This window comes from Synechococcus sp. UW179A (assembly GCF_900473965.1).
GTDB lineage: Bacteria > Cyanobacteriota > Cyanobacteriia > PCC-6307 > Cyanobiaceae > Synechococcus_C.
In genome coordinates, this window is sequence record NZ_UCNJ01000032.1 from 162920 (window position 1) to 272152 (window position 109233).

Consider the following 109233-nt stretch of genomic DNA (forward strand, 5'->3'; position numbering starts at 1 on the left):
CGTAGTCATGGGTAGCTCCGATAGGGACGTTTTCGGTCTATTGCCACGGAATGTCGCTCGCGAGATGGGAGAACCGCACTACCAGGTACGGTTTCAGGACCTTCCTTATTAGGCGTTATGCAGCAAAGTGAATTTGTCCAAACTTGGAGGCCGCAACTGTGATTGGACAAACCAGGCTGTATTGCACCAAAGGCAAAGGATTCCGTCTCGTTGAAGTGCCCACAAAACACGCTTCAGATGAGGCTAAAAGGCTCAAGGAGCAAGGCTGGGCAATTGATGCTGCCATCCCTGTTTAAGAGCCAGGCTGGCTGCTCAAATTGGTCGTGATCGGACAAACCTTCAAGCAGGTTGATGCTCGTTGCCATCGCTGCCACTGAAGTCTTTACGCAGCATGAGTTCAGGCTTCAAATAAATTGAATAATCGAAGAAACCAATGAGGTGGCGCAAAAACTCAAGAGTTACCGATTCTCCATTAAATCTTGATTAAGACAGGTGCAGAGACATGGCAACTAAATGCGAATTATAATTGAATCAACTTCCTACCAAGACGAAAGAGAACACCCCTTCTACAGGTTAATCGGCTAGTCCCAATAATCCCAAACCAAATTGTTCAGAAGATTTATCCCACAATAAAAATCCGAATATTCCCACCTAGAAACTGTATTTCACACGCCTTGAGTAGGGGGATTTCATAGATCCTTTCGGCGAGAGGCAAATACGACACATCAGGGTTTGCGCAACCGTGGTATTAATCCAGCATCGCTTAAGAACACTCATTCAAAACGTTAATTCCAGAGACATTCATCCTGTCTCCCAATCATCAACAACTGACAGTCGCGTGAAGGCACGACTTGGAATGGTTGTGTTTTGGGTTTTAGCCCTGCAAAGAAATCAGCACGAGCGATCACCATTACTCACCTATGGGGTGTGCGAACGGACTAGAAACGCTTTATCGCTTCGGTAGATAGCAGTGGCGTCCTAAGAGAGAGAGGTCACAATGCATTGCATAGCTCTCGATGTGACATTGAAATCGCCTTCAACCACCAAGAAAAGCCGCTGCGCTGAAGAGGCATGGGTCGTCGCAAAAACCCCATAAACCCGCTTCGCAACATTTGACTGTTTACAGACCGTTACATACAGGCTATATTGACACGTAAATTCATATTAAATGCAATGGCTGCTCAAAAAGGCTCAATCCAGGCAACTTCAGCCATGAATTACGAAGAACTTCTCGAGGAAATGGAAAAGCTCGATATCGCCGATCTGCTCTTGATTCATCGCAGAGTCGCTATACGTTAAAGCACGATGATTCAGTAGAAAAGCGCAAAAAACTCATAAAAACTCTTAGAATTTTCATCCCATAGCAATCATGAATAATTAAAACAAGTTACTGCTAATTATCTGGACTAAATTGGGTGAATACTAGTTCCATCTTTTCTAAAAAGTCAATACCACCAACCCAAACCCTCGTTAAAATTTAAAACTAATTTTTTGGAATCGTATATGAATGTATCACGTATAAAATGCACTTTGCAACCAAAAACTCATGAACGTTTTGCCACTCAACTGCGGCTCAGTGCCATAAGCCGATCAAAAGCTTGATTGCTCACACAAAGACTGCCTGTAAAGGCTGCCTTACTGAGACCAGTCAGAAGAGGCACCGCAGGTCAAATCAGCAAAAAGTTTCCTCGAACTCAACTGAGCGCGAAAGGGTGAGCATTGAGCTTCACCACAGCAGCTGAATCGATTGCTGAACTACCGGTCAACGGCGGACAGTGGTCTTTTGAGCATGCTTGACAGGGCGCTGACGACTTTTCAGCGCCTTGAGCATCCCCTTTTCAAGCGAAGTCAGCTTGGGTGAAGTCTCATGCAGCGCAGCCCTGGCCCGCTCTTTGGCGGCATCCATGAACCGCTCTGTCTTGTCCTTCGCTTCAAATGCCATGATCTTCGATCGGTCCTCCATCAAAAATTACACATACAAATCGAAGCTGTCCTCAAATCCATCGATTTATCTCGAACTGGAGCTGGACGGTGTGCTGAGCAATTTGCCAAACGAAATGGCCTTGCTTCATCAGGCATACGCGCCAGCACTGAAAGAGCAAAGAGTTCGTCGAGACCTTGATCAGGCCAAGTGAACATGAACTTGCTGAGCAACAGAACCCTTGACCCAGCAAGTCTGCGGAAGCCATCAGAGAAGCAGACGAGATCAGAGCACATGGGGAACCGAGCAAGGCCGGTTCTCAACAAAGCTCTTGACAGGCAGTTGGCAAGATCCATACTCAGAACGGTGATGAGCATAAAGTTGCTTATCACCAGTCATTGCTGAAATAAATATCTACAATAAAGAATACTAACAAGCATCTGAAAAACTGAGCGAGCGATTGTCAGGAAGACAAGCCCAAAGAAGAATTCTCCGTACGTTGCCCAGAACGAAGTAACTTCACCCAAGCCTGACCAAGGATGGTGGCCTTTCTTGTATCAACGCGACCAAGATCAGGGTCCTCAGGGAATTCAAGCCTGTCAACCGCAAGCAAATCATTTCTTTCCTCGTTGGTGAGCATACGGATTGACTTAGAAGAACTCCATTATAGACAAGAGAATCGGAGCAAATGTGATGGCAATAGATAACTCGCCCGAGACCATCAGTGCAATCAAGGGATAGGTCCATGATGAAGAACCAGCTATCATTGAGGAATGAAGTAATAGACTGAAGTATTCAGCCAAAGCAACCGCGCATCACAAGAACGTGAATTGAATATTCAAAAGTGAACGTGACACGATTGTCATTACTGGGCGGCGGAGATGGTTAGAGACTATCCAAGCTTTCAAAACAAAACCAAACGAAGGAAAGCGTGGCAACAAAGTCCAAAAAAACAATCATCGAATAAGTCCTAATGCTTATGGACCACGCCGACTCAAGACCTTAGAAAGCACGTAACGCCTTTGGCGAAATGAGAGTGTGAGGTTCTTATCAGCAGAGCTGGAGAACCATGCCAACAAGCAATGACCGTCCACCATTTATCGGGGTGAAAGCCGGAGACTTCGTTCTTGTGCAGTCAACTCTGAATCCTGAGCCCACGGATACAAATTGGTGGATTGGCTTGATTATTGGCTATCCGGATCAATTCAGAGAAATACATGGTGTTACGATGCTAAACATTGTTGATACCGATAGTGGGGAAATACGACAAGTCAATGCCGAACAAACAACACGCCTAAGCCTTGCAGGGATGGAACACAATAAGGTTGTTCCACTCATACGAGGCTGAATAACAATGGTTGCTTTTCCAGCAATGGAAACTTAATGAAAATATGATAGATGCGTAGCCAGGTTGAAAATGACACCAAAAATCGCATAGGTCAACTGATCTTAGTTCTGAACATAGTATTTCTCATTGCACTGTTAGCCCTGATGATCTCATGGGCCATCAAGAGTGGAAAAAGCAAACAACATTGACGCAGGAATTCGAAAGATGCACGGAACAAGAGCCGTTCAAAAGATCATCACAAACAAATAATCCGCAAACAATACTGGAAGCCAAAGACCTTCAGAAATATTTTGATGAATTCAATCAAATCTTCGATGCAACAGGATTACCACCAATCTGGAATGGACAAAAGCTTCTTCCTTGGAAGCAATACCACCAGGAATCGATCCAGGTTGTCCAGGGGTGTCATGAAAAACTTGGGGTCACGCGACCACAACATGAACTACATGGTTCATACTCCAAGCCGGTATGGGATCCAAATTCAAAAATTTGGCAACCTGAACAATCTCCAACCTAAGCTCAAATCGTGGAGAAATCAAAGTGAACGTGGGATATTTACAGCAGGTCATCTTTAGTGAGCAAACCACTAACACCACCTCATCAAAACCTGTGATTTTATGGTTAAACAGTCAGCAGCTCATTGCAATGTTCGAATGATGCAAACGATGGTGTGCGCTGAAGCAACGGCAAGCAATACAACAAAGGCATGATCATGGAAGTGAAGCTCGGTGAGGGTCCGTTGACAATCAACATTCAGCCTCTGGCAGGCCTCACCGAAACCCAACGCCTTGGGCTGCGTGACGTACTAGTGGATGTGAGCAATGCTAGGGCCTGGTCATGGGAGCTGCCGGTCCTTCTTCGAAATCGGTGCTGGCTACGCCTCGACCGCATACAGCTCAACCAACTGTTGCGATACATTCCCCCAGATGGACGCGATGAGGCACCTGAACTGACGCACTACCAGCAACTCATCGCAGAGGGAAGCGATCCATTACTGGCTCAACAGAGGTGCTGGCAGGAGTTTGGAATGGACGATTGTCAACGAGCCCTGCATGAATACTGGCAGAGTCGCGACAACACAAACCATGGTTGGACTGCACAGCGATATCGCGAACTTGTGAGCCTTTACCGAGAGCACATAGAACAAGGGGTGGCAACTGTACCGATGCTCGTACTAGCGCGCCAAGAAACCACCGAGAAACACCAGATCCACTGGATTACAGAAACTACTCCAGTTAAAGGCTCAGCGGATACAAAACCCTGCTGTTGCTGAGGCAAAACATGCTGGGATCATTAATATTCTCACAACAGTGACATTGTGGGACCAATCAAAGGCGTAACAACCGGTTCAGCAAGTCCAATGATCTGAAAAACACTATGAGCACCGTAGGAACGGGGATCTTTCGAGTAATTATTACAAACCCAGACGTTGCCAAGAGTATCAATCTCAATTCCCGTTGGGCGTTCGAGTTCTCCATCAAAGTTGAATCCACCTAATGGACTGAGGAGCTCCCCACGTTGATACAAGGAATCTTGTTTCAGCCCCTCAAGAACAAAAACAGAAAAACTCGAAAATCCACTAACATAAACATGACCAGCACCATCAATATTAACCCCCCATGGGCCTGATGAAGAGCCTAATTCAAATTGGTTAAAGCTACTGTCACCTTGATCAATACGGATCAATTGATTACCACTATGCAAAGGACTACCACCATTATTAGTAATCCAGATACCATCATCAGGAGCAATAGCAATACCATAAGGTGAATTAAATTGATCACCAACGAATTCGCGTTCAAGCCTCACACCGGTAACAGAGTCAAAGCTGAACTCGGCCACACCACCCTGGCTATCCTCTCCACCCTTTTGAAAAGTGACCCATGCATCGCCATCAGAATCGATTGCAATGTCAAAAGGCGCATAAAGACCTGATTGATCAAAACTAAGCTCAACAAAATCATCAGGTATCCCATTCGGATAAACGACCAACTTGCTGCGCTGACCACCAAAGTCATGAAAATTACGAGTATCGCGATTACTAGCAATCCAAATATTATTCCGCTGATCACTGACCACTCCCTGCACACCCAGCATGTCTCCCTGGGTAAATCCCCCAGAAGGCTCTCTGCCGAATACGAGGGTAGAATCTGTCGCAAAGCGACTACTTAGCAAGGACAACTCTGGGGTGATACCTGGGGACAGCGGCAAGCCATCCTTATCAAATAAACTAACACTGTTGCCATTACCATTCAGGGGAATCTTCGAGCCACCGAAGCCAAAATTACCAATCCAAACTTGCTCCTTAGTGTCAATCCCGATTCCAAACCCAGAACCATAAATCCCTCCACCCCGAATGGGTGCTCCGTTCACCATCCGCCCGCCAGGATCAAGACGGATAGCGGTTCTACTAGGGAAAGGTACACCTTGGGTACTCACATAAGGATTAAAATTGTTAGCGATCCAGAGGTCTCCATTTTTATCAATCGCAATATTTCCAGGTCCAAACATCGGCGAATTAGATTCTTGTTCAGCAGCAAAATGCTCAAGAAACAAAATCCAAGATGTAGGCGGTTCAGATGTTGACAGATCATTTCCATAAATGTTGCGAACTTGCTGAGAAAGCTTAAAAAGCCGTTCAGCATTATGCGTTGGATTTTGCGCAATGTTGATAGCCGCCTCGAGGGTGGTAGTGGGCTCTTGTTGATCAACAGTGGTCAACGCAAACAACTGTTGACGAACATTTAAGTCTTTTTTTGCAGCAGCAAAAAGATTAGCCAGTGAATTCAAACGCTGCGCAGAAACTGGGTTGTTGAGCAGCGTCGCATCTAGCGATCCATCCTGACGAATCAGGTTGTTATAGGTATAAGCTGCTACACGTTGACTCGTATCACTGCCTCGAATGTGTTCTCCGCTAATGAAAGAATTCAGCGTGAACGCCAAAGCAAGTGTCGTGCGCTCGTTCACTTCCAACTCAATTTTGCGAGAGCCCGAATTATTCAGAAACACAGATCCCCACTGCATCTCCCCTTGCTTTGCCATCAAGTAATAGGTCTTGTCCTGGTCAATAGATGTAACGTCAAAGAAGAATTGTCCAGACAGGTCTGAGCGGGTCGTTGCGATAAGCTCAGGCTTAATGGCATCAAGATCGGTAACCGCAAAAAGTTGAATATCTGCCGTGACGCCAAGGAGGCCGGAATTCAATTGGCCTTTAATAACCACCTAGATCTAAATATGCTTGCTCAATTCTGAAGAATACAAGGATGGTCGTCAACCAAGAGGTTGTTAACACATATAAAACGAGTGAAGTGTTAAAAACAAATCATTGGAATATTGATAAACTGTATCAACAAAGTCAATACTCCAAAGCCACCGCACAAAAAGAGCAGAGTCAATTCCAAAAAATCAAAAGCTCACGCAACTAGCAGACAAAATGAATAACAGCACGTCGTCGATCAAGAGAAACAAGACCAACGATCATCAAAACAATAACTCACTCATTGAAATAGACACAGCAAAAATAAGTTTTCAACGCCCAGGGTCCTACAAATAAGAGTGATGCACAAAGCAGCAGATATTTGCAAATGGAATCACGCAGAAGGCGAAGGGGCTGGTCATTGCTATAAAAAAATACAGACTGTGCTATTGATGTCCGAAGACCAACTGAAAGCATTCCTGGAAAAAGTCAAGGCCGATCCAGAACTTCAACAGAAAATCAAGGAATCTAAATGTGAGGGCTGCATCGTAGAACTCGCTGAGCAAACAGGATTTTCCATCACAACAGACGACTTAATTGACGTTCAGCTGGGACTTGATAGCCAACAAGTAACAGAGTTAAGCAATGAAGAGATTAATAAAATGGATTACGAGACCAAGTGACACCTTTTCAATCCAAACAATATTAAATAAACAATTGCAAAATCAGCTGACGATATTGAACAAGGATGGTAAATTAACCAATAAAGAGCCAATCTTCAGAACAAAAGCCAACAGGTGATCACAATGATACGCTCGTTAGTATTAATACACTAGTCAGCCATGCGACTGCAATGTTAATCAACGACTACAAATGCCATGAACATCTCGAAACCAAGTTTCTACGAATTCAAAGCCAACTACGACTCTCAGCCGGAACAATGGAGGAAGAGGCTCTTGGCAATTTATGTTACTGATCAAGACGCTGCTATTGCAGCATGGACACTGATCATGTCAATGGATGATTTAATGCTGGAAGTCGAAGATACAGCCATTTATTTGGACAAGATCTATTCCAAAAAGTAAACAGTCAGCCTAAAACAAAGCAATGAAACCATCAGCAAGTAAATGTACTTTGATTAGTGAATTGAAAATAGCACTAAAAGCACTTAACCGATATGCCTGGATTTCAGCCCTATTTGCATTCCTATTACTCTCATCACCCACACAATCAAATGCAGATATACAAAAATACAACGTCGTAACTGATGAATTCTATGGGCTCAATGCCGAACGAGTCCTACTTGTCCCAGTTGCTGATGCAGCAGATAAAACCGTGCTCATGACGGGCAAATGCAAAAGCCGAGGGGCAACAGAGCTCTATCTTGAGGATGACCCAGTGAATGCCAGAGAGAAGTGGTTTATTGTGACGAAAAACGATTCGATCAAAGTTGACCAAGAAATATGTTTAACAGGAAATCTACCAGCATGGTTCGAAAAGATATCATCGCTTAGATAAAGTCAATTTGAAATATATCTAAGCACATTACACCTTTAGACAAAGCCTTCTAAGATACTTCTAGACATCTAATCACGAACCAGAGCGTTCAATTAAGAGTTCAAAAACACCTTAATCTCAAATAAGCATCTTAATAAGTGGTTAAGTTAAGGATCAAGGATCACCAGCCTCTAAATTTATAACACTGCAAGCAAAAAGGGAACAAAAAATAATCAATAAAGAACAATGGGATTTTTGAAAATCCATAGCTAAAGCAGTGGGGAGACGCTCTATGCAGCATGCCAAAAAAAATCACATTCTTTTCAGATTTCAAAGCTTTTATCAACAAAGGCAATGTTATCGACCTTGCAGTTGCTGTCATCATCGCAGGTGCATTTGGGAAAGTTGTTAACTCAACTGTTGAATTGATCATGACCAATGCACTTGAACCAGCATTGAAAGAAGCGAATGTTCAATCATTAGCTCAATTACCAGGGGGAGAGATTATTGTCGCAGCAATAAACTTTATTATCATTGCTTTTGTCTGTTTCCTGGTCGTGAGAACAGTCGAAAGAATGAAGCGGAAAAAAGAAGTCATTGAAACGTCAAAACCTGACCCTCAGGTTCAACTGACATCAGCCATCACACGCTTAACAGAAGTCATGGAAAGCCTCAATAATAAATCCTGAGGCATGTTCAACTATTGCACAGTTACGACCAGAAAAATCTCAGGAGTGATGCGAGAATAGCCCGAGTCAGACGGGCTTAAATCACTCATGGAAACAACGTCATATGGTGACGTCAGGCCAAACAGCGACAGCACCGTACCCCAATAACAAGCATGGTTCAGGGTCATAGGCGATCAACTGAAACCGATGGTGCAAAACAATCAAAATTGACAAGTCAGTTTTACTCACCGTTGTAATCCTGATTACAACGGTGAGAACCTCCGCAATCAGCAGCTGTTAAGCGGCCTTACGTCGTCGAAAAGAGAAGTTTGGAATCGAACGCTTGAGCATCTCGATTTTTTCGTCAAACCTCTGCTTGGCAGAAAACAGTACAGCTTCGCTCGCCCAGAAGGTGTAGAGCTGAAGAGCAGTTGCAAACAGGACTGCACCAACAACAACCAGAATAAGACCTGACAGCTGGCTTAGAACCATTGGGCTTCTCATGCGTCCCCCTACTCAATACTCATGGTTCATTCGTGTGTCAGCGTTCCTACTGTTTCGGTCGCGAATCGTTACCCCCCGACCACCTTGGCAGAGGAAACGACGAGGTTATGCCGGCTATCGAGGCCAGATCCATAAGGAATTCTTTGGCGAGAGACTCAGCTGAAACATCAGGCGTTTTAAATCAATTGCAATAGTTTAAGGAGAGATCCACGATTCGAATTAAACTTTTTGGTAGCTAAATTAATGCTGATATTAATGAATGCACTCTACAAAATGCAGCAGGCAAAGATTGACAGGGTTTTTATGGACTTCAACCACGTAAAACCAGTCTTTACAGAGCAGCCTCAGTCGTTGGAGACGTTCAACAGTCTCGTGGCTCAGTGGGCTAAGTGACGTGAGGGTGAAGAAAGAAATTTCACGGGCAAGATTCCTAGAGCAGCTAGCCAAACAACTTGACTGAAGATTGATCATTCCTTGGTAAAACTGACCTATCTTGGACACAACCATTCAATCGTTCGAAAAATAGAATAAAACGATTGCCTCCAAAACAAGCTTTCTACAAAGACGTATTGATAACTTAGCTGAGTTAGTTGACTCTTCCACTCTAGAATATAATAATTGAATTCACCCACCCAACTCATGACCATTAAATTCCACCATGAATCATGATCTGAATGAAGAGCTTGCAAATCGCTCGACCGAGTTAGCAGAATTATCGAGAATGACGCCAGACGATCGAATAGCAAGGATTGTCTGGTCCAGAATTCAAAACGATTTAGAACGGGAGGACAGCCTTATTTTTGGAATGCAATATTGCTTGTCAAATATTTATCATTTTATCAAGAAAGAGATCCAAGAGAGTAAGCAGACCAACTTAGCCCTAAGAAATTGCAGCGAACTGATACAACAGTTGGGCTGGAATGCTGAAGATATTTTTGCCAAAGACTTCTCAAAAATTGTTTTCATAGACTACATCAAAGAAGTTGTTGCAATGTATACAGACACAAGACAGCAGCATTGCGAGGACGCTCAGTGCATTCTTGCGATGAACATGATTCACATGGTCATACAAGATATCCAGTATGTCATCAAGAAAAGTCCAGCCCAGGAGAAGAGCTTGTTGACAGCGTTGAAAACTGCGGCAAATTTACGCAATCTAATGCTCAATATCTTTGGATATCAGCCCACTAAAACAGATACAAATATCTGACCAAAACATAAAAGCCAACCCGCAGACGAATAAGAGGAGCAACATTGGCCAATTAATTGTTGTAGAGTAAAAAACTCTATACGTGATTAATTCTGATCAAATCAACTGAATCAGATTACTTTCTGTTGCCAAAATCATAAAAAGCCAACAATGCACGACCCTTTACTGTTTCAGTTCAACCCCAGAGTTGAGTACTTTAATCTTAAGCCATTCGTCATACATACGAGATTCAAAGCGGCGTGCAATCCGGCCCCTTGCCTTATGCAAGAAATCTCGATTTGCCGTAACGTTATATTCATACATTTGCTTGTCGTTCATTGATTTAATAACCAAATCACTCAACCTAATCAACCCCAGGTCAGAAATATCACTTGGCGACCAGTTTTTAAAAAAATCAACCAAATTGCACTCACCAGCCTTAATGATTTTGACCTCTCCTCCACAATACTGCTTTCGGTAATATTCCCACTCGATCCGGTCATTGATTCTGTTACTCCAAAGAGACGATTCACATGCGCTTTTCCATACTTTTTCACTCGGCATCGCTACTCATACTGATATTCTACACCACATCATAATCAATTTCGAAAAGTGCAAAAGTTTTTAAATACGAGGATATTATGAAAGGTCGTTCTTAATCCTCATAGCCCTTAATTCACGCATTCTAACTCACACCAACGCGATATTTAAACAAGACGTACAATTCCTGTTGACTTGCTACATGAAAACGCACCATTTTTCATTTTAAGGTCCACACCAACAGCTTCAATATTTCAGTAGCTTGCAATCACACATGGATCGGACTCATTCAAAAGCACCTGCATCTTGGGTACTTCCTGCTTCGATCGCCTTTGCAGGACTTTGCATCTTCGGAGCAGGATTAGTAATCCACGAACCTCTGGAAAAAATCGCTACTCGTCAAAGTCACTCCATCATCATCGAAAACACAACCACTGAGCCCCTGGTCATCGCGCCAAACAGGCCTTGATGAGGGATTGAGCTCTTGCTTTGGTCAGGGTGAAACTCAGCAAAGCAAAACACACCATTCCTCTAAGAGCACTTGAACTAAAAAGCAAGGAAGCCCCCCTGCTTCAAGCGCTCACTCCCGCCTGAGCTCAACAGCCTCAGGTGTATCCGTTTCTGCTTGAGGTGAATCCTTGATGTCTGAAAACTCTTTCTGGGAGAGGAGCACTGTGGCGATTACAACGCCGACGATCCCCAGGAGGGCGAGAAAAACTTTCATTGCCAATACTCTGCTGAATCAGTTCTGGCCTCCCTTGAGGCTCAGGTCTATGGGTGAGTGACGAATTTCTCCATCAACGCTTCAATGGATACATCCGGACTGGTTGCCAGAAGCAATGTCAATCCTGAATCTCATGAGTCGTCAGAACGGCCATAGATAAGGGAGCACGACAAAGACCTACACAAAACCCAAGGTTTCGCAGAACACAGTATAAATACTCATCACCATTCATAATCAACTGCATCCACGGGTAACACACCACCCATCTGAGAATGATCGCGTTTCTGGCCTTGTTCTGGGCATTCGTGCTCGCGGTTTATTTCCGCTTCCGGGATGATGAAATGAATCCAGACAGCTGATGCTGATTGCCGTAGCACTACTACTGCTCCTCTCTTTCTGCCTGTCAGATATTGAGAGATAACGATCAGGTTGTTTCTTGATCATAAATCAATGGCTTACCCATATTCTCAATCAGCAATCAACAAATAGCCTACGTTCAAGGCCGCCAAATTGTTTAGAAGAAAGACCAAACCAAAACAAGAATCGCATTCATCAGACGTGATCGCCAGAATCAAAAGAATCGATTCATCAAGCTATGGCGAAGGGCTACTGGCTCGCGACAGGCCACATTAACGATCCCAGAGGTTTCATGGCTTATGCAGCCGCAGCCGAAGCATATCTCCAGAAGTGTGGAGCAAAAATGTTTATCCGGGACGCTCACACTGATGTGAGAGAAGGTAACCCTGGGCACCTGACTGTTTTGGTGGAATTTCCGAGCGTTGAGGCAGCTAAAACCGCCTATGAGGCACCTGAATATCAGGAGATGATTCGCCTGAGAGCTCCTAACAGCGAAGCATGCTTCAGCATCCTAGAAGAAGGAGACAAGCTTGCCCACCGAGTTTCAGCATGAATCAGCACCGTGAACGAAGGAAATCAACCACGAATCGGTCTAGGTCATTTCATCCTGCTTGTTGATTCAAGTGATGCAGACTAATCGAGAACTACATGCCATCTTGAAGTTCTGATCGCGGTCTCGACAGGATGCGATTGGTCGTCTACAGCACGCCCGACACTGTCATCCTCTGCAGTGTCGGACTAGACGGTAATAGCAAATGAAATGCGTACAAGGATACTGATCCGAGCAGATCTATCCCCCTGAAACAATCACGACAACATCAACGATCGTTTTTAGATATTTTTAGCCCTGATGCATTTTTTCCTTCATCCATCGAATAATATCTTGCTCTAACCACACAACTGTCCTTGCACTGATTTGTATCTGTTTAGGAAAAGTACCTTTTTCCATATGGGTATAAATAAATGTTTTCCCAACACCAGTCATCTCAATCACCTGCGAAAGCCTGAGGAACCGAGGTGCACCAGCGTCATTGGCCAAGGCGAATGATATTCGATGTGAGCATGGAGGGACTCAGGCACTCAAGAATTGATTGCATCATGGCTTGCGTGAGCTTGCCCACCATGGGCAACAGCCCGACCCTGGCCTTGATGAGAATGCGCAATACCAAGCTTATGCAGCCTGGCATGCTCTTCAATCTGATCTGTCAACTGCACAGAACCGGCACCAAATGCGGTGTAAATCCCATACAGGAGGGTTCCCAGGACCAAAACGGCCAACGAACCAATCATTAGATATGCGGAAAGATCTTGATTTGCAAGCTCCATGAAGACCTTTTAATACTCACTGAATATTGGCCGCTCAAAAAGCTCTTGCTGTAACGATTGCTTCGCCAAACATTTACAATTGGCATAAATACAGCCCTTAAAGATTAACGCCGACAAGTTAATTCTATTGACGGATTATGGGCGAATGCAACCAGCGGCAAGGCAACAAGATGCATGCCTATGTGTGCAAATGTTAGGGCCAGAGATGCGAATGCACAGCAGCGATGCACCTGCAACATTTGTGCCTTAAAAGAAAAATAAATAGTAAAGCGTCGGATTTGTGCGGCGAACTTCTGCGAACATCTGCGAACCCTAAAAATCGTTTTTGCAGACGACGATGAGCCGCAGAGGCCTGATGGCGAATCAGCTTGCAAGTGCTTAGTCAATCTCTCGGCTTTTGGCCACAGCAGATCAACTCACGTAAGAGCCAGGATTGGTCAGATGCCAGTCAGCGTTGGGTTCCACTCAAGGCTCATCAATGCATGAACTGAAGCCGATTCAAGACGCTTTAAGCCTCACAGCAGAAGCCTATGGATCCTTGACTCCCAGAAGCTGATCGTCGATCTGTCAAAAACCAGGGCAACGTTCGCTCACAGACATGACAAGGCAGCTGAAGCTCGATGGATTATTGACGTGTTTAAAGGAGGGCTGATGGCGTTCACGCCTGATGGTCAGGGACCTAATCACATCAAAATCAGCATGGTCTGATGCTCTGACCTCTGAATGATCAAACAATGCTCAGTGACCACTCACTCACGCTCTGGCCAGCTGTACGATGAGTCTGCTTAACCGCCTTTTAACCTTCTTAAGGCCTTTGAGCGATGAGTCACTGAATGCAGGTGAAATAGATGAATCCGGACAAACAGCACCGCAAACTTGTCAGGCTCAAGATCAAAGCAGAGGAATGCCTCACGAGGGAGCAGGCTCAAAAAATCATTCGCAAAGCTGACAAAGCTCACAGGAAGCTCTCAGAAGGCCACAACAACGCAGCCTGATGTGTTGGCCCCGTTGTGATTCCTTGGTAGCGAGCTCAGAGCAACACCACTCTCGAGGCATGCGAACCGGTAGAGATGCGGGTCGACAGAAGGCTTCATCATGGTGACGATCGGTGGAAATGCCACCATCACGGCCCAATGGAAGACACCACACTGGCAATGGAGGAGCATTGGCCCGTTGAGGAGCAGCTCAAACTGGTCAATCAAGCCTGTGATCAGATCGAACAGATTCTGGATGACCTTGTGCAAAACACGGCATGTTCCAATCATGCGATTCGCGATCTGCTGAACACACTGTCAGAACAATGGTCTGACAGCGAACAGACCATGGCCTGGGGAAAGCCAGTGAACAACCAGCAACTGGAGGCCTGTTGACTGAAGCCCAGAGCCTCACAAGTTCAAGATCCTGACTCAATTCATCCGCCTTCCTGAAGCATGTGATGCAAGGGCCGGTAGTGAACCCATGCCAGGTTGTCAGTCCAATCGTCGACAGGCGCGATTGGTCGCCTAACTGCGACTCCGGCGCTTCCATCCAGTTGCAGCGCCGGACTAGGCGAGACCAGACAGTTGCAGGTTCTACTGCGACAAGTGGCGGAAAACCGCCTTGGCAGGACATCTGCAGGGCCGAAAAGGACTAATACCTAATCCTTGCAAGTGCGTGTCTTTACTCTTTCCATGGGCGACGAACCAGGGTTAGACCAGAGGAAGAACAAACGTACTTCAATGCCGATTTATCCTCCCTTGGGACCGCCCACCTCAAACGTCATCGATGCGGCTTCAGCTTTCCTGTCGATCCGCCCTGGTCAGTTCATCATCGTCAGAGAACTGACACCTACCACTGAGAGAGTTGATATCGAAAGGAACTGGTGGTTAGGGCAAGTGATTTTCTGCAAGGGATGGGGGAAACATTCAAAGCTGAACTCGCTTTTTCAGGTGGCAGACGTTGAAGACGGCGCAATTCGCTGGGTTCATCCCACCCAGGTAACCCACGTCCTGCATGGACTGGACGGGATTGGACAAGAAGGCTGGGATGGATTCGAGGATTAATCGATTCTCCACAAAAAGCTGTCAGAAAAAAAAGGAGGCCTTCCCGGCCTCCGTCTACCTATCACCAAAGGAGAAGTGCTCGACGCCTCTCCTGTCTTCAGTATGTGTATCGCATAGAACATGTGCCTGAGATCACATACTCATTGCCGAAGGGCAGCTTTCTCTGGTAATGAGCTCGCCAACTCGGCAATCGGTCTGGCCAAGACTTAAATTGTCGCTGCTTCACGATCGAGGCGTAAATCATCATGTTCAGTGGATGATTCACCGCCAGCTCTGTTAAACATTCCTGGATTGACTGGAATGGCAGCACAGTGAAAAAGGAGGTGAAAACGATCGAGCGAATCTGAGATGGTTGGGACCTAAAAAATTGGCAATCTGGGGGCATGCTCGTTTGCCGTGATGATGCCTAGCCAACCGACATAACAAACAACAAGAATAATTCTCGAGTCAAGTGGAACCCTGATCGAGAATGACCACTTTGTGCATACATCAGGCGACCGTGGCGCTAGATGGGTAGTGAAGGGTCTTATCAATCTGAAGCCCGAATTAGCCTATCAACTTGGCCAATTAATTAGCCAAGAAATTAAGAATCACGGCTTGCAACCTAACACTATCTATAAACCTAAAACTGGAGGGTTGGTTTGCGTTCAATACACAGCACTGGCACTTGTCAGTCGCTGCATATTCACTGAAAATGCAGTCTACGAACAAGGGGAAACTATTAACTTCGAAATTAAGCGAGGTTACACCGAAATCCTCAAAAATCAATCTGTTCTGATTATCGACGATATTATCAACACAGGCTTTTCAGTGCGCCTAACCTATTAATCCGTTATACAAGCAGAAGGACAACCTCTTGAGATTGCCACCTACCTAAACCGCGAATATGTTGGTGCCGGTAAGTTGGGAGTGGAGAATTTTGTTTTCCTCTACAAAATTCAATGTCAGCCTGGCCTGAAATGAAGCGTTCGCCCTACAAGCCAGCCAAGCCAGTGACTATTCAGCACGCACAAGGGGCAGAATTCAACAGACAGCGGCAAAGCTTTTAAAGCTGAAAAGCCATAAGATCATTGCGCTCCTAGAGATTCTTGGCTTGATCCACAAGGGTTGCTGAGAATTCCTGAAAAGCAACAGCTGCATCTGCAGGGCTTGAATTGTATTTTGATTCCCACTGGTCGACCAGGGCGCGCATGTCTTGCCACATATCGACCATGGCGAGTGGGTTAAATCCGGCGGGCTGAGATGAAGTATCGGGCATGGATGAGGATGGACACCGGACAGCCTCCTTCTAATTGATCAGCAGCGAAACTGCTGAACAGCTATTCCCAGCAGCAACAATCAGCGATCTCAGATCAAATCAGCTCGACTGTCCCGCGAAGAGTCATGATCAAGACAACTTCTGCCCTGATTCATGTCCAGAGCCACACAACTCTTCAAAAAGCTCGACAAGTTACTTAGCAAGCACGACACCTTTGGAGACACCCCGGAAGCATTTGTAGATGAAGTGCTACGCAAGCTTGATGGTCCAATCAAGGCCATCCATGACAAGGACAAGCCAGATCACTGGGCTGCCATCTACGTGGAACGAGACCGGGCTCGCATCAAAACAGCCGTGCTCAACAAGGTGATGGACCGCAGCCCGCAATGAAACGCAGAAAGACAGTTCCTGATCAAACTTCGGCTCTTCTGGCATCAATGATCCGGGCCAATTCCAGCATATATCCCGCAGTGCACCAGCGGCCATGGCTGCGAGCACGGTTCTCCCCGTCAGAGCGGATCTCTGCCGTTTCGGCCATCAGCAGGTCCAATTCACTCTGAGGGAGGTCATAGAGCTCCTGGAGTTCCACCTCACGACCCAGCAGATGACTGCGAAACCATTTACGCACCTGTTCCTGAAGTGGGATCTCTTGTGACATGCAACCGAAGCAGCAGAGACCATTCTGGCCACTGAACCAATGTTCAGGACTCAGCTAGCACGTTTCAAAAACTTGCTCATTGAGCTAAAGCTCGTTTGATTGATGCAGATACCAACAATGGATGACACGCGTTCTGAAGGACAACTGGCTTTCACTAGCCATTGCATCACTGTGTCTCAGTGGACTGCTATGGCTTGAGGTAATCGCCGGCTAGTACCTGGAGCACTTCCAATCACCGCTGACATAGGACAAAATCGGCCATGACAGAAATGGCTGCATGTTGCTTGCATTGCTTCTTTCAGGACCAGTCACACCTCCGATGCCACCCTTGGAAAGGCAAACGCCCGAGCAGGAGGAACAGCAAGGCCTGCAATTAGAGACCTTTCAGCTGAATATCGATCAGCGGGGATTCAATTGCTCAGCAGGGGTCTTGGGCACAGGGAACAAAGCACCTCACGCTTACAGCACGTCAAACAATACTTTCGAGAGCGAGCTACAAATTCACGCCGCTCGCTGCAAAACACGCTTCTAGAACATATCAGCTCAGAATGATGGCAAATCAGCAAAAGCAATCGACATGATGCAGTTCTATCGTTTTAACTTCAGAGTGGCTCATCCGGACCTGGCAGAGGCCTCCTACTCTTGCCTTTAGGCAACAATGATTTCAAAGAACCAATCATGTCATTGGTTCGAGAAACATAGACAAAACTCGCCATGAAAAAAACTGTTGCAATGACAAAAACAGTTGAAGTCAGTGCATCCAGCTCAAGATTTCCAAGCAACAAACCAACCATGTTCCACATCCGGAAATGACTCAACATTGCGATGAATTAACAGTACCCCCGGCCACTCCGCAGAGGCAATGCCAAGACACAAGACAGATCGCTGCGTGAAAGCGGAAACAAAAAGGATCATTTAAGTGCTTCAAGACATACAAATGACGCTGAAGAGTTATAAACTGTTCTAAAGCGAATCCGAGCAGCTCGCTTGCAAGACTCGAAATGCTGTCCAACGAGTCGATCAGCGTACAGGGCTGCTCGACTCACCCGTAACTCACGGCAGAGCCTCGCTCAACCAGCCTGCCTGCAGGAGAAGCGGATTTCCTTCGATTGTTGGCAGTTACGGTGGGTCTGACTTAAAACACGTCTCAAACAACAGCCAAGGCTCTCTATGCGTCCATCACTCCTAATCCTGCTGACTCTTCTCGTGACACCGGGTACTGCTCTAGCCCAGAAAAAAATCCCCAAAGCTCAGGGACACAATCAATGCCCCTTGGGTTACGTCAACACGCTTGGTACAACATGTGTTTCGCCGATCTATTATGAGGTTGCACCCACGAATGGAGAAGCCTGCAAGTCAGGGTGGATGAATATCGGCGCCGGCTATTGCAGGAAAAAGTGAAATCTGATCACTCATCGATCGGATTCTCAAGCCTTTGGCACAAGCAGAAGAAGATTGCTATGGGTCGACTAGAATCAATTGAGCATCAATGAGACGTTTCATCAAGACCACAATATTGGCGGTGGCAGCCTTGATTGGCATGACAGCCATGATCGCTCATGCTCAACCTCGGACAATCTCTGAATGCTCGCAGAAACTAACAGCAAGGGGATTTAATATTATCGATAAGGAGAATGATGACGGCCTATACGAATTCGAAGCAATCAAAAATAATCAGCAATGGGACATAAAAATGGATTATAAGTGCAATGTATTGCTAGAGCGGCTCGACGATTAGACGATTAGTTGACTCTCAGAGTAGCAGACAAAACCCCAAGCCGAGAACAAATCAAAATCTTTAGCTTTTACGTCAAACCCAAAGAGTGAAATAAACCTTTGCTAACAAATACAAGCATGCATATGGAAGTAAATGCAACAAGATTGATGGCTGCGATATCGAAAACAACCGGACTTCGCTCAGCCTGATCAGAGCCACTTGCAGAGAACGCTTGATTAATATCGTCCCAATAGGCAAGCACGAACCCCTTTTTGGCAGTAAGACTTCCGGAACCAGTCAAAATTTGGCTTTTACTCTGGCTGCCAATCTGCTGACGGTCGATCTTCTCAGCTTCGCGCCTAAAAGCATTTTGGAACCAGTTGACATGACTAAAAAATCCAACCGTGAACCAGAAAATAAGCGAAACACCAATCAAAGCACTCAGCATCACCATGGCTGACGGACCTTTCACCTTAACTAATTAGACATCATCTCCTTAATGCCTGCCAAGCAAGTATCATTTCAACCGAAAGCGAAAATCATTTGACGTCACTGGCGACTGGGTGAAAATTATTAACGGCCGCTTGTATCAAGCATCAGCTTTAGTCAATCAGGATTTCCCTGATGGCAACTGTGCGCGGTAATCGTCGGCAACGACATCCAGAAGCCCTAAGACGTAACGGTCACTCGCTCCGATGTCACTTTGAAGCGTTTGAAGAATCGTGCGAATATCTTCAATCGCAACATTGATTTGATTATCAAGCTGTGGCTGGCTGGGCTGCCATTCCTCAGTGAAGGACGTTGAGGAGGCAATTTTCAGGTTGATCGAATCCTGGGGCTTCGGAGGCATGGATCCTCGCCGTGGAGCCTGAGAATTCCGTGCTTGGTACGCCATGTGGATCTCTTTTTTTCAAGCTTTTCATCGCAATGCCAAGAAGACTGTCAAATAGCCAACCAACGAAGCATTCAAAGACGACGCAGCAACGCGAAAGGATCAGCAGGGCCATAACAGGGACAAGCCCTACCAGAGCTGCGAGCTAAATGGAAGACTCTTCTGATTAAGAGCCGCGCTTGCGCCCCAAAACTTTTCTCGTGACAACACCATCTTCTTTCTGATAAAGAACAAGGCGGTTATCTTCCAATGTATTCAAGCTCAGGATGCCTTTGGAACGATATTGACGATTAAAAGGAACCACCCATGAGGTACCCATAGCCATGACATAGATCAATTCTTGTTGATCAGCGCTAATGCAAAAGCGCACTTTCGCATCTTTATACACACCAACATCACTGACATATGGAGCCTTAAAATAGTCGCAACCTTGAGCACGTTGAAATTCGTCTTTGATATTGGCTAATGCAAAGCTGTTGAAACTGAGACCGAGCAACGCCAAAACCCCAATCCCAGGGATGCACTTCATAATCAATCACTCATACCTTGAACAACAGCAGCAGCATGGCGCCTCACAGCTTCGATGCAAGCGGTACCCAGCCACATACACCCGAAATGATCACCCTAAACAGCGCAACGCAGCAGAGGCCAGCTAGTGCAATCGCTACTTGAGCTTGATCTGATCAATACATCCTGTTCTGAGCATGGCAGTAATTTTTCGCCATCACAGAGACAAGCCTTGTCAAAACGCCACTGCGGAGAATCTGAAGATGCAAAGCTTCGGTTCACTGATCCAGTGTTTTTGCAACATGCTGAGGCCAGAGTTGGGCCATGGTGGGAGGCACGCATTCGCATGCTAATGAAGCAGGATTGCACTGAAGAAGCCGGTGCCCTGTTCAGAGAATTTGAGACTCCTGAGAAGGGTTTCTAATCTCTGCTGCTAAGCCCTTGCTGAAACACGCAGCAAGATCCGGGGGTATTAACAACTGGAACAAACAGAACGCAACGGCTTGCCCTGATGAAAAGTCAACTTGATGATGCCTCCATTAGAAAAGGTGCTTGATGAGCAAATACCTCATTTGAGCTTTTGGGAAATTGATTTTTAAATAAAAAAAGACCAGTCTTTCTGATGATTGGATCATGTGGTGAGCCTTTGAGAAAGCGGGTAATACAAGTATTAGCTGAACCTTATTTTTTTCATTTCGCCTGCAATATGCGTCTCGCGCACTAGTAAAGCCAATATTCTCAAAATGCTTTAAGTTTCACGCCCAATTAACAATACAAACCGATAACGCCATCACTCAAGCCTCGACCTAAAGGTACTAGACTTTCTCATGCTTTAAACACAATGATGCCAGACGAAACAAAAGATGCAAGACCTATTTCTGAAGAACACAAACCAAATAGGGCTCTAACCTACACAGAAATGATGAATGAAGGAAGGCAGAACATCTCAGCTAGCAATCATCCGCAGGGAGAAAATCTGCAAAAACGAGTGGAGGAGCTTGAGAGAAAAGTGGAGCACCTTCAGAAAATTATCCAACGCCAGCTTCGCCTCGATCGAATGGTTAAATAGTCAAGTAGCAACGTCAATGATCTACGAGACAGCTAACATCTTAAGAACACGTTATTATAATCAAGGATTAAAAACCGTATCTAGACAGAGAATAAAAGCAACTCTAAAAGTAGTTAGAGCAACTACGACTTTGCAGAGCGCATATCCAAACTCAAGCAATCAAGGCTGTCGTAGGTTTCAACACCAGTGACCGGATTAACTCCAGCGGCTCTGGAGCACATCGCCTCACGTTGAGGATCATCGATAATCGCTCCCGAGAAGTCAGCTCCATCAATGGTCGTTGCCATAAAGAAACTCTTGGTCAGCACAGAATCTCTAAAATTCACATTAGTGAGATTGGCCTCTTCGAAGTGAGTTGCATAAGCAATACTTCCTTCTAGATTTGCTCCCTCAAGATCTGCACGCTTCAGAGTCGCAACACTAAACAATGCACCTCTCAGATCAAGTCCAGACAGGTCATAGTTAGACAAATCGTATTTAACAAATTCCTTGGTAATTGGCTTTCCATCCTCATCTCGTTCGTAAAAAGGATATTTTTCTTTAAAGGCCTCTGTTGCCTGATCACTTCCCTGAAGACTTCGGTCAAGACCGATATCTGGAAGACCACCACCACTTGGGTAAATCGCCAATGCTTTTGATGGCAGCATCAGCAATGCGCAGAATAAAATCGCAAGGAATGGTCGAAATAACTGCCTGCCAAAACGATTAAGCGATTTCATCAAGCACTCCTTTTATTCAAAAACCTACGGCAAGCAAGTGCAGCACTCTGACAACATGACCCACCCAGGCGAAACAAATCGAGCAGTGGCAAGAGCTAAATCTCACTGCCTTGAATCTCATTGATTGCCCGAGCAGGTCCAAGATGAATAATCAAATTCCATGCGCGAAGTATGGTTATACAAGAGTTCTCTACCAACATTGGAAGATCAAACTCAAGCACTTCTTGCAGAACTTATTCGACAAGCACTAATCAGAATTCACAGCGGCGAAGCAGGTGCGGACTCAGCACTTTATAGGGCTATCTACACTCTTCAAGAGCAAAATATAATCGAAAATATTGCTGCCACTCTTCAATAAAGCTTTAACGGCATAGCGACAAACGAAAGCACACCAACAAACAAACTTGCAACGAAAGCTGCCGCATACCTAACCACCAAGCGACAGAATCACCCCATCAAATAAATGTAACCTGAAACCAAATACATAGAAAACCAAATCAATGCCGAAAAATAAACTGCGGCAAAGACAACTTCTTCAATAAATTCAAATGAATCCATTTGGTCAGTAAAGCGTTGCTCTACGGATAAACTGCATCGCTGCGAGCGCTCCCAAAAAGAACACTGTTGGAATGCCTAATGCATTCACGGCCAAAGTCCTGACTGTAAAGACAGGGTAGCCTCCATCTTTTCTCTTGAAAGGAGCCAAAGGGCTATCGATCCATTCTTTACGATTCTGAATCGATGGCACTCCAAAGAACTGCTTCCCCCAAACAATAATTTCCCATCGAGTCAGCCAGAATGCCGTGCTGACAACTGAGAAAGCTATTGGAGAGGCCACCAAAAGGATCTTGTAATTGAACACAACAACAACCTCATTTCAAACAGTTTAGAAGGAGGCATTCTCCTCCAAGTATTGATTGATGCACTATTTCGGCCTCAATGCTGCACTTGCATCGACTCATTTTTATCAATCAAATTGATAGCAGCAATGTGACTTTTTCAGAAAAGCAAGCGTCATTTGCCCTTCGAGGTCGATCCAATTTGATCGGCCCGCCTTTATTTCATCGACATCGCCAATTCTGATGCCTCAGCAAGCAACATAAAATTACGTATCGACCCATGATTTTACGCACCTCTGGCGCAGATGTTTCAAATCAATAAGTGTGTACAGCGAAGCGATTCGACCATCCTGAAGAAAAGTATTAGTTGATTGACAAGCATGAGAATTTAGCCATCACGCTTAATAATCTTGCTCACTCAGCAAGACACCGATTTGGAACAGACCTGAAAAAACAGTCCTAATCCCTCTCCAGACCGACACATTCAGGCCATGCCTACCTTGACTGAACAAAAACAGACGTTCCGCCTGAGAACAGCATGGACAACACACTGGTGTGTGGCCCTCTGACGGGGCCGGCGACGGTGGTGCTGGCCCATGGGGCCGGAGCCGGTATCGACAGCCCTTTCATGAACGAGATGGCTAAGGGCCTTGCGGAGAAGGGATGGCAGGTCATCCGCTTCGAATTTCCCTATATGACCCAGCGACGCATCACTGGCCGCAAAACACCACCGAACAGAGCAGAGGTCCTGTTGAAGTGTTATGTCGAACAAGTTCAGTCTTTAGTCGCCAATCAACCGCTGATCATCGGAGGCAAATCCATGGGAGGGAGGATCGCCAGCCTGCTTTCCGATGAGTTGTGGAGCGAAAACAAGATTTTGGGATGCATCTGTCTTGGCTATCCATTTCATCCCCTAGGCAAACCAGAGACATTACGAGTGGAGTATTTACAGAATCTGCAGACACCGACTCTTGTTGTTCAGGGAGAGCGTGATGCGATGGGCAGCAGGGAGGAAGTGAAAAACTATGAGCTCTCCGAGCGGTTAAAGCTTGCCTGGATTCCAGATGGTGACCACAGTTTCAAGCCACGAAAACGGTCAGGGCTTAGTGAAGAGCAGAACTTGAAACTAGCTGTGGAACGCATGCATGACTTTTTAAACAAACTGATGGATCCGGATTGACAATCTCAAAGACATCCACTCGTGAGGACTGTGCACTTAAGCCATCAGGTCTGGTTGCCACCCAGCATGTCGTCATACCCCTCATAGGGGTTGTATTCCGCCCATCCAGGACTGGCCTGATCCATCAGGCCGAACTCGCCGTCAATCATGTCGGCACGGGTGTTGCCGTAAGGAACTGTGTTGCAAGTAATTCCTCCACCCGCGACAGGCTGGCAGTCATCGAAACGAACCTGTGCCCGAACGGCACTGACCAGACTGGCGTTGATCGTGACCAGAGCGGCAACACTCATCAGAAACACGCTCACGACGCTTGATGCATGGCCCTCCATTCTGAAGGAGATTGAACTTCAGATCAAAGGCTTGAGCAAAGACGCTCACTCTCCCGCAAAGTCTCGAAAGCTTTCTGACCACGATGTTCAGCAAGCTGCACCATTAAGACTTCCGCCTGTAGTCCAAGTAGCAAGGTCTGACAGGGATACATCTCCCGCTCGGCGGCCCGGCGCTGCATCGCCTCCATCAGCACAAGAGCTCGATCACAGCTGCTTGCATTGGCGCTGCGGAAGCATGCAATCAGAAGCGGCTGCACGACCTCCAGCGACGTTGCCTGCACCGGGGCTTCAACGCTGCCAAAAACAAAGGAGACAGTTGCAGGCATCAATGCCCTAACCAAATTGTTCAAGGAGTTGTTGATCAGGAGACACAACCGAGACAGGACCTGAAGCACTTCAGAGAATTCAAGGCCAAACGCTTGGCACGAATCCTGAGATCAACTGAAAGAATGAATTCACTCGATCGAAGATCGGATGTATACCGACTGGACTGCGGTCGCACTCTTACTGTTCACAGCTATACCGCTGTTGGCTGTCGTGGCGACAGCCACATTTTTTATTTGGCAGAAACGCAAGTCGCCGCTGTCTTGAAGACCACCTCTTTGGGCTTCACAGCTCTCTCTTCAAAGGAGTGAACGATGGAACGAGCTGTCGTTGAGTTGGAGGAGGTGGAGACCGACTGCAGCACTCCTCTGCCCAGACAATTCTGACAAGTCCTGAAGCGCTGCTCGCTAATGCGTTTGATACCACTGCCGCCGCAGCTGGAGCAGATCGCCATGTCCGAGCTAGAAATGCAACTTCAGTGTGGGAGCGGAAGACCCCTGTGATCCCAAAGGCTTCCTTAAGAAATGGACTGATCGAAACAACCCTGCAACGGCAATGGCCTGGAGCGAATCTCCTGCAGCAGCTCGTACACCGATAAAGAGGCGTGCTGGTTGACCAGCCCTAGCGAACCAGCCAGCCAGCCCACCACCCTCTGCGACGTCCACTGCTGGTCCTGAAGAGGGGCCAGCCCCGCGGTCTGTTCACGCTTGGAGAGCTTCTGCCCCTCCGGATCACAGAGCAACGGTGTATGTCGATAACTGGGAGGTTGCTCCTCCAGCGATGCGATCACCGCCTGCTGGGCAATACACACCACAGCCAGATCGGCGCCCCGCACCACTTCGGTGATGCCAAGTGCCAGCTCGTCCACTGCCGTTGCAAGGTGATAGGCGATGAATCCATCAGCACGGCGCAGGACCAAATCACCGCAGCGTGGTTCATCAGCGGCCTTTACTTTCAACCTCCAGGCCGGCAGGCGTCCGTCCTGAATTCCCCAACCCCTCTCCATCTCCCTGCAGGTTCCCGGATAGCGATTACCGGCACCCAACTGGCGACGACTGCATCGGCAGGGATAGAGGAGCTGGCCCTGCCGAAAGGCCGAGAGGCAGGAGTTGTAGAGCCAGAGGCGCTGGCTTTGCATGATCACTGGGCCATCCCAGTGCAATCCAAGCCAGCGCAGATCTTCGAGAGCGGACTCGACCGCGCCGATCCTGATGCGCGGAGTGTCGAGATCATCAATCCTCAGCAACCATTCACCGCCCTGAAGACGGGCTTGTAGCCAAGAGATCAGAGCCGTGCGCAGGTTGCCCAGATGCAGGGGACCAGAGGGAGTCGGAGCAAAACGTCCGCGATAACCCTGTAGACGCCGTTGGCGACCCTGCTCAAAAACAGCCTGGAGACGATCAGAAAGGTTCACACAAGAAAGGGTGGCCCCAGAGGACCACCCCGATCAAGGGATGTGGAAGGAAATCAGCCCTGAACGCGGTCTTTAAACATCTTGCCGGCAGTGAAGGCAGGCACGCGCTTGGCGGGAATCTTGATCTTCTCACCGGTCTTGGGGTTCAGACCCTGACGGGCAGAACGCTCGCGAGGCTCAAATGAACCGAAACCGAGAATGGAGACCTTCTTGCCCTCCACAACGGAATCGATGATGGTTTCGATAGCGGCGTCCACCACCAGAGACACATCGGTCTTGGTGAGCTCTGTGCGGGCGGCAACCAGATTGACGAGATCAGCTTTGTTCATTGGGTGGGGGAAAGTGGCGGAAGCGGTTGGATCGACGATGCGGAGGTCGACATCCGCACGGCTTCCCTGAGCGCGCTAATCGTATGGAGACAATCGCTGTGCGGCAACCGAAAAACACCGTGCCGCAATGCTTTCACCGAATCTTGTGTGAATCAGACCGTGTCAAATGCTTCTTTTAACTGCTGATCCCAGCTGTTGAAGGGGGCCAGATGACCACCACGCAGAGCCCCAAGACCTGCCCCAGAAGCCAGTCGTGGAGAAGCTTCTAAAGGAAGCCAACGACATAATCGACGGATGCTGCGCTGCTGCCGGGGCCAATGGAAGGTGCGACGGTGCTGCAAAGGTGCCAATTGATCCTTGGCAACCGGCACGAGCAAACGTCCGCAGAACAGCACATTCACCGGCACCGGAGCATGCACAACGGCATGACCGGGAGTGGGCCCAGGCGTCCAGAGCAGTCGCAGGCCTGAAAGGGTGACAGTCTCCTCGGAGAAGGTTTCGAGCTGCTGAACGCCAGGCAACAAATAGGCCTCCTGTTCTTGAACGAGCACGGGCCATTGCATGCGCTCCTGCAAGCGACGCAGGCGTCCATGCCCCTCGCGGCTGGTGAGGAGAATTCGGGCGCATCGGCCATGCGCCAGTTCCCGCAAAGCTTCCAGGGTGGCTTGGGTCAGCGGCGGACAATCGATCAGAACGGGTTCAGGATCCACATCCAGCCACCAGGACGAGCCTCCACGACAGTCACGATTGGGCGGAAACAGCCAAAGATCGGGCCGGATCTGTAGGGGAGGACGGCCTAGCTCCAGCGAGGAGGTCATCACAGACACGATGAGTCACCGGAGCTATTACTACTTTGAAGGCTTCACCTGCCTCCTGGGAGTGGATCTTTGAGCGCGATCCGACGAGGCAAACCTTGGCCTCTTGGCAGCAGCATCACCGCCCATGGCGTGAATTTCTCTGTGGCAGCTCCAGGCGCCAACCGGGTGGAACTGCTGATTTTCCCTACGGCTGAGGCCAGCAGCCCCGAACAGCTGATTGATCTGAACGACAGCAACCACCGATCTGGCGACTACTGGCATGTGGAGGTGGAGGGCCTTACGGCAGGTTGCTGCTATGGCTATCGAGTGTTCGGCCCGCTCGCACCTGGAGGCCATGGATTCCGGCCCGCGAAGGTGCTGTTGGACCCCTGTGCCAGGGCCATCACGGGCTGGTCGGTCTATCAACGCGAAGCGGCTATTGGTGCTTCACCCAATACCCATTGCTGCCTGAAGGGACTGGTCTGCGAGCGGGACCGCTTCGATTTCGATGCCCACCCCAGGCCTCGGCATAGCTGGCAGCAGACAGTGATCTACGAGCTGCACATTGGAGGCTTCACGCAACGCAGCGACAGCGGCGTGACCCCAGATCGAAAAGGCACCCTGTTGGGAGTAATCGACAAGATCCCCTACCTCAAGCAGTTGGGCATCACCACGATCGAACTGCTACCAGTGCAGGCCTTTGATCCGCAGGATGCACCCCCTGGGCGAGACAACGTCTGGGGCTACAGCCCACTGAGCTGGTTCGCTCCGCATCAGGGCTATGTCGGCGGTGATGACCCGATGAAGGCAAGAAATCAAATGCGTGATCTGGTGGCGGCCTGTCACGACGCCGGCCTGGAGGTGTTGCTCGATGTCGTTTACAACCACACAACCGAAGGCAATGTTGATGGCCCAACTCTGAGCTGGCGTGGTTTCGCCGATCGCACTTATTACCACCAAACCGACAAGGGTGACTACCAGGACGTGAGTGGCTGTGGCAACACAATTGCAGCCCACCAGCCACTTAGCCGGGAACTGATTCTGGAGTCGCTGCGCTGCTGGGCGTTGGAACTGGGAGTGGATGGCTTTCGTTTTGATCTGGGCATTGCCCTGAGCCGCGGCGAAGGACTGAAGCCGTTGGATAAGCCCGCACTATTCGAAGCGATGGAGGCCGACCCATTGCTCAGTGAGCTCAAACTCGTGAGCGAACCCTGGGATTGTGGTGGTCTCTATCGACTCAATGACTTCCCGGCTCGGCGCATAGGGACCTGGAACGGCCGATTTCGTGATGCCGTACGCAGCTTCTGGAAAGGCGACGACGACAGCACTTGGTCCATGGCACAGCGCCTGCGCAGCAGCCCTGATCTCTATGACGGCAAACCGGCGGGCTTGGGCCGCTCCGTGAATTTGCTGACGGCCCACGATGGTTTCACACTGATGGATCTGGTGAGCTTCAACAGCAAGCACAACCTCGCCAACGGTGAGGACAACCGCGACGGGGAAAATCACAACAACAGCTGGAACCATGGCGTTGAAGGTCCCAGCAGTGACCATGCGATCACCGCCCTGCGCAAGCGGCAGCAACGCAACATGCTGAGCACACTGCTTCTGGCTCGCGGTGTGCCCATGCTGTTGATGGGCGACGAGGTTGGACGCAGCCAGGGAGGTAACAACAACACCTGGTGCCAGGACACTCCGCTCAGCTGGATGATCTGGTCCGAGGAGCACTGCGACAGGGAGCTGCTCGACTTCGTGAAGCGACTGCTGACACTACGCTCAGAACTGGCGGAGCTACTGAACCCTTTGTTGGCTCACAGCGAACAGCCTCAGCAGCAGCGCCGCAACAGTGATCCTGATGGCTTGTGGCGCCAGTGGCATGGCGTGGAACTGGGCAAACCTGACTGGGCCAGTTGGTCCCATTGCCTGGCGATGAGCCTGCATCGCGGCAAACAGGGGGCCGTGCTCTGGGCGGGATTCAACGCTTACTTCAAGGCCATGCACTTTGATCTGCCCAAGCCGGCATCTCCCTGGCACCGCTTGATCGACACGGCTCTTCCTGCAGGTGAGGACCTTCCCAAGACACTGGACCCCTGGAGTCCGAGCGGCGTCCCCCTTGAAGCCAGAAGTTTGGTGGTGATGATTGCTCGAGAGTATGCCAATTCTCTCAACCTCTAAGAAGCGAACCTCTGTGGAGCTTGGGATTAGAACGTTAAGCGGGCGGCGGGAATCGAACCCGCATCATCAGCTTGGAAGGCTGAGGTTTTACCACTAAACTACGCCCGCACGAATACATCTGTACCAACGCCTTGAGTGGCGTGATCGCAGGTGTTGTGCGCATTCATTATGGCGGTCCGTCTGCCCCTCTCTGCTTGATGAGCACCAGCACCCTTCCCGGGGGATCCCGCCGCCGCCTGATGGTCGCCTACGGACTGGGTGATGCAGGCACGGGACTGGCTGCAACGCAGCTTGGCTTTTACCTATTTCCGTTCTTCACCTGTACCGCAGGCCTGCCCGCCATCCTCGCCGGCTCATTGCTCACGGTGATCAAGGTCTGGGACGCCATCAACGATCCGCTGATCGGCTGGATGAGCGACCACACCAGCAGCCGCTGGGGTCCACGCATTCCCTGGATGCTCGGAGCCGCTCTTCCCCTTGGCATTGCTCTTGCGGCGATGTGGTGGGTCCCGGAAGGCAACACACTTCAGCGCACCACTTACTACGTGGTGATGGCAATCCTGCTGATGTCGGCTTACACCAGCGTCAATTTGCCCTATGCGGCACTCTCCACAGAGCTGACCACGAGCACGGCAATTCGAACCCGACTGAACGCAGCCCGTTTCACCGGCTCCATTCTCGCCGGGCTCAGTGGCCTAATCGTGGCCTCCATCGTGTTGACCGACGGCGCCGATGGTTATCTACGCATGGGACGCATCACAGGCACCATCGCTGCATTGTCGACACTGGCCTGTTGCTGGGGCCTTGCACCGTTCGCCAAGCGGGCTCAGCGACCGAGCAACCAGGCTGAACCAGCTTTGGAACAGATCAAGAGGATCCGCTCCAATCCACGCTTTCTGATGGTTCTCGGGCTTTACCTCCTGCTTTGGTTCGGCCTTCAGTTGATGCAGGTTGTCGCCCTGATCTGGCTGGTCCAGGTCGTGAGGGTCCCCCCCAACCTTTCCACCTGGATTCTGCTGCCCTTCCAGCTGAGCGCCCTGGTTGGCCTTCAGCTCTGGAGCCTGCTCTCCAACCGGAGCGGCAGGATTGTGGCGCTGCGATGGGGAGCCGGGATCTGGATCATGGCCTGCCTGCTCTCAACGATCTTTCCGCCAATGCAGAACGGAGGAACGACGGGGGAACTAATTCCCCTGATCGGCCTGATCATGCTGGTGGGCCTTGGAGCGTCCACCGCCTACTTGATCCCCTGGTCTTTGCTGCCTGATGCGATTGATGCTGACCCGACCCATCCCGCTGGTCTCTACACCGCCTGGATGGTGTTTGGCCAGAAGCTGATCATCGGAGTCAGCATGAGTATGTTCGGCGCGCTGCTTCAGCTCACCGGGTATATCTCCACTGAAATGTGCGACGGCGCACTCAGTTTTATCGAACAGCCCCAGAATGCTCTTCTCGCCATTCGAATGAGCATGGGTTTGATCCCAGCCATCCTGGTCATGGTTGGCCTGATAGTGATACGACACTGGCCCGACCGCGGTGCCCACCTGCAACGCGCATGACCTCCTTTCGATTCCGAACCCAGTTGAAATCGCCCCGCTGGCTGAACAGGCTGGGCAGCAGTCTGATCATCGGCGGACAGGCGGTGACCGCCACCGCCCAGGGCCGCATTAACACCATCGACCTGCTGGATCAGCTGCAGGAGGCCGGACCCGGCAGCTTTCTAATCGTGATCATCACTGCACTGGCTGCGGGCACGGTGTTCAACATTCAGGTCGCCAAGGAACTCAGCAACATGGGGGCCAGCACCACAGTTGGCGGCGTGCTGGCGATTGGCCTGGCTCGTGAGATCGCGCCCTTACTGACGGCCACCCTGCTCACAGGAAAAGTGGCGACAGCCTATGCGGCGCAGCTGGGGACTATGAAAGTGACCGAACAGGTCGATGCCATCACGATGTTGCGCACCGATCCTGTGGAATACCTGGTCGTTCCCCGCCTGATCGCCATGGTGGTGATGGCGCCGGTGCAGTGCCTGTTGTTCTTTGCGGTGGCGCTCCTGGGAGGCCAGATCAGCAGCACGGAGATTTATCAGATCCCTCCTGAGGTGTTCTGGACCTCAGCCCGCACCTGGCTTGTGCCGGATGACCTTCCTTTCATGCTGGTAAAAGCTTTGGTCTTCGGAGTGCAGATCGCTGTGCTGGCCTGTGGTTGGGGCATGACCACCCAGGGAGGGCCGAAGGAGGTGGGCACCAGCACAACCGGCGCGGTCGTGATGATCTTGGTGACCGTGGCCCTGATGGACGTACTCCTGACTCAAATCCTCTTCGGAGGCTGAAGCAACCTCTTCATTCCATGACCACAACAACCTCTAGCCCTAACCAAGACCCTGTGAGCATCAGCCCGAGCCCACGTCTAGCGCTGCTGATCATTCTCCTCAGCCTCTGCCTGCTGCCACTGCCGTTGACCCCATGGCCCACCGTGGTGGTAGGGCTTTTCGGCATTTTCCTGTTCGTTCAGACCTACAGCCTGCGTCTTGAGTTCACCGGCGACACCTTGGTGGTCTGGCGTGGGCAGCAGGAATTGCGCAGATTTCCCTACGCCGAATGGCAGAGCTGGCGACTGTTTGCCCCCTGGCTGCCAGGCCTGTTTTATTTCCGCGAAATCAAGAGCATCCACTTCCTACCGATCCTCTTCAATCCTGCTGAGCTACGCCAGCAGCTGGAAGAGCGGGTGGGTTCCCTGGAGACTCCCCAGCCCTGAGCCTGCAAAACCCATTCTCAAATCCGACATACAGGTCAAAGAACCATCACTGCAAGCCAACGAGAACGTTGTATTTGGGCCATGAGCCCTTCAATCCGCTGAAATGAGTTCAGGACAAGCCGACCATGCCTGACGAGAACGATTCGCCATTCCAGGACGCGCCGCAAGCCAAAGAGGCGCACAGCGAGGCATCCATCGCCGCAAGCGATGACGTGGAACCTTCGTCTGAATCGCTGATCCAGCTAGCACTGATGGATCTTCAGTCTCGGCGAGACAAACTGCAGCAGGAGATCGACAGCCTCCAGCAGCGCAAAGGGCAACTGGAGCAGGAGATGACCGCCAGCTTTGCAGGCCAGTCCGATGCGATCGCCAGACGAGTGAAGGGCTTTCAGGAGTATTTGGGTGGAGCCCTACAGGGGCTTGCCCAATCGGTGGAGACGCTCGAGCTCGTGGCTCAGCCCGTGGTGGTGAAGCCTTCACCACTGGATGCTCAGGTAGCCGAAGCCGCCGCCGAACAGGCCATGGCGAACGCCGGTGGCTCCCCGGCTCTGGCCGACACCTTCCGTCCCGATGAGGAGCTGATCCGAACCAACCTCAGGCGTTTTCTAGAGCAGCCCGACTTCTATGCCGAACCCTGGAAACTGCGCCGCAGCCTGGACGACAGCGACATCACTCTGCTCGAGGACTGGTTTTTCAATCAGGGAGGCAGGGGAGCCCAGGCCAGCCGAGGCAGTCGTCCTCGCAACGTGCTGCTGGGGGCGGCCCTGATCGCCATCATCGGAGAGCTTTACGGCGATCAGTTCCAGACCCTGGTCCTAGCGGGACAGCCTGAACGCCTGGGGGACTGGAGACGAGGTCTGCAGGATGCTCTCGGGCTAGGGCGGGAAGATTTCGGCCCGAGCAGCGGCATTGTGCTGTTTGAACGAGGAGATGCCCTCGTCGAGCGGGCGGACCGACTGGAAGAACGCGGCGAAGTCCCCCTGATCCTGATCGACGCTGCGGAACGGGTGGTGGACATTCCCGTGCTTCAGTTCCCGCTCTGGCTGGCTTTTGCAGCCGGCCCAGGCGAAACCTACGACGACGAAGACAACCTGCTCTGATGCCCTTCCTTACGCTGCTGCTGGGCTACTTGCTCGGCTCTATTCCCAGCGGCTTCTTGGCCGGCAAATGGTGCAAGGGCATCGACCTACGCACGATCGGATCCGGCTCCACCGGCGCCACCAATGTGCTTCGGAATGTCGGGAAAAAGCCTGCACTAGCTGTGTTTCTTGTGGATGTGGCCAAAGGCGCTGCTGCGGTGTTGCTGGCAAGAGCCCTCAACCAAACCTCGGCTGTGAACGACTGGATTCAAGTACTGGCGGGCCTTGCGGCTCTGGCCGGTCATATCTGGCCGGTATGGCTGGGCTTCAAGGGTGGAAAGGCAGTCGCGACCGGTTTTGGCATGTTTCTCGGTCTGGCCTGGCCGGTTGGACTGGCCTGCTTCGGACTCTTCATGGCCGTGTTCAGCCTTAGCCGGATCGTCTCGCTCGCCAGCGTGGTGGCAGCGCTGAGCCTGCCTTTGCTGATGGCTGCCGGTTCGTCCAGCAACGCCAATCTGGTGGTAGCCCTGGTGGCGATGGGACTAGTGCTCTGGAGGCACCGCAGCAATATTCAGCGACTGATCAACGGCACCGAACCACAGGTGGGCCAGAAGTCTTGAGTCCAGCTGGTCAGCCTTCGATGCTTTATAGACTGAGGCTCTGATCAATTCACCAGCTCCTCGCAGCAGGCGGAGAAAGCAGCGCCAGGGTCTGCTGACCTTGTGATCGGCCGACCGATCACCAGCTGGCTTGCACCGGCAGCAATTGCCTCGGCAGGCCCCATCACCCTGGCCTGATCACCTACCGCACTTCCTTTGGGGCGAATTCCTGGTGTGACCAGTGAGAACGGCAATGGATGCTGTGCACGCAGAGCCGCGGCCTCCAGCGGAGAACACACACAACCACCGATGCCTGCAGTTGCCGACAGCAAAGCCAACGACGAGACCCGTTCGGCAATGCCCTGGGGAACGGCGAGCTCCTGCTGAAGTCGCTGCTGATCCCAGCTGGTGAGCACAGTGACCGCCAGAAGTGTCGGAGTCACAAGCCCCGCACTGTGGGCACTGGCCATTGCTGCAGCCTGCGCGGCCTGAAGCGCTTCGCGGCCAGCACAGGCATGCACGGTGATCAACTCCGCACCCAGCGCCGCTGCCCCAGTACAGGCCCCAGCCATGGTCGCCGGGATGTCGTGGAACTTGAGATCCAGAAACACCCGCAGCCCCTGATCCCTCAACTGGCTGACTACTGCAGGCCCCGCCTGCACAAACAATTCCAAACCAACCTTCACCCAACGGAGTTCACTCACCTGGCCGCCAAAGGCCAGTGCCTGCTCTGGGTCCATGCCGTCAAGGGCCACGATGATCCGCTCAGCGGGATCAGCAGAAAGCGAAGAAGCCAAGGCAGCTGCACCAACTGATTCCATCCTGGTCAAAAGCCCTGAAGTATTCACTTAGCCGCGATTGAGCGCTGATGAAGGCCAAAGGGGCCTGATCAGCCCACCAGCCTGCGAAAGGTCTTCTTTCCAAGCTGCAGCACCTTGCCCTCCAGTTCCGCGGCCGACGCGAATTCCTGATTGGGGTCAGTGATCTTTTCCCCTTCTAACCGAGCTGCGCCGCCTTTGATCTGGCGGCGCGCCTCGCTACTGCTTGCGCAGATTCCAACGGCACTGAGCAAATAGAACGCTTTGGCCGGAAAATTCACCGCGGCCAGTGACGCCTCGGGTACATCCGCGCAGGCATCACCGCCGCTACTCACCAGTGTCGCCGCATCAGCCTGGGCTTTTTGGGCTGCTTCCATGCCATGGCGGCTGGCGGTCACCGCCAGAGCCATCGCCTTCTGTTTCTCGCGCGCGTTTGCCGGCAAAGCCTGCGGGTTCAGATCCGTCAGCAATGTCACATAGTCATCAATAGCGGCATCGCCTACCTTCTCGAGCTTGGAGTACATCGACAGTGCGTCTTCCTCAAGACCCACAGTGTTCCCAAGGCTTTTGCTCATCTTCTGCGCCCCATCAAGACCCACGAGGATCGGCAGCAGAAGGCCGAACTGCGTCCCTGATCCGAAATGGCGCTGCAGGTCGCGTCCCATGGCCACATTGAACTTCTGATCAGTACCGCCCAGCTCCACATCCGCATTCACAGCTACGGAGTCGTAGCCCTGCAGCAGCGGATACAGGAATTCATGCAGGGCGATCGGTGCACCGCTGCCATAGCGCTTGGAGAAATCATCCTTGGCCAGCATCTGACCCACGGTGGCTGTGCCCAGCAGGCCAATGGTCTGAGGCAAGTCAAGACCTTCCAGCCACTCGCTGTTGCGGCGCACTTCAAGGCGGCCAGGGGTCTCAAAATCAAGCAGAGCTGTCTGCTTCGGCTGGCCCGCGCCCAGCTGCGCCAGGTAAGTGGCGGCATTGGCCTCAACCTCTTCGGCGGTGAGCTGCACCCGCGTGGCGCTCTTGCCAGTTGGGTCTCCGATCCGGGCGGTGAAGTCGCCGATGATCAGAACTGCGGTGTGCCCCGCATCCTGAAAAGCACGCAGCTTGCGGAAAAGGATGCTGTGCCCGAGGTGGATGTTGCTGCCGGTGGGGTCAATACCAAGCTTGATACGCAGAGGCTTTCCCTCAATCTCTGCCTGCGTCAACCTCGCCGCCAACGACTGATCAGCATCATCGCCAACTCCTGCTGGAAACAGATCGGCCATGCCACGCGACAGCCATGCCGGCAGAGACGGTGTGGAAGCCATGGGCGAGGCAGAGCGATTGCGGGCTGAATCGTACGGGCCGCTTCAGCTGGGCGGTTGGTCCAGCTGACTTTTCATCCGTTCCAGCGTGCCTTGCATCTGCTCAAACATCTGCTCTGGGGTAATCCCGAATTGTCCTAGCTGACTGCGCAGCTGTTCCACGGTGAGCTTGGCCTGGAAGTCTTCCGAGAGCTCAAAGCGCTTCATGAACACGCGGTATCGCTCCATGAGCTCCTCCATTGTGTCGATGAACTTCTTTTTGCCCTCGCGGTCAAACTTGCCATAATCCGACCCCAGCTGCATCAACTGCTGATAGTCACCGAACAGACGCTTGGCTTCCTCCTGAACGATCTCGGAGTCGAAGAACGCCATGGTCCACCCATCAACTTGAGCAATTGTGGACAATTTGAGCTGCCCATAACAGTGCGGATCCACGCCCACTAATTCACGTCAACATGAATGGGTTAGCGGCAACGGCCCCGAGCCTCTCCCTCCTTTGGATCTCAGCGAACGGATCCCGTCTCTGCAGCAACGGTCCCGACAAGGCCACAGCATGCTGAAGCGCAGTCGCACCGCCATCGCTACCGCCGACCTTGTTCTGCTGAGCAGCTGGACAGCCTGGTTCGAAGGACAGGGACCTCTGGTGGCTGCCTGCACCAGCGAGGATGACTGCCTACTGAGGCTTCAAACTAGCGCTGCCAACCTGTTGCTCTGCACGGACACTCTTGACGGCGGCTGTGGAACGAACCTCGTACGCAGGGCGAAGGAGATCAACCCCGAGCTGAAGGTGTTGATGCTGCTTCAGCGACCCATCCCGCGCACGATCCTGGATGCCATCGATGCCCGCTGCCATGGAATCTGCTCGGCTCAGACCACCGGAACCGGCACGGTGGCCGCAGCGCTCACCGCCATCGACACCGACGGGCAGTACCTCGATCCATTGATCAGTGGCGTGCTGCACCACAGCAGACTGCGTAGCAGTGGTGATCAGGTCCCTCTCAAAGAGCTCACCATGCGCGAAGAAGACGTGCTGCGTGGTCTCTGCCGTGGCATGACCAATCAGGAAATCGCCGACGCCTTGGTGGTGTCGATTGACACGGTCAAAAGTCATGTCAGCAGCCTTCTACGCAAGTTGCCAGCCAGAGACCGGACCATGGCCGTTGTCACAGCATTTCGTGAGGGGTTGGTGCAAGTCCCCACCAGGCCACCCCGCTGGACCTAGGGTCCTGGCCAGGCTGCAACGGAGAAACGCGGCGATGGCGCGCCGGCACTGGCTCGATCCACTGGCCCGCAAGGTGCTTCAGGCCATGGGTGACCTGCCTCAGGATGCTGGTCGCACAGGCAAAAACAATCGGTACGACCAAAAACCAGAGGTGTCTCCCAACTGGTGCATCGATGTGAACAGAGCCAGCGCAGAGCAATGGCGCCAATTACCGGGCTGCAGCGAAATCATGGTGGATCAGTTGCTGCGCCTTCAGCAGGGTGGTGTTCAGTTCAGCCAGATGGAGGATCTGGCTCAGCTGCTCGATATCTCAGAAGGGCTCTGCGAGCAATGGAGACCCTATTTGATCTTCCGCTGGCACGGGGATGCTCCGCAGTTACCGGAACAGGCACCGCTAAATCTGAATTCCGCCAGCCCCACCCTGCTGGCCAAAACCCTGCCATGGCCAGATGAGCGGGTGGAACGCCTAATCGCAGAACGACGGCGCGAACCGTTTCAGAACCTCGCAGATTTACAGGAGCGACTCTGTCTGCCCCCGGCAACGGTGGAAGCTCTGATCGGGCGTGTCCGCTTCGGGTCCAGACCTGCCGGCCCAAGCTTGCCCCCGCGAGGTTGATTGCGATGCCTGCCTCTCCTCGCCAGGGAAGCCTTTTCGAACAGCCGGCACCAGCCGGTCGTGACAACGAACCTGCCGAGTTGGCACTGAATGTGCAGCAGCTTCAAAGCTGGCAGCAGCGCATCCACAGCTTCCAGAGCCCTCTGTTTCAGGCGGACGGTGCGAGTCAGGAGCAGGCCAGCCTGTTCAGCAACCACGAGGATCCAGCTGCCGAGATTCAACCGTTGTCGCTTAAACCGCTACCGCTGAGTTTCTGGCGCTGGCCGCAGAGCCCCCATCAAGGGGCGGCGTTGTATTGGGTCATGGATCGACCCTCAGGTCTTCAACACCCGATCCTGCTTTACATCGGAGAGACCATGGCAGCCGATCGGCGTTGGAAGGGAGAGCACGATTGCAAGGCCTACCTCTCGGCCTATCAAGAGGCCTGCGTGGACTGCGGCCTGACCTGCAGAACCAGCATCCGTTTTTGGGGCGATGTACCCAAGGCCACCCGGGCGCGACGACAGCTGGAACAGACCCTGATCCGCCGCTGGCAACCACCGTTCAACAAGGAATCGCGCGATCGATGGGCCACGCCGTTTCAAGCCGCCTAAGCACAGCTCCTAGCATCGGTTTAGGCAACGGCTCCCCATGAAAATCTCCCTCTCTCCGGCCACCCCTGAGGCCTGGAGCGGTTCCGTACTGGCGCTTGGCATTCCTCAGGACGACCCCCAAGGCCTGGTGGAGGCGATGGAACAACGTTTCAGCATTCAGCTGTCGGAATGGCTGAAGCAGAAGCCCTTCACGGGCAAGAGCGGTGATCTGGCCAGCCTTCAACTGCTGCGCAACGACTGCACGACCCTTGTGCTTCTAGGGCTGGGGGATCTCGAATCTGTAGATCGGGACAGCCTGCGTATGGCCGCTGCCGCTGCCGCCCGAGCAGCACAGGGCCAGGGCGGCTCTCTCGGCCTGATGCTGCCGATTGGATCTGAAGACCCGATCGGTGATGCCACTGCCGCTGCTGAAGCTGTACGACTGTCTCTTTACAGCGACCTGCGCTTTCGCAGCAAACCCGAACCCAACCAGAGACCTGACCAGCTAGAGCTGCTGGGCCAATGGCCAGCGGGCCTCCAAAAGATGCTGGAAACGGTTCATCCGGTCTGCGCCGGGGTGGAGCTGGCCAGGGAGTTGGTGGCGGCGCCACCCAACAGCGTCACCCCAGCGGAACTGGCCCGAACTGCGGCAGCCCTCGCCCACGAGCACGGACTTGACCTCACCGTGCTCGAACGTGCCGACTGCGAGGAGCGGGGTATGGGCTCTTACCTCTCGGTCTGCCAAGGCTCTGACATGGATCCAAAATTCATCCACCTGACCTATCGGCCAAGCGGCATAGCGAAGAAGCGCCTCGTTCTGGTGGGCAAGGGACTCACATTTGATTCAGGGGGCTACAACCTCAAGGTCGGGGGCGCCCAGATCGACATGATGAAGTTCGATATGGGCGGCAGCGCTGCTGTATTTGGAGCGATGCGCAGCATCGCTGAACTGCGCCCAGCGGGCGTGGAGGTGCACATGCTGGTGGCCGCGTGCGAAAACATGATCAATGGCTCCGCGGTTCATCCTGGGGACATCGTCACGGCGTCCAACGGCACCACGATCGAAATCAACAACACCGATGCGGAAGGCAGACTCACCCTCGCCGATGCCCTGGTGTACGCCTCCAAACTCAAACCCGATGCGATCGTGGATCTGGCGACGCTCACCGGTGCCTGCGTGGTTGCCCTCGGCGATGAGATCGCAGGTCTTTGGACCCCCAACGACGACCTCTCCTCTGAGCTGGAAACAGCCGCCAGCAGTGCGGGAGAGGGCATCTGGCGCATGCCCCTTCACAGCTCTTACCGCAAGGGCCTCAAATCCCTCCTTGCCGACATGAAGAACACCGGCCCTCGTCCCGGTGGATCGATCACCGCCGCGCTATTCCTCAAGGAATTCGTGGATGCCGGCATTCCCTGGGCCCATATCGACATCGCAGGCACGGTGTGGAGCGACAAGGGCCGCGGACTGAATCCCTCAGGGGCCACAGGCTACGGAGTACGCACTCTGGTGAACTGGGTGGTGAAGCAGGCCTCAACCGCCGAGGCCTAAATTTCAATCTCAACGAAGCAAGCTGCATGGCCTCCAGCCCCTTTCGCTGGTATGTACGCGCCCAGCTGGGTGTTCTGCTGTTACCTGCCGGTCTCTGCTTGTTCGGGGAAGCAGTCAGTCGCAGAACACTTCAGCTGGCTGGAAGCGATGGTGGTCCGTGGTGGTGGTACGGGACACTCAGCCTGATTGTGATCAATGCGGGCGTTGGGCTGATGATCGAATCGGGCCTATTACAGGGTTATCCGGGACGTAGAACAAAGTCCTCAGACACACAGCTTCAATAACGAATAGGTCCGAATCCCATTCAGGATGCGACGACCATGGAAAGGGAATGGGGATTCTCGAGAGCATGAATCTGCCAGCGTGCCCTCTCCGAGCAACTGGCCATGACTCGCTCTAAGTCATCAGAGGCCTGCTTCGGAGATGGATACGGACCAACATGACGCGTCACGAGACCGTCTTTGATGGTCAGCAGATACATACAGACCTTTCACAACTCACCGGTAAATGGTACGCAGTCCAATCTGTATCGTCGATGGCGTAAAACCCGCACCTTCACTGCGAAGTGACTCATTCAGAGCGCAACGACCGCTACAGAATTTCCTCAGATTCCCGCAATCAAGCCACCAGGAGTTGATGTGTCCTGGTCTCAACAAAAACTTACTTCGTCCAGGAATCTCCAGTGCGAGCTTCGTTACCCCAGACCTGATCGAGGCGCTTATCCCTTCCACAGGCCCAGCGGTAATACTTGTATTTGACTGAATTCAATTCTGCAAAATTCTGGTGGTAATCCTCTGCGGGCCAGAACTTTTCAAGGGGTTTGATCTCTACCTTGAGAGCGGCTTCAGACACGCCAAGCTCCCTGGCCGCCTTTGACTGACTTGCGAGAGCCTGGCTGTTCTGCTGATCACCTCTGGTGAAGATCACGGGTCGGTAGGAGTCGCCGCGATCACAGAACTGACCATCACCATCGAAGGGATCCACATTGCGCCAATACGACTGGAGAAGCCTGGGATAACTGATCCTGGTCGAGTCAAACAGCACTTCCACCACCTCCTGATGCCCAGTGGTTTCAGAACTCACCTGGTTGTAGGTGGGGTTGGACACACTGCCGCCGCTATACCCGCTTTCCACAGAGATCACACCAGGCAATTTTTCTAGATCACTCTCCATACACCAGAAACAGCCCCCAGCCAGCACAGCGCTCTGCTGCTCGGCAAGCACAGAGGCAGGTGAGATCAAAAGCAGAACTCCCACCAACAGCGATAACACGATGCGGATCACAGGCGAACTCAGGTAGACAGCTGATCGAGAATGGCGGCAGCGGCGCGATCGGTCACTCCCGGTTCCCCCAGCGTTTGGCGCAATCGTTCATAGCCACTCAGCATCCTTTGGCGCTCATCAGTGCTCTCCAACAGAGGAATGGCCTGAGCAATCAACTGGTTGGCATTGAAGTCTTCCTGCAGAAATTCGGGCACAAGGCGCTCATTGAGCAGCAGATTCACCGGCGATATGTGATCCACATGGAAGCGAAGCAGATGGCGAGCGACCCAGGCCGTCGTGCGGCTCACCCGGTATCCGACCACCTGAGGGACTCCCTGAAGGGCCAGCTCGAGATTGACAGTTCCCGACTTGCCAAGCGCGAGATCCGCAGCGCTAAACAATGACGGTTTGAGAGCATCCGCATCGGCGGCTGGAATGACCCGTCCACGCACACCGGCGGATTCAAGCCCCTCCTGAAGTTCACGTTCAAAACGACTGAGGCCTGCCGGCACCATCACCATCAGCATGGGATCACGGGCCTGCAGACGTGCCGCCACCTCCGCGAGCACGGGCATCAGATAGCGCAACTCCTGGGGCCTGGATGCGGGCATCAGCAGCAGCAGGCGTTCATTCGGATCAAGGCCAAGCTGGCGACAGGCCTCGGCGCGGTCTGGGTTGCGGCCAGCAAGATCAAGCAGAGGATGGCCAACCCAGGTGACTTGCGCACCATGGGATGCATAAAAGGACGCTTCCTCAGGGAAGATCGCAAGAATGCGATCGGTGAAGGACAGAAGGCGGCTTGTGCCGTTGTCATTCATGCGCCAAGCCCATTCCTGGGGAGCGATGTAGTAGGTGATGGGCACCTGCGGCAACTTGCGGCGCAGACGCTTGCCAAGACGCACATTGGCGCCCATGTAGTCAATCAGCACCACAGCATCAGGAGGCCGCGCACTGAGTTCCCTGTTGACCCGCGACTGCAATTTCAAGGTGGGGAACACCTGCGGAAGGTGCTCCAGAAGACCGATCGAGCCCAGTGGAGCCGTATCAGCAAGAAGTTCAGCACCGGCTGCATGCATGCGTGGTCCCCCAAGGGCCAGCACCTCGAGATCAAGGCTCCTCAAACGAGCCTGCCGATGCAATGCCTGCACCAGAAGACTTCCCTGAAGATCACCAGACACCTCACCAGTGCTGATCAGCACGCGCACCATCAGCGACCACCGACAGCAGGCATGGGGCCACGCCTTCCCTGACTGATCGATCCCTCGAGGAAGGAGCAGAGATGATCGGCTAAAGGCATCAAGGGCTGCTCACGAGCCAGTCGCAGACCTTCAGCAATTACATGATCCGAGCGATAGAGCAGCGACCAAATGTCCTGAAGCTGCTTGATTTCCTGCCCCTGATCCTTGCGATCAAGGCCCCGCCTGCGCAGACCCACGCGATTAAGGCCTCGCACCCTTCCAGGATGCCCCTCAACGAGGCAGTAAGGAGGCACATCCCGGTCCACCCTCGTCATCCCTCCAACCATGGCCATCCCGCCGATCTGCACGAACTGGTGGATCCCCAGGCATCCACCGATCACAGCCTTGTCCTCGATCAGAACATGTCCGGCAACCTGAATACCGTTGGACATCACGATGCTGTTGCCCAGAAGACAGTTATGGCCCAAATGGCAGTAGGCCATTAAAAGGTTGTTGTGGCCGATGCGGGTCTGCTCTCCCTCGTCAGTCGCACGGTTGATGGTGACGCATTCACGAATGGTGTTGTGATTTCCGATCACCACCTCTGTTGGAGCTCCTTTGTACTTGAGATCCTGAGGCTCGAGCCCGAGGCAGGCACCAGGGAAGATCTTGTTGTGTTCACCAATGATGAGTCGACCATCAAGCACCGCATGGGGGCCGACCCAGGTGTGAGACCCAATGCGAACATCAGGTCCCACAACGGCACCAGGGCCAATCACCACACCAGTGGCGAGCTCGGCCCGGGAATCGACCACCGCAAGCGGATGAATCTGGGGAGGACGGTCCTCAGCAGTCACGGCGGGGGATCGCTGTTCACTCATCATGGTCAGTCAACCAGCGAGAACATGAGCTCACCGGAGCAGACCAGCTGACCATCAACTTTGGCCTCAGCCTTCACCTTGCCAAAACGCTTGCGTTTGAGACTCAGCAGCTCGCAGGTGATCAACAGCTGATCACCGGGGATCACCGGACGGCGGAAGCGCACGCCATCGATACCGGCAAAAACAAAAAGACCCTTGGGGAGATCGGGCATCTGGGTGACGATCAGACCACCCACCTGCGCCATGGCCTCCACGATCAACACACCCGGCATTAACGGACGTCCAGGGAAATGGCCCTGGAACTGAGGCTCATTGAGGGTGATGTTCTTGATGGCCACTGCTTTTTCACCAGGCACATGCTCCAGAACACGATCCACAAGCGCAAAGGGATAGCGATGGGGAAGCAGTCCCATGATCTGCTCCGCAGTGAGCAAAGACTGAGCTGCGGTGGTGGCGGAGGAGGAAGTCAAATCGGTTCAGGGCTGAGCATTGGGTCGATCGGCCAGGACCGCTGCCAGGTCGGTGTGCAGACCATGGGAGCCGCGGTAGACCAGCACCTGCGCCCGCGGAAAACCCACAAGCGCCAGATCACCGATCAGGTCAAGAAGCTTATGGCGCACCGGTTCATCGGGATAGCGCAGGGGAGGATTCAACCAGTGGTCGCCATCACAGACCAGCGCATTGTCGAGGGCACCACCCTGAATCAACCCCGCAGCACGCAGTTGATCCACCTGCTCACGGAAGCCAAAGGTGCGAGCCGGAGCGATCTCCGCTACGAAGCTCTCTGGTGTAAGCGCTAAGGCACATTGCTGTCGACCGATGGCCGGCTGGGGGAAATCAATCACCCCCACCAACATGAACTCCTCGGCTGGCGTGGCGGTGATCACACTGCTGCCGCGGTGCAGGGCGATCGGTTGCTGCAGTTGCGGCCGAGCCGGAGCGGGTGTTGATGCAGGGGCAAGACCTGCTTCGGCGATGGCTTCCACCCAGCCCTGGGAGGAGCCATCCAAAAGGGGAATCTCCCTACCCTCAATTTGCAGATGTACGTGGGTGAGACCGCACCCGGCTATAGCAGCCAGCAAGTGTTCCACCGTGGCGAGCTTTCGGTCACCCAGCTCCAGGGTGGTGCACAGAGGGCTGTCACGCACCTGGGAAGGCTCCAGCCTGAGCGGGTCATCGCCGCTTTTCGGCCAGCTCACCCAGACGCCCGGCTTGGTCGAAGGCTGCAGGGTGACAGAGACCTCTTCACCGCTGTGCAGCCCGATGCCGCTGCGGCGGGCCGGACCCTCCAGGGTCCAGGCTCCGTCGTAATCATGAGGCCACAGGACCATCAGAACTTCCAGCCAACGCCCAAATTGAAGCGGTACTCCCCGGTGAAGTTTTGACTGGCCACTTCCAGACGCAGAGGTCCCACGGGCGTGGTGACGATCACACCAACACCTGGAGAGACGCCCGAACCTGGTTTGTCGAGCAACTCACCAGGTTTGCCGGGCACATTGGCCTGGGATCCAAAATCGGTACCTGCATCGATAAACACTTCGCCTTGAAAGATGCTGAAAATGGGGAAGCGGTATTCGATGGTTGCTTCGCCAAAACTGCGTCCAACAGCCAGATCACAGTCGAACCAGCCACGAACTGAGTTAGATCCACCCAGACAGAAGGCTTCATAGGGTGGCAACTGACCGATGACGGTTCCAGCCTTGATCTGAAAGGCCAGGGCCTGAGGACAATTCTCCGGCTCACCCTCCTTAGGGCGACAGCCCTTGGCAAACTTCAGCCACTTAACAGGAATAAAATGGGTGTAGCTGGTGCGGATGCGATTGAAGGTCGGGGAGTTCTCTCCGACAGAGAGATATTGTTCCGTTCCGAAACTGAAGAAGTTGCCTGAGGTCGGATTTCGACCATCGTTCAGGGTGCTGTAGGTGGTGGCAATCCGAATACTGGCGAGCGTGTTCTGATCGGCACAATTGAAGGCAGTACAAATCACCTCATCCTTGTCGACACGATCGTTTTTGATTCTTCTGCTTGCAATGCCGTAGGGCCTTGTATCACCGGCATAGTTAATGGGACGGACAGCCTGAATATTGAGTCCAGCCAATACCTGCCAGGGCACCTTCTTGAAAGGATCACCACCGTTGAGTGGACGCGCAAAAATCACATTGCCGCCGATACGCTCCAACGCGATTGAGTCACCCTCAAAATCAAACCAGCTGGTATCAGAAAACTCATCGCTAGCCTCATCGACATTATCAAATTTGCTTCCCGCAGGGTTATTCCTGGAGTCGATTGAGTAGGTCTTTGATGAGTCGTTATCCTGATAATCATTAAGAGCAACGATATCTCCATCGTTCTGACTTTGGAAGACCTGAGGAACTTCCCGGCTGAGAAACAGGGAGGTACGGAAGGAGGTGCGATGGTTATCTCCTTTGATCCAAGGATCAGAGAACGTGAGGTTCGCAAGACCACCGAACTGGCCATAGGTGAAGTTCAGTGCCAGGTCCCAGGCACGCCCAAACAAATTGCTGTCGGAAAGCTGGAGCTGACCAAAGACGCCCTGGCTCTGGCTGTATCCGAGGCCACCTGAAAGCGAGCCTGTGGACTGCTCGACGATGCCCAGAACGATGGTGATAAAACCTGGCTCGCCAGTCACAGGCTGCAAAGTCACCTTCACATCACTGAACAGCGATGTGCCATACAAACGACGGATATCGCTCTCAAGCTGGGTACGGTTGAAGGGTTCTCCTGGCTTGATGGAGATCTCCCTGCTCACCACCCAAGGCTTGGTCTTGCCCTTGATCGGCTCTCCTTTCTCATTGGTGTCCTCACCTTCCTTATTAATAAATTTCACCTCGACACCGGCCACCGTGCCGATCAGCACCTTCAGCTGCACGACGCCGTCAGGACTCACCCTGGTGGGTCCACTGACGCGGGCCAGTGAATAACCCTGATCGGCGTACCACTTCTGCAGCTCCTTCATGCGCAGCTGCAACTCATTGAGGTTGAGCGTGCGGCCGTAATCGGAACTGAAAGTGTCCTCAATCACCTGAGGCTCAATCTTGTTGTCCTCAGGCTCCAGAACAACCTGAGTCATCACTGGGTTGGGAACGACCTGCACCGCCAGTTGCACTCCCAACGGACCGTTGATCGGCTCAATGCGCACGTCCGAGAACCATCCCGTGGCGTAGATCGCATCAAGGTCAAGCTTCAATTCCTCTCTCGTCACCCTGCTACCAGGGCGTACACGCATCGCGTCATAGGCAGCGAACTCAAGACGTTCCTGCTCTGGATGACCATCGATGCCCTCAATGATCACCTCGGTGATCAACACCCTGGGCTGTTGTGGCCCCTCTTCAATCGGCTCAGCGACGGGAGTTGCGGCAGGGGCAGGGGTGACCTCAATTTGCTCAACGTCAATCTGCTCCTCAGTCAGCTCAGCCTCAACACCCTCTGCCTCGACACCTTCTGCTTCAACACCTTCTGTTTCGACATCCTCTGCCTCAACATCCACCTGTATCTCTTCAGCCTGAACAGCTTCAACCTCAGACCCGTCAGGCTCCGCCTGGGCTTGACCCGGAAGGCCGCTGATCAATGGAAGGGCGAGGGCAAATCCCACGGCACCTCGCCGAACGGCGTTCTTGGTTCGGCTGGAGGAGAAAGCGACCATTGGGGAGACGGAAGTCGGCCATGCCGGCCACAAACGTCGGTGAACTTAACTGCAGTTGCGGGGTGTCGGGCAGGCCCCTTGTACCCGTTTGCAGACCTCCCCGTAGGCCTCGATCACCCCGCCCAAGTCCTTCCGGAAGCGATCCTTGTCGAGAATGCGCTTCTCCGCATCCATACACGACAGATCCCAAAGTCGACAGGTGTCTGGACTGATCTCATCAGCCACAAGCAGCTCACCGGTGGCATTCAGTCCAAGCTCCAGCTTGAAATCAACCAGCTGCAGGTCGACACTCTTGAAAAAAGGAATCAGCACGGAATTCACGTTCCTTGCCAATAACTCGATCCGCCCCCGTAGCTCGCTGGAAACGAAGCCCAGAAGTTCCAGGCGTGCATCCGTGAGCAAGGGATCACCCAGACCATCATCTTTGTAATACAGGTCAAGCAGAGCCGGCTCAAGCGCTGTGCCCTCGACAATCGGCGTCTCTCGACAGAGCGAGCCGGTGGCGATGTTGCGCAACACCACCTCAACCGGAATCACCTCAACGCGCTGGACCAGCATCCAGGTTTCTTCAGCGATTCCGCAGTAGTGGGTGGGGATTCCCTCTCGCTCAAGCAACTCGAACAAACAAGCTGAAATCCGGCAGTTGAGACGCCCCTTGTCATCCAGCTGAGCCTTCTTCTGGGCGTTGAATGCAGTGGCGTCGTTCTTGAACTCCACCAGCACTTGCTGGTCACTTGAGCCGGCATAAATGCGCTTGGCTTTGCCCTCATAGAGAAGGTCGCCGTGTGAAATGGTCATGGCTGCTCGATGACGCCGGTCGCGCCGGCTGCAGGTGCTTGTGATTCTCCCAGCGAGGCATGGCCACCCGGTGCCCTTGGCGAGCGCAGTTCCTGCTGAAGCTGCTGTTGTTGATCAAGCGACACTCCTGGCAGATCCTGGTCGAGATCAAGCAGTGTGAAGCGATCATCCAACCTGGTTGCCAGTCGCCGCAGGCGTTCGCGGGGACGCTCACCGCTGCCGCCGCTGGCAAGCTCCAGGCGCAGCTGCAGTCGCAGCAAGTCCTCCGCCTGGTTCCAGGCCTGTTCCGCAGCGGCCTGATCCAGAGCCGCCTCGATCAGAGAGGCGCTGCGTTCGGACTCCATCACATCCAACAGCTCTGCCGCGAGACCAAGACGACGTGCTGCAATCACCCCTGGCGTTCGCCCCGCAAGCAAGGTGATCAAAGCCTGCTCGGACTGCCCTGAAGCGATCTGCGCTTCTGCCAGAAGGTCAAGAGCTGAGCGAGTTAAGGGCAGTCCTTCCTCATCCAGACCCACGACAAGCTGCTCAGCATCGAGCCTGGTGAGGTCTCCTTCCGCCAGACGCAGCAGAGCTAGAACAATGCGCTCCTGATCCAGGGCCGCACTGGCAGCCTGCCAAGACAACAGCAACCATTGCCGCCTTCGACGACCGGGACCGGGGCCATAGCGACTCAGGACCAATTGTGCGCTGTCGGGCGCCTTGCAGGACATCAGAGCCCTGGCATTGGCCATCACCACATCAAAACGCTGCGGTGCAGGAGCCACCAGCATCAGCCGTTCACGCAGCAGCTGGAGACGTTCATTGACTCCGAAGCTGGCCGACTCCTCGCAAGCCAACTGCAGCTCAGGGATACCTCCTTCGATCAGAACGGTCTCAAAGACCTCCTGAGGCATTGGACCAGCGGATTGGAGCGACATCGAGGAGCCTGGCGCTTCAGTGCCTGGCACCACCGCCAAGAGAAGTGTCAGAGGCAGGGGAAGCAAACCCATGGGCCGGAAGGCGTTCAACAAAGATGGAACGATCTCTCCGCCATCAACAACAGCGGAGCGACGCTCAAACCTAAGGGCCTATGCCCGAAACGCTTGCCTCCATGGCCCATTCCAGCTCCCGTCCTCAGCAGCTCCCACCGCTCCGTCATCTGCTCGTGGTGGGCGGTGGCGGCCGTGAACAGGCTCTGGCCTGGGCCTTACGCCGCTGCCCAGGAGTGGAGGCTGTTTGGGTGACTCCTGGAAACGGAGGAACCGTCGACCTCGACGACTGCAAGTCGCTGAGGGTTGGGGAACAAGATGCCGAGGGCCTGGTTAAAGCCTGCCAGGAGCAAACGATCGATCTGGTTGTGATCGGACCAGAAGCCCCCCTCGCCGCTGGAGTAGCCGACCGTTTGCGGGATGCAGGACTGGTCGTGTTTGGCCCTAGCGCCGACGGAGCCCAGCTTGAGGCGAGCAAGGCGTGGGCCAAGGCTTTGATGCGGGAAGCTGGGATTCCCACCGCGGGGCACTGGACTGTCGCAAGCGCCAGTGAAGGGCTGGAACTGCTGCAACAGCTGCAACGGCCACTGGTGGTGAAAGCCGATGGCTTGGCAGCCGGCAAGGGAGTCACCGTCGCCGAAACTCTCGAACAAACCGCAACGGCGATCCGTGACGCGTTTGCCGGACGCTTCGGTTCCGCAGGCGAACGGCTGGTTCTAGAGGAACGCCTTCAAGGTCCTGAGGTGTCCGTTTTCGGCTTGTGCGATGGCGAGCGCATGGTGCTGTTACCGCCAGCCCAAGACCACAAGCGGCTGCTCGAGGGCGACCGGGGACCAAACACCGGGGGCATGGGCGCCTATGCGCCCGCTCCGTTGCTCGATGAAGCCGGACTCGAGCGGGTGCAGCAGCTCGTGCTCGAACCCACTCTGCAAGCTCTAAGAGATCAGGGAATCCAATACAGGGGGGTGATCTATGCCGGGCTCATGCTGACCCAGGAGGGTCCGCAGGTAATCGAATTCAACTGTCGATTCGGCGATCCTGAATGCCAGACCCTGATGCCCTTGATGGGTCCAGAATTCGCAAAGGTTCTGCAGGCCTGCGCCCTCGGATGCCTGGATCTGGCACCCAAACTCTCGATTGCCCGGACATGCAGCGCTTGTGTTGTCGCTGCTGCTGAGGGCTATCCCGAGACTCCACGCAAAGGGGATCTGATCCAGCTGCAGACAGATCCCAACAGGCAGCGGCAACTGTTTCATGCCGGCACGCATCGTCAGGACGATGGCACGGTGAAGACTGCTGGCGGACGAGTGCTAACCCAGGTCGCCCAGGCGGCGGACTTTGATCAGGCCTTCGCCAGCGCTTACGCAGGCCTCGAATTAGTGCGGTTCAACGGGATGCAATTCCGCCGCGACATCGGCCATCAGGTACGCCGGACCTAGTCTTGGTAGATGTGCTCCGGCGGAATGGCCAGCGATCCAGCCACGGCTCAAAACGAGGCCCCTGCGGAATGGGCAACTCCAAGCGCCGGAGCTGAGGACACAACCGCAAGGGGTTTATGGCCCCAAGCACGCTCCTGGTGGGCCGAATTCAGCCTTCAGACCAAACTGCTGGCCGTGGCCACTCTTGTGGTGAGCCTCATGATGACGGGCATTACCTTCTTCGCTCTGAATGGCATTCAGCGCGATACGGCGATGAATGACACCCGCTATGCGAGGGATCTAGGCCTGCTGCTGGCGGGCAATGTCAGCGAATTAGTGGCGGAAGGTCGTGATCGCGAACTCGCCAATGTCACTGAAACCTTCTGGCGCTCAAGCAGAAGTCTCCGCTATATCTTTTTTGCCGATCCTGACGGCATTGTCTATCTGGGCATTCCCGTAAGCGGCAGTGATGATGCCAGCAATGCAGATCTGCGCCTGAGCCGGCGGCTGGAACTGCCTGATGAACTTCGCAGTCGCACCCAGAATCCGCTGGTCCGCCAGCACATGACTCCCCAGGGTCAGGTCACAGATGTGTTCGTGCCGCTGGTGGAGAACAACAACTACCTGGGCGTGTTGGCTCTGGGTGTAAACCCCAACGAAACCGCCCTCGCCAGTGCAGCACTCACCCGTGAAGTCACGGTGGCGGTGTTCATTTCAATCTGGGTTCTGGTGATTCTGGGAGCTGTTTTCAACGCATTGACCATCACACGACCGGTCAAGGAGTTGCTAAGAGGCGTCCGATCCATTGGCGATGGTGACTTCCGCGCTCGCATCGGCCTGCCGATGGGTGGCGAATTGGGAGAACTGTTGGATGGCTTCAACGCCATGGCTTCACAGCTGCAGGACTATGACGCAGCCAACATCGAAGAACTCCAGGCAGCCCAGGTCAAGCAGGCGTCGCTGATCGCGACCATGGCCGACGGTGCTGTTCTGCTCGACGGTGATGGCCGCATCGTGCTCGTCAACCCAACGGCGCGACGCCTGTTCCGCTGGGAAGGTCGCAATCTGGAAGGCCAAGACTTTCTCAACGAGCTGCCGGAACTGCTGTCCGTTGAACTGCATGAGCCGCTCGATGCTGTTTTCTCGAAGCAAACGGACACCAATGAACTCCGCAGCAGTGTCGGTGATCCACCGAGGACCCTGCGTTTCGTGATCCAGGCCGTTCGCGAGCCAAGCGGCGACACCCTCAAGGGGATCGCCGTCACCATCCAGGACCTCACGCGGGAAGTGGAGCTGAATGCAGCTCAGAGCCGTTTCATCAGCAATGTCTCCCATGAACTGCGCACACCCTTGTTCAACATCAAGAGTTACGTGGAAACTCTCCACGACATGGGAGACCAGCTCAGCGAGGAGGATCGACAAGAATTTCTGGGTGTTGCCAATTCGGAGACAGATCGCCTCACCCGCCTGGTGAATGACGTTCTCGATCTTTCGAGACTGGAATCCAATCGAGTCGTTCAGTTCTCTGCAGTTGATCTGCGCCCTGGCCTGGAGCAGACCCTGCGCAGCTACCAGCTGAACGCCAGCGACAAGCAGGTTGAACTGAGCCTCGAAGCCGACCGCGACCTTCCCGACGTTTTGGGCAATTGGGACCTGATCCTGCAGGTGCTGGACAATCTGGTCGGCAATGCTCTGAAGTTCAGCCGCAGCGGCGGCCGTCTGATGATCAGGGCCTACACCTGGCCCGACAGCTGCCAGATGGCACCGTCGGAAACGGACAGCGACAGTATCGATGGACCCACCTGCATCCTGAGTTCCCCATTGCCGAAGATCCGGGTGGAGGTGTGTGACACCGGCTACGGCATCAGTGAGGAAAGCCAGCAACGCATTTTTGAGCGCTTTTACCGGGTTGAGAATGCTGTTCACACCGAGGTCGGGACAGGGCTTGGCCTCTCGATCGTGCGAGGCATCCTCGAAAAACACGGCAGCATGATCTCAATGGCAAGCGAGCCAGACGTGGGCACGACGTTCTGGTTTGAGCTCCCGCTGGCACAGGAAGATCCCGAAGAATTGAGGTGGAGAGCTGAGCGTCAGAGTGAAGATGAACGCCTGGCTCTGACGCCAACTACGGAGAGCTGATCAAGCGTCAGGGGCTACGCCGCGTGCAATGCGCGAGAGCTCACTGCGCTCATCACTGCTGACCCGATTCGGCACCCCAGAAATGATCCGCTCAAAGTTGGAGAAGGAATCCTTGATCTGCGGACCGTTGCCGGTGATCACGAACTCACGGATGCCCTTGTCATGCCAGGAGCCACGCATCTTGAACACGTTGACGGCACGGGCCATTTCTCCACGGATCTCCACGTACTGCAACAGCAAAATCGTGTCGGTGATGGTGGAGATATGGGAGTCAGTGATCGAATGGCTGCCCATGAACTCTTCTGAGGTGTTCGTGAAGAAGCCAGCGATTTCTTCCTGTTTGGCATAGCCGGTCACACCGATCACGAATTGACGGAAGGCGTTATGGCTCACTCCGCGGGCAAGAGCGGATAGGGAGTCAATCGCCATCCGTGAGGGCTTGAACTGACTGATCTCCGTCTTGATGATCTGCAGGTGATCCTCGAGACCCGTCGATTCCGGATAAGCGCAGATGATCTTGAGTAGACCGTCCTGCTCCATCTGTTCGAAATCAATGCCCCAGCTGGTGCCGTTGCGGAGCAGCTGGGCACGCGACTCCTCATAAGCGAACAGGATGGCGCGTTCTTTGTTGCGACAAGCATCCTCGATGAAATTCGAGACCAGCAGGGTCTTGCCGGTACCCGTGGCTCCGGTGGCGAGAATGATCGAGTCTTTGAAGAAACCGCCGCCGCACATCTCATCGAGCCTGGGAACGCCCGAACTGATCCGCACGTTGGAGGAGCGCTGCGTGAGTTGCATGGCACCAAGCGGAAAGATGCTGATCCCATGCGCACCCATCGTGAACGGGAACTCTCCCTTCATGTGCGTGGTACCGCGCAGCTTTAGGATCTCCACGGTGCGCCGCCGGCGTTCTCCTTCGAGCACATTGCGCAGAATCACCACGTTGTCGGAGACGAACTCTTCAACCCCGTAGCGAGCAATCGGGCCATATTCGTCAATGCGCTCCGTGGTCATCACGGTGGTGACGCCAATTTCCTTGAGACGAGCAATCAAACGGAAGATCTCGCGACGGACAACGAACACAGCGTCGTGTTGCTGAAACACTGCGGTGATCGAATCGATCGCCACGCGTTTCGCCTTGTATTTGCGAATGGCGTAGTTAATCCGCTCGATCAGGCCGGACAGATCGAAACTTCCGGCCACATCTTGACCATCGGGATCGGGAGAAGCGTCAAGGATGAACAGCTTGTCCTGTTCGACCATCTCCTGCAGATTCCAACCAAAGCTGGCGGCATTGCGGAGGATGTCGAGCGGCGACTCTTCGAAGGTGACAAAGATCCCCGGTTCGTCGAAGTGGGCGACGCCGTTGTGCAGAAAGTGCAGAGAGAAAACAGTTTTGCCGGTTCCGGAAGTGCCGCTGATCAGCGTGCTGCGACCAATGGGAAGGCCGCCCTGACACACGTCATCAAAACCCTCGATCCCTGTCGGAAGCTTCTGAACCTGCATCTGTGGAGAACCACTGGAGCTGGAGATCTGCATAACGACGCTCTTATGGCTGCAAGGTAAGGAAAAAACGAGTCATCACCTGCTGGTGCACGGGCCGGCTTAAGAATCTGATTCGGCTGTCTCCACCTCTTCCAACGCACCCATCAACGATGAGGTGAGGTTGTTGTCGGTGAGTTCGTCGTAGAGAAGGTCCAGACCAATCAGTACCCGCTCACGGTCGGACAGATCACCGATAATCCGACGCACCGGAGGGGGGAGGATCTTGGACAGAGTTGGTGTGGCAAGGATCTTGTCCTCCTCTGCCAGCTGAGGATTTTTGAGCACGTCGATCACTTTCAGGGCATAGACGCCTTTGAACTCCGTCTCGAGGATGTTGCGCAGAGTCTTGAGCGCCCTCATGGAGTTCGGCGTGTTGCCGGCCACGTAGAGCTTGAGGATGTAAGTCTTGCGTGGGCTCATGGGGCCACCTCCGGATCGGTGAGAACGCGACGTTCCCCGGCCGCGGGTGTCAGGGAGACCTCAGGAGGTATCGAACGTCGATACATCTCGCAGAGGTGAGCCATGACATCGAGCAGAGCGAGGCGATAGTCCTGCAGAAAATCGTTTTTATGCCCTTCAAGTCTGAGCTGCTTCCAGAAGTCGTCAATGAGATTCATGTGGATCTCCACAGCTCGAGTGATCGGCAGATCCCCAAAGAAAGCTGTGTTCACGAAACTCTCCAGTGCCTGGTTGGCCGCAGCCGGATCCCTGAAGTAACTGATCAATAGATCGCGATAGGTGCGCTGAAGTGACTGCACAAGGTCCCGCTGCTCATCAGGAGGCAGGTTGGCGAGAAAGCGAGAGGGATCTCGCTTGTAGAAAACGCCCAGATACCCGAGTCGCTCCTGCAGGCGGCTAGAAAGCTTCCATGCACTGCCATCCATGGCAGGCATGGCGTTCTGTTCAGCGCCGTCTTCGGGCCTGGCATCCTTCTGCCCCTGGCGCAGGAAGCGTGAGATGGAGGCATCAATGTTGTAACCCAGCTGCTCGAGCTGATCTCCAGGCAGATGGACCTCTTCAGGGTGGTAATCCACCCGCCCCATCAACTCACCTACCACCACAGCAGGGAACAACAACCCCTCGCTGCCAAGAGCTGCACGGGTCTTGTCATCCAGCAGGCACTGCTCAATCACGACAGCATCCACCGCTTCACGCTGGCGAGAGAGCAGTTCAACAACACCCTGACCGGACTCGACAGCACCGAGATCAACAGGTGAATAGCGATTCACCGGCAGCCATTGGCAGCAGATCTCTACGAGATCTCTGGTCTTGAGCAGCAAAGCGATCGTAAGTGCTGGACGAGCCATCCACCGCGACAGGATCCTGAGCTGAATCTTGACGAAAGGGACTAAGAAGACCGAGGATCTTTGTTTGTCTTTCGATTGCGGCTCAGGCCAAATCGGCTTGTCCGAGCCTGACCGCGTCCTCCAGCACATGGCCGAAACCAGTTCAACAACCTCTGCAGCTCAAGAAACGGGCACCTACGCGATCGTCGAGGCATCCGGTCAGCAGTTCTGGCTGCAGGCCAATCGTTACTACGATCTAGACCGACTCAATGCTGAAGTCGACGCGACGGTCACCCTCGACAACGTCCTACTCGTGAAGGATTCCAAGGGCACAACACTTGGCAAGCCCTACGTGAAGGACGCCAGTGTTGAGCTGAAGGTGATGGCGCACCGCCGCGGCCCCAAGGTGATCGTTTACAAAATGCGACCCAAAAAGAAGACCCGTCGCAAGAATGGTCATCGTCAGGAATTAACCAGAGTCATGGTTCAGTCGATTTCCGTGGGTGGCAAAGCCATCAGCTGATCATCCGGACCAATTCTCAACCAACATTTCACTCCTCTACCGTCCTTTTCCATGGCTCATAAGAAAGGCACAGGCTCAACACGTAACGGCCGCGATTCCAATTCAAAGCGTCTCGGCGTTAAGGCTTATGGCGGAGAATCCGTCACCGCTGGCTCCATCCTGATCCGCCAGCGTGGCACCTCAGTGCTGCCTGGAGTCAATGTTGGTCACGGCAAGGACGACACCCTCTTTGCACTGACCGATGGCGTGGTGAAATTCGAAACCATCAAACGCGGACTGCGTAATCGCAAGCGCATCAACATCACCGCTGCTGTTTGACCAGCACGACATCTTGAGTATCAAGAACGCCTCTCGGAACTCAGCGCCAGACGGGTCGTCAATACAAGGCCAATAACCGTAAGCCCCAGAACAACCCATGTTCTGGGGCTTTGTTCATGCAGAGCATCAGCGAGCTCCAGAGGCAGAGCAAGGCCGAGGACCCCGACAAGCAACCACTCGCCCCAGCGGCGACCAACCCAAGTAGCCCAAGCCGCCACAAGGATTAATGCGGCATAGAGCCCCGAAACAAAAGCCAGACGCATCAGACGTGTAGGGCCCAGCAGAGTTCCCTTCACGGCTAACGAAGAAAGAAATTGACGGTCCGCCTTCCCCCAGGTTTCAGCGAAATCCGACAGCTCGGCATAGTGAACATCCCCAAACACAGCGGCCAGGCTGATCGCGAGTAGAACTCCTGCCAGCAAAAGCTTCTTGACCACAATCAGACGAATCAGCCAGCGACCCTGTCCTGAGATCTGGGCCATTGATCGTTTAGCTCAGCTGTCCTCAATTGGACGGTAGACCCTGGTTGTGATCAGCAGTGGATGAAACAACTCCAAAAAGCGGCTCTGCAGACAGCGAAAAAAGTTTTCCACCAGCCGCGGGTCATCGAAGTGAAAGGGGTACTCACCGTCATGCCCCTTAAAGAAATACCAGTTGAGTAGAGCCCGACCGCCGGGAGTGAGGCGTTGGTGAAACTCCATCAGCTGCCCCGAGGGATCAGGAAGATGCTCAAGCACATCCAGACAGACGACCGTGTCGAAACGTCGACCGGGAAGGCTGTCGAGATCTCGGTGGACACTCACACGGTCCTCGAGTCCCAGACGGACAGCACGATCCTGCACAAATGCACGGTTCTGAGGGTTGAGATCCACAAACCAGACATGCCGAACGCTCTCCAGACCCGCTGCTGCCAAAGCATGCGTTCCGATACCACCTCCGAAATCGAGCACGTCACCATGAGCAAATTGCTTCTGCAGCCGCAGGGTGTCCGCGATGTAGTCGGCACTGCTGAGATGCCAGGCTGCCAATTCGAACAGGTGGCCTGTGCCAACGGTGTCCTCGTAGAAATCAGCAGCTCGCTCAGGATCGAAAGCTCCCGGATGCATCGCCGCCAGATCCTCCGTGCTCTGGGGCAGTCGCTCGGCGACTTCCGCTGCTGAGAGCGATAGGTAAGACGCCAGATGCTCCTTCACTGAGAAGCCGCTGTCGAGAAACTCCTGGATGTCCACACCAGCGGAAGCATTGAGTGGCTGCATGGACCATCAGGACACGATCGGGCAAACCTACGTGCGAGCCCACTGGTGTCAAAGACAAGGTGCCACAGTCGATAGCTAGACATAACTTGCAACTTGACTGCGTCCATCGGCTTCGCCGTGATCGACAAGCCAGCGGGGATCACCTCCCACGCTTGCGTCGCTCGCATCAGGCGACTGCTAGGCATCCGCAGGGTTGGTCATGGCGGAACGCTGGATCCCGCGGTGACAGGCGTCCTGCCGATCGCAGTGGGACAGGCGACAAGACTGTTGCCCTACTTGCCTGGTGAGAAGACCTATCGAGGCGTCATCCAGCTGGGGCTTACCACCAACACCGACGACCTGCAGGGCGAGGAACTATCCAGACAATTAGTCCCAAATCTGAGCTCAGCAAAACTGGATCAGGCACTGAGTCGGTTCCGCGGCGCGATTACCCAACAGCCCCCTCAGGTCTCAGCGGTGCATGTGGATGGTGAGCGTGCTCATGCCAGGGCCCGTCGCGGTGAAGTAATGGAGCTTCCAGCACGGCCTGTGACCATTCACCAACTGCGCCTGCTGGGGTGGGATGCTGCGCAAGCCCAGTTGAGCGTGGAAGTGCACTGCTCAGCAGGCACTTACATCCGTTCGCTGGCCAGAGATCTGGGAATAGCACTCGGATGCGGAGGTTGTCTGGGCAGCCTCAGGCGGACCCAGGCCCTCGGCTTCCATGAGCACCAAGCAGTGCCTCTGCCTGACGCTCTGGACGAGGTTGGTCAAGGCGAAATGACCTTGCTTCGACCCGAGCTGGCCTTGCCTCATCTGCCGAAGCGTCTGCTCAGTGCTAGCGAACAAGTGGACTGGAGCTGTGGGCGCAGGATCACCCCCGGCATCAGCTGCGCAGCTGATGCTGTGATCGTTCTCAGTGAAGGAGGGCGCATGCTCGGACTCGGTGTGCCCGATGCAGAGGATGGTGTGAAACCGAAGGTGGTGTTTGAAGCTCGGGGCTGATGCTGCGAGCTCAGTAATTTGCTTTAAAGCAAACGGACGCCGAAGCATCCGATGGCAGGCCACAGCAAATGGTCCCAGATCAAACGCTCCAAGGCGGTAGTGGATGCCAAGCGAGGGGCTGTGTTCACCAGGATCGGACGCGAAATCACCGTGGCGGCACGCCAGGGCAGTGACCCCGATGGCAATTTTCAGCTGCGCACAGCGATCGTTAAGGCCAAGGCCGCTGGAGTACCAGCAAGCAACATCGAAAGAGCCATCGCGAAAGGCTCCGGCAAGGCTGGTGACACGGAACAGCTTGAATCGATCCGCTACGAGGGTTATGGCCCCGGAGGAGTAGCTGTGCTGGTGGAGGCACTGAGCGACAACCGCAACCGCACCGCAGCCGCGGTGCGTCTGGCCTTCAGCAAACACGGCGGCAACCTCGGTGAAAGCGGATGCGTGAGCTATCTCTTCCAGCACCGCAGTGAAGTGAGCCTCCAGAACCAAGCAATCAATGAGGAGGCACTGCTGGAATGCCTGCTCAACCTGGAGGCCGATGGTTATGAGCTCAGAAGCGCCGAGGAAGCTCTGGTACATGGTCCCTTTGAAGCGCTCGAATCCCTGCAGAACGGACTACGTGATCAAGGCTGGGGGGTCTCGGAATGGGCCCACTGCTGGCACCCTCTCACCCAGGTGAGACCGAACAACGAAGAGAGCACCCAAAAGTGCCTGAAGTTGCTGGAGGCCCTAGAGGAACTCGACGACATCTGCAGTGTCAGCGCGAACCTCGAGCTCAGGGATGACCTGCCCGTGTAGGTGGCTCAAAGCCACCACCTCCAGGAGTGCCGATCAGCAGTCGATCCCCAGCATTGACCTGAAGCTGTACGCAACCGTCCAACTCCTGCACCGTTCCATCGCCCCTGGTCAGCAGCGCCGTTCCCGTTTCGCCCGGTTCTCCACCTGCCAGGCCGAAAGGGGCAACATTCCTAGAACCAGATAAGAGCGCTGCAGTCATTGGTTCCAGAAAGAGGAACTCCCTCACCAAACCATCTCCTCCTGGCCAACGACCGACTCCGCCACTACCTCGACGGAAGCCGAAACGTTCGAGCCTCACTGGAAATCGCTGCTCGAGAATCTCTGGGTCCGTGAGCCTGGAGTTAGTCATGTGTGTCTGCACACCGCTTGATCCAGCGAAGCCCTGGCCTGCTCCTCCGCCACCGGCGATCGTCTCGTAATACTGCCTGCGCCCATCACCGAAGGTGAGGTTGTTCATCGTTCCCTGGGCCGCAGCCATCACCCCGAAAGACGCAAACAGCAGATTGCAGAGAGCCTGTGACGTTTCCACATTGCCGCCGACCACTGCAGCAGGCGACTTTGGGTTGAGCAGGGAGCCCTCAGGAACGATCAAGGTCAACGGCAGGAAACAACCGGCATTGAGAGGGATCGGCTCCTCAACCAGACAGCGAATCACATAAAGGACGGCAGCCTTGGTCACCGCCAGTGGAGCGTTGAAATTGTGCTTGCCCTGGGGACTTGTCCCAGAGAAATTGAGCAGGGCCTTTTGCCCTTTCCGATCGACCTCTAAAGCCAGCTTGAGCCTTGCACCGTTGTCGAGCTCAACCTCGAAGGTCCTGTCCTGAAAACGGCCGATCAGCCGCCGAACAGTTTCCGCAGCATGGTCCTGAACATGCTGCAGATAGCGCCGAACACGCTGGCGGCCCTCAAGCTGAAGCAGTTGACCAAACAGTTCAGTCCCCAGATGATTGGCCGCTGCCTGGGCCTGAAGATCTGCCCAGAGCAGTTCGGGATCTCTGGGGGGTGAGCTGAGCCCCTGCAGACACTGATTCCAACCCTGCCGATCCGGCGTTCCCCTGGCGGTCAGCCAGTGGTTGCGCACCAGCAGACCTTCCTCATCAATGCTGGAGCTGAAAGGCGGCATCGAACCCGGCGTCAGACCACCCACATCGGCGTGGTGCCCGCGACAAGCCACGAAGGCGAAGGGATCCTGATCTCCCTCCACGAAACAAGGTGTGATTGCAGTGATATCAGGCAAGTGGGTGCCACCGTGAAATGGATCGTTGCTGATCACGGTGTCTCCAGCCGCCAGCGCAGGCCTCGCCCCTCGCTGGATCTGCTCCAGCAGATCCACAACAGCATCACTCATAGAACCCAGGTGCACAGGGATGTGAGGCGCATTGGCCACGAGCGCCCCCTGCGCATCGAACAGCGCACAGGAAAAATCCAGCCGCTCCCTCATGTTCACTGATCGACTGGTCTGACGCAGCCGTTCTCCCATGCGCTCAGCAATTTGCATGAAACGGTGATGGAAGAGGCTGAGATCAACAGGATCTGGGACCCTGTCCTGCTCGGTATTCGCTTCACTGGCATCCATCTCGGCAAAAGACCTCGCCAAGGCAGCGCTGGATGTCCCCTCGAGCAGCACACTGTCGTCATCCAGCAGCCGGGCCTTCCAGCCTGGCTCCAGAACGATGCCCGCCGTGGGGTCCAGGATGAGTGCGGGCCCCAACAGCTGCTGATCGCGCTTCAACTGCAAGCGCTCCAGCACAGGCACCTCACACCAGCCCTGCTCTCTCCAATGCACTCGAGCCCGCTGAATCCCTATCGATGAGTGGGCTGCGACGCCACGACCTTCGGCATTGGATTGAAGGGAGCTCACCGGCATCGCCTCGAGGACCTCCACCTCGAGGCGTTCGGCGATCAGAGGAGCCATGCGCGCCGGCGCGTAGCCGAACCGAAGCCGATGAGCCTGGTCAAACCAAGTTTCAAGCTGATGCTGATCCAGGTTTTCAAAACCAGATGCCAATGAGAGCATCAGCCCTTGTTCGGCAGAGGCATCGCGCAGCTCAATCCTGATTTCATGCTCCAGTGCTGCCGAGGAACCAGCCGTGAGCTGCTGCAGTCCCATGAGTGCTGTGCTCAGGTCAGACCTGACCATGGCCGGCAACTGAGTCAGCAATGTCGCGTCAAGTGGGCGGCGGATGGAACGCTGATGCAGCTGGCGCTGACGGGCCTGCCCAAGGCCATAGGCCGAAAGCACCCCAGCCAGAGGATGCAGCAGCACCTGCCTAAGACCAAGAGACTCGGCCAGTCGACAGGCCAGCTGCCCTGCGGCACCGCCATAGGCAACCAGCACTCCTCCACGAATGTCATGGCCACGGAAGAGAGAGACATGCCGGATCGCTCCCGCCATCGCCTCGACAGCAAGGTCAAGAGCACCTTCGGCCAGCTGCTCGGGGGCCTGACCCAGTTGAGATGCAAGCGCCTGAAACTGCTCCCGGGTCGCCTGTAGATCAGGAGGCTGATCGCGGTTCGGTCCGAACACCGCCGGAAAGGCACCAACCTGCAGGCGGCCCAGCAGCAGATGGGCATCCGTGATGGCCAGAGGGCCACCTCGGCGATAGCAGGCTGGCCCTGGTTCAGCTCCCGCCGAGCGTGGACCCACCGTCAGGCGACCACCATCAGTACTGACAATCGAACCCCCTCCTGCCGCCACGGTATGGATCGGCAGCCGCGACGCTGTGAGCTGAAATCCGGCAATCTCTGTTTCAGCATTGCGTTCCCACTCCCGGTCGGCAGCGCCCGATGGCAGGCAGAACACATCCGTGCTCGTGCCCCCCATATCCACACCCACCAGTGCCGAAGTCCCAAGGCCAGCTTGTTGAGCTGCGGCAACCGCTCCGACCATGCCCCCTGCAGGACCAGACAGGATTGTGTCTTTCGCGAGCAGTGAATCTGGGTGCTGCAGAGCTCCACTGGAGGTCATCACCCGCAATCGGGCCTGATGCCCCAAAGCAGCTTGGACCTGATCCAAGTAGGCGGAAAGCACAGGCCTAACGGCAGCCTCCACCACCGTGGTTTGTCCTCTGGGAACCAGGCGTGGCAGCGGACTGGCCTCATGGGAACAAACCACCGTCCTGAACCCCGCACTACGAACCAGCTTCGCCAGCCCCTTTTCATGCATGGGATCACGCCATGCATGCATCAGAGCAATGGCGCAACAGCGGATGCCGGCCTGGTGATGACGCTTAAGCCTCTGCATGAACTCGTCCTCAAGCAGCAGTGCTTCTAACTCCCGTCCATCGGCATCGAGGCGACCGGGAACCTCTTCAACGGCGGCCAGCAACGTCGATGGCTTGGCAATGGCCAGCGCAAACAGATCATGACGGTGCTGGTCACCGATCACCAACAGGTCGGCCAGGCCGCGATTGGTCACCAGCAGCACAGGCTCTCCCACTCCCTCAAGCAGTGCATTGGTGGCAACAGTGGTACCAAGCCGCAGTTCCTCGATCAATCCAGGATCATTCCGCTGCTCCGGAGTGATCCCCATCAACTCGCGCATGGCAGCAACAGCAGGGTCCCCGGGAACATCCGGCTGCACAGAAAGCACTTTGCGCACCAACAGCTGGCCTGATGGATCGCGCGCCACCAGATCAGTGAACGTGCCTCCACGGTCAATCCAGAACTGCCAGCTGGTCAAGACAACAGCGGCAGGTGAGCACAGGCCGCATCATCCACCCAGACATGCACTCTTGAATGGCGCTGCAGCCAGCTGGCAGGAACTTCGTCACTGCAGGGATCCAGCAAAGCTGTCCGCAGAATCTCTGCCTTGGCGGCTCCGGTAACAATCAGATGGATCTCTTCAGCAGCAAGGATCTCGTTAAGGCCGAGGGTAATGGCCTGCTCAGGCACCTCATCGGGGCTTCCCCCGAAAGCGCTGGCATTCTGAATCCGTGTGGCTCGCTGCAAGGTCACAACCCGGCAGCAACTGTTGGGTTGTGACGGCGGCTCGTTGAAACCGACATGACCATTACCTCCTAGACCCAGCAGCTGAAGACCGATCCCCCCAGCCTGATGAAGCGCGGATCCATAACGACGGGCCTCCACGCCTGGATCCTTGGCCGTTCCATCCGGCAGCTGCAACTGGCAGGGAGAGAGCTCGAGATGACAACCCAGTTGGGCCTCCATATACGCGGCGAAGCTGCGGCTATCTCCGGGCGACAAGCCCACGTATTCATCGAGGTTGAAACTTAGCCAGCAGCGTTTCAACTGTTCAAGCTGCGGCGCCGGCCATGACGTCAGACGCTGTATCAAAGCCTCGTAGAACGGTTCCATGGTCCTTCCCGTGGCCATTCCCAGCGGCTTGAAGCTTTCCCGTTCAACGGCCTTGGCGAGATAGGCAGCCACTTGATCCACGATTGCCTCCATCAGCGCGAACGGATCCGGGCGGCGATGCACCGCAACACTGGACAGAAACTGGGGCACGCAACAATCGCGGCAATTCAACCCATCAAGGCTGGCTCCGAACCGGTGCTGAATGCCACTGATGGATCATCAGCAGGCCGGTACGGCCTGATCGTTGCTCCGCGGTAGTAGTGATGGAGAATTTCGCGGAAACTGGCGCCTTTGCTAGCCAAACCGTGTGCTCCCCACTGGCTCATACCCACACCGTGGCCATATCCCTGGCCTACTGCTTCCAGCACGATCGTGACGCCGGAACGTAATGGAGTACTTCCAGCACGAATCGATGAAGTCAAGCGCGCGCTCAGCGGAGGAGGGGGCAAGGGAACCGCTGGTACCACTGGCGCTGCTGAAGCGGGATCAGCCGCTCCGCTGGTACCGCTGGCGGAATCTCGCCAGAGTCCGATCAGCTGCGGCGGTGATTCCGACCCATGATCGGCGGGATGAATGGACTCGCCAGCATCTTCGAAATCTCCCTGCAGCAAAGAAAAACTCACCATCGTGCTCTTCAAGCCCAGGCGCTGACGCAGCTGACGACCTGTGAGTACGAGGGATCCAAGCGGGCCTTGAATGCGCGCTGAGCGCACCCTGCCGGTGGAGCTGGTGCGGAGAACACTCAACCGCTCCACTCCACCGGTCTCTTCAAAGCGGCGACGCAGATCGCCTGCCTCGAAGCGCTGGTTCCAGCGATGCACAGGACTGTGCTGGTCATGATCTTGAACGCTCACGAGATACGGCAGCTGGTTTTGCCAGACCTCTCCGCTGGGCTCGGTGGATCCCCCAGAACTGCTGTGAAAAACAGCATTGATCAAACGGCCGCCATGCACCAGAACCAGCGAGCGTGTCGTGGCAACCGCTTCCCGGGTTCTTGGGGTTTCAGACTCGATTCCCTTGTAGACCTGACTGCTCACCGTGGCCTTCACATCGAAATCGGGCTTGCGTCCCCGTTGGCGAAGGGCATAGGTCCGGGCAGCGACGGCCTGGGCCTGCAAGGCTGCCAGCGGCCACTTTGCAGGCATTTCACTGCCAACAACACTGGGAAGGTAAGTCTCAATACCCAGTTGGTTAATCACCTGGATCCTGCCGCTACGGACAACCAGCAGCAGATCGCCGCGATAGCGGCGGCGACCGAGCCAGATACCACGGGGGTCAGTCGTGCTGATCCGAAGCGAGGCGAGACCATCTGCGCTGCCATCGGCGAGCGTCAGGCGCCCCCCCCGCAAACGAACCTGCAGACGCAGCAGGCGGCGTTCAGTGCTGGCGATGCCTCGCACGAGCAGGGGCTGATCGCCATCGGCGCGGAGGATCAACTCCGAGCCTTCAGCCACCAAAACACGCATCTGCGGCTCCTGGGCGGTGACCGCAGATCTGGATTCAGCGGCCAGAGCAATCACGGCCACTGGCAGCATCAGAGCTGCTCCAGCTGCAGCCCGACCGATGGAGATGTGCAGAACCACTCAGCAGGCCAATGGTTGCTCAGTGTGCCCCGCTCTGCGGACTGCAGCCAGGGCTTCATGGCAGATTGACCATTGAGCCCACCATGCCGTGCAGGTCACCTTTCTCGGCACCAGTTCGGGAGTCCCAACCCGAGCCCGCAACGTTTCAGCGGTGGCCGTGCGACTGGCTCAGCGTTCGGAACTGTGGCTGTTCGATTGTGGAGAAGGAACCCAGCATCAGTTTCTGCGCAGTGAGTTGAGGTTGTCCCAGCTGCGCAGAATTTTTATCACGCACATGCATGGTGACCACGTTTTCGGGCTTCCAGGCCTGCTGGCCAGCCTCGGCTTGAGCGGCAGCAGTAGTGGTGTGGATCTGTATGGCCCCGATCCGCTCGAAAACTATCTAGAGGGGGTGCTGCGAACCAGCTCAACCAGGATCGGCTATCCCCTCAACGTGCACCAAGTCCGCAGTGCCGCTGAAAACGATCGCATCGTTTTTGAAGACGCAGATCTCAGCGTGCGCGCCACACCACTGCACCATCGTGTTCCTGCCTATGCCTATCGCGTTGAGGAAAAGCCGAAGCCTGGTCGCTTTGACATCAATAAAGCTCGGGAGATGGCGATCCCCCCTGGACCTGTCTATGCCTCCCTTAAGCGGGGCGAAACCGTCACCCTTGAGGATGGACGACGCATTGACGGCAAAACCCTCAGCGGGCCGGAACGAGCCGGAGCGAGTTTGGTGTACTGCACCGACACAGTGTTCTGCGAAGCAGCCGTGACCTTGGCGAAGGGTGCAGACCTGCTCATTCACGAATCCACTTTTTCCCACGCCGAGGCCGACATGGCCTTTCAGCGTCAGCACTCCACCAGCACGATGGCTGCCCAGACAGCAGCTGAAGCGGGTGTTGGACAACTTGTCCTCACCCATCTCAGTCCCCGTTATGCCCCTGGAAACGCTGTGACAGCAGACGATCTGCTTGCGGAAGCCAGAGCGATTTTTCCGAACACACTCCTAGCGAAGGACTTCCTTTGCCTCGACGTGACGACTTCATCACGGACTGGATGCTGCAACAGTTCGTGATTGGTGGAGCCTGGACAGCGTCACTTTGATACTTCAGCGTGATACAAGAGCTTGGTGCGCTGTATCCATCAGTCCCTGGCATCCTTCATGGTTCCTCTTCTCTCAAACCTGCGAAAGTCGCTGAGTCGACTGCTGATCGTCCTGCCGGTGCTGGCTGTGTTGTGGATCAGCTCCCCCGTTCACGCCGCCCAGTGGGATGCCGAGACGCTGACAGTGCCTTCCGACCCTGAAGGCACCGCGGTGACCTTCAGTGAACAGCAGGTCAAGGCGGGACGCAAAGTGTTCAACACCAGTTGCGGCACATGCCATGCCGGCGGCATTACCAAGACCAATCAGAACGTTGGCCTCGATCCGGAAACCCTGGCTCTGGCCACACCCTCGCGCGACAACATCGCCGCCCTGGTGGACTACCTGCAGGATCCCACCTCCTATGACGGTGAGTACAGCATTGCTGATCTTCACCCCAGCATGCGCAGCCGTGATCTGTATCCGGCAATGCGAGATCTCACCGATGAAGACCTGCAACTGATGTCGGCCTACATCCTCGTGGCTCCGAAGGTTCTCGGCCAAGAATGGGGCGGCGGCAAAATTTATTTCTGATCCATTTGGATCGATCTAGTGAACGCCGGATCGATCCAACGATCAAATCGCCTATTCGTTCAGGGATCAGGGTTCAAGATTGCTCGGATCGAGTGATCTAGGCCGACGGCTGTACCACCACTCCTGCATCTCAGCCGTGAAGCGCATGGGGAACAACGTGAGCACTGTGATCGTTGGCCTAGATCCAGGTTGAAGTAATTCAACCGAATAGGACGGGCAACGACGCGACCCGAGATCAGCGACAAATCGACGACCGACACGTCGCCAACTTGGCTCCTTACTGCGCCAAGCCAGCCGACAACAGGGCCAGGGGAGTTCTTCGCGGTCGTAGAGGCGACAGCAGGGTCCGATCACTCGAAAGCTGTACTGGCCTCCAGGGCTGGTGTGAACCGATCCATGGTCTAACAACCGTTCCACTTCAGGTCTCAGCGGTGCAGCGGGAACGGCGGTCATTGGCAGGAGAGCCACGTGGCACCACACTGACAGCAAAAAGCCACCCCCGTGGGGAGGTGGCAATAGATCATTCGCCTAGACCTTCGGATCAAGTGTCCGGAGCTCAGTAGAGCTCTTCTTCAGCATGGGTCTTGATGGTGCAATCGGAGGTGGGGTAAGCCACGCAGGTCAGCACGAATCCGGCTTCGATCTGATCATCATCCAGGAAGCTCTGGTCGGACTGGTCAACGGTTCCAGATGTGATCTTGCCAGCACAGGTGGAGCAAGCACCCGCACGACATGAATAAGGCAGGTCAATGCCTTGCTCTTCAGCGGCATCGAGAATGTACTGATCGTCGGGGACCTCAATGGTCTTGTTGAGACCCTCGCTTTCTGAGACCAGGGTGACCTTATAAGAAGCCATGGATGGAGTGAATTTGCAGAGGCTCGTAACAAACGAGCCTGCCGGACTGATCATTTCTACATCGCCTAGGCGTCAAGGCACACGCTTCAACGACTGTTTCGGTGTAAGCCCAATCAAAACGGAAGCATTTATAAGGCTCGCTTATCAAGGTTAGCGCCGAATCTCGAGCAAACCCCATCGACCTTGCTCAGCCAGCGGCTCGACCATCCAACCGAGACTCTGCAGCACTTGCGTGAGCCTCGGTGCCTGTTCCACCAGCAGGCCACTGAGCAACCCCCGTCCGCCAGGACAAATCACAGATTGAAAGTGGGGCGCAAGGGCCTCGATCACCGGAGCCAGGATGTTGCAGAGAAGCAGATCTGCAGGCTGCTCCTCAAGCAGCTTCGCCAGCACCTCCACCGACCCCTGAGTGACCCTCAGCTCATCAACGCGAAGGCCATTTAAAACAGAGTTGTCGGTCGTTGCTCTGACCGCCAAGGAATCGGTGTCGACGGACAGCACCTGGCGAGCCCCAAGCGCGAGTGCCGCAAGCCCAAGCACTCCGCTACCGCAACCTAGATCCGCGACCCTCAATCCAGAGGGGGGCTCTTGCTCGAGTGCTTCGAGGCACAGACGGGTGGTGGGATGACTCCCGGTTCCAAATGCACTGCCAGGATCCATCTTCAGGACAAGCCTGTGGGCGTGCTCTTCAGGCACATCAAGCCAAGCCGGCAGGATCAGCAGACTCTCACCCACAGGGTCTGGCTGCCAATGCTGTTTCCAGCTGAGGCTCCAGTCTTCATCAGCCAGTTCATCCCAAACCGGCTGAGCAAGAGCGAGGCCGAAAGTATCAGCCAGGGGCATGAGGCTGCTAAACAGTTCAGACCGCTGCCCCTGAGGCCATTCGTGGGCCGGCAACCAGGCCAGAAGGGTGCGCTGATCGGGTGTCTCAGGTGCATGCTGAACAGCAACCCGGTGAAGACCCAGAACATTCAGCTTCCAGAGCAGCGACTCCTCCAGCTCAGGCTGAACCGGCAGAGACAAGCGCCACCACATCACAGCGTGACGGGATGGGCTTCCTGAATCCCATTAATGCCGTTGATGGTGGCTAGTAGCGCAGCCGGAATCGGGTCATCAATGCTGAGAACCATCACGGCATCTCCGCGCACAATCCTGCGGCCCACCTGCATCGAGGCGATATTCACATTGTGCTCTCCAAGCAGAGAGCCGAGATGGCCGATGATTCCGGGCATGTCCCGATGACGGGTAAACAGCATGTGCCGACTCGGGGGCACATTCACAGGAAATTCGTCGATGGTCGTCACCCGCAGTTCCCCGTCTGCGAACACCGCACCCGTCACACTGTGACCACCCTGGCCACCCCGAGTGGTGAGCTGCAGGGATCCTCCGGCGAAATCACGGCTGGCGTCGTCCTTGACCTCCAGTACATGAATTCCGCGCCCTTTGGCTTCAAGAGAGGCATTGACATAGTTGATGCGTTCTCCGAGGGCACTGGTGAGCAGTCCCTTGAGCGCTGCCACAACAAGAGGCTGAGAGGGGTGATTGGCGAACTCACCCTGAAGACGAACCTCCAGTTCCTGAACCTGTCCACCGCTCAGCTGACTCACCAGCAGACCAAGAGTTTCGGCGAGCTGGAGGTGGGGTTTCAGACGTTCCATGATCTCTGCGCTGAGACCTGGAATATTGACGGCACTGCGAGCAGGGAGTCCAAGCAAAACATCGCGGATTTGCTCAGCCACATCGGTGGCCACATTTTCCTGGGCTTCTTCGGTTGAGGCTCCAAGGTGCGGCGTCAAAACAAGCCCACGCTGGACTGCACGCAGTGGAGAGTCCTGTTCCAGAGGTTCAGACGCGAACACATCCAGACCAGCCCCGGCAATCACTCCATTGTCGATGGCTTCGGCGATTGCAGCCTCATCAACGATGCCCCCCCGAGCGCAGTTCACAATCCTGGCCGTCGATTTCATCGAACGGAGAAGCTCGGCGTTCACGAGATTCTCGGTATCGGGCGTTCTGGGAATGTGCAGCGTGATGTAATCGGCCTGACGGAATAGATCCTCCAGGGTCGTCAGTCGGACCTGCATCTGCTGAGCCCGGTCCACCGAGATAAAGGGATCGAACGCGATCACCTCCATGCCCATCGCTTTGGCAACCTTGGCCACGTGTGAGCCGATCTTGCCCAGTCCCACAACCCCGAGCACTTTTTTGTAGAGCTCATTACCCACATATTTCTTGCGATCCCAGGCACCGGCTCGCATCGACGCATGCGCCTGAGGCACATGGCGAGACAGTGACAACAACAAGGTCAGCGCATGCTCTGCAGCAGCGATCGTGTTGCCCTCGGGTGAATTCACAACCAACACACCTCTCTGGGTAGCCGCAGGAACGTCAACGTTGTCGACCCCCACTCCGGCCCGACCGATGATGCGCAGACGATCCGCAGCCTCGATCACATCTGAGGTGACCTGAGTGCCAGAGCGGATCATTAGGGCGTCATAGTCACCGATAATTGACTTGAGCTCGTCTTGAGACAGGCCTGTCCGCTGGTCCACCTGGGCCACCTGCCCAAGGATGTCAATCCCAGCCTGATCAATGGGGTCTGAAACAAGAACTTTGGTCATCCAGCGGCGGTCAGAAAGCCATATAGAAGTTTAGAGATCGGTCCGAACATCACTTTTGAGTAGGGAGATTGACCTCCTCCGAACTCAAGATTCCCGCTGAATTATTGGGCTTCCATGGAGAATGGCAGCCCGCACCGATCCGCCCATGCCCGCCTGCGTCCTGGTGCTCAAAGAACGCACCTCTGCCGAGACTCTGGTCCAGGACCTGCAGGATTCAGGCACACCGCTCATCCGCGTTGTGCTTGTAGCTCCTAAGCAATCTGGCGGCACTGAAGGGCGTCTCAGGGCAGAGCAGATCGACAACGTCGATCTGCTTAATCCGAACATGGCCCGCAGTCGCCGACAGCGATCCATGTCTCGCTGGCTGATGCCCTTCGGCTTCATGGCAGGGCTCACCTTTACTCAAATCACCACGCTCGACACCTTTGCGCGCTTCGGTGCTGTCGGAGAAGCACTGATCGGCGGGCTGCTCGGTCTCGGTTCAGGATTAATGGGGAGCTACGCCGCAGCAGCAAGCGTTCCTTCCGACAACGAGGACGGGGTCCGAATCCTGCGCAATAGGCATAACGAGCAGTTTTGGTTGCTATTGCTGGAAACCCAAGCAGGTCTTGAAGTGCCCTGGCAACTGGTTCAGAAAGTTCGTCCTCAGCAGGTGGTTCGCCTGAGTGAACTGTGAGTCTTCCCCGAGGGTCGTTGATCGAAGGGCTCGCTGAGCCGGAGGCAATGCACCGCCTGATCGAGCAGGCGGAAGAGGTGTTGCGCACCTGGCAACCGAGCTGGAGCAGTTTTTTGAGCGGGCCTGAACTGGAAGACTCACGCCGGCTCGAGGCACTAACTGAACTGCGGGTGGTCCGAGACGGTGGAAGACCAGACACCGAACGCTGTCGTCTCCAGCTCAGTCGCAGCGATCAAGAACCGCAACCTGAGCCGGCTCCAATCTCGGGATTGAGGCTCGAGGGCAATTTCCTGTTCGACCGGGCTGAACCTCAAGACATGCGCCAGGCGCTGATTGACCTTGGCGTGAACCCTGATGGGCTGGGCGATCTCTGGCTTCGGGGTGATCGTGGAGCCCAGGCCGTTTGCACACCGGAGGCCGCGAACCATCTCAACGGCCTGACCGGACAAGTGCGTGACGTGACGCTGTCGGTGGAGGCGGTAAGCATCGACTGCTTGCAGTGGCCAGCCCAACGACTGCCGAAGCGGTTCACCAGCGTGGAGGCATCCTGCCGACTCGATGCCATCGCCTCAGCAGGTTTCGGACTGTCCCGCTCCAAAGTGATCCGTCAGATCCGGGATGGAAGGCTAAGACTCAACTGGCATCCAGTCCGCCAGGCGAGTCGAGAACTGAAAATCGGCGACCGCCTCCAGCTTCAGGACCGGGGAAGCGTAGAAGTCTTGAATCTCGAAATCACTAAACGCAATCGCTGGAGAGTGGAAATGCTGCGCCGGTGAGCTGCTAACTTCAGTCGCATCCGGTTGGCAAGCGCTCAACCGTCACCGCAGATCCTCTGAAGGGTGAAAATGCGGGCGATTAGCTCAGAGGTAGAGCACTACCTTGACACGGTAGGAGTCACTGGTTCGATTCCAGTATCGCCCACTTCCCTCGTGAGTAGAGAACGAAAAGCATGACCCTGAGTGTCGTGATCGGACTGGGACGCTCTGGAATCGGAGCAGCCCGTCTGCTCAAAGCCCAGGGATCAGAGGTGGTAGTTCTCGAGAAGGCTGAGAACGATGCCTGCAGGCGAAAGTCAGCTGACCTGAGAGGGCAGGGCATTGATGTCCAGCTTGGACACCCCCTGGAGATAGCCAGTTTCGAGCCCTTGCTCAATGAGCTCGATCAGGTGGTGATCAGTCCTGGAATTTCCTGGACGCATCCAACCCTTGAGGCGTTACGAACGCGAGGAGTTGCGGTGAAGGGAGAGATGGCCCTGGCCTGGGAGACCCTGAAGCAACGGCCATGGATTGGCATCACTGGCACCAACGGGAAAACCACCGTGACCCATCTTCTCCACCACGTGCTCAGCCATGGCGGATTGGAGGCTCCCATGGCCGGCAATGTGGGGTACTCCGCCGCAGAACTGGCACTGGGATGTTTAGAGGCCTCCTGCCCTCTTCCCGACTGGATCGTCATGGAGATGAGCAGCTACCAAATTGAAGCGGCCACCGAAGTGGCCCCGCGCATCGGAATCTGGACAACGCTGACACCTGACCACCTTGAGCGACATGGGTCACTAGACGCTTACAGAGCGATCAAGCGCGGACTGCTTGAACGCTCCCAGCTGGCGATTCTCAATGGTGATGACCCTGAAATCAGCCGAACTCGCTGCAGCTGGGGACAGACCCGAGTGAACTGGGTCAGCACCAGCCTGGCTTACTCAGACAGCGCAAGCGCTCGGATGAGTGTGAGTGACGACGGCTGGGTCTGCGAGGGAGAGCGAAGATTGTTCTGCGCTGATGCTCTCGCCATGCCAGGAGAGCACAACCAGCAGAACATGCTGCTGGTGACGGCAGCGGCTCTCGAAGCTGGATTGGCGCCGGAAACCATTGAATCAGCGTTGCGATGCTTCGATGGTGTCCCCCATCGACTCGAATCGCTCGGAAACGTCCAGGGCATTGCCGTTTTCAATGACAGCAAGGCAACCAACTACGACGCAGCTGCAGTGGGTTTGCAGTCCGTACCCAATCCGGTAGTCCTACTCGCAGGCGGTCAAACCAAACAGGGCGACGCTCAGCCCTGGCTGCAACTGCTGAAAGAGCGCAGCAGCGCTGTTGTGCTGTTTGGTGCGGGGGCTCAAGAACTGCGTGGCTTGATCGAAGCATCTGCTTTTCACGGCGCCGTGACCACGCACAGAAGCCTGGATGATGCTGTGCCGCATGCCCTTGAACTGGCCCAACAACAGAAGGCTGCAAGTCTGCTGTTGTCACCGGCATGCGCCAGCTTTGACCAATACACCGATTTTGAAGCTCGTGGCAATCACTTCCGCGAGCTGATCGAAGCGAGCCGATCAAACTAGTCTGGGGAAAATTTTGTAGAACGCGTGGCCTACTGGCTGATGAAAAGTGAACCCGATGTTTACGGGATTCATCATCTTGAGCATGAGCAGACGACGCTCTGGGACGGTATTCGCAATTATCAGGCGCGTAATTTCATGCGCACGATGGCCGTTGGCGATCAGGCCTTCTTTTATCACTCCAATTGCAAGCCCCCAGGGATCATCGGAATGATGGAAGTGATCGAAACAGGACTGGTGGATCCCACACAATTCGATCCATCATCGAAATATCACGACCCTGCATCGAAACCGGAATCCCCGCGCTGGGATTGTGTGCGTCTGGCCTATCGAGGCAGATTTCAGGACATTTTGAGTCTGGAGGACTTACGTCAGTCCTACCAACCGGAAGAACTGGCCGTCGTTCGACGCGGCAATCGGCTTTCCATTCTTCCTGTCGAAGACCGAATCGCTCAGGATCTCCTCAATCGACTTGGCTCAGTTCAGTGAAACGAGGGACCGTCGCCCGACAGAGCGCATCCCTCTCACAACAATCATCCCCAGAGCCTGGATAGGTTTCAGCCAAGCTCCCTGGCGCTTTGTGGGCCTGACAGCTCTGATGCTGATCACCGTCACTGGTCTGAGCTTGATCTCAAGAGATCTTCAGCAAGGGGAGGAATGGTGGCAGTCAGCCATCAGCGATGTGCTCTTTGTTGCAACCATCCCCACAATGCTTCTGCCGCTCGTGGCCTTGCTGCATCTGGCCGATCAGCTCCTTCCTTCGATCCAATCCACACCACAAGACGAGCCTGCGCAGGAGCGTCAACGTCTTCGGTGGATTTTCAGACAGACAGCCGCACTGGTCATGCTGGAAGGGGTCATCCTGATCGGAGGCCTGAACATGATCAGGATCATCGGAGCACTGATTGCAAGGCAGAGCGGAGTCATCTCCACTGTGATGCTGCTTGTTGGAGGACTGGGATTGATCCTGTGGACCCTGAGCCAGACCCTTGCCCTTCCACTTTTGGTCCATCACGGCCATCGCCCACTTGCAGCGATGGAGCACAGTCGACGGCTAGTTCAAAGCAATCGACTAAAGGTTCTTGCTTTGCTTGGCCTGCTCATCGGCGTCAACCTGATTGGCCTGATGGGAGCATTCATCGGTCTGCTCCTCAGTATTCCGTTCAGCGCCTTGCTGCTGATGGCCAGCTGCCGGACTCAGAAACCCTGGGTCAAAGATTCTCGGCGGAACATGTTGCCCACATAAAGCCGAGTGATTTCTCTTGACTCCACTCCGTGCTGAATCAGGAATCCAGCCAGAGCAGCCTGAACAAGACGGTACTGATCCCAGTTTGGGCAGCGCTCAATGAACGCAACCATGGCTTGCTGCAGGGGCTGGGGGAGCTCTGAATGAAAGCTCACCGCTGACTCATCGGAAGCCTTCGAAACCTCCAGCAGCGGATCTGATGCTGATGCCTGAGTCTGCTCCAACTGATCGACCGACTGCATGCAAACGCCTCGAATGCCAACTAGTTCTCCACAGATAACGACCTGCGTCAAGAAGCAGCTCAGGCGGCATTCTCAGTGATTCTCCAAACGAGACTTGAGACGCTGGAGCCCTTCCCAGCAAGCGATCTTCTCCAACAGAGCCGAAAGAGTCACAGGCGTGATTCGTCAACCAAAACCAACCTCCGAAATCAAGTTTTCCACAGAAGCCCGCCATACCAGCCAAAACGCCCTGAGACCTGTGGAAAACATTGCCTTACCCGTGGGGAATACTGGGGGAAAATCAATGAAGAGCTATTGATCAGCTGCTCTAATCATTGCCGTTGTCCCACAACGTTCTCATTGCCTCCGCGATGGCCTGCGCAGCAGGGTCAGGCCAGCAGACTTCAAAGCCACGAGCGAGGTCACCATCACCACTACAGATGGCCCGAATCGACCAGCGTGATCGATCACCCTCGAGGCAGACCCACCAACTGCCACGCTCCAGCTCGACGGTGATGGATTCCTCCGCCATAAGCTGAGCGCAGATGGCTCGATGTTGATCTGTCAGATCACTGATGAGTGAAACCAGCTCGCAGGCTTCACACTCCTTGAGTTCGAGGGCCCAGTCTTCCCCACCAATCAGAACTGAAAACGGTGGGCGGGAAGGATCCCTAGACAATCTCCAGCCAGAGCCCTCCTCTTGAATCATCCAGGGAGAAGATCGGGCTGATCCTGTTCGTCGCTCAGCTCAACGATGGCCCGCTGCACTGGCTTGACGCTGGATTCTTCAAGCAGACCATCGAAGTCGTCAAAGCGCCTCTGTTTGGCACGGAAGGCAATCCGAACCGTGGTCAGATAGCGATTGCTGGACTGACGGATCAGGCTTTCACCGCGCTTGGCGAGATCCTGATGATCGACTCCTGCAGAAAGCATGCCAACAGCACATGAATCCTGAATTCTAAGTGAAGAGATCACTGTGGAAAGGAACATGCATGGGGTAGCTGCGTTGCGGACGCCCAGGGACCCTGAGAACAATCTGTCGACCCAGCCCCATCGCCACAAGCGGTCTACGCAAATGACTGAGCAAAGCACTCACCTCCTCGAGATGCTGCGCATCCACGCACTCAACGCGGATGCTGCCCCAGCTGCGTGACATCCTGCAGTCTCGCAGCGGTTCCAGCTCTGCCTCAATCTGTGGATCCTCCCGATAGAAGGAAAACACAAGCCGTCTTAAGCGATCCATCGTTGCTCCCCGTAGCCTCGACCTGACTCCAACCTGCCCATAGCGGTGGTTCAGCCCCTCGCTGCCGAACAAAACCTTCATCTTTCCGAGGCGTCTTATAACGTCGGCACCTTGGCGATCGACCTGGGAAGCACCACCACGGTGGTGGCTTTTCAGTCTGCTGAGCGATCTGAGGTGGATCTGCTCGACCTACCTCAGATCACCCGTGAGCAGGGAGCGATCCCATCGCTCATCTGGGCAGAGGACGCGGTCTCAGGTCCCGCGCTGGTTGGGCTTGAGGTGCTTGAAAACGGTTTACACGAACGTGATGCTCCTCAGTTGCATCGCGACTTCAAGCGTTGGATCGGCATTCCATTGGATCCGCAGAGTGCCGAGAGACGACTCAGCCCCGAACAGGCCGGTGCGCGTCTTCTGACTGAAATCTGGAAGAGGATGCCCCCTGAACTGAGCATCGAGCGACTCGTCCTGACAGCCCCCGTGGATCAGGGGTCCGGTTATCGCGACTGGCTTCTCAAAGCCTGCGAACCGATGCAGGTCGCAGAGATCGCCTTGGTGGACGAACCAACGGCAGCTGCCCTCGGTGCTGGACTCGAAGCTGGTTCCAAGCTTCTCGTCGTCGACCTTGGCGGAGGAACTCTCGATCTATCCCTAGTCGCCCTCGAAGGTGGTGAAGGTCGTGCTGCTCCAGTGGCCCAGCTGCTTCGCTTCCGCGGCCAGGACCTCACCAACAGCCGTCAGGCGCTCCGTCAGGCCAAAGTCCTCGGCAAAGCTGGCATCAACCTGGGTGGTAGGGATCTGGATCGCTGGATTCTCGACGAACTCTGTCCAGACGGCCTGCCGGAGGAAGGCGATGGGCTGATGGCTCTGTTGAATGCGGCGGAACGTTTGAAATGTCGCCTCAGCGATCCCGATATCCCGAATCGGGAAAGCCTCTCGGAGATAGCCAATGGCCAGGATTTCGACGCGCCGAGCAACCTGTCGATGGATCGACACAAGTTCAGTCGTCTACTGCAGGAGCGAGGACTGTTTGATGCCCTTGAAGGACTGCTCAGCAAAACCTTGCGCGATGCGGAACTCAACGGCTGTCCGGCCGAGGATCTTGATGCTGTAGTGGTGGTAGGGGGAGGCGCCCATCTACCCCAGCTGCGCGATTGGCTTACAGAGAAGCTTTCGCCCACACCACTGCTCACCCCCCCGCCGATGGAAGCGGTGGCCTGCGGTGCCCTGAGCCTCACTCCTGGAGTTCGCATGCAGGACCTGCTGCAACGCGGAATCTCACTGCGCTGCTGGAACCAGCGCAGCAACACCCATCACTGGCATCCCCTGTTTTTACCGGGTCAGCCCTGGCCGTCCAGCAAGCCGCTGGAACTGATATTGAGCGCCAGCGGGCCGGACCAGCAGTCGCTCGAGCTGGTGCTTGGAGAGTCCAGGGGGGAGACAAGACATGAAGTGGTGATGGTCAATGGCCTGCCCCGTGTGCTGGAAAAAAACGATGGATGGGATGAGGTAACAAAGCGGCCAGACACCGCCTGTGAGCTTCCCCTTGAACCTCCCGGGCAGCCTGGAGAAGATTGTCTAAAACTGCGTTTCCATCTCAATGATCAGGCGGAACTGATCCTTGAGGGAGAGGATCTACGGACAGGCGAAAGCCTTGAGCCGAGACCACTCGGGACCGTGCGGTGATCGCGCCGTCCACAAGGGCGTGTGTGTTGACGGCAACATCCATAGAAAGGTGTTTGTCGTTCCCTGACCACCATTGGCGCTGCGTCGCCATCTCCCGAAGTTTTGGCTGATCGCCACACTTGGTGGTGTCGCATTCCTTTGTGGTTATGCGTACTGGTGGGAGCAGCAGTTGCCCGGTCGCCTGCGTGAAGCGGCTTCACGGGGAGACCTCGAAGCCTGCCTGCGCTACGGCGAACAGCTGGCGGCACTCCGATGGCTGGACCGGGAAGCGCCGAGCGAGCAGGCCGTCTGCCGTCGTCGCCAGGCAGAACTGGCCTGGGAGCGTGGCGACAGCACCCATGCACTCAACCTGCAGTCACAGCTTGTCAATTCGAGTGTCGGCAGCGAAGAGCAACGACGCAGTGATCGAACCAGATTGCTCCAGTGGCGCCAGACACTGCGCGAGCGGGCACTGGATCAGTTCCGAGCGGGAGATCTCGAACAAGCCCTCATCACCCTCAAACCCTTGGAACAAAAGGGACAGAGACCGGGAACACAGCTCAGTGACAGTCTGCGAGAGACCTGGAACCGCAACAAGATCGATCACGAACGGCTCAAGGACAAAGTTCAACGACAGCAGTGGTGGGAAGCACTGAGCGTGCTCAATCAACTGGACCACCCCTGGTGGCAGACCCATGCCCTGCCTCTCCGCAAGCAGGTGGAGGAAGCCATACAGAATTTGCGTGATCGGCAGGAGCATCACAGCCATGGGGCTTTACCTGCTCATACGGTTGATCCAGAACGTCTCAATACAGCTGTGGAGGAGCGGCTGTCCAGCGGTATGGATCCATGGAGTGCCTTCGTCGCCGGGTGCGCTGATCTGGGCGGAGTACTCGTCGAGGAAGGACCGGAGAGCCTCTGCAAGGCGAAGAGACCATGAAGCGCGTGACAAAATAACTCTCAATGAGATCGTCTGCTCATGCAGCCTGGCGACAAGGTCGTTGTGACCTCATCGGTAATGGTTTACAACCATCCCTTACACCGTGGTGAAGCCTTCGACATGAAGGGCAGCGAGGGGGATGTGATCAGTGTTCTGACTGAATGGAAGGGACGCCCGATCAGCCCCACCCTGCCAGTGCTCGTGGCCTTCGGTCGCTACAAGGCTCATTTCCGCGGGGAGGAGATTCAATTCTCCGCCTAAAGACTTCTGAGAAAAACCCCTTCTTCCCCATCCACATCCATCAGTCTGAGCTCGATGGTTTCGGTGCGTCGAGTGGGAACGGATCGACCGCAGAAATCAGGCTGAATCGGCAGTTCCCGATGACCGCGGTCCACCATCACTAACAGCATGACGCGGCGTGGCCGGCCCCAGGCCTGGATCGCTTCCAAAGCGGCACGGACCGTGCGGCCGGTAAAAATCACGTCATCGACCAGCAGCACATCACGTCCTTCGACACTTACAGGCAGCTCGGTCGCCTGCACAGGCCTCATCGCCACTCGCTCCAGATCATCACGATGGAAGGTCGGATCCAGTGTGCCCTGGGCGATCGTCTGGCCGCTCTGCTCCTTGAGGAAGCGCGCCAGTACAGCTGACAACTGAACGCCCCGGGTGGGAATTCCCAGCAGCAGCAACTGCTCGACCTCTCCCACACATTCAAGAACCTGAGAGGCCAGGCGAGACAGCGTTCGGCCGACATCCTCGGCAGAAAGGATCTCGATCCGCTCACTATTCCCAGACGTCACCATGACCGATGCAGTGGGATAGATAACTGTATGTCGGATATCACCTTCAAGATCCGCAAAAGCTGACCATCGACCGCGCAAGAGTTCACCACGGGCGGGATCCGGGGGTAACTTGTGAATCTAGAGAAGGCCTTAAGAACGGATAGAGCTGAGTGAACGTTGCCGATCGCCATACAGGACGACCAAGCAGGGAGCGATCCATTGCTCCAGTTGTTCTGGCGATCCTGGATGGATGGGGCGAGCGCAGCGACACCGACCACAACGCCATCCAAGCCGCCAGCACTCCCGTCATGGATGCGCTGCGTCACGCCTATCCCCAGACATTGATCCAGGCGAGCGGCTCCCACGTGGGATTGCCTGATGGGCAAATGGGCAATTCCGAGGTCGGGCATCTCACCATCGGCGCGGGCAGAATCATTCGCCAGGAACTGGTACGGATCGGCGACACGGTGCGTGACAACCAGTTGAGAGCCGTTCCAAAACTCCGTGAACTGGCCGAACGTCTGCGTGCAAGCAACGGCACGCTTCACCTGCTGGGCCTCTGCTCAGACGGTGGCGTACACAGCCACGTTGATCACCTGTGCGGACTGCTGCACTGGGCAGCCGACGAAGGCCTGAAACACGTTTCGATCCATGCGATCACCGATGGACGCGACACCCCCACGCAGAGTGCTCCGATTTACTTGAAGCAGGTTGAGGACACCATTCAGTCTTGTGGAGTGGGTGAGATCGCCAGCATCTGCGGTCGTTACTGGGCCATGGACCGCGACCGCCGCTGGGAGCGCACCTCACGCGCCCATGAACTGCTGACTTCACCTGACGTTCCTGTGAGCGAGCTGTCGGCGTCTGAAGCATTGCAGGCCAGCTACGACAGCGGCACCACCGATGAATTCGTGGAACCAATACGTCTGCGTGCAACCCATCTGAACGATGGCGATGCCCTGCTGATGTTCAATTTCAGACCTGACAGGGCGCGCCAGATCATTCAGTGCCTGGCAAAAGAGGACTTTACCGATTTCGAAAGGCCCCTAAGGCCTGAGTTGGACGTCGTTACGTTCACGCAGTACGAAGCAGGTCTCCCCGTGGAAGTGGCTTTTCCACCCGAGTCCCTTGATGACTTGCTGGGTCAAGTTGTGGCATCGCGTGGACTACGCCAGTACAGAACGGCAGAGACGGAGAAATATCCCCATGTGACCTATTTCATGAACGGCGGTGTGGAGCAGCCGCTGGAAGGAGAAGACCGTCATCTGGTGCCCTCTCCCCGTGTCGCAACCTATGACCAGGCTCCGGCCATGAACGCCGAAACCCTCACCGTGAGCTGCATCGAAGCCATCGAGAAGGGGGTTTATTCCCTGGTGGTGATCAACTACGCCAATCCAGACATGGTGGGACATACCGGCGTGATGGAGGCCGCCACCGAGGCAATCGAGAAAGTCGACCAGTGCGTTGGACGCCTGCTCGATGCCGTGGGTCGCATGGGTGGCACGATGATCATCACGGCAGATCACGGCAACGCCGAACGGATGCTGGGCGATGATGGCCAGGCTTGGACGGCCCACACCACCAATCCGGTGCCATTAATTCTCGTGGAAGGGGAGCGCAGGAAGATCCGTGGCATGGGTAACGCAATTCGCCTGCGCGATAACGGCGGGCTTGCTGACATTGCACCCACTCTTCTGCAGCTACTCGATCTCGAGAAACCCAAGACCATGACAGGAAGCACCCTGATCGAACCGATCGAGACACCCGTGCCCTCCACCGCGCGCCTGCCTCAACCGGTCTGAACGGCTCACGCATAGGATTTGCCCATGATCACCACCGTTCTTTCCTGGATCTGGATCGGCAGCGGCCTCTTGCTGATCCTGTTTGTCCTTCTGCATAGCCCCAAGGGCGACGGCATGGGTGGGCTCGCCGCTAGTGGAAGCACTTCATTTACTAGTGCCAGCAGTGCGGAAGCGACCCTTAACCGAATCACCTGGACCACCCTGGCCATCTTTCTAACGCTGGCTGTGATCCTGAGTGCCGGCTGGCTGAGCTGAATCAGCACAGCCGACAACAAAAGGTCCAACCGACTCGGGACCTCATGGAACTGGGGTCAAACAATCTTTTTCGGATAAGCCTTCTCACCGTGTTCACGCGCATCGACTCCGAGGTTTTCAGCCGCTGCCGACACGCGGAATCAAAGGCCGAAGCCTCGCAACAATCCAGCGATGAGCAGCGTCCCTGACGCCGGCAACCTATGAGCCACCAGCACGGCCTGCAACTGGCCGCCGATCAAGAGTGCCTGTCTTTGTCAGCGAGAACCTGACCTGCTGGGTGACTGGGGATCAGCTCAGCACTGGCGAAGACACCGGTCAAAAACGCGCCGACCGTGCCGCAAACACCATGGACCGCAAAGGTGTCGAGCGAATCATCGAACCGCGCTGAAATCTTGAGCTACACCGAGAGGCAGCAAACCAAACCGGGATCGCCCCCATCGCCATCCCAACAGCAGTGGGCTGTCCATCACGCCATGTCTCAACGATCGACCCGGCAACCGGCCCTGTCGCAGCAGAGATGTGAATGGTGGTGAAAGGAAGCTCAGCGCCATCGTGTGAGCACATTGCGAGCCTGAACGATTCCCCCATAGAAGAATGCCAGTCCTGGATCATCAGACGTGCCGCCGAGGCAAGAATCAGGCTGTTGTCGCCCATCGAAGAGCGCCAGCATCACCCTCAACGTGAGGCATCACTTTCAGAAGACGCCTGACCACGCAGTTTCTCCACACCAGAGGAGGCCAATCTCTCTGATCGATTGATCACCTTGATGATCAGAAATAGGGTCCAGCCCACGAGGATGGAGTTAAGTACGACATCGAGAATTCGCCCGATAGCCAGCTCACCGTCGAAATAGGGAATCGCCAGGTTATGCCAGCTACCGTCACGCACGAGAGGATTTAGCAGAGGCATCAGCAGATCTTTGCTAACGGCGTCAACGATCTGCTGAAACTGCGTGCCGACCACCACCGCAATGGCAAGGTTCAAAGCATTGCCCTTCTGGAAGAAAAACTCCTGAAACTCGCGCAACCAACGACGAAAAAACATCTCAAGAATTTCGGAGAAACACCATTCAATCCTGAGCTGGGCACAAAAAAAACCCCGCAAAAGCGGGGCTTGATCGACCGCCGAAGCGGCTCTGATGGAGGAACTCCGACTCAGTAGTCGAAATCGCCACCGCCCATGCCGCCGCCAGCCGGTGCGGCTTCTTTTTTCTCAGGCATGTCGGCAACGATGCATTCCGTGGTCAGCACCATGCCGGCGATTGACGCAGCGTTCTGCAAACCAGAACGGGTCACCTTGGCAGGGTCGACAATGCCGGCAGCCAGCATGTCGACGTAGTCACCGTTAGCAGCGTTGTAGCCGTCGTTAAAGGCCTTTGCCTTCACATTTTCAGCCACAACAGCGCCATTCACGCCTGCATTCTCAGCGATGCGCATCAGTGGCGCAGTCAGAGCAGCAGCCACGATATTGGCACCGATCAGCTCCTCACCCTCCAGGCTGGAAGTGGCCCACTGCTCGAGCGTGGGAGCCAGATGGGCAAGGGTGGTGCCGCCTCCAGGAACGATGCCTTCTTCCACTGCTGCCTTGGTCGCGTTGATGGCATCCTCAAGACGAAGCTTCTTGTCCTTCATCTCGGTTTCGGTAGCAGCACCCACCTTCACTACTGCAACGCCACCGGCGAGCTTGGCCAGTCGCTCCTGAAGCTTCTCCTTGTCGTAGGTGGACTCGGTTTCGTCCATCTGCTTACGAATCTGCTCACAACGAGCTTTCACAGCCACATCGTTGCCTTCAGCCACGATGGTGGTGGTGTCCTTGTTGATGGTCACACGACGGGCAGTGCCCAACATCTCGATCTTGGCGTTCTCAAGCTTCAGACCGGCATCTTCCGTGATCAGCTGACCATTGGTCAGCACAGCCATGTCTTCCAGCATGGCTTTGCGACGGTCTCCAAAGCCGGGAGCCTTAACGGCAGCAACATTGAGTACCCCACGCAGGCGGTTTACCACCAGGGTGGCAAGAGCTTCCTTTTCAATATCCTCGGCGATGATCAGCAAGGGCTTGCCAGTGCGGGCAATCTGCTCGAGCACGGGCACGAGATCCTGCACGAGGCCGATCTTTTTGTCGGTGAGCAGAATGTAGGGCTCGTCAAGGACGGCTTCCATTCGCTCGGTGTCAGTGGCGAAATAAGGGGAGATGTAGCCCTTGTCGAAGCGCATTCCCTCGGTGACCTCCAGTTCGGTGGTCATCGACTTGCCCTCTTCCAGGGAAATCACACCCTCCTTACCAACCTTGTCCATGGCATCGGCGATCATCCGACCCACTTCTTCGTCATTACCGGCGGAGATAGTGCCCACCTGCGCAATGGCATTGCTATCAGCGATCGGCTTAGCGTTTTCTTTGATCTTGTCGACCAAGAAATCAGAAGCTTTATCGATGCCCTTTTTCAGGGTGATGGCGTTGGCACCGGCGGCCACGTTGCGCAAACCAGCCTTGACCATGGCATGAGCCAAAACGGTCGCTGTAGTGGTGCCGTCACCGGCGGCGTCATTGGTCTTTGAGGCAGCCTGACGAATCAGAGCAACACCGGTGTTCTCGATGTGGTCCTCGAGTTCGATCTCTTTGGCGATCGTGACGCCGTCGTTAATGATCTGAGGAGCACCGAACTTCTTTTCGAGAACAACGTTGCGACCCTTGGGGCCGAGTGTCACAGCAACGGATTCGGCAAGAATGTCAATGCCCTTTTCAAGAGCGCGGCGAGCGTTCTCGTTGTAAATGATGCGCTTGGCCATGGGGGCGGAAATTGATGAAAGGGTTAGTGGAATGACTACCGACCTGTCTCAGGTCCAAGGCAGTCAGGGGCCGGTCAGTTGACGATGGCGAGAATGTCCTTCTCGGAGAGGAGCACAAACTCATCGCTTCCAAGCTTGATGTCGGTGCCTGCGTACTTGCTGTAGAGGACCTTGTCGCCGACTCCTACTTCAGGAGACTGGCGCGATCCGTCGTCATTACGCTTACCGGGTCCAACCTGAACAACTTCGCCTACCTGAGGCTTTTCCTTAGCGGTGTCGGGGAGCAGGATGCCGCCGGAGGTTTTCTCCTCGGATTCTGAGACTTTGACGAAAACGCGATCGCCAAGGGGCTTAACAGTGGAGACGCTGAGAGAAACAGCTGCCATGGGTTCTTGCAGGAGCAGGGACAGTGCGCCGAAGCGCCGATGCGACTCGAGCTGGCACTCAAGGTCGTCGAGTGCCAACCTATGTCCGGGTTCTGCACTTCGGCCACGGGACAAGCGTGCGGGTGACCGAACCACTCCCCCCTTCCTCGTGACGGTGGTATCGTTGCCCCGCTCAGGAAGGGATTGCCCTAGACGCTTCCCTCTCACACCCCCTTACTTATGGCCGCTGCTGCTCCCGCCTCCGCCGGTACCAAGGGCGTTGTCCGCCAGGTGATTGGCCCGGTTCTGGACGTGGAATTCCCCGCCGGCAAGCTGCCCAAAATTCTCAACGCACTCCGCATCGAAGGCACCAACACCGCCGGACAGGCGGTCGCTCTCACCGCTGAAGTTCAACAGTTGCTGGGTGACCACCGTGTTCGCGCCGTTGCAATGAGTGCCACCGACGGCCTCGTTCGTGGCATGGGGGCCCTCGATACCGGTGCTCCGATTTCAGTGCCTGTTGGCGAAGGAACCCTTGGACGCATCTTCAACGTTCTCGGAGAGCCTGTCGACGAACAGGGACCTGTTAAGTCCGATGCGACAGCGCCGATCCACCGTTCAGCACCCAAGCTGACTGAACTGGAAACAAAGCCGAAAGTCTTTGAGACCGGCATCAAGGTGATTGACCTCCTGGCTCCCTATCGCCAAGGCGGAAAAGTTGGACTGTTCGGTGGTGCCGGTGTTGGCAAGACCGTGCTGATCCAGGAACTGATCAACAACATCGCCAAGGAACACGGTGGTGTTTCCGTGTTCGGCGGTGTGGGTGAGCGCACTCGTGAGGGCAACGACCTTTACGAGGAATTCAAGGATTCAGGCGTGATCAACGCCGATGACCTCTCCAAGTCGAAGGTGGCTCTTTGCTACGGCCAGATGAATGAGCCCCCCGGCGCCCGCATGCGCGTGGGTCTTTCGGCTTTGACGATGGCTGAGCACTTCCGTGACGTGAACAAGCAGGACGTGCTGCTGTTCATCGACAACATCTTCCGTTTCGTGCAGGCTGGCTCCGAGGTGTCCGCCTTGCTTGGACGCATGCCTTCCGCTGTGGGTTATCAGCCCACCCTCGGTACCGACGTTGGCGAACTTCAAGAGCGGATCACCTCCACTCTGGAGGGCTCCATCACCTCGATCCAGGCTGTCTACGTCCCCGCTGACGACCTGACTGACCCTGCTCCTGCAACCACCTTTGCTCACCTCGACGCCACTACGGTGTTGAATCGTGGCCTGGCCTCAAAAGGCATTTATCCAGCTGTGGATCCTCTGGACTCCACCAGCACCATGCTCCAGCCCGCTGTTGTGGGTGACGAGCATTACCGCACAGCTCGCAGCGTTCAGTCCACTCTTCAGCGCTACAAAGAACTGCAAGACATCATTGCGATTCTCGGTCTCGACGAACTCTCCGAAGACGATCGGCGCACCGTTGACCGTGCACGCAAGATCGAGAAGTTCCTCTCCCAGCCCTTCTTTGTGGCTGAGATCTTCACCGGCATGTCCGGCAAATATGTGAAGCTCGAAGAAACCATCAGTGGTTTCAACCAGATTCTTGCTGGCGAGCTGGATCATCTCCCCGAACAGGCTTTCTACCTCGTTGGCAACATCGATGAAGTCAAGGCCAAGGCTGCAAAAATGGCCGAAGAAGCCAAGTGATGCCAACAGAGGGCTCAATCCATGCCCTCTGTTTTTTTCACTTCGCCACCACGCTTTTAACCCAAACACTTCATATCCATGTCCCTCACTCTCCGTGTGCTGGCACCAGACCAGAGCGTCTTCGATGGCTCTGCTGATGAGGTGATCCTCCCCAGCACTACTGGGCAGCTGGGCATTCTCCCCGGCCACGTCTCTTTGCTGGCGGCGCTTGATGTTGGAGTCCTGCGTGTTCGCGCTGATGGAGGCTGGAAATCCATCGCCCTGATGGGTGGATTTGCGGAAGTGGAAGCCGATGATGTCACCGTGTTGGTGAACTCCGCTGAGCTGGGAAGCTCGATTGATGGCAATTCCGCTGAAAACGAATTGCAGGCAGCACGCAGCGCCGTCAATAAATTGGAAGGCCAGCCGACCTCTCCTGAGAAAGTTAAAGCTCAACAAAACCTAAATCGCGCAAGAGCCCGCGCACAGGCAGCGATCAATCAAAGCTGATTGAATATCCATGCACTGCCACAGCAGTTTCACATTCAGGGCCAGACATTATTACTACATCTATCTTTTGATCTTGGCCTAACCTTCCAGAGGATCTGTCACTTCAATCGACGAAAGAGTCGATGCAGCTCAAAGCTGCTAACAACCAGTAATTAATCCCAAGGTTCACACCTCCTCTTCGACTGTGATTCCCTTCAAGAATGAAGTGGGATCAATTGCGATATTTTTTGGTGATCTGATCTCAAAATGAAGATGAGGTCCAGTACTGCGACCTGTATTGCCCATCCTGGCAATCAGATCACCGCGACTGACACTCTCACCGACCTGAACCAGAATCTCATTGCAATGCGCATAGCGGGTCTTGTAACCATCAGTGTGCAAAATTTCGACCATCAGCCCATAAGCGCCTAAAGAGTCTGCGAAAATCACACGTCCAGACCGCGAAGCATGAATCGATGTTCCAACGTGATTGGCTATATCAATGCCTGAATGGTGCCTTGACCAGCGTGGCCCAAAGCCCGAGGTGAAAACACCTGCAGCAGGCAAAGAATAGGCCTTCCGCGACAACTCATTCAAATACTCAGCGAAGGATCCGAACGAACAAACCTCAGCGATAGGGTCGGATTTGACTACAAAGCTCTCGGCAGGCCAGGGCGCCTTGGGAAGTGATACAGAATTGACAGAAACAATGGGAGACTCCTGCAAACAATACTGCTCAAACAAAACAGTCATGGATCTCTTACTTAACAGTGACTGAGAAGCTAGAAAAACATTTTTTCCAGGCTCTCCGCCAAGGCCTGACGTGGCAGATTCCTGAAGCCTGAATTGACCAATGTCATTCAAGATTTCCATGCCTGATATTGCCGCGAAAGTCGCAGAGGACAGACCAAGTGCAAAAAAGGAGGCGAAAGAAATCAATCCATTAATAATATTTCGCGAGACTGTAACAGACTATTGCGCAGCCCATATGATCAAATCTGCTGGGATTTGCGATCAGTATCACCCCCGAAAGAATCAAGCGATAATTCTGATGGAAAGCAGCATTAAGAGGCCTACTCAAGGCAGACCAGCCTTTGACCAGAACACTGCTCAAAACTTTTTCAAAAGAGACGCAGAAGATCTACACCATCAATCCACAGCTGCGCTAGATGAACATCCTGCACGATCTAATCATTCGGGCAAAGGCCGCGGGAGTTTGCTAGTACGCTGCTTTCTCGGCATTAAAAAGCAGGCAATAAATTGCCTGCTTTTAACCAACAAAATACTGAATTAATGCTTATCAAGCGGTGCCGCAGAAAGTCACATCAGGGAACTTGAGCTTGGCATCATCCAAACTCTTGCCCTTGCCTTCTTCCTGCCAGTAATTGATCACTTCAGTGGCTTTGTTCAACACCTCAACGCGTTCATTATCGGTAATCCAGGACTTGCCTTCAAGCTCACTTTTTAGAGTCTCCCAGGCATCTTCACGAGGCCAGAAGAAATAGGCCGTCAAAGGACTGGGTCCACCACCAACAATTTGATCAACGGCAAGCGCCACGTTGTCGGGCAACCAGAGAATCTTCAACAGGAAGCGCCCCTCATCGGCCTTAGGGGTATAACCAGATGGCACACCATCGGCATCGATTGTGGCTGATGCCAGTGCGGCACTGCCGCCACGCATCACCGGACGACCTTCCTTCGGCTCCTGCTGCTGATCGGCCTCAATGCTCTGTGGAGCCTGATCAGCTGCTGCTGCCTCGGTAGCGACCTCTTGGTCGACGGCAGCACCTTCGGAAACCGTCATGGTGTCAGCGCTCAAGAATCAATGACAAAGAACTAACCTACCAGCCGCCAAAACCCATCCCCCCTGGACCGGCACGCATCCACCAGCCAGCTTCTGCTGTTCGATATCGACGGAGTGATCCGCGACGTTTCCGGCAGTTATCGCAGAGCCCTCCAGGCCACGGTGGAGCACTACAGCGGCTGGCTGCCAGCACCATCATGCATCGACGCCCTCAAGGGCGAAGGACGCTGGAACAACGACTGGGACGCAAGCCTCGAACTGCTGCGCCGGCATGGCGCATCCTTGCCGGTCAGGCGGGACCTAATCGATGTTTTCAGCGATTTCTACTTCGGTGGCGATCCCGATGGCGATCCAGGTGCCTGGATGGGGTACATCAGTGATGAACCCTTGCTGGTGCAGCGGGACTTCTTTGACGCGCTGGATCAAAACGGTTGGTGTTGGGGATTTGTTAGTGGTGCGGAACCTCCATCCGCACGTTTCGTGCTGCAGAAGCGACTTGGACTGGTCAATCCTCCTCTAATCGCCATGGGCGATGCCCCTGACAAGCCTGACCCCGCTGGTCTTGTGCAGCTCAGTGACAGTCTTTTGCCCTGTACCAGCGGGGGTGTTGTCGCCTATCTGGGTGACACGGTTGCCGATGTTCAGACCATTCTCAACGCCAGAATCCAACGCCCCGATCGGCATTGGATCAGTCTCGCAGTGTCCCCACCGCATCTTCTGCCCGGCAGCGAGGAGAGAAGCGTCTATGAGCAGCAACTCATGGCCGCCGGAGCGGATCTGGTCCTCTCCAGCACTGAAGCAGCCCTTCAATGGTCGATGGACTGCAACGGATCTGAACGTCAGGGACACGCAAGATCCGTTCGCTGACGCGACTTAATCGCTTAGCGCTCCATGTCTTCCACAGCTTTGAGAGCTGCAGCAGTGAGCACTTCATGACCGCAGGGGACTTCGGCAAGGTCCCTGACTGCAACATCGTCCTCGATGCGAATACCGATGCCCTTCCAGCGCTCGTCAATCGCCGGCTGTCCCTCTGGAACCGCAAGACGATCACTGACGTAAAGACCAGGTTCCACCGTCAGCACCATGCCGGGTTCCAGCTCCACGTGATGCTCCCCAAGCCGATAAGCACCTACGTCATGCACATCCAACCCCAGCCAGTGCCCGGTGCGGTGCATGTACAAATGGCGATAGCAGCCCTGCTCAATCAGACCATCCACCTCTCCCTGCAGAAGGCCCAGATCCACAAGACCCTCCACCAGAACATGCACAGCCGCGTCATGAACGTCCTCGGCGGTATGTCCTGGCTTAACCCGGCGAATCGCCGCTTCCTGGGCCGCCAACACCAGGGAATAAAGCTCCCGCTGCTCCCCACTAAAGCTACCGCTCACCGGGAACGTGCGCGTGATGTCCCCGTTGTAGTAATCGCGAAGTGAGCAACCCGCATCGATCAGCAGCAGATCGCCGTCTTGAAGAACTGCGCTGTTGTCGATGTAATGCAGCACACAGGCATTGTCTCCTCCGGCAACGATCGAGCCGTAAGCGGCCCCACGGGCTCCCAACTCGAGGAAATGCTGTTCGATCAGAGCCTGAATCTGACGCTCGTTCATCCCAGGGCGCACGGCAGCTCTGGCCAGCTCATGGGCCGAAGCAGAGATCCGGCCGGCTTCACGCAGACGCTCCAGTTCAGCGGGTTGCTTGCGCAAGCGCATCCGATGCAGCAGCGGGCAGGGCGCAAGCAGCGCCAGTGCAGCCCTGCCAGTGCGAGAGGCCCGATCCAGTTGCGCACCCCATGAACGCAACACCAATGGTTCGATCGATGGATGAATGCCGACACGGAAAGCGATGCCCTCCGCACCGTCCAGGTACTGCGGCAGCAGGGCATCGAGCTCCAAGCGTGGATGCGAGAGATCAGCCCCGAAGCGCTCCACCGCACCCTCACAACCCCAACGTCGACCGGTCCAGACCTCAGCCGCTGGCTCACGGGGATTCACGAAGAGCACAAACCTCTCACCCTCGGGGCGATGTGGCAGGAACAGGGCCACGGCATCGGGCTCATCAAACCCGGTCAGGTACCAAAAATCACTGTTCTGGCGGAAGGGCCACTCCGTATCCGCATGGTGGGTGACCAGGGTCGACGCTGGGATCACTGCGGCGGCCTCTCCCAGTTCAGCCATGAACCGCTCGCGGCGATCCGCGAACAGCTGAGCATCAAAAACAGGGGCAAGATCAGCCACGGCAGAGACAGGGCACCGGAGAAACGTCAGGATGGCAGTCAAAGCGCCCGCGCATGACCTCCGACCTGCTGATCCTTCTCTTGTTGGTGGTGGTGGTGCTGACCGGATCCGCCCTCTGCTCCGGAGTGGAAGCAGCTCTGCTGACAGTGAATCCGGTGCGCGTGCATGAACTTGCAGCCCGGCCGAAACCTGTGGCAGGAGCCCGCAGGCTGGCGCAGCTGCGGCTGCGCCTGGGTCGAACCCTGTCGGTGCTGGCGATCACCAATAACGGCTTCAACATCTTCGGAAGCCTGATGCTCGGCGGCTACGCCTCCTGGGTATTCACAGAAAAGATGGACGCGGGAAATGGAGCTCTGGCTCTGTTCTCGGTCAGCCTCACGGTTCTGGTGATCCTGCTCGGGGAGATCTTGCCCAAAGCGATCGGAAGCCGCCTGGCCTTGCCGGTTTCCCTAGCGAGCGCTCCGGTGCTGCATTGGCTTGGCGTGTTCATGCGACCGCTGGTGCTGCTGCTGGAGCGACTCCTTCCTGCGATCACCGAAGAGAGCGAGATCAGCACGGATGAGGAAGAAATCCGGCTACTGGCGAAACTCGGATCTCAGAAAGGACAGATCGAGGCTGATGAAGCCGCCATGATCTCCAAGGTGTTTCAGCTCAATGACCTCACCGCTCGTGATCTGATGACACCGCGAGTGGCAGCCCCAACACTTGATGGTGCCTGCAACATCGAGAAGTTGCGAGTCGAACTGCTCGAGAACGAAGCGCAGTGGTGGGTGGTGCTTGGCGATGCGGTGGACAAAGTGCTTGGCGTCGCAAACCGTGACCGTCTGCTAAGCGCCCTGGTGCGCAACAAGGGACATCTGACACCAGCCGATCTGAGTGAACCGGCTGAGTTCGTTCCCGAAATGATTCGAGCCGATCGCCTACTGACCGGCTTCCACCGCGACAACAGCGGTGTGCGAGTCGTGGTGGATGAATTCGGTGGCTTTGTCGGAGTCATTGGACCGGAGGCAGTGCTGGCCGTGCTGGCCGGCTGGTGGAGAAGTACCTCAGGCGAGGCAGCGCCATGAGTGCCATGGAGGATCGCTGCAGAGATCTACTGCAGAGCTGGCGAGAAAAACTGGAACTGAATCGCCGGGAGCAGGGACTTCTGGCCGGTGCGCTTCAGCTTCTGGATCACCAGCTTGAACGCCTGCAGCAAAGCAAGCTCAGGATCTCGGTGTTCGGTCGAGTGGGCGTCGGCAAGTCCAGTCTGGTGAATGCTCTGGTGGGGCAGCAGCTGATGGCCACGGATGTGGCCCACGGCTGCACCCGCCAGCAAAAGGCCGTGAACTGGCCAAGAGCGGTTCCAGGACTGCAGACGATCGAGCTGGTTGATACCCCCGGCATCGACGAGGTGGACGGTCCGGCTCGAGCACGACTGGCGGCCAGGGTGGCCCTGCATGCCGATCTGGTGCTTCTCGTGCTGGACGCAGACATCACGCGGGTGGAACTGGAGGCCCTGGACACGCTGCAGACCATGGGCAAACCGGTGCTGACCGTGCTGAACCGCAGCGACTGCTGGCCCGAGGATCAACTACCGGATCTAGTGCGCAGCATCCATAGCCGATTACCTGCAGGACTGCCTGCTCCACTGGCGGTATCAGCAGCACCGCGCCAGGCGGTTCAACTGAGCGATGGCCGCATCCGCAGCCGCGAGCAACCGGCCGATGTGGAAGCACTGGCGATCGGTCTCAGCCTTCTGCTGGAACAACATGGCCATAGCTTGCTGCTGCTTAACAGCCTCAGACAGGCCACAGGAATCCAGCAGCAGTTGGAGACTGGGCGGTTGCAGCGGCGTCGGAGGGAAGCCCAGGGGCTGATCGGGCGCTATGCCGCTCTGAAGGCCACCGGAGTCGCCACCAATCCACTGCTGCTTCTGGATTTAGCAGGGGGATTCGCCTGTGATGCGGCCCTTGTCCGTCAGCTTTGTTCTTTGTATGGCCTACCTCTTGGAGGACCGGCGGCCCGCAAATTGATCCGCCAGCTGAGTGGACAGAACGCCCTGCTGGGAGGAGTACAGCTGGGGCTCCAGGTCGCATTGGGCTCGTTGCGCCAGCTGTTGCTGCTGGCCGCACCCTTCAGTGCTGGCCTAACACTGGCCCCTGCCGCACCAGTGGCCCTGGCCCAGGCGGCACTGGCCGTGCACACAACACGACGCACCGGTCGGATGACGGCACGCTGGCTGCTGGAGGAACGCGGGCGGGGGCGCCGACTGGAGCCAGGACCAGCCACTCTGATGCGGCGGCTGGCACAGTCGGATCGCGGCATCGTCGAGCTGATGCAGGAATGGCCCCAGCCGCAGTCGCGCCCGCCTCTGCCGTCACTGTTGCCATGACCATGGCGACAACAGCCAGAGCTGAGATTGCCTTGCTCGGCACCAGTGCCGATCCTCCGACCGTGGGCCATCAAGCCCTGCTGGAAGCACTGTTAACCCGGTTTGACCGGGTCGCCACCTGGGCCAGTGACAACCCGATGAAACGCCATGACGCTGATCTTGAACAGCGATGTGACCTGTTGAAAACCCTGGTTGAATCGATCGCCAGCCGCAGGCTGCAACTGGCCCAGGAGCTGAGCAGCCCCTTTGCCGTCACCACACTGGAGCGGGCCAGCGAACGTTGGCCAGACCACCGCCTCTGTTTTGTCGTGGGAAGCGATCTCGCTCAACAGATCCCAGCATGGAAAGAGTCTCAGCGCATGTTGCAGCAATGCAATCTTGGCATCGTGCCCCGTGAGGGATGGCCCCTGGAGCCATGCACTCTGGAGACCCTTCGCCAGATGGGAGCCTCTACGCGGGTGCTGCCTCTGGGCATTCCCGCTACTGCCAGCTCACAGGTGAAACAAAAGCAAAAACGACAGCAAGTGCCGGAATGCCTCTGGCCGCTGTTGCTGAAGCACAATCTTTATGGATTCAATGCCGCCAACCCCTGAGTGCCGATGCGCGTTGCCCTGGCCCAGATCAATCCTGTTGTGGGCGACCTGCTGGGCAATGCCACCCGCATTCTGCAAGGCCTCGACAGCCTGATCGAGACCACGGGCAGCCAACCGGACCTGCTGGTCACGCCCGAGCTATCGCTCTGGGGTTACCCACCACGGGATCTTCTCTTCAGTCCCACGCACCTACAACGGCAACGGGAGGCCCTCGACACGCTCCGCAGTGGTCTGGCCGCCCGTCAGTCGAACATCGCTCTTCTGGTGGGAGTCGCTGATCCAGCAAACGATGCCTTGCATCCTGAGCTGTTCAACGCCATCACACTCGTGCAAGTCGGCGGCGATCACGTGGTGGCCCGCAAGCAACTTCTGCCTAGTTACGACGTCTTTGACGAAACGCGTTACTTCAGGCCGAGCCATGGAGCTGGGCTGATCACACTTAGCAGAGGAGACCGCAGATGGCGACTGGGGATCACCATCTGCGAAGACCTGTGGGTCGACCAAGAACTGCATGGCCGTCGCCTGGTGGGACCAGACCCTGTGGCCGATCTGATCCCCGCGCGAATCGATGCACTGATCAACTGCTCAGCCTCACCCTTTGGCCGCCGGAAGGCTGCCCTGCGGCGCCAGTTGGCCGCTCGTGCGGCGCAGCGCCTTGGCTGTCCAGTGGTTTACGTCAATCAGGTGGGAGGCAATGACGAACTGGTGTTCGACGGTGCGAGCTTCGTGATGGGCAGCAACTGCGAGACGCCGCTTTTGCAGCTTCCGGACTGCCGTGAAGCGATACAGATCTGGAATGCCGCAGACAGGGCCCCATCGGCAAGCATTGAATCAGCCACAACGCAGCAAACCCAGTCTGAACAGCAGGAGATGGAAGCGCTTTTCCGCACTCTGGTGACCGGGGTGAAGGACTATGCCGGCAAATGCGGCTTCCAGAAAGTCCTGCTCGGCCTGAGTGGGGGCATCGACTCAGCGCTGGTGGCGGTGATCGCCGCCGCGGCCCTCGGATCCGATCAGGTGCAAACCCTGCTGATGCCATCTCCATGGAGTTCGGACGCTTCACTCGCAGATGCCCTCAACCTTGCTGATCGGCTGGGAATCGCCCACACCATCGTTCCGATCGAAACCCTGATGGACGGTTTCCAGGCGACATTGACCCCAGCCCTGGAGAGCGTTCCCTCAGGAGTGACAGCCGAAAATCTGCAGTCGCGCATCCGTGGCACTCTGCTGATGGCCATGGCCAATCAGCAGGGACAGCTACTACTCACCACCGGGAACAAATCTGAGCTCGCAGTGGGCTACTGCACTCTGTACGGCGATATGAACGGCGGCCTTGCCGTAATCGGTGATCTGTACAAATCAACCGTGTTTGCGTTGTGCCAATGGATCGACAGCAGCAGGGCAAGCCTGTGCCGCCAGCAACTGGCACTCCCTGCCGAGGGAGCTCTGATCGGCAGCGCAATTCTCGAGAAACCTCCCAGTGCCGAACTGCGTCCAGATCAGATGGACACTGACTCACTCCCCGACTACGACCGGCTTGACCGCCTGCTGATCGACATGATCGAACACCGCCTCAGCGGACAGCAGTTGATAGCTGCTGGCCACGATCCTGAAGAGGTGCAACGGATCGAGAGCCTGTTCAGGAGGGCTGAGTTCAAGCGCAGACAGGCAGCGCCGTTGCTGAAGGTGAGTGCCCAGGCCTTCGGCAGTGGCTGGCGGCTGCCGATCGCCGCCATCTGAGCCACATTGAAGACACGACTCCGTCCTCCATGGCCCATTCCGTTCTGACGGCTCCGATGGCCAGCATCGGGGTCCCTACTGAGATCAAGGCGGATGAGCAGCGTGTGGCACTCACCCCGGATGCGGTCCGCGAACTGGTGACCCAGGGCCTTGAGGTGCGGATCCAGAACGGAGCCGGGGCCGGCGCAGGAATCAGTGACGACGCCTTCGCAGCGGCAGGAGCCAGGATTGTGAACCGAGAGGAGGCATGGGCTGCCCACTTGGTGGTGAAAGTGAAGGAGCCGCAGCCAGAGGAATTCAGTCTTCTGCGCGACGACATGGTGCTATTCACCTACCTGCATCTGGCGGCTTACAGCCAGGTGGGAGAAGCCCTTCTGGATGCCGGCACCACAGGGGTGGCTTACGAAACGGTGCAATTGGAGAACGGAAGCCTGCCGCTGCTGGCACCGATGAGCGAAATCGCAGGACGACTTGCAGCGCAGGTCGGAGCCAGGCTTCTGGAACGCCCCAATGGCGGACGTGGCGTCTTGATTGGAGGATGCACCGGCGTGCGTCCAGCCCGCGTTGTGGTGCTGGGAGCCGGCACGGTGGGATGGAATGCGGCACGACTCGCTGCGGCGATGGATGCCGAGGTGCTGCTCCTCGATCGCTCCCCCGAGCGGTTGCGCAGCCTTGAAGCAGACCGGCGTGGACGACTGATCAGCATGGTGAGCAGTCGCGGACTGCTGGAGCGATTGGTTCCAACAGCGGATCTGCTGATCGGCGCCGTCCTGACACCTGGTGGGCGCGCACCGACATTGGTGGATGAGGAGATGGTCAAGCAAATGATGCCGGGATCAGCGATCGTCGACGTCGCTGTTGACCAGGGGGGCTGCATCGCCACAAGCCGGGAGACAACGCACACCGATCCAACGGTGTGCATCCATGGCGTACAGCACTATGCCGTTGGGAATATGCCCGGCGCCGTGCCCTTCACCTCCACCGAAGCCCTGGTGAGCGTGACCTTGCCCTACATCCTCGGGATCGCTGGACGCGGCCTGGAAGAGGCCGTGACCGAACGTCCGGAGCTGCTTTCAGGGCTGAACACCGTGAAGGGTGCGGTCTGTCATCCAGGAGTCGCGAAAGCTCTTGGAGTACCACCGCGGCACCCGATGGCCTGCCTGCGCTGACAGGTCAATCCAGCGGACCGATGTAAAGCCATGGGCCTGACGCTTCGCCATCACGCCTGCGGAACAGCGAGTGTTCCTTCAATACGTGGCGTTGCCCACCGGCGCTGAACACGGCCTCGAAACGCACGGTTCCCTCAAGATCATCCGAACGACCAGCCTCAGAGGCCAGCACTTTGAGGCCATGCCATCGGGTCTGGCGGCAACTAGCCCGCAATTCTCGCCGTCGCTCAGCGACTGCACTGGCAGCATCAGGGTGGGTGGCGATCAGATAATCCACCTCCGAGAGCGCGTAAGCGGAATAGCGGGATCGCATCAATTGTTCGGCGGTCTCCGCCTTCAGCCTGCCTCGGTGAAGCGGTCCACAGCACTGAAGTAGTGGATCTCCGCTTCCACATGGACAGGGACGGTCTCCAGAATGTGCAAAGCCCAATGCCATCAATTCAGCTCCTGCATGGCAGGCAGAGGTCGAACGAGAGACGCCGTGGCGATGCCCTCGCGCATGGCGGTTACCAGGCCCGCGGCTTCTGCGTAGGAGCTGGCTTTCAGGATCTGATTCCCACAACCCAGAGCTTCTGCACTGACCGACAGCACGCCTGGATTGTTCACCGCGATCACAGGAACGCCCCGTTCCAGGCTGGCAAGAACAGCCTCCCCTCCAAGCGCACCATCCGGCACCACAACGGCACCCAGCTGGTTGGCGACGAGATCCTCGGGCGCGATCGAACAGCCAGAGGAGAGATCCAGCAGGTCCGGAGCCCTGCTCAGACCCACCAGCACACAGGCAAGAAAGGTGTAGCCGAGTTCCTCGCCTGCAGCACGGGGATCAAGGTCAACGTCGAGAGGCAACGCCTCCAACGCTGGCGCGTGAGCGCAGGGAATCTGCAGATGCCGAACCAGCAGATGACTGATCACCGCTTCAGCGCCGGCGAGGGCATCGACACCCGTGCCGTAGCGATAGGCCGCCAACGTCTCAGTGTCCAGATCATCGGGGAATCGAGCCACCACTGCAATGGCGGTGGAACCTGCCGCCTTGAGGCGCTCTGCCGCTCTCAGAAGCGCATCGGGTCGATCCAAAGTCCCCCAGCTTGTGCCGCTGTCGCCGGCAGCCAGATGCACACCCAGAGGCTCATCAGTGCGGACCACCGCGTTGATATCAAGGCCAAGACTGGCCCTACAGCCCTCCGCAACCTGACGATGTCGCAGTAGCAGGTCCGATTCGATGCCGGCATCCAGCAACAGGCCGATGCGCTGACTGCGCCTCGGGCGCAGTCCCCAGGCAGCTGAGGCAAAACGATCGAGGCCGTAACCCTCCACATAGTGAATGCGTGGATCACGCCAGTACAACGAAGCTCCATTGATCACATTCGGATGGGTGATCAGGCAACCGCTGGCTGCCGCCAATAGGCGGGCACTCGGCAAAGCATCGCCAGCAAACCCACCGATTTCACAACCGATGCCCGTCGGCACGACCATCAGCGTGGGCAACGGCGCAGCGAAGACCGTCATGGGTTAATCAGCACGGCTTCGACCTCAAGCGCAACCTGGGATGTTTCAGAGGAGCGTTGGATAGAGGTGATCGCCCAGCGCAATGGCTCACCCTCCCTTTGAAGCTGCTCGAGAACCCAGGAGCGAAGATCGCCGATAGTGCACAACTCGGGACTGATCAGCGACAACCTCCTGAAACTGAGCTTCATGACCAAAAGGCAAAGACCAAAAACAAATCAGGTGCCATCGCTGAAATTCTCGCAATCGATCCACTACGCAAGTTTCAGGCCTCAGTGCTGAAGTTTGCCGATGCATTCGAGCAAGCCAGCAACACCGACACACACTCTTTCCTCGAAACAGATGTGGGAAAGGCACTCGAGAAGATGCATTCCAGCAGCGGCGATGTACTGGGATCACTACTCAACAGCGGCAAAGAGCTGCGCGGCATGGATTACAACAGCTTCATGGAACTGCTGAACGCCGAGGCTTGAAAACATCCCTGCTGAGAGACGAACAGAACCCTCTTGAAGAATCAGCTCTGGTACTGACCGAACTGAGCCTGATAGAGCGCATCCTCCTGACCTGCAGCTGCAATGAGGTCAGAACGTGGGAAGGAAACACAGAGAAGAGCGAAGCCCTTTTTGCGTAGATCCTCCTTGACACCCATCGCGTCAGGCTGGTGCACCTCACCCTCTTGGATGCGTGCAGCGCAGGTGGTGCAAACTCCAGCGCAGCAGGAGCTGGGCAATGGCACTCCGGCCTCTTCCGCAGCAGACAAAACGGTCTGATTGTCCTGGCACTGAAAATGATGTTGCTGGCCATCAAGCTCAATGGTGATGGCATAAACAACTGGAGTGGTGTCGCTCATCTGTCCTGGAACGCTCCCGTCGATGGCATCTTCTCAGCGTAGAAGCCGTTGAAATCCACCCCAACCTCACTGAAGCCGCACTGGTCAAAAAAAGCCGGCCCTATGGCCGGCTGACAAACGCAAACAGGTTTGCAATCAGTGGGTAAGCAAATTAGGCCATTGCAGCAGCGCCACCCACAACCTCAAGAATTTCCTGAGTAATGGCCGCCTGACGAGCCTTGTTGTAATCAAGGGTGAGCGTCTTGGCGAGCGCCTTGGCGTTGTCGCTGGCATTGTTCATCGCCATCATTCGACTTGCCAGCTCAGAAGCCGCAGCCTCCTGAAGAGATCTCAGCAGCTGATTCTGAAGGTAAAGGGGCAGAAGGGCATTGAGCAATTGGTCAGGGCTCTGCTCAAACACAATGTCTGAAGGCAGCTGAGGCTGAGCATTGGCCGGCCCTGCACCAGATTCAACCCGCAGCTCTCCGTCTTTTGTCGTAAGACGGAAGATCTCGTCGTCAGCCTCAGCGATACCTTGAGGATCAAGGGGAAGCAAAGTCTGAACGACAGGGTTGCAGCTCACCAGGTTGATGAACTTGGTGTAGATGATCTCAACACGATCGGTGCTCTCGGATAGAAACTCCGCGAACACTTCATTGGCGATGGATCCTGCTTCGTCGGCTGTCGGAACCTGCTCAAGACCAGTGAAGGTGGCCTGGATCGGGTAGCTCCGATTCGTGAAATAGCTGATGGCTTTGCGACCGATCAGAACCAGATCAACTTTGTATCCCTTGCCCTGAAGCTCAGCAAAACGCATCTCGGTGCGTTTGATGATGTTGGCGTTGTAACCGCCACAGAGACCACGGTCACCGGTGACAGCCACAAGGGTGATGGTCTCTACATTGCGCTGCTCGAGCAGGGGAGCATCGGCATCCTCGAAACGCATGCGTGCCTGGAGGTTTTCAAGCAGCCGAGCGAGACGATCCGCGAAGGGACGACTTCGCAAGACCTGCTCCTGAGCACGTCGAACCTTGGCCGCTGCCACGAGGCGCATGGCCTCAGTGATCTTGCGGGTGTTCTTGACAGATTTGATCCGATCTCGGATCTCTTTCAGATTTGCCATGTCTCAGGGCCTCAGTTGGCGGAAGCCAACATGGTGGAGGTGACTTCGGCAATGGCCTCCTTGAGCATGGTTTCGGCCTCAGGGCTGAGCACCTTCTCCTCCTGAACCTTTTTAATGAACTCAGGCTTGTTGCTTTTCAGGTACTCGCGGAGCTCCCTGGAGAACTGGACCACCTGATCTTCGGGGACATCATCAATAAGCCCCTTGACCCCTGCGTAAACAATGGCGACCTGCTCAGCAAGGATCAGCGGACTGAACTGAGGCTGCTTGAGAAGCTCACGCAGACGCTTCCCGCGTCCGAGCTGCTTCTGTGTTGCCGCATCAAGATCGGAAGCGAACTGTGAGAACGCAGCCAGTTCATCGAACTGAGCGAGCTCCAGTTTGAGGGTGCCAGCAATTTTCTTAATGGCCTTGGTCTGGGCAGCACCACCAACCCGGCTCACTGAAATACCCACGTTGATAGCAGGACGCAGACCGGAGTTGAACAGATCGGAACTAAGGAAGACCTGACCGTCGGTGATCGAAATCACGTTGGTAGGGATGTAGGCGGAAACATCACCTGCCTGTGTCTCAATAATCGGTAAAGCCGTCATGGAACCCTTGCCCATGGCATCAGACAACTTGGCAGCCCGCTCGAGCAAACGGCTGTGGCAATAGAACACATCGCCAGGGTAGGCCTCACGTCCGGGCGGACGACGGAGCAGCAGGGACATCTGGCGGTAAGCCTGGGCTTGCTTAGAGAGGTCGTCGTAGATAACCAGGGTGGCCTTGCCCTTGTACATGAAGGCTTCAGCGATGGAAGCACCCGTGTAAGGAGCGAGGTACTGCAGAGCGGCGGGGTCTGAGGCATTTGCAGCAACGATCACGGTGTAATCCAGTGCGCCGCGCTCGCGCAGAACCTCCGTCACTTGGGCAACGTTTGCCGCTTTCTGACCAATAGCCACATACACACAAACGACGTCCTGATCGGCCTGATTCAGGATCGTGTCGATGGCGATAGCAGACTTACCTGTCTGACGGTCACCAATGATCAACTCACGCTGGCCACGACCAATGGGAATCATTGCGTCGATCGCAGTGATTCCGGTCTGCATGGGCTCATGCACCGATTTGCGCTGAATAATCCCCGGAGCGGGAGACTCAATCAATCGGGTCTCAGTTGTTGCTAGATCACCCTTGCCGTCGAGGGGAACTCCCAAAGAATTCACGACTCGACCGAGCAGAGCGTCACCTACGGGAACCGACGCGATCTTGCCGGTTGCACGGACGGTGCTGCCTTCCTGAATACCTAGGCCTTCGCCCATCAGCACGGCGCCAACATTGTCGTCTTCAAGGTTGAGAGCAATGCCTTCAGTGCCATCTTCAAATTCAACGAGTTCGCCGGCCATCACCTCTTGAAGGCCGTAGACGCGGGCGATGCCATCACCCACCTGCAGGACAGAACCAACGTTGCTGACAGAAACAGACTTGTCGTAGTCCTCGATCTGCTGCTTGAGAATCGCGCTGATCTCGTCGGGACGGATGGAAACCATGGCTAGTAAACCCTTTGACGGGGAATAAAAGAAAAATCTGAAGGGTGAAGAAAAAAACGATCAGCCTGCCTTAGCAAGCGAGAGACCGAGTCGCCTTACTTGGCCGGAAAGACTAGCGTCGATGACCTGAGAGCCCACATTGATAACAAAGCCGCCAATCAGGCTCGGATCGATGGTGAGATCAATCTCAACGGACCCGCTGCCTACCATGGACTCAACCTTGGCGGTCAGTGACGCCTTCTGAGTGTCAGTCAGGGCCTGAGCCGAGCGGACATGCGCTAGCGAAATCTTGCGGGATTCGCGGTAGAGCTCGAGATACCGACCCAGGACGGCATCAAAAGCGGTAAGGCGGTAACGATCGGCCAGGACCTTGAGCAGATTCAGCAATGAAGGCTGAATTTGCTCGCTCAGAAGCTGCTCGAGGGCTTTCTTCTTGGCTGTTGGCTCAAGAACTGGAGAGGTCATGGCATCTCGCAGTGACTCACTGCTGTCCCAGAGAGCAATGAGCTCCTTGCACTGGGCTGCCACATCCTCTGACTCGTTACGAGCATTGGTCACCTGCAACAACGCTTCGGCGTAAGGGGTGGCCAGGGTATTGAGAAGGGGCATCAGGCGTCCTCCAGATTGTTGATGGAGGCGTCGATGAGACGGGCTTGGGCCGAAGCATCGAGACGTCCGGGCAGATCAGCCATCACCTTGTCGATGGCGGCAAGGGCAGCTTCGCGCCGTAGCTGCTCGGTCAGACGTGCACCTTCGGCATTCAGATCAGCAAGAGCATCTTGCTTCAGGGCTGCCATCGCCTCGATGGTGCGCTGCTCACCGTCGACACGAATGGCATGTGCCCTGGCTTTGCCATCGGCACGAATCTTCTCAGCTTTTTCTTTGGCAGAACCGAGATCGGCCTGGGCCTTACTCAGCTCTGTGGTGGCAGTTTTGAGTCGGGTTTCCGCATCGTTCAATTCCTTGAGAATCGATTCACGACGACGCTCAAGAATGCCGCCAAGCAATCCCTTGAGGAAATAGACGAGCAACCCAATGACAATGACCAGATTGATCAGGTTTGTATCAAGAGGATTGAGGTTGATCGCAAAACCACCCTCTGCTGCAAACAAGGTGACAAGAGACATCATGAAACGGCCAGCAGACGTTGAATGATCTTTGTGCTGAACTCATCGACTTTGCTCATGAGCTGCGACTGAGCCTGCTCTCGCTGCGTCTCAATCTCACGGCGGGCTTTTTCCCTCGTGCGATTGGCATCGGCTTCGGTTGTCGCGATGGCTTCGCGATACAGATTGTCCACCTCCTGTTCAGCTTCGAGAATCGCGGCCTGAGCGGCCTGGCGAGCACCCCGCAGTTGTTCAGTCAGTTCAGCCTCAAGACGCTGGACCTGCTCAAGCTTCTGCTTGGAATCGGCAAGACTTGTGGTGATGTAACCCTCACGATCTTCCACGACCTTGCCAACTGGCCGGAAGAAGAGGGAATTGAGCAGGAAGGTCAGGAGAACCACCTGAACAGCCATTAGAGGCAAGGTGGCATCGAGGTCAAAAAGACCTCCCTCCGGCACCGCTGCTTCAGCAAGCAGAAGCCAGGTCATGAAAAAGGAGCGCTGAGGAAAAGCTAATGATGAGAAGAGGTATCACACCAGGGAGCTGCCATCACACGAGGGAGCTCCCTGAAGATTGATCAACCGGCAAAGGGGTTGGCGAACAGAAGCACCAGAGCCACAACCAGGCCGTAGATCGTCAGCGACTCCATAAATGCAAGAGAAAGCAGCAGGGTGCCGCGGATCTTGCCTTCAGCTTCAGGCTGACGGGCAATACCTTCAACAGCACCTTGGGAAGCGCTGCCCTGACCGATACCAGGGCCGATAGCCGCCAGGCCAACAGCCAGGCCAGCAGCAACGACGGAAGCTGCGGAAGTAATGGAATCCATGTTGAGAGCGTTGGGGGGGGGGATGCGCCTTAGCGCTGAGCAAATGAAGTGGGGATTGGTTCCCCCTGCGCTGGGACACTCTCTGTTGAAAGAGAGCGGGCCCGAGTCATGAGCGTCGGACCTACGCGCAGAAGTGTTTAGCAGATCGCCTAATCGGCGAGCGTTTGTCAACTAGTGGTGTTCATGCAAACCTTCGCCGATGTAGAAGGCAGCCAGTGTTGCAAAGATCAGAGCCTGAATTGCACTGGTAAAAAGTCCAAGCAGCATCACCGGAAGAGGAACGATTAAAGGAACTAAATAAACAAGAACTCCAACCGCAAGTTCATCTGCCAGAATGTTTCCGAAAAGTCGGAACGACAATGAAAGAGGTTTTGTAAACTCCTCGATGATCTTGAAAGGAAGCATGATCGGAGTTGGCTCTACATAGAGCTCAAAAAACCTCAAACCTTTTTTGCTTAGGCCGGCATAAAAATAAGCGAGAGACACCAGCAGAGCCATCGCAACCGTGGTGTTGATGTCTGCAGTGGGAGCACCCAATTCGCCGTCAGGAAGTTCAAAAACTTTCCAAGGGATTAAAGCGCCACCCCAGTTGCTCACAAAAATGAATAGGAACAGGGTTCCAATGAAAGGCAGCCACTCTCGATAGTACTTTTCTCCGATCTGGTCACGGGCGAGATCACGCAGATAATCCCAGAGAAATTCGAGCAGGTTCTGCACGCCTCTGGGGTCGCGATCCAACTTGCGCGTACCAACGAGAACGACAGCAAGGAGTGCGCCGATCAGGATCCAGGAACTCAGAAAAACCTGGCCATGCAGATTGAGGTTGCCGATCTGCCAATACAGATGGTTTCCAACCTCCAGTTCGGCGAAAGGCAGTGTGAAAGGCAGCAAAGCCATTGAATGCAGAAGGGGATGCGCTAGCTCAGCCGTCAATGACGGTCTGAAGAATCAAGGCGGGTTTATAGAGAAGGAAGCCGATGAAAGCAGGAAGGATCTCAAGCTGGGGGAGCTTGGCCGCTGCAACGACGAGCAGCACAGGCACAACCAACTGAAAGCGACCCACTTGACGGGAACCTCCGCCGAGCCGAGCCACGCTGCGGGCGAGGAGGCGCAGGTAGAGAACACCAGCGCAAGAACCCACCAACAGGCTGCTGGCAACTATGGCGTCGAAACCAACTAGTGCGATGAGAACCGCGACTAGTGAAACCGCCAGAGTGGCCAGCATCAAGCGTTGTTGAAGTCTGACGTAGTCGGCCATTCCAGAATCGATCGCAACGGATGCCGCGGGTGATTCGGTGGGGTCGTTAGCCAGCAAACATTGCCTGAGGAAGCGCGCGGAATCTATCACGCGTTTTCTCAGGATCAGGTTCTGCAAGCTTCCAGCAGCAGCAGTCGGCGCGACAGGAGACCTCTTGCAACTGAGACGGTCTCAGGCCCAAGGTTCAGGTCACCCAAACGAGTTTCTGGCTGGTGCTCAATAGCTTCCAATAGTGCCAGCTCGGATTCTGAAAGAGTGATGGGCTCCAGATCCGGACCCAGAAGGCTGGAGGAAGGCCATCCCCATAAACACGACTGTCGTCGACCAATTGCCTGGAGCAAGGCTGAATCGTCCTCCCAGGTGTTGGAGTGAACGGGTTGTTTCGCCACAAAAAACTCGAAATGACTGATCTCGGGATCGAGGTCTTCAACGAGCAGCCATTGTTCGCGCTCAGGAAGCATTGCTGCACGCTCCAGCAATTCACCTGAGAGCAAACGATTGAGATCCCACACCGAGGAATTCGAAAAGCCAGCGAAATGCAGTCCGGCTGCATCGATCAAGCTGAACAAGCGACTTAGGTCGTAGCTGGTTTCCTGCGGATGGAGATACATATCTGCGAAATTCGAATCGGCTGCGGTATCGATCAACCAGCGCTGCTCATGGTTCTGACGCAGACGATTGCCCTCAGGCAGAACCTGAAAAAGTTCACGGCCAAGACGCAGACCTTCAGCACCGCTGCCAGCACCCAATCGGAACAGCGCGCTCTGGGTTCGATGAATCTCCCAACGCCCCCCATCGGCGTAGAGGAACAAATGGATCAATCCTGTGTCCGACAAAAGCGAACTCAAGGCCTTCAGACCCTCAAGCGGCTCGCGCAAGTGATGCAGAACGCCCACAGAATTGATGTAGTCGAAGGGTCCCTCGCCCTCCAGATCGAGAAGACTGCGCTGTTCCTGGCGCAAAGCATCCACCTGATCGCCTGCACCTGATCTCTTCAGTCGTTCACGGGCTACTTCAAGAGCTCCCGCACTGATATCGACTGCCAGGATCTGCGCTCCTGGATTGAGGTGGCAGAGGTAATCGGTGCTAACACCTGTCCCACAACCCGCATCGAGAATTCGCAGAGAAGGCTTGATATCAGCATGCGATGGCACTGCACCATGCACCGCTGCCAGAACGCTTTCATGGCACCAGCGCCAGTTGTAGCCAGGAGGCGGTCCGTCCTGAAGAGGATCCCCGGGATAGGGGAACCGGTCATAAAAGGCACTCACCACAGGGGTTGCGGCATCCGAAGGCTTGGGGTTCATCGGCGCGTCGATTTCCGATCTCATTATTCGGTTTGAAGCATTTCAGGGTGGGCATCGAAAACAGGCCTGAAGGAGCAAGCCCTGCAAACATTTGTTCATGCCAGATCAAGAGCCCTAAGGACGAGCCGTAACGTGGCCGAATCCGGCTTGCTCCCGTTCATGACCGTGACCGCCAGCAGCGGCAGCCCAAGGGTTTCCCCCCAGCTGTTCGACACCCTGCCGCTCTCCAGCGTTCGTCAGGCGGAACAACAGGACCGTTTCCCTGACGGGGGCGAACTCGACACGCTGATCACGTTCTTCCGCAGCGGCAATGACCGTCTGGAAGCCTCAAAGATCATTGCCAGCAACGCCGAATCAATCGTTGCCCGCGCGGCGAACAGGATTTTTGTTGGTGGAACTCCCCTTTCGTTCCTCGAGGCGCCTCTCAGCACAGGCGAGGTGGCTCGGGTGGCCGATGAAGCACCACTAGCGTCTGACCAAGCCGCTTTCGAACAATCCGTCCGCACCTTCACGGGCGACAGCGGCATCACCAAGCGAGGCAACTTCTTCACGCGGCTGTTTGATGTCGCCGGCGGAGACGCCGATGTAAGAGTCGTCCTGCCCACCGGCTTCACCGCCATCAGCGTGGCCAAGTACGGCCCAGCATTCATGCGCAAATCGGTGCGCGACCTGGGCTGGTTTCTTCGCTACGTGGGCTATGCATTGGTAGCCGGTGACCCCAGCATCCTTGCCGTAAACACGCGCGGACTGCGCGACATCCTTCTCAAGAACTGTTCTCTGACCGCCACCAACGTGGCCCTTCAGGAGATGAGAGGGGCCTGTGCGGAGCTGCTCCGCGAACGCCCAGAGGCTCGCCGGCTGACCATCGATTGCTTCAACGTGCTCCTAAAGGAGCTCGCGATTGCTACACCTTCCACGAGACAGAAGCTCGGCAGCCGCGTCAGCCAAGGGCTCCAGCTCCCAGCGATTTACGCCCTGGCATCGGAATCAGCACAGCGTTTCGAAATGCGACCTGGCCTGTCCGGAGCGGAGAAGGCTGAGATCATTCGAGCCGCCTACAGACAGGTCTTTGAGCGCGACATCGCCAAGGGCTATTCCCAGACCCCCTGTCGTTCAGAAGCCAGCCAACTGGTGCAGGGCAAGATTTCCATGCGGGAATTCATCCGCGCCCTGGGCCGAAGCAAGGAATACCGGAATCAGTTCTACGGACCCTTCGTGAACAGTCGGGTTGTGGAACTCGCATACCGCCATTTTCTTGGACGCGGCGTCAGCTCACTCGAGGAATTCCGCAAAGCCTTTTCGATCGTCAGCGAGCAAGGCCTGAACGGTCTGATTGATGTGATCGTGAATGGGAGCGAATATGCGCAGACTTTCGGTGAGGAGACTGTTCCTTACCTTCGCGACCTGGGTGAAGAGGCACAAGAGAGTGCTGGCTGGGGGTCAAACCGTCGTTTATTCCGCTTCAGCGCACCGTTCGAGGCAGCACCTCAATACGTAACGCTCTATGCCTCCTACCGGCAACCTCTTGCTGATCAGCACGTTTACGGCGGCGGCAATGATCCGGTCGGCAATCAGTTCGGAGCGATCTTCCCTTCGGACACCGCTTCGGTGACGACGCGGCCCGCACCATTCAGCTATGACACCCGCCGCCTGCTGGTGAGTAACGGCATGGCACAACCGGGACAAATGGACAGCCCCCAGTTCCGAGGCAGTCGTCCGCGCAAGGTGGGACCGCGAGTGATTCGACTCCAGCAGATCTCCACAGGCGGCGCGGCGGTTCCACGCCGCGGCGGTCAGCCCAGCGTTCGCAACACCGAATCCTCCACCCAGGCCGTGATCAAGGCCGTGTACATCCAGATACTCGGCAATTCCGGCTACGAAGGAGAACGCCTCAACTCACATGAAGCCCGTCTCGAAAACGGAGACATCAGCCTCCGCGACTTCATTCGCAGTGTGGCTCGCTCTGATGCCTTTCGCCGTCGGTACTGGGAAGGCCTCTACATCGCCAAGTCCATCGAAGTGATGCACCGACGCCTGCTTGGCAGGCCCACCTTTGGTCGCTGGGAGATCGATGCTCTGTTCGATACAGCAGCTCGCCAAGGTTTTTACGGTTTGGTCGATGCACTGATCGACAGCAAGGACTACCAAGACTGCTTTGGTGAAGACACAGTCCCTTATGAACGCTTCATTACACCGAAGGACCTGACCACTCGTCGGGCTCCTGGATTACGTAGGGCCTTGGATCCCTCGATTGGGGCCAGCGTCAACGTGTCGATGACTCCACGGCCAGAAGCAATCCGTCGCGAAGCCTTGCGCACGACCGGTGACGTCACCAAGAGAAATATCGCTGATCAGAGTCAACGCAGCCGCTTCGGCGGAAAGTGGACAGCCGACATCAGCGGGTTCACGCCCCCGGAACAGCTGGGCGCTTTCATGCTTCGGCGCACCTCCGGTTCCCCAGCATCACTCAACCAGTGGTCCAGAACATCCCAGTCCAAGCGAGGGCAAGCTGGGCTCCAGGCGGCACTTCCTCTCGGTGATGCCAGTGGTTACAAGCGACGCGAGGGGCTTCCCACCCAGGCCTCTTTGGCACGCGTCTCTAACGAATCCGAACTGCGGGAGATCCTTGATGCGACCTACCGACAACTGCTCAACCGCGTCCCACTCGAGACGGAACGCCTCACCACGGCGGAGTCACTGCTTAGAGATGGGCAGATTGATCTCGAAGGCTTCGTCGAATCGGTTGCGCTAAGCGAGCCTTTCCAGGATCGACTCTCACGGATGGCACCGCTTCGAGCTGCCACCGCAGCGAGCATCGCTCTTCTCGGCAGAGCCTCAACTCCCTCGGAGACCAGCCGCTTCTTGCAGGTCAGAGCAGCTTCTGGTCAACCGACGGCCGTACTCAATCTGCTGGAACTCCGCACCGAAACTGGCTCTGAACCTTCGGATGTTCCGGGGCTCAGCACGCTGAGCTCACGCAGTGGGGTGCCCCAGTCGACCATCACTCGAACAGCAAGCCTGTACGGCGGCAACGCTGGTCTGACCCCGCGACCCGATGAAGCTCTCTGAACATTCCGTTCAAAAGAGAGTTTTATTGTCAAAGAACATCAATTAACGCCAATACGGGATTGACTGAGCCCTCCTAGTTTGTGCTGGCTGTTTATAAAAAAGAACTTAAATAAACAGCAAGAAGTTCAAACAGAGCGGGCCACACTGGCAATGAAGATCTGTTACCAGGACACATACT

General features: G+C 55.5%; 129 protein-coding genes and 2 tRNA genes (1 of these 131 running past the window's edge). 58 read left to right on the forward strand and 73 right to left on the reverse strand.

Going from position 1 to position 109233, the window contains the following annotated elements; translation table 11 throughout:
• Both DXY31_RS15205 and DXY31_RS15210 read right to left on the reverse strand, forming a co-directional pair.
• Positions 1–9 carry the 5' end (the start) of a Nif11-like leader peptide family natural product precursor gene (locus tag DXY31_RS15205; protein ID WP_114994561.1) on the reverse strand. 177 nt of this gene lie to the left of the window's left edge, so the window shows 9 of its 186 coding nt (coding positions 1–9); the start codon lies at positions 7–9; its stop codon lies off the left edge, out of view.
• Positions 10–1762: 1753 nt separating this feature from the next.
• The gene (locus tag DXY31_RS15210; protein WP_114994562.1) at positions 1763–1942 is read right to left on the reverse strand and encodes a hypothetical protein; all 180 of its coding nucleotides are present in this window, start codon (positions 1940–1942) and stop codon (positions 1763–1765) included.
• 1048 nt (positions 1943–2990) lie between these two features.
• Here DXY31_RS15210 and DXY31_RS15225 point away from each other — a divergent pair.
• The 3 genes from DXY31_RS15225 to DXY31_RS15235 all read left to right on the forward strand — a co-directional run bounded on the left by DXY31_RS15225 (position 2991) and on the right by DXY31_RS15235 (position 4542).
• Positions 2991–3269 (forward strand): DUF3104 domain-containing protein, encoded by a 279-nt coding sequence (locus DXY31_RS15225; protein WP_114994565.1) that lies wholly within the window; start codon positions 2991–2993, stop codon positions 3267–3269.
• 151 nt (positions 3270–3420) lie between these two features.
• Positions 3421–3786: a hypothetical protein gene (locus DXY31_RS16590; RefSeq protein WP_137025021.1), complete on the forward strand. Its 366-nt coding sequence runs from the start codon at positions 3421–3423 to the stop codon at positions 3784–3786.
• 222 nt (positions 3787–4008) lie between these two features.
• The gene (locus DXY31_RS15235) at positions 4009–4542 is read left to right on the forward strand and encodes a hypothetical protein (protein ID WP_244279859.1); all 534 of its coding nucleotides are present in this window, start codon (positions 4009–4011) and stop codon (positions 4540–4542) included.
• A gap of 29 nt (positions 4543–4571) precedes the next feature.
• Here the strand turns inward: DXY31_RS15235 and DXY31_RS15240 are convergent, their stop codons facing one another.
• Complete coding sequence (locus tag DXY31_RS15240) at positions 4572–6491, reverse strand: hypothetical protein (protein WP_114994567.1); 1920 nt, start codon at positions 6489–6491, stop codon at positions 4572–4574.
• A 336-nt stretch (positions 6492–6827) separates the two neighbouring features.
• Between DXY31_RS15240 and DXY31_RS15245 the strand changes: the two genes are divergently transcribed.
• From DXY31_RS15245 to mscL, 4 genes are all read left to right on the forward strand, one after another.
• Positions 6828–7148, forward strand: a complete 321-nt coding sequence (locus DXY31_RS15245; RefSeq protein WP_114994568.1) for a Nif11-like leader peptide family natural product precursor — start codon at positions 6828–6830, stop codon at positions 7146–7148.
• Positions 7149–7343: 195 nt separating this feature from the next.
• Positions 7344–7550, forward strand: coding sequence for a hypothetical protein (locus DXY31_RS17480; RefSeq protein ID WP_114994569.1), 207 nt, complete (start codon positions 7344–7346; stop codon positions 7548–7550).
• 22 nt (positions 7551–7572) lie between these two features.
• On the forward strand, positions 7573–7983 hold the full coding sequence (locus DXY31_RS15255; RefSeq protein WP_137025022.1) for a hypothetical protein: 411 nt from the start codon (positions 7573–7575) through the stop codon (positions 7981–7983).
• A gap of 278 nt (positions 7984–8261) precedes the next feature.
• Positions 8262–8651: a large conductance mechanosensitive channel protein MscL gene (mscL, locus tag DXY31_RS15260; RefSeq protein WP_114994571.1), complete on the forward strand. Its 390-nt coding sequence runs from the start codon at positions 8262–8264 to the stop codon at positions 8649–8651.
• A gap of 276 nt (positions 8652–8927) precedes the next feature.
• Here the strand turns inward: mscL and DXY31_RS15265 are convergent, their stop codons facing one another.
• Positions 8928–9122, reverse strand: a complete 195-nt coding sequence (locus DXY31_RS15265) for a hypothetical protein (RefSeq protein WP_114994572.1) — start codon at positions 9120–9122, stop codon at positions 8928–8930.
• A 670-nt stretch (positions 9123–9792) separates the two neighbouring features.
• Between DXY31_RS15265 and DXY31_RS15270 the strand changes: the two genes are divergently transcribed.
• A complete protein-coding gene (locus tag DXY31_RS15270; RefSeq protein ID WP_114994573.1) occupies positions 9793–10344 on the forward strand; it encodes a hypothetical protein in 552 nt (183 codons plus the stop codon).
• Positions 10345–10506: 162 nt separating this feature from the next.
• On the opposite strand, the gene DXY31_RS15275 is transcribed toward DXY31_RS15270, so the two are convergent.
• Together DXY31_RS15275 and DXY31_RS17180 are read right to left on the reverse strand one after the other, a co-directional pair.
• Positions 10507–10887 carry a hypothetical protein gene (locus DXY31_RS15275; protein ID WP_114994574.1) on the reverse strand — a complete coding sequence of 127 codons (381 nt, stop codon included), beginning with the start codon at positions 10885–10887 and terminating at the stop codon, positions 10507–10509.
• Between the two features lie 556 nt (positions 10888–11443).
• Positions 11444–11587 (reverse strand): hypothetical protein, encoded by a 144-nt coding sequence (locus DXY31_RS17180; RefSeq protein ID WP_170953736.1) that lies wholly within the window; start codon positions 11585–11587, stop codon positions 11444–11446.
• A 595-nt stretch (positions 11588–12182) separates the two neighbouring features.
• Between DXY31_RS17180 and DXY31_RS15280 the strand changes: the two genes are divergently transcribed.
• On the forward strand, positions 12183–12497 hold the full coding sequence (locus DXY31_RS15280) for a DUF1330 domain-containing protein (protein WP_114994575.1): 315 nt from the start codon (positions 12183–12185) through the stop codon (positions 12495–12497).
• Between the two features lie 288 nt (positions 12498–12785).
• On the opposite strand, the gene DXY31_RS15285 is transcribed toward DXY31_RS15280, so the two are convergent.
• From DXY31_RS15285 to DXY31_RS17185, 3 genes are all read right to left on the reverse strand, one after another.
• Entirely contained in the window at positions 12786–12983 is a 198-nt protein-coding gene (locus DXY31_RS15285; RefSeq protein ID WP_114994576.1) for an AlpA family transcriptional regulator, read from the reverse strand.
• A gap of 41 nt (positions 12984–13024) precedes the next feature.
• Positions 13025–13270 (reverse strand): photosystem II reaction center protein PsbN, encoded by a 246-nt coding sequence (gene psbN, locus DXY31_RS15290; RefSeq protein ID WP_114994577.1) that lies wholly within the window; start codon positions 13268–13270, stop codon positions 13025–13027.
• A gap of 968 nt (positions 13271–14238) precedes the next feature.
• Entirely contained in the window at positions 14239–14394 is a 156-nt protein-coding gene (locus DXY31_RS17185) for a hypothetical protein (protein WP_170953737.1), read from the reverse strand.
• Positions 14395–14403: 9 nt separating this feature from the next.
• Between DXY31_RS17185 and DXY31_RS15295 the strand changes: the two genes are divergently transcribed.
• The 3 genes from DXY31_RS15295 (at position 14404) to DXY31_RS15305 (ending at position 16140) form a co-directional block, all read left to right on the forward strand.
• The gene (locus tag DXY31_RS15295; protein ID WP_114994578.1) at positions 14404–14640 is read left to right on the forward strand and encodes a hypothetical protein; all 237 of its coding nucleotides are present in this window, start codon (positions 14404–14406) and stop codon (positions 14638–14640) included.
• Between the two features lie 300 nt (positions 14641–14940).
• Entirely contained in the window at positions 14941–15312 is a 372-nt protein-coding gene (locus DXY31_RS15300) for a DUF3104 domain-containing protein (protein ID WP_244279861.1), read from the forward strand.
• Between the two features lie 480 nt (positions 15313–15792).
• A complete protein-coding gene (locus DXY31_RS15305) occupies positions 15793–16140 on the forward strand; it encodes a phosphoribosyltransferase family protein (RefSeq protein WP_170953738.1) in 348 nt (115 codons plus the stop codon).
• 250 nt (positions 16141–16390) lie between these two features.
• Here DXY31_RS15305 and DXY31_RS16595 read toward each other — a convergent pair whose 3' ends face one another.
• The gene (locus DXY31_RS16595; RefSeq protein WP_137025023.1) at positions 16391–16570 is read right to left on the reverse strand and encodes a hypothetical protein; all 180 of its coding nucleotides are present in this window, start codon (positions 16568–16570) and stop codon (positions 16391–16393) included.
• A 153-nt stretch (positions 16571–16723) separates the two neighbouring features.
• Here DXY31_RS16595 and DXY31_RS15310 point away from each other — a divergent pair, with 153 nt between their 5' ends.
• Positions 16724–16960 carry a hypothetical protein gene (locus DXY31_RS15310; RefSeq protein WP_114994581.1) on the forward strand — a complete coding sequence of 79 codons (237 nt, stop codon included), beginning with the start codon at positions 16724–16726 and terminating at the stop codon, positions 16958–16960.
• A gap of 22 nt (positions 16961–16982) precedes the next feature.
• On the opposite strand, the gene DXY31_RS15315 is transcribed toward DXY31_RS15310, so the two are convergent.
• Both DXY31_RS15315 and DXY31_RS15325 read right to left on the reverse strand, forming a co-directional pair.
• Complete coding sequence (locus DXY31_RS15315) at positions 16983–17228, reverse strand: hypothetical protein (RefSeq protein WP_114994582.1); 246 nt, start codon at positions 17226–17228, stop codon at positions 16983–16985.
• A gap of 602 nt (positions 17229–17830) precedes the next feature.
• The gene (locus tag DXY31_RS15325; RefSeq protein WP_137025024.1) at positions 17831–18022 is read right to left on the reverse strand and encodes a hypothetical protein; all 192 of its coding nucleotides are present in this window, start codon (positions 18020–18022) and stop codon (positions 17831–17833) included.
• A 376-nt stretch (positions 18023–18398) separates the two neighbouring features.
• Between DXY31_RS15325 and DXY31_RS17640 the strand changes: the two genes are divergently transcribed.
• The gene (locus tag DXY31_RS17640; RefSeq protein WP_114994585.1) at positions 18399–18629 is read left to right on the forward strand and encodes a hypothetical protein; all 231 of its coding nucleotides are present in this window, start codon (positions 18399–18401) and stop codon (positions 18627–18629) included.
• A gap of 88 nt (positions 18630–18717) precedes the next feature.
• The gene (locus DXY31_RS15335; protein WP_114994586.1) at positions 18718–18966 is read left to right on the forward strand and encodes a PepSY domain-containing protein; all 249 of its coding nucleotides are present in this window, start codon (positions 18718–18720) and stop codon (positions 18964–18966) included.
• Between the two features lie 67 nt (positions 18967–19033).
• Here the strand turns inward: DXY31_RS15335 and DXY31_RS15340 are convergent, their stop codons facing one another.
• The 3 genes from DXY31_RS15340 to DXY31_RS15350 form a co-directional block, all read right to left on the reverse strand.
• On the reverse strand, positions 19034–19399 hold the full coding sequence (locus DXY31_RS15340) for a hypothetical protein (RefSeq protein ID WP_114994587.1): 366 nt from the start codon (positions 19397–19399) through the stop codon (positions 19034–19036).
• A 156-nt stretch (positions 19400–19555) separates the two neighbouring features.
• Positions 19556–19795 carry a hypothetical protein gene (locus DXY31_RS15345; protein WP_114994588.1) on the reverse strand — a complete coding sequence of 80 codons (240 nt, stop codon included), beginning with the start codon at positions 19793–19795 and terminating at the stop codon, positions 19556–19558.
• A gap of 208 nt (positions 19796–20003) precedes the next feature.
• On the reverse strand, positions 20004–20366 hold the full coding sequence (locus DXY31_RS15350; RefSeq protein ID WP_114994589.1) for a hypothetical protein: 363 nt from the start codon (positions 20364–20366) through the stop codon (positions 20004–20006).
• A gap of 822 nt (positions 20367–21188) precedes the next feature.
• Between DXY31_RS15350 and DXY31_RS15360 the strand changes: the two genes are divergently transcribed.
• A complete protein-coding gene (locus tag DXY31_RS15360) occupies positions 21189–21413 on the forward strand; it encodes a hypothetical protein (RefSeq protein ID WP_114994738.1) in 225 nt (74 codons plus the stop codon).
• Between the two features lie 122 nt (positions 21414–21535).
• On the opposite strand, the gene DXY31_RS15365 is transcribed toward DXY31_RS15360, so the two are convergent.
• Entirely contained in the window at positions 21536–22132 is a 597-nt protein-coding gene (locus DXY31_RS15365; protein WP_114994591.1) for a pentapeptide repeat-containing protein, read from the reverse strand.
• Between the two features lie 562 nt (positions 22133–22694).
• Positions 22695–22838 (reverse strand): cytochrome b559 subunit beta, encoded by a 144-nt coding sequence (gene psbF, locus DXY31_RS15375; RefSeq protein WP_066910550.1) that lies wholly within the window; start codon positions 22836–22838, stop codon positions 22695–22697.
• 671 nt (positions 22839–23509) lie between these two features.
• Between psbF and DXY31_RS15380 the strand changes: the two genes are divergently transcribed.
• Complete coding sequence (locus tag DXY31_RS15380) at positions 23510–24151, forward strand: alpha/beta fold hydrolase (RefSeq protein WP_114994593.1); 642 nt, start codon at positions 23510–23512, stop codon at positions 24149–24151.
• Between the two features lie 44 nt (positions 24152–24195).
• Here DXY31_RS15380 and DXY31_RS15385 read toward each other — a convergent pair whose 3' ends face one another.
• The 6 genes from DXY31_RS15385 to DXY31_RS15405 all read right to left on the reverse strand — a co-directional run bounded on the left by DXY31_RS15385 (position 24196) and on the right by DXY31_RS15405 (position 27365).
• A complete protein-coding gene (locus DXY31_RS15385) occupies positions 24196–24441 on the reverse strand; it encodes a lactate dehydrogenase (protein ID WP_114994739.1) in 246 nt (81 codons plus the stop codon).
• Positions 24442–24503: 62 nt separating this feature from the next.
• On the reverse strand, positions 24504–24806 hold the full coding sequence (locus DXY31_RS15390; protein WP_114994594.1) for a hypothetical protein: 303 nt from the start codon (positions 24804–24806) through the stop codon (positions 24504–24506).
• A gap of 230 nt (positions 24807–25036) precedes the next feature.
• Positions 25037–25258: a hypothetical protein gene (locus DXY31_RS17190; RefSeq protein WP_170953740.1), complete on the reverse strand. Its 222-nt coding sequence runs from the start codon at positions 25256–25258 to the stop codon at positions 25037–25039.
• 63 nt (positions 25259–25321) lie between these two features.
• A complete protein-coding gene (gene gluQRS, locus DXY31_RS15395) occupies positions 25322–26218 on the reverse strand; it encodes a tRNA glutamyl-Q(34) synthetase GluQRS (protein ID WP_114994595.1) in 897 nt (298 codons plus the stop codon).
• A gap of 53 nt (positions 26219–26271) precedes the next feature.
• Positions 26272–26547, reverse strand: a complete 276-nt coding sequence (locus DXY31_RS15400) for an HU family DNA-binding protein (RefSeq protein ID WP_006043393.1) — start codon at positions 26545–26547, stop codon at positions 26272–26274.
• A 152-nt stretch (positions 26548–26699) separates the two neighbouring features.
• The gene (locus DXY31_RS15405; RefSeq protein ID WP_114994596.1) at positions 26700–27365 is read right to left on the reverse strand and encodes an MBL fold metallo-hydrolase; all 666 of its coding nucleotides are present in this window, start codon (positions 27363–27365) and stop codon (positions 26700–26702) included.
• A gap of 69 nt (positions 27366–27434) precedes the next feature.
• Here DXY31_RS15405 and DXY31_RS15410 point away from each other — a divergent pair, with 69 nt between their 5' ends.
• A complete protein-coding gene (locus DXY31_RS15410) occupies positions 27435–29519 on the forward strand; it encodes a glycogen-debranching protein (protein ID WP_114994597.1) in 2085 nt (694 codons plus the stop codon).
• 37 nt (positions 29520–29556) lie between these two features.
• Here the strand turns inward: DXY31_RS15410 and DXY31_RS15415 are convergent.
• Positions 29557–29627 (reverse strand) — tRNA-Gly (locus DXY31_RS15415).
• An 89-nt stretch (positions 29628–29716) separates the two neighbouring features.
• Here DXY31_RS15415 and DXY31_RS15420 point away from each other — a divergent pair.
• The 5 genes from DXY31_RS15420 (at position 29717) to plsY (ending at position 33972) form a co-directional block, all read left to right on the forward strand.
• Positions 29717–31075, forward strand: a complete 1359-nt coding sequence (locus DXY31_RS15420; RefSeq protein WP_244279863.1) for an MFS transporter — start codon at positions 29717–29719, stop codon at positions 31073–31075.
• 23 nt (positions 31076–31098) lie between these two features.
• Complete coding sequence (locus DXY31_RS15425; protein WP_114994741.1) at positions 31099–31848, forward strand: ABC transporter permease; 750 nt, start codon at positions 31099–31101, stop codon at positions 31846–31848.
• A 17-nt stretch (positions 31849–31865) separates the two neighbouring features.
• On the forward strand, positions 31866–32273 hold the full coding sequence (locus tag DXY31_RS15430) for a DUF3119 family protein (RefSeq protein WP_114994598.1): 408 nt from the start codon (positions 31866–31868) through the stop codon (positions 32271–32273).
• Positions 32274–32398: 125 nt separating this feature from the next.
• Entirely contained in the window at positions 32399–33373 is a 975-nt protein-coding gene (locus DXY31_RS15435; protein ID WP_114994599.1) for a DUF3086 domain-containing protein, read from the forward strand.
• Positions 33373–33972: a glycerol-3-phosphate 1-O-acyltransferase PlsY gene (plsY, locus tag DXY31_RS15440; RefSeq protein WP_114994600.1), complete on the forward strand. Its 600-nt coding sequence runs from the start codon at positions 33373–33375 to the stop codon at positions 33970–33972. The genes DXY31_RS15435 and plsY overlap by 1 nt, the downstream gene beginning before the upstream one ends.
• Positions 33973–34016: 44 nt before the next feature.
• Here plsY and pyrF read toward each other — a convergent pair whose 3' ends face one another.
• The 3 genes from pyrF to DXY31_RS15455 all read right to left on the reverse strand — a co-directional run bounded on the left by pyrF (position 34017) and on the right by DXY31_RS15455 (position 36454).
• Positions 34017–34748, reverse strand: a complete 732-nt coding sequence (gene pyrF, locus DXY31_RS15445) for an orotidine-5'-phosphate decarboxylase (RefSeq protein ID WP_114994742.1) — start codon at positions 34746–34748, stop codon at positions 34017–34019.
• 92 nt (positions 34749–34840) lie between these two features.
• Positions 34841–36085 carry a tyrosine--tRNA ligase gene (gene tyrS / locus DXY31_RS15450; protein WP_114994601.1) on the reverse strand — a complete coding sequence of 415 codons (1245 nt, stop codon included), beginning with the start codon at positions 36083–36085 and terminating at the stop codon, positions 34841–34843.
• 42 nt (positions 36086–36127) lie between these two features.
• Positions 36128–36454 (reverse strand): DUF1825 family protein, encoded by a 327-nt coding sequence (locus tag DXY31_RS15455; RefSeq protein ID WP_066911269.1) that lies wholly within the window; start codon positions 36452–36454, stop codon positions 36128–36130.
• Positions 36455–36635: 181 nt separating this feature from the next.
• Between DXY31_RS15455 and DXY31_RS15460 the strand changes: the two genes are divergently transcribed.
• From DXY31_RS15460 to DXY31_RS15480, 5 genes are read left to right on the forward strand one after another with little or no spacing between them, the layout of a single operon-like run.
• The gene (locus DXY31_RS15460; RefSeq protein WP_114994602.1) at positions 36636–37304 is read left to right on the forward strand and encodes a response regulator transcription factor; all 669 of its coding nucleotides are present in this window, start codon (positions 36636–36638) and stop codon (positions 37302–37304) included.
• Between the two features lie 34 nt (positions 37305–37338).
• Positions 37339–37920, forward strand: coding sequence for a type II secretion system protein GspK (locus DXY31_RS15465; RefSeq protein WP_114994603.1), 582 nt, complete (start codon positions 37339–37341; stop codon positions 37918–37920).
• Positions 37921–37925: 5 nt separating this feature from the next.
• Positions 37926–38513, forward strand: a complete 588-nt coding sequence (locus tag DXY31_RS15470; RefSeq protein ID WP_170953741.1) for a GIY-YIG nuclease family protein — start codon at positions 37926–37928, stop codon at positions 38511–38513.
• 37 nt (positions 38514–38550) lie between these two features.
• Complete coding sequence (locus DXY31_RS15475; RefSeq protein ID WP_114994604.1) at positions 38551–40041, forward strand: leucyl aminopeptidase; 1491 nt, start codon at positions 38551–38553, stop codon at positions 40039–40041.
• A gap of 26 nt (positions 40042–40067) precedes the next feature.
• Positions 40068–40325, forward strand: coding sequence for a hypothetical protein (locus DXY31_RS15480; RefSeq protein ID WP_114994605.1), 258 nt, complete (start codon positions 40068–40070; stop codon positions 40323–40325).
• A 20-nt stretch (positions 40326–40345) separates the two neighbouring features.
• Here DXY31_RS15480 and DXY31_RS17195 read toward each other — a convergent pair whose 3' ends face one another.
• The 9 genes from DXY31_RS17195 to DXY31_RS15520 form a co-directional block, all read right to left on the reverse strand.
• Positions 40346–40522, reverse strand: a complete 177-nt coding sequence (locus tag DXY31_RS17195; RefSeq protein ID WP_170953742.1) for a hypothetical protein — start codon at positions 40520–40522, stop codon at positions 40346–40348.
• Between the two features lie 179 nt (positions 40523–40701).
• Positions 40702–41322: a peptide-methionine (S)-S-oxide reductase MsrA gene (msrA, locus tag DXY31_RS15485; RefSeq protein ID WP_114994744.1), complete on the reverse strand. Its 621-nt coding sequence runs from the start codon at positions 41320–41322 to the stop codon at positions 40702–40704.
• Between the two features lie 11 nt (positions 41323–41333).
• The gene (lpxB, locus tag DXY31_RS15490; RefSeq protein ID WP_114994606.1) at positions 41334–42512 is read right to left on the reverse strand and encodes a lipid-A-disaccharide synthase; all 1179 of its coding nucleotides are present in this window, start codon (positions 42510–42512) and stop codon (positions 41334–41336) included.
• Positions 42512–43363, reverse strand: a complete 852-nt coding sequence (gene lpxA, locus DXY31_RS15495; RefSeq protein ID WP_114994745.1) for an acyl-ACP--UDP-N-acetylglucosamine O-acyltransferase — start codon at positions 43361–43363, stop codon at positions 42512–42514. Before lpxA ends, lpxB begins: the two co-directional genes overlap by 1 nt.
• A 5-nt stretch (positions 43364–43368) precedes the next feature.
• Complete coding sequence (gene fabZ / locus DXY31_RS15500) at positions 43369–43833, reverse strand: 3-hydroxyacyl-ACP dehydratase FabZ (protein ID WP_256359641.1); 465 nt, start codon at positions 43831–43833, stop codon at positions 43369–43371.
• A 6-nt stretch (positions 43834–43839) separates the two neighbouring features.
• Positions 43840–44694, reverse strand: a complete 855-nt coding sequence (lpxC, locus tag DXY31_RS15505; RefSeq protein ID WP_114994607.1) for a UDP-3-O-acyl-N-acetylglucosamine deacetylase — start codon at positions 44692–44694, stop codon at positions 43840–43842.
• Positions 44694–47027 carry a BamA/TamA family outer membrane protein gene (locus DXY31_RS15510; RefSeq protein WP_114994608.1) on the reverse strand — a complete coding sequence of 778 codons (2334 nt, stop codon included), beginning with the start codon at positions 47025–47027 and terminating at the stop codon, positions 44694–44696. The genes lpxC and DXY31_RS15510 overlap by 1 nt, the downstream gene beginning before the upstream one ends.
• A gap of 45 nt (positions 47028–47072) precedes the next feature.
• Entirely contained in the window at positions 47073–47825 is a 753-nt protein-coding gene (gene purC, locus DXY31_RS15515; protein ID WP_114994609.1) for a phosphoribosylaminoimidazolesuccinocarboxamide synthase, read from the reverse strand.
• Positions 47822–48817, reverse strand: coding sequence for a hypothetical protein (locus DXY31_RS15520; protein ID WP_114994610.1), 996 nt, complete (start codon positions 48815–48817; stop codon positions 47822–47824). Before DXY31_RS15520 ends, purC begins: the two co-directional genes overlap by 4 nt.
• Before the next feature lie 101 nt (positions 48818–48918).
• Between DXY31_RS15520 and purD the strand changes: the two genes are divergently transcribed.
• Together purD and DXY31_RS15530 are read left to right on the forward strand one after the other, a co-directional pair.
• Positions 48919–50235: a phosphoribosylamine--glycine ligase gene (purD, locus tag DXY31_RS15525; protein ID WP_114994747.1), complete on the forward strand. Its 1317-nt coding sequence runs from the start codon at positions 48919–48921 to the stop codon at positions 50233–50235.
• A gap of 24 nt (positions 50236–50259) precedes the next feature.
• Positions 50260–52353, forward strand: coding sequence for an ATP-binding protein (locus DXY31_RS15530; RefSeq protein WP_114994748.1), 2094 nt, complete (start codon positions 50260–50262; stop codon positions 52351–52353).
• Here the strand turns inward: DXY31_RS15530 and kaiC are convergent, their stop codons facing one another.
• From kaiC to DXY31_RS15545, 3 genes are all read right to left on the reverse strand, one after another.
• Entirely contained in the window at positions 52354–53892 is a 1539-nt protein-coding gene (gene kaiC, locus DXY31_RS15535) for a circadian clock protein KaiC (RefSeq protein ID WP_114994611.1), read from the reverse strand. It lies immediately after the preceding gene.
• Positions 53893–53958: 66 nt separating this feature from the next.
• Complete coding sequence (gene kaiB / locus DXY31_RS15540) at positions 53959–54318, reverse strand: circadian clock protein KaiB (RefSeq protein WP_114994612.1); 360 nt, start codon at positions 54316–54318, stop codon at positions 53959–53961.
• Positions 54315–55205, reverse strand: a complete 891-nt coding sequence (locus tag DXY31_RS15545) for a circadian clock protein KaiA (RefSeq protein ID WP_114994613.1) — start codon at positions 55203–55205, stop codon at positions 54315–54317. Before DXY31_RS15545 ends, kaiB begins: the two co-directional genes overlap by 4 nt.
• Before the next feature lie 127 nt (positions 55206–55332).
• Here DXY31_RS15545 and rplU point away from each other — a divergent pair, with 127 nt between their 5' ends.
• Complete coding sequence (gene rplU, locus DXY31_RS15550) at positions 55333–55707, forward strand: 50S ribosomal protein L21 (protein WP_114994749.1); 375 nt, start codon at positions 55333–55335, stop codon at positions 55705–55707.
• Positions 55708–55758: 51 nt separating this feature from the next.
• Positions 55759–56025, forward strand: a complete 267-nt coding sequence (gene rpmA, locus DXY31_RS15555; protein WP_114994614.1) for a 50S ribosomal protein L27 — start codon at positions 55759–55761, stop codon at positions 56023–56025.
• Between the two features lie 20 nt (positions 56026–56045).
• Here rpmA and DXY31_RS15560 read toward each other — a convergent pair whose 3' ends face one another.
• The gene (locus DXY31_RS15560; protein WP_114994615.1) at positions 56046–56507 is read right to left on the reverse strand and encodes a DUF2127 domain-containing protein; all 462 of its coding nucleotides are present in this window, start codon (positions 56505–56507) and stop codon (positions 56046–56048) included.
• A 12-nt stretch (positions 56508–56519) separates the two neighbouring features.
• Positions 56520–57281 carry a bifunctional 2-polyprenyl-6-hydroxyphenol methylase/3-demethylubiquinol 3-O-methyltransferase UbiG gene (locus DXY31_RS15565; RefSeq protein ID WP_114994616.1) on the reverse strand — a complete coding sequence of 254 codons (762 nt, stop codon included), beginning with the start codon at positions 57279–57281 and terminating at the stop codon, positions 56520–56522.
• A 93-nt stretch (positions 57282–57374) separates the two neighbouring features.
• Between DXY31_RS15565 and truB the strand changes: the two genes are divergently transcribed.
• Both truB and DXY31_RS15575 read left to right on the forward strand, forming a co-directional pair.
• A complete protein-coding gene (gene truB / locus DXY31_RS15570; protein ID WP_114994617.1) occupies positions 57375–58265 on the forward strand; it encodes a tRNA pseudouridine(55) synthase TruB in 891 nt (296 codons plus the stop codon).
• Positions 58266–58316: 51 nt separating this feature from the next.
• The gene (locus tag DXY31_RS15575) at positions 58317–59060 is read left to right on the forward strand and encodes a YebC/PmpR family DNA-binding transcriptional regulator (protein WP_114994618.1); all 744 of its coding nucleotides are present in this window, start codon (positions 58317–58319) and stop codon (positions 59058–59060) included.
• On the opposite strand, the gene DXY31_RS15580 is transcribed toward DXY31_RS15575, so the two are convergent.
• From DXY31_RS15580 to DXY31_RS15590, 3 genes are read right to left on the reverse strand one after another with little or no spacing between them, the layout of a single operon-like run.
• Positions 59038–62742 (reverse strand): hydantoinase B/oxoprolinase family protein, encoded by a 3705-nt coding sequence (locus DXY31_RS15580; RefSeq protein ID WP_114994619.1) that lies wholly within the window; start codon positions 62740–62742, stop codon positions 59038–59040. The genes DXY31_RS15575 and DXY31_RS15580 overlap by 23 nt on opposite strands.
• Positions 62739–63527, reverse strand: a complete 789-nt coding sequence (locus DXY31_RS15585) for a glucosamine-6-phosphate deaminase (RefSeq protein ID WP_256359642.1) — start codon at positions 63525–63527, stop codon at positions 62739–62741. Before DXY31_RS15585 ends, DXY31_RS15580 begins: the two co-directional genes overlap by 4 nt.
• Before the next feature lie 17 nt (positions 63528–63544).
• On the reverse strand, positions 63545–64912 hold the full coding sequence (locus DXY31_RS15590) for a SpoIID/LytB domain-containing protein (RefSeq protein WP_114994751.1): 1368 nt from the start codon (positions 64910–64912) through the stop codon (positions 63545–63547).
• Between the two features lie 136 nt (positions 64913–65048).
• Between DXY31_RS15590 and rnz the strand changes: the two genes are divergently transcribed.
• The gene (gene rnz / locus DXY31_RS15595; protein ID WP_114994620.1) at positions 65049–66020 is read left to right on the forward strand and encodes a ribonuclease Z; all 972 of its coding nucleotides are present in this window, start codon (positions 65049–65051) and stop codon (positions 66018–66020) included.
• Between the two features lie 87 nt (positions 66021–66107).
• On the forward strand, positions 66108–66620 hold the full coding sequence (gene psbV, locus DXY31_RS15600; protein WP_244279865.1) for a photosystem II cytochrome c-550: 513 nt from the start codon (positions 66108–66110) through the stop codon (positions 66618–66620).
• 66 nt (positions 66621–66686) lie between these two features.
• Here the strand turns inward: psbV and DXY31_RS15605 are convergent, their stop codons facing one another.
• The 4 genes from DXY31_RS15605 to serA all read right to left on the reverse strand — a co-directional run bounded on the left by DXY31_RS15605 (position 66687) and on the right by serA (position 70097).
• On the reverse strand, positions 66687–67073 hold the full coding sequence (locus DXY31_RS15605) for a hypothetical protein (protein ID WP_114994752.1): 387 nt from the start codon (positions 67071–67073) through the stop codon (positions 66687–66689).
• A gap of 103 nt (positions 67074–67176) precedes the next feature.
• The gene (locus DXY31_RS15610; RefSeq protein ID WP_066911287.1) at positions 67177–67476 is read right to left on the reverse strand and encodes a ferredoxin; all 300 of its coding nucleotides are present in this window, start codon (positions 67474–67476) and stop codon (positions 67177–67179) included.
• A 150-nt stretch (positions 67477–67626) separates the two neighbouring features.
• A complete protein-coding gene (gene prmA / locus DXY31_RS15615; RefSeq protein ID WP_114994622.1) occupies positions 67627–68511 on the reverse strand; it encodes a 50S ribosomal protein L11 methyltransferase in 885 nt (294 codons plus the stop codon).
• A complete protein-coding gene (gene serA, locus DXY31_RS15620) occupies positions 68511–70097 on the reverse strand; it encodes a phosphoglycerate dehydrogenase (protein ID WP_114994623.1) in 1587 nt (528 codons plus the stop codon). The genes prmA and serA overlap by 1 nt, the downstream gene beginning before the upstream one ends.
• Before the next feature lie 145 nt (positions 70098–70242).
• Between serA and DXY31_RS15625 the strand changes: the two genes are divergently transcribed.
• The 6 genes from DXY31_RS15625 (at position 70243) to DXY31_RS15650 (ending at position 74354) form a co-directional block, all read left to right on the forward strand.
• Positions 70243–70773, forward strand: coding sequence for a hypothetical protein (locus DXY31_RS15625; RefSeq protein WP_114994753.1), 531 nt, complete (start codon positions 70243–70245; stop codon positions 70771–70773).
• The gene (locus DXY31_RS15630) at positions 70770–71549 is read left to right on the forward strand and encodes a photosystem II S4 domain protein (RefSeq protein ID WP_114994624.1); all 780 of its coding nucleotides are present in this window, start codon (positions 70770–70772) and stop codon (positions 71547–71549) included. Before DXY31_RS15625 ends, DXY31_RS15630 begins: the two co-directional genes overlap by 4 nt.
• Before the next feature lie 73 nt (positions 71550–71622).
• Positions 71623–71694: transfer RNA gene (locus DXY31_RS15635), tRNA-Val, on the forward strand.
• Between the two features lie 28 nt (positions 71695–71722).
• Complete coding sequence (murD, locus tag DXY31_RS15640; RefSeq protein WP_114994625.1) at positions 71723–73111, forward strand: UDP-N-acetylmuramoyl-L-alanine--D-glutamate ligase; 1389 nt, start codon at positions 71723–71725, stop codon at positions 73109–73111.
• Between the two features lie 24 nt (positions 73112–73135).
• Positions 73136–73597 carry an EVE domain-containing protein gene (locus tag DXY31_RS15645; protein ID WP_244279867.1) on the forward strand — a complete coding sequence of 154 codons (462 nt, stop codon included), beginning with the start codon at positions 73136–73138 and terminating at the stop codon, positions 73595–73597.
• Complete coding sequence (locus DXY31_RS15650) at positions 73581–74354, forward strand: hypothetical protein (protein WP_114994626.1); 774 nt, start codon at positions 73581–73583, stop codon at positions 74352–74354. The genes DXY31_RS15645 and DXY31_RS15650 overlap by 17 nt, the downstream gene beginning before the upstream one ends.
• Here DXY31_RS15650 and DXY31_RS15655 read toward each other — a convergent pair.
• The 4 genes from DXY31_RS15655 to DXY31_RS15670 all read right to left on the reverse strand — a co-directional run bounded on the left by DXY31_RS15655 (position 74306) and on the right by DXY31_RS15670 (position 75818).
• On the reverse strand, positions 74306–74596 hold the full coding sequence (locus tag DXY31_RS15655; RefSeq protein ID WP_114994755.1) for a DUF2811 domain-containing protein: 291 nt from the start codon (positions 74594–74596) through the stop codon (positions 74306–74308). The two genes, DXY31_RS15650 and DXY31_RS15655, sit on opposite strands and share 49 nt — an antisense overlap.
• 307 nt (positions 74597–74903) lie before the next feature.
• A complete protein-coding gene (locus tag DXY31_RS15660; RefSeq protein ID WP_114994627.1) occupies positions 74904–75284 on the reverse strand; it encodes a DUF1818 family protein in 381 nt (126 codons plus the stop codon).
• A complete protein-coding gene (locus tag DXY31_RS15665) occupies positions 75281–75508 on the reverse strand; it encodes a DNA-directed RNA polymerase subunit omega (RefSeq protein WP_067095871.1) in 228 nt (75 codons plus the stop codon). Before DXY31_RS15665 ends, DXY31_RS15660 begins: the two co-directional genes overlap by 4 nt.
• Before the next feature lie 25 nt (positions 75509–75533).
• Positions 75534–75818, reverse strand: a complete 285-nt coding sequence (locus DXY31_RS15670) for a hypothetical protein (protein ID WP_114994628.1) — start codon at positions 75816–75818, stop codon at positions 75534–75536.
• Between the two features lie 39 nt (positions 75819–75857).
• Between DXY31_RS15670 and DXY31_RS15675 the strand changes: the two genes are divergently transcribed.
• From DXY31_RS15675 to DXY31_RS15685, 3 genes are all read left to right on the forward strand, one after another.
• Entirely contained in the window at positions 75858–77501 is a 1644-nt protein-coding gene (locus DXY31_RS15675; RefSeq protein WP_114994629.1) for an Hsp70 family protein, read from the forward strand.
• A gap of 73 nt (positions 77502–77574) precedes the next feature.
• A complete protein-coding gene (locus tag DXY31_RS15680; RefSeq protein WP_114994630.1) occupies positions 77575–78420 on the forward strand; it encodes a hypothetical protein in 846 nt (281 codons plus the stop codon).
• A 39-nt stretch (positions 78421–78459) separates the two neighbouring features.
• A complete protein-coding gene (locus DXY31_RS15685) occupies positions 78460–78681 on the forward strand; it encodes a ferredoxin-thioredoxin reductase variable chain (RefSeq protein WP_114994631.1) in 222 nt (73 codons plus the stop codon).
• Here DXY31_RS15685 and pyrR read toward each other — a convergent pair.
• The gene (gene pyrR, locus DXY31_RS15690) at positions 78678–79226 is read right to left on the reverse strand and encodes a bifunctional pyr operon transcriptional regulator/uracil phosphoribosyltransferase PyrR (protein WP_114994632.1); all 549 of its coding nucleotides are present in this window, start codon (positions 79224–79226) and stop codon (positions 78678–78680) included. The two genes, DXY31_RS15685 and pyrR, sit on opposite strands and share 4 nt — an antisense overlap.
• A 149-nt stretch (positions 79227–79375) precedes the next feature.
• Here pyrR and gpmI point away from each other — a divergent pair, with 149 nt between their 5' ends.
• A complete protein-coding gene (gene gpmI / locus DXY31_RS15695) occupies positions 79376–81007 on the forward strand; it encodes a 2,3-bisphosphoglycerate-independent phosphoglycerate mutase (RefSeq protein WP_114994633.1) in 1632 nt (543 codons plus the stop codon).
• A 24-nt stretch (positions 81008–81031) separates the two neighbouring features.
• Positions 81032–81262, forward strand: coding sequence for a preprotein translocase subunit SecG (secG, locus tag DXY31_RS15700; protein ID WP_114994634.1), 231 nt, complete (start codon positions 81032–81034; stop codon positions 81260–81262).
• 235 nt (positions 81263–81497) lie between these two features.
• Here secG and DXY31_RS17645 read toward each other — a convergent pair whose 3' ends face one another.
• The 5 genes from DXY31_RS17645 to groES form a co-directional block, all read right to left on the reverse strand.
• The gene (locus DXY31_RS17645; protein ID WP_244279882.1) at positions 81498–81653 is read right to left on the reverse strand and encodes a hypothetical protein; all 156 of its coding nucleotides are present in this window, start codon (positions 81651–81653) and stop codon (positions 81498–81500) included.
• A gap of 150 nt (positions 81654–81803) precedes the next feature.
• The gene (locus tag DXY31_RS17755; protein ID WP_256359643.1) at positions 81804–81932 is read right to left on the reverse strand and encodes a hypothetical protein; all 129 of its coding nucleotides are present in this window, start codon (positions 81930–81932) and stop codon (positions 81804–81806) included.
• 5 nt (positions 81933–81937) lie between these two features.
• Positions 81938–82306: an MscL family protein gene (locus tag DXY31_RS15710; protein WP_114994635.1), complete on the reverse strand. Its 369-nt coding sequence runs from the start codon at positions 82304–82306 to the stop codon at positions 81938–81940.
• Positions 82307–82416: 110 nt separating this feature from the next.
• Positions 82417–84051 (reverse strand): chaperonin GroEL, encoded by a 1635-nt coding sequence (gene groL, locus DXY31_RS15715; RefSeq protein ID WP_114994636.1) that lies wholly within the window; start codon positions 84049–84051, stop codon positions 82417–82419.
• A 74-nt stretch (positions 84052–84125) separates the two neighbouring features.
• A complete protein-coding gene (gene groES / locus DXY31_RS15720; protein WP_066911278.1) occupies positions 84126–84437 on the reverse strand; it encodes a co-chaperone GroES in 312 nt (103 codons plus the stop codon).
• Between the two features lie 219 nt (positions 84438–84656).
• On the opposite strand from groES, the gene atpD reads away from it, so the two are divergent.
• Together atpD and atpC are read left to right on the forward strand one after the other, a co-directional pair.
• Entirely contained in the window at positions 84657–86120 is a 1464-nt protein-coding gene (gene atpD, locus DXY31_RS15725) for a F0F1 ATP synthase subunit beta (protein WP_114994637.1), read from the forward strand.
• A gap of 78 nt (positions 86121–86198) precedes the next feature.
• Positions 86199–86609, forward strand: a complete 411-nt coding sequence (gene atpC / locus DXY31_RS15730) for an ATP synthase F1 subunit epsilon (RefSeq protein ID WP_114994638.1) — start codon at positions 86199–86201, stop codon at positions 86607–86609.
• Positions 86610–86774: 165 nt separating this feature from the next.
• Here atpC and DXY31_RS15735 read toward each other — a convergent pair whose 3' ends face one another.
• Positions 86775–87452, reverse strand: a complete 678-nt coding sequence (locus DXY31_RS15735) for a M23 family metallopeptidase (protein WP_244279869.1) — start codon at positions 87450–87452, stop codon at positions 86775–86777.
• On the opposite strand from DXY31_RS15735, the gene DXY31_RS15740 reads away from it, so the two are divergent.
• Positions 87442–87882 (forward strand): hypothetical protein, encoded by a 441-nt coding sequence (locus DXY31_RS15740; RefSeq protein WP_206749830.1) that lies wholly within the window; start codon positions 87442–87444, stop codon positions 87880–87882. The two genes, DXY31_RS15735 and DXY31_RS15740, sit on opposite strands and share 11 nt — an antisense overlap.
• A 6-nt stretch (positions 87883–87888) precedes the next feature.
• On the opposite strand, the gene DXY31_RS15745 is transcribed toward DXY31_RS15740, so the two are convergent.
• A complete protein-coding gene (locus tag DXY31_RS15745) occupies positions 87889–88392 on the reverse strand; it encodes a 30S ribosomal protein PSRP-3 (RefSeq protein WP_114994641.1) in 504 nt (167 codons plus the stop codon).
• Positions 88393–88485: 93 nt separating this feature from the next.
• On the opposite strand from DXY31_RS15745, the gene DXY31_RS15750 reads away from it, so the two are divergent.
• Positions 88486–89259, forward strand: a complete 774-nt coding sequence (locus DXY31_RS15750) for a TIGR01548 family HAD-type hydrolase (RefSeq protein WP_256359647.1) — start codon at positions 88486–88488, stop codon at positions 89257–89259.
• 14 nt (positions 89260–89273) lie between these two features.
• Here DXY31_RS15750 and DXY31_RS15755 read toward each other — a convergent pair whose 3' ends face one another.
• A complete protein-coding gene (locus DXY31_RS15755) occupies positions 89274–90626 on the reverse strand; it encodes an aminopeptidase P N-terminal domain-containing protein (protein WP_256359644.1) in 1353 nt (450 codons plus the stop codon).
• A 53-nt stretch (positions 90627–90679) separates the two neighbouring features.
• On the opposite strand from DXY31_RS15755, the gene DXY31_RS15760 reads away from it, so the two are divergent.
• The 5 genes from DXY31_RS15760 to ald are packed head-to-tail and all read left to right on the forward strand — an operon-like array spanning position 90680 to position 96502.
• On the forward strand, positions 90680–91693 hold the full coding sequence (locus DXY31_RS15760; RefSeq protein WP_114994643.1) for a CNNM domain-containing protein: 1014 nt from the start codon (positions 90680–90682) through the stop codon (positions 91691–91693).
• A complete protein-coding gene (locus tag DXY31_RS15765) occupies positions 91690–93000 on the forward strand; it encodes a GTP-binding protein (RefSeq protein ID WP_114994644.1) in 1311 nt (436 codons plus the stop codon). The genes DXY31_RS15760 and DXY31_RS15765 overlap by 4 nt, the downstream gene beginning before the upstream one ends.
• A 2-nt stretch (positions 93001–93002) precedes the next feature.
• A complete protein-coding gene (locus DXY31_RS15770) occupies positions 93003–93593 on the forward strand; it encodes a nicotinate-nucleotide adenylyltransferase (RefSeq protein ID WP_114994645.1) in 591 nt (196 codons plus the stop codon).
• A gap of 6 nt (positions 93594–93599) precedes the next feature.
• Positions 93600–95333 (forward strand): NAD+ synthase, encoded by a 1734-nt coding sequence (locus DXY31_RS15775; protein WP_114994757.1) that lies wholly within the window; start codon positions 93600–93602, stop codon positions 95331–95333.
• A 29-nt stretch (positions 95334–95362) separates the two neighbouring features.
• Positions 95363–96502, forward strand: coding sequence for an alanine dehydrogenase (gene ald / locus DXY31_RS15780; RefSeq protein ID WP_114994646.1), 1140 nt, complete (start codon positions 95363–95365; stop codon positions 96500–96502).
• A 4-nt stretch (positions 96503–96506) separates the two neighbouring features.
• Here the strand turns inward: ald and DXY31_RS15785 are convergent, their stop codons facing one another.
• Together DXY31_RS15785 and DXY31_RS15790 are read right to left on the reverse strand one after the other, a co-directional pair.
• Positions 96507–96938 (reverse strand): YchJ family protein, encoded by a 432-nt coding sequence (locus tag DXY31_RS15785; RefSeq protein ID WP_114994647.1) that lies wholly within the window; start codon positions 96936–96938, stop codon positions 96507–96509.
• Positions 96938–98008: a DUF3326 domain-containing protein gene (locus DXY31_RS15790; protein WP_244279873.1), complete on the reverse strand. Its 1071-nt coding sequence runs from the start codon at positions 98006–98008 to the stop codon at positions 96938–96940. Before DXY31_RS15790 ends, DXY31_RS15785 begins: the two co-directional genes overlap by 1 nt.
• A 56-nt stretch (positions 98009–98064) precedes the next feature.
• Between DXY31_RS15790 and DXY31_RS17200 the strand changes: the two genes are divergently transcribed.
• Positions 98065–98478, forward strand: coding sequence for a hypothetical protein (locus DXY31_RS17200; RefSeq protein ID WP_170953743.1), 414 nt, complete (start codon positions 98065–98067; stop codon positions 98476–98478).
• A 41-nt stretch (positions 98479–98519) separates the two neighbouring features.
• Here the strand turns inward: DXY31_RS17200 and DXY31_RS15805 are convergent, their stop codons facing one another.
• The 10 genes from DXY31_RS15805 to DXY31_RS15850 form a co-directional block, all read right to left on the reverse strand.
• Positions 98520–98855, reverse strand: a complete 336-nt coding sequence (locus tag DXY31_RS15805) for a 2Fe-2S iron-sulfur cluster-binding protein (protein ID WP_114994649.1) — start codon at positions 98853–98855, stop codon at positions 98520–98522.
• 151 nt (positions 98856–99006) lie between these two features.
• The gene (locus tag DXY31_RS15810; protein WP_114994650.1) at positions 99007–99957 is read right to left on the reverse strand and encodes a F0F1 ATP synthase subunit gamma; all 951 of its coding nucleotides are present in this window, start codon (positions 99955–99957) and stop codon (positions 99007–99009) included.
• Between the two features lie 11 nt (positions 99958–99968).
• Positions 99969–101489 carry a F0F1 ATP synthase subunit alpha gene (gene atpA, locus DXY31_RS15815; RefSeq protein ID WP_114994651.1) on the reverse strand — a complete coding sequence of 507 codons (1521 nt, stop codon included), beginning with the start codon at positions 101487–101489 and terminating at the stop codon, positions 99969–99971.
• 60 nt (positions 101490–101549) lie between these two features.
• Positions 101550–102098, reverse strand: a complete 549-nt coding sequence (gene atpH, locus DXY31_RS15820; RefSeq protein ID WP_114994652.1) for an ATP synthase F1 subunit delta — start codon at positions 102096–102098, stop codon at positions 101550–101552.
• A complete protein-coding gene (locus DXY31_RS15825) occupies positions 102098–102619 on the reverse strand; it encodes a F0F1 ATP synthase subunit B (protein ID WP_114994653.1) in 522 nt (173 codons plus the stop codon). Before DXY31_RS15825 ends, atpH begins: the two co-directional genes overlap by 1 nt.
• Positions 102616–103083, reverse strand: a complete 468-nt coding sequence (locus tag DXY31_RS15830) for a F0F1 ATP synthase subunit B' (RefSeq protein WP_114994654.1) — start codon at positions 103081–103083, stop codon at positions 102616–102618. The genes DXY31_RS15825 and DXY31_RS15830 overlap by 4 nt, the downstream gene beginning before the upstream one ends.
• Before the next feature lie 89 nt (positions 103084–103172).
• A complete protein-coding gene (gene atpE, locus DXY31_RS15835; RefSeq protein ID WP_007098848.1) occupies positions 103173–103421 on the reverse strand; it encodes an ATP synthase F0 subunit C in 249 nt (82 codons plus the stop codon).
• A gap of 171 nt (positions 103422–103592) precedes the next feature.
• Entirely contained in the window at positions 103593–104318 is a 726-nt protein-coding gene (gene atpB / locus DXY31_RS15840; RefSeq protein WP_114994655.1) for a F0F1 ATP synthase subunit A, read from the reverse strand.
• A 25-nt stretch (positions 104319–104343) separates the two neighbouring features.
• Complete coding sequence (locus DXY31_RS15845) at positions 104344–104679, reverse strand: hypothetical protein (RefSeq protein WP_114994760.1); 336 nt, start codon at positions 104677–104679, stop codon at positions 104344–104346.
• A gap of 104 nt (positions 104680–104783) precedes the next feature.
• Positions 104784–105986, reverse strand: coding sequence for a bifunctional 2-polyprenyl-6-hydroxyphenol methylase/3-demethylubiquinol 3-O-methyltransferase UbiG (locus tag DXY31_RS15850; protein WP_114994656.1), 1203 nt, complete (start codon positions 105984–105986; stop codon positions 104784–104786).
• 159 nt (positions 105987–106145) lie between these two features.
• On the opposite strand from DXY31_RS15850, the gene DXY31_RS15855 reads away from it, so the two are divergent.
• Positions 106146–109055 carry a phycobilisome rod-core linker polypeptide gene (locus DXY31_RS15855; RefSeq protein ID WP_114994761.1) on the forward strand — a complete coding sequence of 970 codons (2910 nt, stop codon included), beginning with the start codon at positions 106146–106148 and terminating at the stop codon, positions 109053–109055.
• Positions 109056–109233 lie beyond the last annotated feature (178 nt).

Coding starts and splice junctions, on each gene's coding strand:
- DXY31_RS15855 (WP_114994761.1), top strand. CDS start 106,146: ATGACCGTGACCGCCAGCAGCGGCAGCCCAAGGGTTTCCCCCCAGCTG.
- DXY31_RS15775 (WP_114994757.1), top strand. CDS start 93,600: ATGCGCGTTGCCCTGGCCCAGATCAATCCTGTTGTGGGCGACCTGCTG.
- psbN (WP_114994577.1), bottom strand. CDS start 13,270: ATGGAGCTTGCAAATCAAGATCTTTCCGCATATCTAATGATTGGTTCG.
- DXY31_RS15360 (WP_114994738.1), top strand. CDS start 21,189: ATGCCAGACGAAACAAAAGATGCAAGACCTATTTCTGAAGAACACAAA.
- DXY31_RS15280 (WP_114994575.1), top strand. CDS start 12,183: ATGGCGAAGGGCTACTGGCTCGCGACAGGCCACATTAACGATCCCAGA.
- DXY31_RS15845 (WP_114994760.1), bottom strand. CDS start 104,679: ATGGCCGACTACGTCAGACTTCAACAACGCTTGATGCTGGCCACTCTG.
- DXY31_RS15390 (WP_114994594.1), bottom strand. CDS start 24,806: ATGCCTGCAACTGTCTCCTTTGTTTTTGGCAGCGTTGAAGCCCCGGTG.
- DXY31_RS15745 (WP_114994641.1), bottom strand. CDS start 88,392: ATGACGGTTTCCGAAGGTGCTGCCGTCGACCAAGAGGTCGCTACCGAG.
- DXY31_RS15670 (WP_114994628.1), bottom strand. CDS start 75,818: ATGGATCGCTTAAGACGGCTTGTGTTTTCCTTCTATCGGGAGGATCCA.
- DXY31_RS15740 (WP_206749830.1), top strand. CDS start 87,442: ATGTCATTCAAGATTTCCATGCCTGATATTGCCGCGAAAGTCGCAGAG.
- DXY31_RS15560 (WP_114994615.1), bottom strand. CDS start 56,507: ATGGCCCAGATCTCAGGACAGGGTCGCTGGCTGATTCGTCTGATTGTG.
- atpC (WP_114994638.1), top strand. CDS start 86,199: ATGTCCCTCACTCTCCGTGTGCTGGCACCAGACCAGAGCGTCTTCGAT.
- DXY31_RS16590 (WP_137025021.1), top strand. CDS start 3,421: ATGGGCCATCAAGAGTGGAAAAAGCAAACAACATTGACGCAGGAATTC.
- purD (WP_114994747.1), top strand. CDS start 48,919: ATGGCCCATTCCAGCTCCCGTCCTCAGCAGCTCCCACCGCTCCGTCAT.
- rpmA (WP_114994614.1), top strand. CDS start 55,759: ATGGCTCATAAGAAAGGCACAGGCTCAACACGTAACGGCCGCGATTCC.
- DXY31_RS15605 (WP_114994752.1), bottom strand. CDS start 67,073: ATGACCGCCGTTCCCGCTGCACCGCTGAGACCTGAAGTGGAACGGTTG.
- DXY31_RS15825 (WP_114994653.1), bottom strand. CDS start 102,619: ATGATGTCTCTTGTCACCTTGTTTGCAGCAGAGGGTGGTTTTGCGATC.
- atpB (WP_114994655.1), bottom strand. CDS start 104,318: ATGGCTTTGCTGCCTTTCACACTGCCTTTCGCCGAACTGGAGGTTGGA.
- DXY31_RS15225 (WP_114994565.1), top strand. CDS start 2,991: ATGCCAACAAGCAATGACCGTCCACCATTTATCGGGGTGAAAGCCGGA.
- DXY31_RS15465 (WP_114994603.1), top strand. CDS start 37,339: ATGGCGCGCCGGCACTGGCTCGATCCACTGGCCCGCAAGGTGCTTCAG.
- DXY31_RS15790 (WP_244279873.1), bottom strand. CDS start 98,008: ATGACGGTCTTCGCTGCGCCGTTGCCCACGCTGATGGTCGTGCCGACG.
- DXY31_RS15295 (WP_114994578.1), top strand. CDS start 14,404: ATGGAAGACACCACACTGGCAATGGAGGAGCATTGGCCCGTTGAGGAG.
- purC (WP_114994609.1), bottom strand. CDS start 47,825: ATGACCATTTCACACGGCGACCTTCTCTATGAGGGCAAAGCCAAGCGC.
- DXY31_RS15610 (WP_066911287.1), bottom strand. CDS start 67,476: ATGGCTTCTTATAAGGTCACCCTGGTCTCAGAAAGCGAGGGTCTCAAC.
- DXY31_RS17195 (WP_170953742.1), bottom strand. CDS start 40,522: ATGTATCTGCTGACCATCAAAGACGGTCTCGTGACGCGTCATGTTGGT.
- DXY31_RS15520 (WP_114994610.1), bottom strand. CDS start 48,817: ATGGGTTTGCTTCCCCTGCCTCTGACACTTCTCTTGGCGGTGGTGCCA.
- atpA (WP_114994651.1), bottom strand. CDS start 101,489: ATGGTTTCCATCCGTCCCGACGAGATCAGCGCGATTCTCAAGCAGCAG.
- secG (WP_114994634.1), top strand. CDS start 81,032: ATGATCACCACCGTTCTTTCCTGGATCTGGATCGGCAGCGGCCTCTTG.
- DXY31_RS17180 (WP_170953736.1), bottom strand. CDS start 11,587: ATGAAAGTTTTTCTCGCCCTCCTGGGGATCGTCGGCGTTGTAATCGCC.
- DXY31_RS15590 (WP_114994751.1), bottom strand. CDS start 64,912: ATGCTGCCAGTGGCCGTGATTGCTCTGGCCGCTGAATCCAGATCTGCG.
- atpE (WP_007098848.1), bottom strand. CDS start 103,421: ATGGATTCCATTACTTCCGCAGCTTCCGTCGTTGCTGCTGGCCTGGCT.
- DXY31_RS15430 (WP_114994598.1), top strand. CDS start 31,866: ATGACCACAACAACCTCTAGCCCTAACCAAGACCCTGTGAGCATCAGC.
- mscL (WP_114994571.1), top strand. CDS start 8,262: ATGCCAAAAAAAATCACATTCTTTTCAGATTTCAAAGCTTTTATCAAC.
- DXY31_RS15335 (WP_114994586.1), top strand. CDS start 18,718: ATGAGACGTTTCATCAAGACCACAATATTGGCGGTGGCAGCCTTGATT.
- DXY31_RS15325 (WP_137025024.1), bottom strand. CDS start 18,022: ATGGTTGGTTTGTTGCTTGGAAATCTTGAGCTGGATGCACTGACTTCA.
- atpH (WP_114994652.1), bottom strand. CDS start 102,098: ATGCCCCTTCTCAATACCCTGGCCACCCCTTACGCCGAAGCGTTGTTG.
- prmA (WP_114994622.1), bottom strand. CDS start 68,511: ATGTGGTGGCGCTTGTCTCTGCCGGTTCAGCCTGAGCTGGAGGAGTCG.
- DXY31_RS15710 (WP_114994635.1), bottom strand. CDS start 82,306: ATGTTTTTTCGTCGTTGGTTGCGCGAGTTTCAGGAGTTTTTCTTCCAG.
- DXY31_RS17755 (WP_256359643.1), bottom strand. CDS start 81,932: ATGCTGGCGCTCTTCGATGGGCGACAACAGCCTGATTCTTGCCTCGGC.
- DXY31_RS15315 (WP_114994582.1), bottom strand. CDS start 17,228: ATGTCACAAGAGATCCCACTTCAGGAACAGGTGCGTAAATGGTTTCGC.
- kaiC (WP_114994611.1), bottom strand. CDS start 53,892: ATGCAGATCTCCAGCTCCAGTGGTTCTCCACAGATGCAGGTTCAGAAG.
- lpxC (WP_114994607.1), bottom strand. CDS start 44,694: ATGGTCCTGTGGCCTCATGATTACGACGGAGCCTGGACCCTGGAGGGT.
- rplU (WP_114994749.1), top strand. CDS start 55,333: ATGGCCGAAACCAGTTCAACAACCTCTGCAGCTCAAGAAACGGGCACC.
- groES (WP_066911278.1), bottom strand. CDS start 84,437: ATGGCAGCTGTTTCTCTCAGCGTCTCCACTGTTAAGCCCCTTGGCGAT.
- atpD (WP_114994637.1), top strand. CDS start 84,657: ATGGCCGCTGCTGCTCCCGCCTCCGCCGGTACCAAGGGCGTTGTCCGC.
- DXY31_RS15210 (WP_114994562.1), bottom strand. CDS start 1,942: ATGGCATTTGAAGCGAAGGACAAGACAGAGCGGTTCATGGATGCCGCC.
- kaiB (WP_114994612.1), bottom strand. CDS start 54,318: ATGAGCCCACGCAAGACTTACATCCTCAAGCTCTACGTGGCCGGCAAC.
- DXY31_RS15380 (WP_114994593.1), top strand. CDS start 23,510: ATGGACAACACACTGGTGTGTGGCCCTCTGACGGGGCCGGCGACGGTG.
- DXY31_RS17640 (WP_114994585.1), top strand. CDS start 18,399: ATGCGTCCATCACTCCTAATCCTGCTGACTCTTCTCGTGACACCGGGT.
- DXY31_RS15565 (WP_114994616.1), bottom strand. CDS start 57,281: ATGCAGCCACTCAATGCTTCCGCTGGTGTGGACATCCAGGAGTTTCTC.
- DXY31_RS15480 (WP_114994605.1), top strand. CDS start 40,068: ATGGCCTCCAGCCCCTTTCGCTGGTATGTACGCGCCCAGCTGGGTGTT.
- DXY31_RS17480 (WP_114994569.1), top strand. CDS start 7,344: ATGAACATCTCGAAACCAAGTTTCTACGAATTCAAAGCCAACTACGAC.
- DXY31_RS17185 (WP_170953737.1), bottom strand. CDS start 14,394: ATGGTGGCATTTCCACCGATCGTCACCATGATGAAGCCTTCTGTCGAC.
- DXY31_RS15275 (WP_114994574.1), bottom strand. CDS start 10,887: ATGCCGAGTGAAAAAGTATGGAAAAGCGCATGTGAATCGTCTCTTTGG.
- DXY31_RS15785 (WP_114994647.1), bottom strand. CDS start 96,938: ATGGCATTGGGCTTTGCACATTCTGGAGACCGTCCCTGTCCATGTGGA.
- DXY31_RS15365 (WP_114994591.1), bottom strand. CDS start 22,132: ATGAAATCGCTTAATCGTTTTGGCAGGCAGTTATTTCGACCATTCCTT.
- DXY31_RS15270 (WP_114994573.1), top strand. CDS start 9,793: ATGAATCATGATCTGAATGAAGAGCTTGCAAATCGCTCGACCGAGTTA.
- DXY31_RS15420 (WP_244279863.1), top strand. CDS start 29,717: ATGAGCACCAGCACCCTTCCCGGGGGATCCCGCCGCCGCCTGATGGTC.
- DXY31_RS15655 (WP_114994755.1), bottom strand. CDS start 74,596: ATGCAGTCGGTCGATCAGTTGGAGCAGACTCAGGCATCAGCATCAGAT.
- DXY31_RS15760 (WP_114994643.1), top strand. CDS start 90,680: ATGACCTCCGACCTGCTGATCCTTCTCTTGTTGGTGGTGGTGGTGCTG.
- DXY31_RS15340 (WP_114994587.1), bottom strand. CDS start 19,399: ATGGTGATGCTGAGTGCTTTGATTGGTGTTTCGCTTATTTTCTGGTTC.
- DXY31_RS15510 (WP_114994608.1), bottom strand. CDS start 47,027: ATGGTCGCTTTCTCCTCCAGCCGAACCAAGAACGCCGTTCGGCGAGGT.
- DXY31_RS15685 (WP_114994631.1), top strand. CDS start 78,460: ATGCAGCCTGGCGACAAGGTCGTTGTGACCTCATCGGTAATGGTTTAC.
- DXY31_RS15770 (WP_114994645.1), top strand. CDS start 93,003: ATGGCGACAACAGCCAGAGCTGAGATTGCCTTGCTCGGCACCAGTGCC.
- DXY31_RS15475 (WP_114994604.1), top strand. CDS start 38,551: ATGAAAATCTCCCTCTCTCCGGCCACCCCTGAGGCCTGGAGCGGTTCC.
- DXY31_RS15300 (WP_244279861.1), top strand. CDS start 14,941: ATGGGCGACGAACCAGGGTTAGACCAGAGGAAGAACAAACGTACTTCA.
- DXY31_RS15470 (WP_170953741.1), top strand. CDS start 37,926: ATGCCTGCCTCTCCTCGCCAGGGAAGCCTTTTCGAACAGCCGGCACCA.
- DXY31_RS15575 (WP_114994618.1), top strand. CDS start 58,317: ATGGCAGGCCACAGCAAATGGTCCCAGATCAAACGCTCCAAGGCGGTA.
- DXY31_RS15310 (WP_114994581.1), top strand. CDS start 16,724: ATGTCCAGAGCCACACAACTCTTCAAAAAGCTCGACAAGTTACTTAGC.
- DXY31_RS15400 (WP_006043393.1), bottom strand. CDS start 26,547: ATGAACAAAGCTGATCTCGTCAATCTGGTTGCCGCCCGCACAGAGCTC.
- DXY31_RS15385 (WP_114994739.1), bottom strand. CDS start 24,441: ATGAGTGTTGCCGCTCTGGTCACGATCAACGCCAGTCTGGTCAGTGCC.
- DXY31_RS16595 (WP_137025023.1), bottom strand. CDS start 16,570: ATGCCCGATACTTCATCTCAGCCCGCCGGATTTAACCCACTCGCCATG.
- DXY31_RS15660 (WP_114994627.1), bottom strand. CDS start 75,284: ATGATTCAAGAGGAGGGCTCTGGCTGGAGATTGTCTAGGGATCCTTCC.
- ald (WP_114994646.1), top strand. CDS start 95,363: ATGGCCCATTCCGTTCTGACGGCTCCGATGGCCAGCATCGGGGTCCCT.
- psbV (WP_244279865.1), top strand. CDS start 66,108: ATGGTTCCTCTTCTCTCAAACCTGCGAAAGTCGCTGAGTCGACTGCTG.
- lpxA (WP_114994745.1), bottom strand. CDS start 43,363: ATGAGTGAACAGCGATCCCCCGCCGTGACTGCTGAGGACCGTCCTCCC.
- DXY31_RS15665 (WP_067095871.1), bottom strand. CDS start 75,508: ATGCTTTCTGCAGGAGTCGATCATCAGGATCTCGCCAAGCGCGGTGAA.
- DXY31_RS15350 (WP_114994589.1), bottom strand. CDS start 20,366: ATGAAGTGCATCCCTGGGATTGGGGTTTTGGCGTTGCTCGGTCTCAGT.
- DXY31_RS17190 (WP_170953740.1), bottom strand. CDS start 25,258: ATGGCGATCTGCTCCAGCTGCGGCGGCAGTGGTATCAAACGCATTAGC.
- DXY31_RS15805 (WP_114994649.1), bottom strand. CDS start 98,855: ATGAGCGACACCACTCCAGTTGTTTATGCCATCACCATTGAGCTTGAT.
- murD (WP_114994625.1), top strand. CDS start 71,723: ATGACCCTGAGTGTCGTGATCGGACTGGGACGCTCTGGAATCGGAGCA.
- DXY31_RS15765 (WP_114994644.1), top strand. CDS start 91,690: ATGAGTGCCATGGAGGATCGCTGCAGAGATCTACTGCAGAGCTGGCGA.
- DXY31_RS15545 (WP_114994613.1), bottom strand. CDS start 55,205: ATGGCTCGTCCAGCACTTACGATCGCTTTGCTGCTCAAGACCAGAGAT.
- DXY31_RS15455 (WP_066911269.1), bottom strand. CDS start 36,454: ATGGCGTTCTTCGACTCCGAGATCGTTCAGGAGGAAGCCAAGCGTCTG.
- lpxB (WP_114994606.1), bottom strand. CDS start 42,512: ATGGTGCGCGTGCTGATCAGCACTGGTGAGGTGTCTGGTGATCTTCAG.
- DXY31_RS15460 (WP_114994602.1), top strand. CDS start 36,636: ATGCTGAAGCGCAGTCGCACCGCCATCGCTACCGCCGACCTTGTTCTG.
- DXY31_RS15530 (WP_114994748.1), top strand. CDS start 50,260: ATGGCCAGCGATCCAGCCACGGCTCAAAACGAGGCCCCTGCGGAATGG.
- DXY31_RS15245 (WP_114994568.1), top strand. CDS start 6,828: ATGCACAAAGCAGCAGATATTTGCAAATGGAATCACGCAGAAGGCGAA.
- serA (WP_114994623.1), bottom strand. CDS start 70,097: ATGACCAAAGTTCTTGTTTCAGACCCCATTGATCAGGCTGGGATTGAC.
- DXY31_RS15625 (WP_114994753.1), top strand. CDS start 70,243: ATGCCCGCCTGCGTCCTGGTGCTCAAAGAACGCACCTCTGCCGAGACT.
- pyrR (WP_114994632.1), bottom strand. CDS start 79,226: ATGGTGACGTCTGGGAATAGTGAGCGGATCGAGATCCTTTCTGCCGAG.
- DXY31_RS15830 (WP_114994654.1), bottom strand. CDS start 103,083: ATGACCTGGCTTCTGCTTGCTGAAGCAGCGGTGCCGGAGGGAGGTCTT.
- DXY31_RS15850 (WP_114994656.1), bottom strand. CDS start 105,986: ATGAACCCCAAGCCTTCGGATGCCGCAACCCCTGTGGTGAGTGCCTTT.
- DXY31_RS15405 (WP_114994596.1), bottom strand. CDS start 27,365: ATGACCTCCTCGCTGGAGCTAGGCCGTCCTCCCCTACAGATCCGGCCC.
- DXY31_RS15265 (WP_114994572.1), bottom strand. CDS start 9,122: ATGGTTCTAAGCCAGCTGTCAGGTCTTATTCTGGTTGTTGTTGGTGCA.
- DXY31_RS15345 (WP_114994588.1), bottom strand. CDS start 19,795: ATGCCTCCGAAGCCCCAGGATTCGATCAACCTGAAAATTGCCTCCTCA.
- DXY31_RS15435 (WP_114994599.1), top strand. CDS start 32,399: ATGCCTGACGAGAACGATTCGCCATTCCAGGACGCGCCGCAAGCCAAA.
- tyrS (WP_114994601.1), bottom strand. CDS start 36,085: ATGGCTTCCACACCGTCTCTGCCGGCATGGCTGTCGCGTGGCATGGCC.
- groL (WP_114994636.1), bottom strand. CDS start 84,051: ATGGCCAAGCGCATCATTTACAACGAGAACGCTCGCCGCGCTCTTGAA.
- plsY (WP_114994600.1), top strand. CDS start 33,373: ATGCCCTTCCTTACGCTGCTGCTGGGCTACTTGCTCGGCTCTATTCCC.
- DXY31_RS15810 (WP_114994650.1), bottom strand. CDS start 99,957: ATGGCAAATCTGAAAGAGATCCGAGATCGGATCAAATCTGTCAAGAAC.
- DXY31_RS15255 (WP_137025022.1), top strand. CDS start 7,573: ATGAAACCATCAGCAAGTAAATGTACTTTGATTAGTGAATTGAAAATA.